The organism is Achromobacter sp. UMC71, from assembly GCF_014170305.1.
In the GTDB taxonomy this organism is placed as follows: Bacteria; Pseudomonadota; Gammaproteobacteria; order Burkholderiales; family Burkholderiaceae_B; genus Achromobacter.
On the sequence record NZ_LZZT01000039.1, the window covers coordinates 1 to 115,343 of the forward strand.

The 115,343-nt window shown below is 67.5% G+C and carries 94 protein-coding genes; 59 read left to right on the plus strand and 35 right to left on the minus strand.

What is annotated here, in order from left to right; all coding sequences use genetic code 11:
* Positions 1-113: 113 nt before the first annotated feature.
* The 7 genes from A9974_RS18930 to A9974_RS18960 all read right to left on the minus strand — a co-directional run bounded on the left by A9974_RS18930 (position 114) and on the right by A9974_RS18960 (position 7,164).
* Complete coding sequence (locus tag A9974_RS18930; protein WP_220806032.1) at positions 114-1,097, minus strand: FecR family protein; 984 nt, start codon at positions 1,095-1,097, stop codon at positions 114-116.
* Positions 1,098-1,111: 14 nt separating this feature from the next.
* Positions 1,112-1,684, minus strand: a complete 573-nt coding sequence (locus A9974_RS18935; RefSeq protein WP_183005716.1) for a sigma-70 family RNA polymerase sigma factor — start codon at positions 1,682-1,684, stop codon at positions 1,112-1,114.
* Between the two features lie 82 nt (positions 1,685-1,766).
* Positions 1,767-2,159, minus strand: a complete 393-nt coding sequence (locus A9974_RS18940; RefSeq protein ID WP_183005717.1) for a type III secretion system chaperone — start codon at positions 2,157-2,159, stop codon at positions 1,767-1,769.
* Between the two features lie 24 nt (positions 2,160-2,183).
* A complete protein-coding gene (locus A9974_RS18945) occupies positions 2,184-2,660 on the minus strand; it encodes a type III secretion system chaperone (protein WP_183005718.1) in 477 nt (158 codons plus the stop codon).
* 50 nt (positions 2,661-2,710) lie between these two features.
* Positions 2,711-4,666, minus strand: coding sequence for a hypothetical protein (locus A9974_RS18950; protein ID WP_183005719.1), 1,956 nt, complete (start codon positions 4,664-4,666; stop codon positions 2,711-2,713).
* A gap of 153 nt (positions 4,667-4,819) precedes the next feature.
* Entirely contained in the window at positions 4,820-5,788 is a 969-nt protein-coding gene (locus A9974_RS18955; protein ID WP_183005720.1) for a tripartite tricarboxylate transporter substrate binding protein, read from the minus strand.
* A gap of 44 nt (positions 5,789-5,832) precedes the next feature.
* Positions 5,833-7,164, minus strand: a complete 1,332-nt coding sequence (locus A9974_RS18960) for an arylsulfatase (protein WP_183005721.1) — start codon at positions 7,162-7,164, stop codon at positions 5,833-5,835.
* Positions 7,165-7,264: 100 nt separating this feature from the next.
* Here A9974_RS18960 and A9974_RS18965 point away from each other — a divergent pair, with 100 nt between their 5' ends.
* Complete coding sequence (locus A9974_RS18965; RefSeq protein ID WP_183005722.1) at positions 7,265-8,161, plus strand: LysR family transcriptional regulator; 897 nt, start codon at positions 7,265-7,267, stop codon at positions 8,159-8,161.
* Here the strand turns inward: A9974_RS18965 and A9974_RS18970 are convergent.
* From A9974_RS18970 to A9974_RS18985, 4 genes are all read right to left on the minus strand, one after another.
* Positions 8,085-8,894, minus strand: coding sequence for a GAD-like domain-containing protein (locus tag A9974_RS18970; protein WP_183005723.1), 810 nt, complete (start codon positions 8,892-8,894; stop codon positions 8,085-8,087). The genes A9974_RS18965 and A9974_RS18970 overlap by 77 nt on opposite strands.
* 139 nt (positions 8,895-9,033) lie before the next feature.
* The gene (locus A9974_RS18975; protein WP_183005724.1) at positions 9,034-11,154 is read right to left on the minus strand and encodes a LamG-like jellyroll fold domain-containing protein; all 2,121 of its coding nucleotides are present in this window, start codon (positions 11,152-11,154) and stop codon (positions 9,034-9,036) included.
* Between the two features lie 246 nt (positions 11,155-11,400).
* Positions 11,401-12,963, minus strand: coding sequence for an MFS transporter (locus tag A9974_RS18980; RefSeq protein ID WP_183005725.1), 1,563 nt, complete (start codon positions 12,961-12,963; stop codon positions 11,401-11,403).
* A gap of 86 nt (positions 12,964-13,049) precedes the next feature.
* Positions 13,050-13,520: a MarR family winged helix-turn-helix transcriptional regulator gene (locus tag A9974_RS18985; RefSeq protein ID WP_183005726.1), complete on the minus strand. Its 471-nt coding sequence runs from the start codon at positions 13,518-13,520 to the stop codon at positions 13,050-13,052.
* An 84-nt stretch (positions 13,521-13,604) separates the two neighbouring features.
* Here A9974_RS18985 and A9974_RS18990 point away from each other — a divergent pair, with 84 nt between their 5' ends.
* On the plus strand, positions 13,605-14,507 hold the full coding sequence (locus A9974_RS18990) for a LysR family transcriptional regulator (protein WP_183005727.1): 903 nt from the start codon (positions 13,605-13,607) through the stop codon (positions 14,505-14,507).
* 75 nt (positions 14,508-14,582) lie between these two features.
* Here the strand turns inward: A9974_RS18990 and A9974_RS18995 are convergent, their stop codons facing one another.
* Together A9974_RS18995 and A9974_RS19000 are read right to left on the minus strand one after the other, a co-directional pair.
* Positions 14,583-15,263 (minus strand): hydrolase, encoded by a 681-nt coding sequence (locus tag A9974_RS18995; RefSeq protein ID WP_183005728.1) that lies wholly within the window; start codon positions 15,261-15,263, stop codon positions 14,583-14,585.
* Positions 15,264-15,411: 148 nt separating this feature from the next.
* A complete protein-coding gene (locus A9974_RS19000; protein ID WP_183005729.1) occupies positions 15,412-16,326 on the minus strand; it encodes a LysR substrate-binding domain-containing protein in 915 nt (304 codons plus the stop codon).
* Between the two features lie 109 nt (positions 16,327-16,435).
* Between A9974_RS19000 and metC the strand changes: the two genes are divergently transcribed.
* From metC to A9974_RS19025, 5 genes are all read left to right on the plus strand, one after another.
* Positions 16,436-17,584, plus strand: a complete 1,149-nt coding sequence (metC, locus tag A9974_RS19005) for a cystathionine beta-lyase (protein WP_183005730.1) — start codon at positions 16,436-16,438, stop codon at positions 17,582-17,584.
* Positions 17,585-17,724: 140 nt separating this feature from the next.
* The gene (locus A9974_RS19010; protein WP_183005731.1) at positions 17,725-18,852 is read left to right on the plus strand and encodes an amino acid ABC transporter substrate-binding protein; all 1,128 of its coding nucleotides are present in this window, start codon (positions 17,725-17,727) and stop codon (positions 18,850-18,852) included.
* Between the two features lie 45 nt (positions 18,853-18,897).
* Positions 18,898-20,052: an amino acid ABC transporter permease gene (locus tag A9974_RS19015; protein ID WP_183005732.1), complete on the plus strand. Its 1,155-nt coding sequence runs from the start codon at positions 18,898-18,900 to the stop codon at positions 20,050-20,052.
* The gene (locus A9974_RS19020) at positions 20,049-21,152 is read left to right on the plus strand and encodes an amino acid ABC transporter permease (protein ID WP_183005733.1); all 1,104 of its coding nucleotides are present in this window, start codon (positions 20,049-20,051) and stop codon (positions 21,150-21,152) included. The genes A9974_RS19015 and A9974_RS19020 overlap by 4 nt, the downstream gene beginning before the upstream one ends.
* Entirely contained in the window at positions 21,149-21,904 is a 756-nt protein-coding gene (locus A9974_RS19025; protein WP_183005734.1) for an amino acid ABC transporter ATP-binding protein, read from the plus strand. Before A9974_RS19020 ends, A9974_RS19025 begins: the two co-directional genes overlap by 4 nt.
* Before the next feature lie 85 nt (positions 21,905-21,989).
* On the opposite strand, the gene A9974_RS19030 is transcribed toward A9974_RS19025, so the two are convergent.
* Positions 21,990-22,475 (minus strand): hypothetical protein, encoded by a 486-nt coding sequence (locus tag A9974_RS19030; protein ID WP_183005735.1) that lies wholly within the window; start codon positions 22,473-22,475, stop codon positions 21,990-21,992.
* A gap of 153 nt (positions 22,476-22,628) precedes the next feature.
* Here A9974_RS19030 and A9974_RS19035 point away from each other — a divergent pair, with 153 nt between their 5' ends.
* The 17 genes from A9974_RS19035 to A9974_RS19115 all read left to right on the plus strand — a co-directional run bounded on the left by A9974_RS19035 (position 22,629) and on the right by A9974_RS19115 (position 43,302).
* Positions 22,629-24,302: an NAD(P)/FAD-dependent oxidoreductase gene (locus A9974_RS19035; RefSeq protein ID WP_183005736.1), complete on the plus strand. Its 1,674-nt coding sequence runs from the start codon at positions 22,629-22,631 to the stop codon at positions 24,300-24,302.
* A gap of 445 nt (positions 24,303-24,747) precedes the next feature.
* Positions 24,748-25,896: a formylglycine-generating enzyme family protein gene (locus tag A9974_RS19040; RefSeq protein ID WP_183005737.1), complete on the plus strand. Its 1,149-nt coding sequence runs from the start codon at positions 24,748-24,750 to the stop codon at positions 25,894-25,896.
* A gap of 50 nt (positions 25,897-25,946) precedes the next feature.
* Complete coding sequence (locus A9974_RS19045; protein WP_183005738.1) at positions 25,947-26,921, plus strand: MoxR family ATPase; 975 nt, start codon at positions 25,947-25,949, stop codon at positions 26,919-26,921.
* A 9-nt stretch (positions 26,922-26,930) separates the two neighbouring features.
* Positions 26,931-27,899, plus strand: a complete 969-nt coding sequence (locus A9974_RS19050; protein ID WP_183005739.1) for a DUF58 domain-containing protein — start codon at positions 26,931-26,933, stop codon at positions 27,897-27,899.
* A complete protein-coding gene (locus A9974_RS19055; protein ID WP_183005740.1) occupies positions 27,896-28,396 on the plus strand; it encodes a DUF4381 domain-containing protein in 501 nt (166 codons plus the stop codon). Before A9974_RS19050 ends, A9974_RS19055 begins: the two co-directional genes overlap by 4 nt.
* Positions 28,383-29,402 (plus strand): VWA domain-containing protein, encoded by a 1,020-nt coding sequence (locus A9974_RS19060; RefSeq protein ID WP_183005741.1) that lies wholly within the window; start codon positions 28,383-28,385, stop codon positions 29,400-29,402. Before A9974_RS19055 ends, A9974_RS19060 begins: the two co-directional genes overlap by 14 nt.
* Positions 29,387-30,901, plus strand: coding sequence for a VWA domain-containing protein (locus tag A9974_RS19065; protein WP_183005742.1), 1,515 nt, complete (start codon positions 29,387-29,389; stop codon positions 30,899-30,901). The genes A9974_RS19060 and A9974_RS19065 overlap by 16 nt, the downstream gene beginning before the upstream one ends.
* Positions 30,898-32,286 carry a BatD family protein gene (locus tag A9974_RS19070; protein WP_183005743.1) on the plus strand — a complete coding sequence of 463 codons (1,389 nt, stop codon included), beginning with the start codon at positions 30,898-30,900 and terminating at the stop codon, positions 32,284-32,286. Before A9974_RS19065 ends, A9974_RS19070 begins: the two co-directional genes overlap by 4 nt.
* Positions 32,270-33,304 carry an HAD family phosphatase gene (locus tag A9974_RS19075; protein ID WP_183005744.1) on the plus strand — a complete coding sequence of 345 codons (1,035 nt, stop codon included), beginning with the start codon at positions 32,270-32,272 and terminating at the stop codon, positions 33,302-33,304. Before A9974_RS19070 ends, A9974_RS19075 begins: the two co-directional genes overlap by 17 nt.
* A gap of 51 nt (positions 33,305-33,355) precedes the next feature.
* Positions 33,356-34,990, plus strand: a complete 1,635-nt coding sequence (locus A9974_RS19080; protein WP_183005745.1) for an arylsulfatase — start codon at positions 33,356-33,358, stop codon at positions 34,988-34,990.
* A 79-nt stretch (positions 34,991-35,069) separates the two neighbouring features.
* Complete coding sequence (locus A9974_RS19085; RefSeq protein ID WP_183005746.1) at positions 35,070-37,610, plus strand: fused MFS/spermidine synthase; 2,541 nt, start codon at positions 35,070-35,072, stop codon at positions 37,608-37,610.
* A 48-nt stretch (positions 37,611-37,658) separates the two neighbouring features.
* The gene (locus A9974_RS19090) at positions 37,659-38,102 is read left to right on the plus strand and encodes a hypothetical protein (RefSeq protein WP_370539651.1); all 444 of its coding nucleotides are present in this window, start codon (positions 37,659-37,661) and stop codon (positions 38,100-38,102) included.
* A 40-nt stretch (positions 38,103-38,142) separates the two neighbouring features.
* Positions 38,143-39,072 carry a hypothetical protein gene (locus A9974_RS19095; RefSeq protein ID WP_370539654.1) on the plus strand — a complete coding sequence of 310 codons (930 nt, stop codon included), beginning with the start codon at positions 38,143-38,145 and terminating at the stop codon, positions 39,070-39,072.
* A 130-nt stretch (positions 39,073-39,202) separates the two neighbouring features.
* Positions 39,203-39,979: an IclR family transcriptional regulator gene (locus A9974_RS19100; protein WP_183005748.1), complete on the plus strand. Its 777-nt coding sequence runs from the start codon at positions 39,203-39,205 to the stop codon at positions 39,977-39,979.
* Between the two features lie 5 nt (positions 39,980-39,984).
* Positions 39,985-41,604 (plus strand): OPT/YSL family transporter, encoded by a 1,620-nt coding sequence (locus A9974_RS19105; RefSeq protein ID WP_220806033.1) that lies wholly within the window; start codon positions 39,985-39,987, stop codon positions 41,602-41,604.
* A gap of 39 nt (positions 41,605-41,643) precedes the next feature.
* A complete protein-coding gene (locus tag A9974_RS19110; protein ID WP_183005749.1) occupies positions 41,644-42,579 on the plus strand; it encodes a DUF1177 domain-containing protein in 936 nt (311 codons plus the stop codon).
* A gap of 15 nt (positions 42,580-42,594) precedes the next feature.
* The gene (locus tag A9974_RS19115; protein WP_183005750.1) at positions 42,595-43,302 is read left to right on the plus strand and encodes an AroM family protein; all 708 of its coding nucleotides are present in this window, start codon (positions 42,595-42,597) and stop codon (positions 43,300-43,302) included.
* A gap of 264 nt (positions 43,303-43,566) precedes the next feature.
* On the opposite strand, the gene A9974_RS19120 is transcribed toward A9974_RS19115, so the two are convergent.
* Complete coding sequence (locus A9974_RS19120) at positions 43,567-44,460, minus strand: LysR family transcriptional regulator (protein ID WP_183005751.1); 894 nt, start codon at positions 44,458-44,460, stop codon at positions 43,567-43,569.
* A gap of 109 nt (positions 44,461-44,569) precedes the next feature.
* On the opposite strand from A9974_RS19120, the gene A9974_RS19125 reads away from it, so the two are divergent.
* The 6 genes from A9974_RS19125 to A9974_RS19150 all read left to right on the plus strand — a co-directional run bounded on the left by A9974_RS19125 (position 44,570) and on the right by A9974_RS19150 (position 51,736).
* Positions 44,570-45,934: an acyclic terpene utilization AtuA family protein gene (locus A9974_RS19125; protein WP_183005752.1), complete on the plus strand. Its 1,365-nt coding sequence runs from the start codon at positions 44,570-44,572 to the stop codon at positions 45,932-45,934.
* Positions 45,931-46,257: a hypothetical protein gene (locus A9974_RS19130; RefSeq protein ID WP_183005753.1), complete on the plus strand. Its 327-nt coding sequence runs from the start codon at positions 45,931-45,933 to the stop codon at positions 46,255-46,257. Before A9974_RS19125 ends, A9974_RS19130 begins: the two co-directional genes overlap by 4 nt.
* Before the next feature lie 11 nt (positions 46,258-46,268).
* Complete coding sequence (locus A9974_RS19135; RefSeq protein WP_183005754.1) at positions 46,269-47,186, plus strand: SMP-30/gluconolactonase/LRE family protein; 918 nt, start codon at positions 46,269-46,271, stop codon at positions 47,184-47,186.
* A gap of 58 nt (positions 47,187-47,244) precedes the next feature.
* Positions 47,245-48,216 (plus strand): tripartite tricarboxylate transporter substrate binding protein, encoded by a 972-nt coding sequence (locus A9974_RS19140; protein ID WP_183005755.1) that lies wholly within the window; start codon positions 47,245-47,247, stop codon positions 48,214-48,216.
* A gap of 7 nt (positions 48,217-48,223) precedes the next feature.
* On the plus strand, positions 48,224-49,315 hold the full coding sequence (locus A9974_RS19145) for an SDR family oxidoreductase (RefSeq protein WP_183005756.1): 1,092 nt from the start codon (positions 48,224-48,226) through the stop codon (positions 49,313-49,315).
* Between the two features lie 639 nt (positions 49,316-49,954).
* Positions 49,955-51,736: a hybrid sensor histidine kinase/response regulator gene (locus A9974_RS19150; protein ID WP_183005757.1), complete on the plus strand. Its 1,782-nt coding sequence runs from the start codon at positions 49,955-49,957 to the stop codon at positions 51,734-51,736.
* Here the strand turns inward: A9974_RS19150 and A9974_RS19155 are convergent.
* From A9974_RS19155 to A9974_RS19170, 4 genes are all read right to left on the minus strand, one after another.
* Positions 51,706-52,116: a VOC family protein gene (locus A9974_RS19155; protein ID WP_183005758.1), complete on the minus strand. Its 411-nt coding sequence runs from the start codon at positions 52,114-52,116 to the stop codon at positions 51,706-51,708. The two genes, A9974_RS19150 and A9974_RS19155, sit on opposite strands and share 31 nt — an antisense overlap.
* A gap of 99 nt (positions 52,117-52,215) precedes the next feature.
* A complete protein-coding gene (locus A9974_RS19160; RefSeq protein ID WP_183005759.1) occupies positions 52,216-60,729 on the minus strand; it encodes an autotransporter-associated beta strand repeat-containing protein in 8,514 nt (2,837 codons plus the stop codon).
* Positions 60,730-61,167: 438 nt separating this feature from the next.
* Positions 61,168-62,400 carry a DUF805 domain-containing protein gene (locus A9974_RS19165; RefSeq protein ID WP_183005760.1) on the minus strand — a complete coding sequence of 411 codons (1,233 nt, stop codon included), beginning with the start codon at positions 62,398-62,400 and terminating at the stop codon, positions 61,168-61,170.
* Positions 62,401-62,451: 51 nt separating this feature from the next.
* Complete coding sequence (locus A9974_RS19170) at positions 62,452-63,540, minus strand: DNA-binding protein (RefSeq protein WP_183005761.1); 1,089 nt, start codon at positions 63,538-63,540, stop codon at positions 62,452-62,454.
* A gap of 332 nt (positions 63,541-63,872) precedes the next feature.
* Between A9974_RS19170 and A9974_RS19175 the strand changes: the two genes are divergently transcribed.
* On the plus strand, positions 63,873-64,868 hold the full coding sequence (locus tag A9974_RS19175) for a tyrosine-type recombinase/integrase (RefSeq protein WP_370539655.1): 996 nt from the start codon (positions 63,873-63,875) through the stop codon (positions 64,866-64,868).
* Positions 64,869-64,937: 69 nt separating this feature from the next.
* On the opposite strand, the gene A9974_RS19180 is transcribed toward A9974_RS19175, so the two are convergent.
* Both A9974_RS19180 and A9974_RS19185 read right to left on the minus strand, forming a co-directional pair.
* Positions 64,938-66,218 (minus strand): arsenic transporter, encoded by a 1,281-nt coding sequence (locus A9974_RS19180; RefSeq protein WP_183005762.1) that lies wholly within the window; start codon positions 66,216-66,218, stop codon positions 64,938-64,940.
* A gap of 5 nt (positions 66,219-66,223) precedes the next feature.
* Positions 66,224-66,535: a helix-turn-helix transcriptional regulator gene (locus A9974_RS19185; protein WP_183005763.1), complete on the minus strand. Its 312-nt coding sequence runs from the start codon at positions 66,533-66,535 to the stop codon at positions 66,224-66,226.
* Positions 66,536-66,604: 69 nt separating this feature from the next.
* Here A9974_RS19185 and arsH point away from each other — a divergent pair, with 69 nt between their 5' ends.
* From arsH to A9974_RS19205, 4 genes are all read left to right on the plus strand, one after another.
* Complete coding sequence (gene arsH / locus A9974_RS19190; RefSeq protein WP_183005764.1) at positions 66,605-67,342, plus strand: arsenical resistance protein ArsH; 738 nt, start codon at positions 66,605-66,607, stop codon at positions 67,340-67,342.
* Between the two features lie 90 nt (positions 67,343-67,432).
* Positions 67,433-68,344 carry a LysR family transcriptional regulator gene (locus A9974_RS19195; protein ID WP_183005765.1) on the plus strand — a complete coding sequence of 304 codons (912 nt, stop codon included), beginning with the start codon at positions 67,433-67,435 and terminating at the stop codon, positions 68,342-68,344.
* 147 nt (positions 68,345-68,491) lie between these two features.
* The gene (locus tag A9974_RS19200) at positions 68,492-70,771 is read left to right on the plus strand and encodes an FdhF/YdeP family oxidoreductase (RefSeq protein WP_183005766.1); all 2,280 of its coding nucleotides are present in this window, start codon (positions 68,492-68,494) and stop codon (positions 70,769-70,771) included.
* 121 nt (positions 70,772-70,892) lie between these two features.
* The gene (locus A9974_RS19205) at positions 70,893-71,270 is read left to right on the plus strand and encodes a DUF1294 domain-containing protein (RefSeq protein ID WP_183005767.1); all 378 of its coding nucleotides are present in this window, start codon (positions 70,893-70,895) and stop codon (positions 71,268-71,270) included.
* A gap of 9 nt (positions 71,271-71,279) precedes the next feature.
* Here A9974_RS19205 and A9974_RS19210 read toward each other — a convergent pair whose 3' ends face one another.
* On the minus strand, positions 71,280-71,912 hold the full coding sequence (locus tag A9974_RS19210) for a LysE family translocator (RefSeq protein ID WP_183005768.1): 633 nt from the start codon (positions 71,910-71,912) through the stop codon (positions 71,280-71,282).
* A 207-nt stretch (positions 71,913-72,119) separates the two neighbouring features.
* Here A9974_RS19210 and A9974_RS19215 point away from each other — a divergent pair, with 207 nt between their 5' ends.
* The 6 genes from A9974_RS19215 (at position 72,120) to A9974_RS19240 (ending at position 78,669) form a co-directional block, all read left to right on the plus strand.
* The gene (locus tag A9974_RS19215) at positions 72,120-73,067 is read left to right on the plus strand and encodes a WD40 repeat domain-containing protein (RefSeq protein ID WP_183005769.1); all 948 of its coding nucleotides are present in this window, start codon (positions 72,120-72,122) and stop codon (positions 73,065-73,067) included.
* Positions 73,068-73,084: 17 nt separating this feature from the next.
* Complete coding sequence (locus A9974_RS19220; protein WP_370539656.1) at positions 73,085-74,035, plus strand: glycerophosphodiester phosphodiesterase family protein; 951 nt, start codon at positions 73,085-73,087, stop codon at positions 74,033-74,035.
* 481 nt (positions 74,036-74,516) lie between these two features.
* Positions 74,517-75,842 (plus strand): MFS transporter, encoded by a 1,326-nt coding sequence (locus tag A9974_RS19225; protein WP_183005771.1) that lies wholly within the window; start codon positions 74,517-74,519, stop codon positions 75,840-75,842.
* The gene (locus tag A9974_RS19230) at positions 75,839-76,858 is read left to right on the plus strand and encodes a histone deacetylase family protein (protein ID WP_183005772.1); all 1,020 of its coding nucleotides are present in this window, start codon (positions 75,839-75,841) and stop codon (positions 76,856-76,858) included. Before A9974_RS19225 ends, A9974_RS19230 begins: the two co-directional genes overlap by 4 nt.
* A 154-nt stretch (positions 76,859-77,012) precedes the next feature.
* Positions 77,013-77,930: a LysR family transcriptional regulator gene (locus A9974_RS19235; RefSeq protein ID WP_183005839.1), complete on the plus strand. Its 918-nt coding sequence runs from the start codon at positions 77,013-77,015 to the stop codon at positions 77,928-77,930.
* A gap of 115 nt (positions 77,931-78,045) precedes the next feature.
* Positions 78,046-78,669: a glutathione S-transferase family protein gene (locus tag A9974_RS19240; RefSeq protein WP_183005773.1), complete on the plus strand. Its 624-nt coding sequence runs from the start codon at positions 78,046-78,048 to the stop codon at positions 78,667-78,669.
* 7 nt (positions 78,670-78,676) lie between these two features.
* On the opposite strand, the gene A9974_RS19245 is transcribed toward A9974_RS19240, so the two are convergent.
* Positions 78,677-79,138, minus strand: a complete 462-nt coding sequence (locus tag A9974_RS19245) for a DUF6389 family protein (RefSeq protein ID WP_183005774.1) — start codon at positions 79,136-79,138, stop codon at positions 78,677-78,679.
* 101 nt (positions 79,139-79,239) lie between these two features.
* Between A9974_RS19245 and A9974_RS19250 the strand changes: the two genes are divergently transcribed.
* The 3 genes from A9974_RS19250 to A9974_RS19260 all read left to right on the plus strand — a co-directional run bounded on the left by A9974_RS19250 (position 79,240) and on the right by A9974_RS19260 (position 81,613).
* Positions 79,240-79,770, plus strand: a complete 531-nt coding sequence (locus A9974_RS19250) for a GbsR/MarR family transcriptional regulator (protein WP_183005775.1) — start codon at positions 79,240-79,242, stop codon at positions 79,768-79,770.
* A 107-nt stretch (positions 79,771-79,877) separates the two neighbouring features.
* The gene (locus A9974_RS19255) at positions 79,878-81,134 is read left to right on the plus strand and encodes an SDR family oxidoreductase (protein ID WP_183005776.1); all 1,257 of its coding nucleotides are present in this window, start codon (positions 79,878-79,880) and stop codon (positions 81,132-81,134) included.
* On the plus strand, positions 81,131-81,613 hold the full coding sequence (locus A9974_RS19260; protein WP_183005777.1) for a DUF2269 domain-containing protein: 483 nt from the start codon (positions 81,131-81,133) through the stop codon (positions 81,611-81,613). Before A9974_RS19255 ends, A9974_RS19260 begins: the two co-directional genes overlap by 4 nt.
* A gap of 18 nt (positions 81,614-81,631) precedes the next feature.
* Here the strand turns inward: A9974_RS19260 and A9974_RS19265 are convergent, their stop codons facing one another.
* Positions 81,632-81,988, minus strand: coding sequence for a hypothetical protein (locus A9974_RS19265; protein ID WP_183005778.1), 357 nt, complete (start codon positions 81,986-81,988; stop codon positions 81,632-81,634).
* Positions 81,989-82,093: 105 nt separating this feature from the next.
* Here A9974_RS19265 and A9974_RS19270 point away from each other — a divergent pair, with 105 nt between their 5' ends.
* The 9 genes from A9974_RS19270 (at position 82,094) to A9974_RS19310 (ending at position 92,539) form a co-directional block, all read left to right on the plus strand.
* Positions 82,094-83,230, plus strand: a complete 1,137-nt coding sequence (locus A9974_RS19270; RefSeq protein WP_183005779.1) for an FAD-binding oxidoreductase — start codon at positions 82,094-82,096, stop codon at positions 83,228-83,230.
* A gap of 49 nt (positions 83,231-83,279) precedes the next feature.
* Entirely contained in the window at positions 83,280-84,725 is a 1,446-nt protein-coding gene (locus A9974_RS19275; RefSeq protein WP_183005780.1) for a M81 family metallopeptidase, read from the plus strand.
* 62 nt (positions 84,726-84,787) lie between these two features.
* Positions 84,788-86,374 (plus strand): ABC transporter substrate-binding protein, encoded by a 1,587-nt coding sequence (locus tag A9974_RS19280; protein WP_183005781.1) that lies wholly within the window; start codon positions 84,788-84,790, stop codon positions 86,372-86,374.
* A 64-nt stretch (positions 86,375-86,438) separates the two neighbouring features.
* Positions 86,439-87,374, plus strand: coding sequence for an ABC transporter permease (locus tag A9974_RS19285; protein WP_183005782.1), 936 nt, complete (start codon positions 86,439-86,441; stop codon positions 87,372-87,374).
* Positions 87,375-87,387: 13 nt separating this feature from the next.
* On the plus strand, positions 87,388-88,263 hold the full coding sequence (locus A9974_RS19290) for an ABC transporter permease (RefSeq protein ID WP_183005783.1): 876 nt from the start codon (positions 87,388-87,390) through the stop codon (positions 88,261-88,263).
* 8 nt (positions 88,264-88,271) lie between these two features.
* A complete protein-coding gene (locus A9974_RS19295) occupies positions 88,272-89,285 on the plus strand; it encodes an ABC transporter ATP-binding protein (RefSeq protein ID WP_255468236.1) in 1,014 nt (337 codons plus the stop codon).
* Positions 89,282-90,286, plus strand: coding sequence for an ABC transporter ATP-binding protein (locus tag A9974_RS19300; protein WP_183005784.1), 1,005 nt, complete (start codon positions 89,282-89,284; stop codon positions 90,284-90,286). The genes A9974_RS19295 and A9974_RS19300 overlap by 4 nt, the downstream gene beginning before the upstream one ends.
* A gap of 66 nt (positions 90,287-90,352) precedes the next feature.
* Positions 90,353-91,807: an amidohydrolase family protein gene (locus A9974_RS19305; RefSeq protein ID WP_183005785.1), complete on the plus strand. Its 1,455-nt coding sequence runs from the start codon at positions 90,353-90,355 to the stop codon at positions 91,805-91,807.
* An 87-nt stretch (positions 91,808-91,894) separates the two neighbouring features.
* Positions 91,895-92,539, plus strand: a complete 645-nt coding sequence (locus tag A9974_RS19310) for a helix-turn-helix domain-containing protein (protein ID WP_183005786.1) — start codon at positions 91,895-91,897, stop codon at positions 92,537-92,539.
* 55 nt (positions 92,540-92,594) lie between these two features.
* Here the strand turns inward: A9974_RS19310 and A9974_RS19315 are convergent, their stop codons facing one another.
* Entirely contained in the window at positions 92,595-93,560 is a 966-nt protein-coding gene (locus A9974_RS19315; RefSeq protein WP_183005787.1) for a hypothetical protein, read from the minus strand.
* A 261-nt stretch (positions 93,561-93,821) separates the two neighbouring features.
* Between A9974_RS19315 and A9974_RS19320 the strand changes: the two genes are divergently transcribed.
* Entirely contained in the window at positions 93,822-95,114 is a 1,293-nt protein-coding gene (locus A9974_RS19320) for an APC family permease (protein ID WP_183005841.1), read from the plus strand.
* A 119-nt stretch (positions 95,115-95,233) separates the two neighbouring features.
* Positions 95,234-96,124 (plus strand): cyclopropane-fatty-acyl-phospholipid synthase family protein, encoded by an 891-nt coding sequence (locus tag A9974_RS19325; protein WP_183005788.1) that lies wholly within the window; start codon positions 95,234-95,236, stop codon positions 96,122-96,124.
* 70 nt (positions 96,125-96,194) lie between these two features.
* Here the strand turns inward: A9974_RS19325 and A9974_RS19330 are convergent, their stop codons facing one another.
* The 8 genes from A9974_RS19330 to ydiK all read right to left on the minus strand — a co-directional run bounded on the left by A9974_RS19330 (position 96,195) and on the right by ydiK (position 109,256).
* On the minus strand, positions 96,195-97,349 hold the full coding sequence (locus tag A9974_RS19330; protein ID WP_183005789.1) for a putative zinc-binding metallopeptidase: 1,155 nt from the start codon (positions 97,347-97,349) through the stop codon (positions 96,195-96,197).
* Positions 97,346-98,353, minus strand: coding sequence for a transglutaminase family protein (locus A9974_RS19335; RefSeq protein WP_183005790.1), 1,008 nt, complete (start codon positions 98,351-98,353; stop codon positions 97,346-97,348). The genes A9974_RS19330 and A9974_RS19335 overlap by 4 nt, the downstream gene beginning before the upstream one ends.
* A gap of 37 nt (positions 98,354-98,390) precedes the next feature.
* The gene (locus A9974_RS19340) at positions 98,391-100,973 is read right to left on the minus strand and encodes a circularly permuted type 2 ATP-grasp protein (RefSeq protein WP_183005791.1); all 2,583 of its coding nucleotides are present in this window, start codon (positions 100,971-100,973) and stop codon (positions 98,391-98,393) included.
* Positions 100,974-101,001: 28 nt separating this feature from the next.
* The gene (locus A9974_RS19345; protein WP_183005792.1) at positions 101,002-104,406 is read right to left on the minus strand and encodes a transglutaminase family protein; all 3,405 of its coding nucleotides are present in this window, start codon (positions 104,404-104,406) and stop codon (positions 101,002-101,004) included.
* 128 nt (positions 104,407-104,534) lie between these two features.
* A complete protein-coding gene (locus A9974_RS19350) occupies positions 104,535-105,329 on the minus strand; it encodes a transglutaminase family protein (RefSeq protein ID WP_183005793.1) in 795 nt (264 codons plus the stop codon).
* Positions 105,330-105,739: 410 nt separating this feature from the next.
* Positions 105,740-106,678: an LD-carboxypeptidase gene (locus A9974_RS19355; RefSeq protein WP_183005842.1), complete on the minus strand. Its 939-nt coding sequence runs from the start codon at positions 106,676-106,678 to the stop codon at positions 105,740-105,742.
* 403 nt (positions 106,679-107,081) lie between these two features.
* On the minus strand, positions 107,082-107,807 hold the full coding sequence (locus A9974_RS19360) for an RNA pseudouridine synthase (protein ID WP_183005794.1): 726 nt from the start codon (positions 107,805-107,807) through the stop codon (positions 107,082-107,084).
* Positions 107,808-108,149: 342 nt separating this feature from the next.
* Positions 108,150-109,256, minus strand: a complete 1,107-nt coding sequence (gene ydiK / locus A9974_RS19365) for an AI-2E family transporter YdiK (RefSeq protein ID WP_183005795.1) — start codon at positions 109,254-109,256, stop codon at positions 108,150-108,152.
* Between the two features lie 531 nt (positions 109,257-109,787).
* On the opposite strand from ydiK, the gene A9974_RS19370 reads away from it, so the two are divergent.
* Positions 109,788-109,976: a hypothetical protein gene (locus A9974_RS19370; RefSeq protein WP_183005796.1), complete on the plus strand. Its 189-nt coding sequence runs from the start codon at positions 109,788-109,790 to the stop codon at positions 109,974-109,976.
* Between the two features lie 187 nt (positions 109,977-110,163).
* On the plus strand, positions 110,164-111,726 hold the full coding sequence (locus A9974_RS19375) for a diguanylate cyclase domain-containing protein (protein ID WP_370539652.1): 1,563 nt from the start codon (positions 110,164-110,166) through the stop codon (positions 111,724-111,726).
* Positions 111,727-111,804: 78 nt separating this feature from the next.
* Here the strand turns inward: A9974_RS19375 and A9974_RS19380 are convergent, their stop codons facing one another.
* The gene (locus A9974_RS19380) at positions 111,805-112,224 is read right to left on the minus strand and encodes a DoxX family protein (RefSeq protein ID WP_183005798.1); all 420 of its coding nucleotides are present in this window, start codon (positions 112,222-112,224) and stop codon (positions 111,805-111,807) included.
* 73 nt (positions 112,225-112,297) lie between these two features.
* Here A9974_RS19380 and soxR point away from each other — a divergent pair, with 73 nt between their 5' ends.
* Both soxR and A9974_RS19390 read left to right on the plus strand, forming a co-directional pair.
* Positions 112,298-112,762: a redox-sensitive transcriptional activator SoxR gene (gene soxR, locus A9974_RS19385; RefSeq protein WP_183005799.1), complete on the plus strand. Its 465-nt coding sequence runs from the start codon at positions 112,298-112,300 to the stop codon at positions 112,760-112,762.
* 358 nt (positions 112,763-113,120) lie between these two features.
* The gene (locus tag A9974_RS19390; RefSeq protein WP_183005800.1) at positions 113,121-114,884 is read left to right on the plus strand and encodes a diguanylate cyclase; all 1,764 of its coding nucleotides are present in this window, start codon (positions 113,121-113,123) and stop codon (positions 114,882-114,884) included.
* A gap of 101 nt (positions 114,885-114,985) precedes the next feature.
* Here the strand turns inward: A9974_RS19390 and A9974_RS19395 are convergent, their stop codons facing one another.
* On the minus strand, positions 114,986-115,132 hold the full coding sequence (locus A9974_RS19395) for a hypothetical protein (protein WP_183005801.1): 147 nt from the start codon (positions 115,130-115,132) through the stop codon (positions 114,986-114,988).
* Positions 115,133-115,343: the final 211 nt, after the last annotated feature.

Below are 115,343 nucleotides of genomic sequence, written 5' to 3' on the forward strand. Positions count from 1 at the left end.
GGGGCGTTTCATGGGGGGTTCCGTATTCGTGCGTCGGGCAGGCGGGGCGCCGATGCATGGCAGCCCCGCATTTACCTAATCGGATGAAACGGAAAAAGGGGAAGGCACGGCGCTCAGGCCGGTGCCAGCGTGGTCCACCACGGCAGCTTGCGCTCGACCCGCAGCGACAGCGCCCGGGCCAGCAGTTGCAGCGTGCGGTCCGGGTCGGTCAGGGGATAGGTGCCCATCACGCGCAGGCCGGCGACCTCGGGCGCCACGCCCAGGTGGCCAGGCTGGTAACGGGCCAGCTCGGCCACCAGCTCGTCCAGGCGCATGTCATTGGCGACGATCATGCCCTGGGTCCAGGCGGAGGCGCCGGGGTCGAGCGGGCCGGGGCGGTCGATGCCGCCGGCTGCGTACATCACCTGGCTGCCCGCCTGCACGGTCAGCGTGTCGCCGCTATCGGCCGTGCGGACCCGCACCGCGCCGTCCAGCACCGCCAGCCGCGCCGCCTGGCTCAGCAGGCGCACGCTGAAACGAGTGCCTTGCGTTTGCAGGCGGCCTTGCGGGGTGGCCACCACAAAGGGCCGGGCGGCATCCCGGGCCGTGGTCACCAGCATCTCGCCGCGCAGCAAGGTCAGGCGGCGTTCGGACGCCCCGTTGTCGAAGTCGGCGGCGCTGGCCGTGTTCAGCCACAGGCGGCTGCCGTCGGGCAGCACGGCCTGGCGGATCTGGCCCGTGGCGCTACGGTAATCGGCGGCCAGCGCCAGCAGCTCGCCGCGCAGCGGCGTGTGGCGCCAGGCCAGCCAGCTGCCCAGCAGCCCGCCGGACAGCAGCGCCAGCGAGCGCAAGTGGCGGCGGCGCGCGGGGCGTAGCGCGGCTTGCAGGCCGGCAGACGCGGCGCGGGACGCCACCTCGCCGCGCAGGGGCGCAAAGCGCTGGCTGACGGCTTCGATGTAGCCCCAGGCCGCCTGGTGGCCCGGACTGCGTTCCAGCCAGGCGCGCCATTGGGTCCAGTCGGCGGCGCTGGCAGCGTCGGCGTGCAGCCGCACATACCAGTCGGCGGCTTGTTCCAGGCTGCGATGATCGGCGGCGCCTACGGGCGCCGAGGCTGGCATGCGGCGGGCCATCGTCAGCAGGCCGCCGCGCTGGGGTGTTGCCCGGCCGGCGGAATATGCACCGGCTGGGTCGCCGCGTGGTGCGCGGCTTCCAATAGCGCACAATGCAGCATGGCTTGCGCCAGGTATTTCTTGACCGTGCGCTCGGATACGGCCAGTTCCACCGCGATTTCACGGTACTTCAGGCCGTCCACGTGCGACAGGATGAACGCCCGCGCCACCTTGGGCGGCAGTTGCCGCAGCATCTCGGCCGCTTGCAGCAGCGTCTCGATGATGATGGCTGTCTGCTCGGCAGATGGGGCGGTGGCGCCCGCGCAGGTGTTCAGCGTGTCGAGCCAGGCGCGCTCGACTTCCTGGCGGCGCCACAGGTCGATGCACATGCCGTTGCCCATGCTGCGCAGATACGCGCGCGCGCCTTGCGGCGTGTCAAAGGCGCGGGGGGCGGCCAGGAGGCGCACGAACGCGTCATGCGCCAGGTCGGCCGCGTCAAACGCGTTGCCCAGCCGGCGCAGCAACCACGTGCGCAACCAGCCGTAGTGCGCCTGGTACAGGCTGTGGATGTCCGAGGAGGGGGAATCGGGGAGCATGGCGGGGCAAGGTGGCGAAATACCCCGGAATTATAACAAGAACGATTATCAATTGCGGATTTGCCGCTGCCCCCAGGTCGGATCAGGCCAGGACGTCTTGCGCAGCCTGCGCCGCTGCCACGGTACGGTCGATGTAGTGTTGCAGCCGGTCCGCGGTCAGGCCATAGCCGGGCAGGCGACGCCACATCACCAGGCCGCCGCTGTCCGGATCGATCCCTGCCGCCGCGCCCTCCAGGTGCTGCCCCAGGTAGGCGTCCTGCAACAGCCGCAGCGCGGCCTCGTTGTCCAGGCTCACGGCGTGCGTGCCTACGGGCGCCAGCAGCAGCACTTCTTCGGTCTGGGCATCCCAGGCAAGAATGACGGCTTGCTCCGGCAGGGGGCTCAGCACGTAATGTTCGCCGTCGAACACTGGCGCAGGCAGGCCGGCGCGCGCGCAATAGTCGTTGGCGAGAGATCGGAAGGTGTCGATGTTCATGGCAGCCGCTGGTGGGGGAGGGGATCAGGCGAGGTTGGCGACCGAGGTCCATGGCGTCGCCGCGCCAGGCGATGTCGCCAGCGCCGGGGCCGCTTGCGCGGACAAGGCGGCCAGCTTGCCCGACCAATGCACCGCTGCCTGCGTGAAGGCGTAGATGCGTTGCGCGAGCGCGGCGTCGGTCAGCCCGGCCAGGTCCAGCCTGAGCATCAGCAAGGCCCTGCGGTGCTCGTCGTCCACTGCCAGCGCACCACCGCCGACGTCGCGCCAGGAGGTGTTGGCCGACAGCATCAAGGCATAGGCCTGCGTACGCGATGGCGCGTCCAGTTCGCCCAGATCGGCGGCCAGCACCAGCACGGTGATGCCGTCATCGGCGAAGTACTGCAGATGCAGGGTGATGTCATCGAACTGGAGGAAGGCGTGGTTCTGTTCGTCGAACAACGACACATCGTGCCCGACCGCCTGGGCGATCGCGGTCAGTTTCTCGGGACGGGCTTCTGGCATGCGAATTCTCCGTATCGCCCCGGCGGTCGGTGCCGGAGCAGGCTGGGGCGTCAGGGGTGTTTATGGGCAATGATCTGCGCAGGAGCAAGGTCGGTCGCCAAGGCGGAGATCTGCGCCACCGGTATCCGCAAGGTCAGCGTGCCGGGCGGCGTGATCTGCAGGGTGTGGCCTTGCACCGTGTTAAGCGGAAAGCCCTGGATGGCCGTCTGCATTTTTGCCAGCGACGCGGACTTCCCGGTGGAAACGAACAGCAGATCGCCGGTCCCGGGATCCTGCGTGACGTTCCATTCCTTGCGCTCCGACTTGGCCGTGACCTGGGGATAATCCAGCTGGATACCGCTCTTGGTGGTACGGGTGGTCTTCGAGGTAAGTTTCTCCAGCCCATCCAGCGCGTTAAGGGTGGCATCGCGCATGGCGAAATACTGAGGGGTGGGATGCGCGGGGCCAAAGGCGAAATTGTCTACCGCCAGCCGCTGCGCGAAGACGCCCAGCAGCGCGTCGCGGCGCGCGATGTACAGCGCTTTGAGAGTGTTGATGTTGCCATCGAACCGCGCTTCGGGCGGACGATTGTTGCCGAATTCCTGTGCATAGCGGTCGAACAGGTCCTCATCGGCCTGTGACTGACTCAGGTGCGCAATCATCCGCACCCCTTCCATTTTTTCGGCCAGCGAGCTCTGGTCGAACATGCTGAAATTCTTGTATCCCATGAATGCCGGTCCGCCCGGCTGGTCGAACGAGAAGTCGCTGTAGACATCGTTGGTCACGCCCAGGCGACTTTCTTCCAGGGCGTGGCCGGGGTCGATGCCGACGAACGTGTTGCCGACATAACCCTTGTTGCCGCCCCGGGAGCCCAGCGCGTCGCGGTCGGCCAGCAGCAGCATCAGGATCTTGTTGCGGCCCAGTTCGTTGATGGTGTGATCCAGGCGCGGAGCGCCGGTGAACTGGTTCGGCGGGTCGGTCGGGCGCTGCTGGTTGCGCACCAGGACGCCATCCTTCAGATAGATATCGCCGCGGCTGGGCGTGCCGTCGAAGTCGCTGAAGTTTGCCACGTGCGTTCCGTCCAGCATCAGCTTGGTGGTGCCATCGGGATACCGGCCCTCGACGATCTTCAGCTTCTGGCTTTCCACCCCCATGACGCGCATCAGGTCGTTGGCAAGCGATTCGCGCACCGCCCCTTCGTTGCGCTCGGCGGGCGTGGCGCCCGTGAGCAAGCGGTGCAGCGGCGCGGTCACGAGGTTGCCCTTGGCCTTGTCCTTGGGGATATGGTACTTGCCCGCGATCCTGTCGGCTTCGTAGTAGTCGAGCTTGATGTAGTGATTCTTGGTGAATTTGGCCTGGGTCTGCATGAGATCGCCGGTCAATTCACGGAACAGCTGCGTTGCCTCGTTGGCCAGGGCATGCGTGCCGGGCGTTGTCACGGCAGCGACGGTGTCGGCGACCAGCGCGGCGGCCAGCGCCGTGTTGAGCGGGGGGTTGGGCGCCATGACGTTTCTCAGCACGTCGATCAGCGATCCCCCGTTTTGCGCCAGCGCCGGATCGGTCAGCACTTGGATCGCCGCCGGCGCAAGCGGGCCATTTCCCGCGGCAAGTCCGCTCAGGCTGTTCAACAGCATGGGGTTCAGGTCTGCGTCCGCCGGCGTGTGCGGGGGCAGGGCGCCGGCTGCCAGCCACTGCTGGGCCAAGGCCAGCGCCCGCGTATTGAACGGGTGATTGGCGGTATTCATCTTGCCCGTATCGCCCGGCGTCCAGTCGCGCTTGCCGATAAAGCCAGGTTCCACGCCGCGAGTCTTGTCACCCATGACGCGGTATCCGCCGATGCGGTCCTGGACCTGCCCGTTGCCTACCGGGTAGCGCTGGCCGAAGGTCGGAGCGGGTTGGTTATTGCCATTGGCGATGATGCGGCGCAATCCCTGCGCGATCGTCTGGGCGAACTGCACCGCATTGTTGTAACCGGCCAGTAGATTCGTCTGCAGCTGACCCGATGCGCCTTGCACGGTGGATACCATTTCTGCGCTCCCGAGAAAAGGTTCTGGTCGTGGCCGAACCTCCGGGAGGGAAGCGGCCGATATGCGCAGTAAGTAACGCCGGCCGGCGATTGGTTCCATGCTGGGGCGCCGATTTGGGTACTCATGCGAGGCGCCTTCTAGTGTGAACAGGCCCTAGTTCGCCAGCTTCACGGCGCCGCTGTCGATCAAGGCCTTCCATTTGGCGTTATCGGCCTGGATAAACGTCAGCAGATCGCTGCGCGACCCGCCGCCGGCCACCATTCCGGCGTTCTCCAGGGCGGCCTTGTACGCGGGCGTCGCTACCGCCGCGCGCAGGGCCGCATTGATCTGGTCCAGGGGCCCGGCGGCGATTTCCTTGCCCGCCGCCACCGAAAACCACTGGCTGGCGGCAAAACCCTTGAAACCGGATTCTTCCACCGTCGGCACGTCCGGCAGGCTGTCCAGCCGGTAGGGCGTGGTGACGGCATAGGCCTTCAACACGCCCGCCTTGACCTGCGGCATCACCGGCGCCGACCCCAGGATCGCCAGCGGAATCTGCCCGCCCGCCACGTCCGCCACCGCCTGCCCGCCGCCCTTGTAGGGCACGTGGACGATGCGGGTGCCGGCATACTGGTTCAGCAGTTCGCCGGCCAGGTTCTGCGAGGTGCCGTTGCCGGAACTGCCGTAGCTCCAGGCATCGGGCCGCAGGCGGGCGTCGGCCAACACGTCCTGCAAGGTCGGGCGGGCCGACGCGGCCGGCCCGACGATGACCATCGGGCCCTGGGCCAGCAGCATGACGGGGGCCAATTCACGGCCGATCTCGGGCTGTGGCGTCGGGTAGACCAACGGGCCGGGCACCGTGATCAGGTAGCCGTCGCCGGCCTTGCTGCGCGCCACCAGTTGCAGGGCAATGGCGCCCGAGGCGCCTGGACGGTTTTCCACGACAACGTTCACGCCGGTGCGCCGCGCCAGTTCCTGCGCGGCGATGCGCGTCAACACGTCGGCGGTGCCGCCCGGCACGAATCCGATGACCCAGGTGATCTGCTTGGCGGGCCAGTCCAGCTTGGCGTCCGCCGCGCCGGCCGCCCAGGGCAGGGCGGCGGTCAGCAGCAGCGCCGCGCATCGCATCGTGACTGTCTTCATGTTTTTCCCCTGTGCTTTTTGGTATGGATCAGTCTGCCGCCGCGTCAATCGGGATCCGGCCGGCCGGGCGGCGTATTCGGATGGGCCTGGCACGACTGGTTGAACGCCTGCACCATCTTCAGGATAGGTCCGAGCACCCAGGTGTTATAGACAAGAATGTCGCTTTCTTCCTTGGGATCCTGCTTCAGGTTGAACAGATAGGGAGATTCCAGCTTGCCCTGGCCTTCGTTGACCTCGGGCTCCCAGTAGAAGTGCAGCTTCCAGTCGCGCCATTTGACCGCGCGCAGTTCGTTCTTGATATGGAACAGAAAGCCCTCGCGCCGGGAGGCCGGGGCGGCGCCCGTGAAGAACGCCGTCTGGTCGATACCGTCGATCGGCCGGTCCTGCGGGATCGCCGCGCCGGCGATGCGCGACAGCGTGATGTACAGATCGGTCACGTGGACGATGTCGTTGGACACCCGCCCCGCTTGCACCTTGCCCGGCCAGCGGAGGATGAACGGCACGCGCAGGCTGCCTTCCATGGCGGTATGGTAGGTGCCCGTCCAGGGGCCGGCCGTGCCACGGTACGGCTTGCGGAACTCCGGGCCGTTGTCGCTGCAGAAAATGAATACGGTGTTCTCGCGCAGGTGCAGATCGTCCACGGCCTGCACGATCTGCCCGACGCGGTGGTCCATTTCCACCATCGAATCGGCAAAGTCGCCGGCGCCGGTGCGCCCCGCGAAATCGGGATGCGGCAGTGTCGGAAAGTGCAGGTGCACCAGGGGCAGGTACAGGAAGAACGGCCGTCTGGCCCGCGCCTGCCGCTGCATGAACTGGATCGACCGGTCCGTCAGTTCGGCGTCGATGCCGCGGCGCGTGTCCAGGTCGTAGACCTTGACGTTTTCGGAGGGCGCGCCCGCCTGGCCCTGCATGATGTGGGGAATGTCGGCCACCGTGGGGTCAAAGCCGATGGACGAAGTGAACTGGCTTTCGTCGGTGGTGCGCGGAATGCCGTACCACTCGTCAAAGCCGCGGTCGGACGGGTAGCGGCCGGGGATGTCGCCCAGATGCCATTTGCCGTAGTGCGCGGTGGCGTAGCCCTGGCCCGACAGCTGCTGCGCCAGGGTGATCTCGTCGCGCGACAACCCCTGGGGCAGGCCGGGCGGCACCGATTGCAGGCAGCCGGTGCGGATCGGGTGGCGGCCGCTCATCAGCGCCGAGCGCGTCGGCACGCAGTCGCTTTCCACGTTGAAGTTCTGCAGCAGCAGGCCTTCGGCGGCCAGGCGGTCGATGTTCGGGGTGGGTGCGCCGCGTAGCGCGCCGCCGCCATAACAGCCCAGCTCTCCCCACCCCAGGTTGTCAGCCACGATCAGAACGATATTGGGCTTGCTTTGCATGCGTTGCACCTTTGAGGATCTTCGGGTTTATGCCGGGGATTCTAGGAGGGGGCTGGCGGCGTAATATTCCCGAAGCGACGTATTGATATGAAAATTGTTCATGAATCTTTCCCTGCGCGACATCGAGTACTTCCTGGCCGCCGTCGAACACGCCAATCTGGCTCGCGCCGCGGCGGTGTGCGAGGTCAGCCAGCCGGCATTGAGCAAATCCCTGCAGCGGCTGGAGGCAGACACCGGGCTGGCGCTGCTGGACCGCAGCGGACGCGGCTTGCGGCTGACGTCGGCCGGGCTGGTGTTTCTGGAACATGCGAAAAAGCTGTGGGTGCAGTACCAGGACGCGGTCAGGCAGGCGCTGGAACTGCGCGTCGGGGAAGCGGGGTTGCTGCGCATGGGCGCCACCGGCGCCACCGTCGACAGCATCGTGATGCCCGCATTGGCATGGCTGCTGCCGCGCCGGCCGGCGCTGCGCGTTCAGTTGGTCCAGGGCCTGTCAGACGACCTGAACGAGCAGGTCGCCAGCGGCAAGCTGGATCTGGCGGTTACGCCCATCTATGCCGATGTGCCCGCGGCGCTGCATCAGACCCCCATTCTGGAAGACGGGCTGTGCGTGGCCGCCAGCCGCAAGCACCCGCTGGCCGCGCGGCGCAAACTGGCCTTGCATGATCTGCAAGCGCAACGCTGGATCCTGCCCAAGCCGGCCGCCGTCGCCCGCCTGGCGCTGGATGCGCACTATGCCGAGGCCGGCCTGGCGTTGCCGGTCGCCGCGCTGGAGGTCGAGCATTTTTCCAAAGGCACCCTGGCGCTGCTGGCGCAATCGAGCCTGCTGGCCATCGTGCCGCAAAGCGCGCTGGCGGATCAACGCGGCATCGCGGCGCTGCCGGTCGTGCTGGGCAGGCCGCTGCAGCGGCGTATTGCGTTGATTACCCGGCGCGCCACGACATGGTCGCCGTTGATGGCGGAATTTCGAAGCGCGGTCGCGGCTGTCGCGAAGGGGTGAGCTTGCGGCGGCGATCGGGGGGCAATCCTGCGGACGGGGCGGGCGTGGCGGCGGCCCGGGATGCAGGACGGCTCAGTTTCGCCGGCGCGCACCGATCATGGCAATGGGCACGCGCGGGGTGTCCAGCTTGCGCAACATCAGCAGATGCGGGCCGAGCCTGAGGCGGCGCAGGTTGTCCAGTGTGGGGGGGGGCGCCGCGCACCAGCGGGGGCTCGAAGCCGTACATTTCGTCTGGTGCGAGTGAGCCGTATCTGGCAACGGCGCGGTCAAACAGCAGGTTGCCGTCGGGATCGGAATAGTCAAAGCCTTCGGGGTGGGCGACACTCAACAACACGCGGATGGGCTGATCCTGGTCTGGTGCGGCGCCGGGTGTGCGTCGGCGTTTCTGCATCAGGATTTCGTTGAGAACACAGACGACAGTGGCACTGGCTCCTGTCTTTTCGCCGCATAGATAGAGGTCGCCGAACGCGCCCCGGGCGATCACGTGGAACGCGTCCAGCGCGGCAAGCGGCGTATCGTGCAGCCAGGCGTCCTTGACGTGCGCGTAGTCGTCAGGATTGACGAAACCGAAGCGGCCATTGCCATAGCACGCCCAGCCTTCTTCCTGCCAGATCTTCAGCATGAGCGGCGGCAGCCTTCCGGCCCATTTGGACAGGCTGGCGCCGGGAACCTGCACGGCCTGCGTCGCTTCGCCACATTTGCCTATGAAGCGTGCAAAATGGGGATCCCTCATGGTCATTTCCTCTCGTTTCCGAAGGCCAACCCAGCATTGTCTGACTCATAGGATCGGGGAGGAATTGGAAGATTCTGAAAATGACGACCTGCTGCCCCAGGCAGCGCGGGCGCCGGCCGACACAGCCGGCGCCCGCCGTTCAGCCGTTCCTGCGCGCCGTCAGCCACTGCGCTGGCGCCAGCGCCTGGTTCACGATGCGCACTTCGCCGATGCTGCCGAAGAAGCCATCGGCCCGGTTGCCGTCCCAGGACCCGGCGCCCACGACCCACGGCATGTTCGCCGCCAGGGCCGCCAGGCCCGGGGCGTCGGACGCGTTGCGCAACACCGGCGCGCCTTCGACGTACAGGATGGTTTCATGCGTGGTGTTGTCGTTCACCACGGCAATGTGCAGCCATTTGTCGGCGATGATCTCGCCGGACCAGTTGGTCTTGGCGTCACGCGGGCCGGCGCGCTCGGGCACGACTTCCCACTGGATCTCGCGCAGGCTCGACACGGCGAACAGCAGCGGCGGGGATTCGCCGTCGCCGCCGTTGTAGCCGGGCAGGTCGCCGCGCTTGCCGTCGCGCGTCATGATGTTCATCCACGCGTTCTTGCCCGCGGTCCAGTCGCGGTCGATCTTGATGAAGGCTTCGACGGTGTAGCCGTTGGGCACCGTCTCGGCGTTCAGCACTGCCGCCGCGTCGGTGGTGAAATAGCTCATGCGGGCGGTGTTCTTGTCGGTGTTCAGGAAGCGCACCGAGCCCGGGGCAGCCGACAGGTAGTGATGGTCGTTGGACCAGACCAGATCGCCCAGCTGGGCGCCGGCCACGCCGTCGATGTTCAACGCCGCGCGGCGCACGGGGTTCAGGCCGGTGCGGTCGGCGACCACCGTGCCCACGGGCACCGGCTGGCCGTCGGCGCCGCCAAAGAAGCGCCAGTGGGCCAGCGTGCCGGACACCTGCGGATAGTCTTCGCTGTCGGCGGCCGGCTTTTGCGTGATCGCGGGCGGCTCGGTGTAGTTGGCCAGGATCAACGCGCGGGCCTGGTCGATCAACGCGGTGTGCGAGGGCGTGCCGGCCTTGAAGGTCTTGTTGAAACCCGAAAAGCGCTTGGCGAAATCCATCTTGATGGTGAATTCCTCATTGGCGCCCGTCAGCACCGCCTGGTCGAAGGCGTTGAGCGTGTTCTTGGGTTTCTGCGGCACCCAGGGCGAGAACGACAGCACCCGGATCTCGTTGTTGCTCAGGTCGAATTCATACAGACGCATCAAGCCGTTGCCGCCCTGGTAGGCCATCTGGTAGTCGACGACCATTTCGTGCACGGGGTTGCCGAAGGCGTTGGTCTTGGTCAGGAGCGCCGCGCCATGGTAATGGCCGTTGAGCGTCATGAATATCTGGTCGTTGTCGCGGATCAGCTTGTCCCACAGCATCAGGCCGTAGGGCACTTCCAGCGGGCTGATGCCGTCCTTGTCGATGTTCAGCAACTGGTGATTGACCAGGATGACCGGCAGCGTCGGGTTGGCGCGGATCACCTGGTTGGCCCAGTCCCGCGCGGCCGTCGAAATGCGCCACGACAACGACAGCACCATGAACTTCTGGCCTTCGGCCTCGAAGACGTGCCACTCGTGAAAGCCGCTGGGATCGCGGCCGCCGAAGGTGGCTTGCTTCTTTGCGCGGTCGGTGCCGAAGGTTTGCAGATAGGGTTCGTTGGCCAGCGTGCGCTGGGCGTCGGTGGCCGTGTTCTGGCTGGTTTCGTCGACGTAGTCGCGGTCCAGGATCACGTCATGGTTGCCCGCCAGGATCGAGTACGGCACCTTGGCGTCTTCCAGGATCTTCATGGCCGCATCGGCCACTTTCCACTGGTCGGGCTTGTTCTGCTGGTCGACCACGTCGCCCAGGTGGATCAGGAAGGGGATGTTCAGCGCCTTGGCATGGTCGGCCACCCATTGCGTCTGCGCCTTGTAGGGCTCGCTGCCGTACTTGCGCATGAACTGCTGGTTCTCGGCATCGGTGGCGTAGCGGGAATAGAACTGCGTGTCGGGCAGCACCGCGACGGCGAAGCTGGAGATGTTCTTGGGCTGCGGCGTGGGCGCGCCCGGCGCCGGCGCGTCGTCGTCGTCGTTGTCGCTGGCGCAGGCCGACAGCAGCAGCGAGCCGCCGACCGGCATCAACGTGGCGCCCAGGCCGGCCTTGAGCAGGCTGCGGCGGCGCGGGTCCGTCACTGGCAGGGTGGAGAGTGTCTCGGCAATGTCATGTTTGCCGTCGTGCTTGTCGTGCGCCATCTGTGCTGCCCATCCGAAAAAGTGGGAAGCATAGGAACGCGCAATGACGGAAATGTTAAGCGCGCGTGAATATTGTGCGTAGCGGCGGTTGTCTTACCCCACCGGCGGGCGCCGTTCCATATCCGTCTTCACCCCCCGCGTCAGCCCGGCCCCTGCGCCTGCGTCACCGGGATCAGGATGCGCGCCACCCACGGCGCGGTGACGAAGACTGTCACCATGGCCGCCTGAGCACCCGGCCCGCCCGGTTCATTGAATGCGGCGCTGCCACAGCGCATACACGGCCGCGGCCCCCGAGATAACCGCCAGGAACACGAAGCCGTCCAGCACGCTCATGAAATTGGCCTGCTGCGTCAGCACGCGCTGAAGCTCGGCCAAGGCCAGCCCGTGCGCGGCCGACAGCGCGGCGCCGGCCTGCGCGAAGCGCTGCGTCAGTTGGTCCAGGGCGCCGGCGAACACCGGATTGGACAGGCTGGCGCTGGCGGCCAGCCGGGTCTGATGCAGCGCCAGGCGGTGCTGTTCCAGCACGATGATGGTGGCGGTGGAAAACGAATAGGCGATCTGCTTGACGATGTTCTTGATGCGATAGCTGTGCGGATACAGTTCGACGGCGAACGGCTGGAACGCCAGATTGGCCACCGGCAGCGCAATGAACAGCAGCAGCAAGCCGCGCAGGATCAGCGGCGGCAGCAGCCACGATTGGCTGACGTCCGGCGGCATGTGCGCCATCCACGCGCCGATCAGCGCCGCCAGGGTGAAGCCGACCGCAATCAGGCCCCGCTTGCGCGGCAGCCGGCCGGCATAGCGAAAGTAGAGCAGGGCGCCCGCCAAGGCCGCCAGCGAGGTGACGCCCACCAGATGTCCGGCGTTTTCCACGGGGTAGCCCAGCCCGGCCTGCAGGAAGCGCGATACCAGGTAGCTGAACGCGTTGCTGACGAAGTAGTACAGGGCGTACAGCGCCAGGCCGGCGCGGAATGTGGCTTCCTTCAGGCCGTGCAGGTGCAGCAGCGGCCGGGGATGATGCCACTGGTGCCAGATGAACCCGGCCAGCAGCAGCACGCCGGCCAGTGTCAGGCCTTCCAGCCCCGGCGATTCGCTGAACGGCGACGAGCGCAACTGCTGCGCCACGACCTGCAACGCGCCTAGCGCCAGCGCCGCGACGACATAGGGCCACAGATGGGGCTCGCCGCGCTGCTCGGGCGGCAGCCGTCCGGTGGCCGGCACGGCCACCAGGACCAGCGCGCCGGTCGCCAGCGCCACGGGCACGGTGCAGACGAACACCGCGCGCCAGCCGAAGTCGGCCACCAGGTAGCCGCCCGCCAGCGGCGCCAATGCACTGCACAAGAGGATGCTGCACAGGAACAGGCGCGTGGCCCGGCCGCGCTCTTTGGGCGGGAAGCTCAGCTGTATCAGGATGCGAGTGGCGCCCATCATCGGGCCCATCAGATAGCCCTGCAGGGCGCGCGCCACGGCCAGTTCGGCCGATGACTGGCTGAACGCCGCCAGCACGCCCGCCGCCGCGAACAGCAGCAGGCAGGCGCCGATGTAGTGCCTGTGGCCGACGCGTTCGACCCACCATTGATGCTGCAGGATACCCAGCACGCCCGCCACGGCGTAGGCGCTGGACGACCAGATCAGCTCATCGGGCGGCGCGCCGATGCCGCCGGCGATGTCGCTGATAAAGAATGAAAACGCCGCATTGTCGAAATAATCCAGCCCCACGGCCAGCGCGATCGCCAGCGGAAAGAGCAGGGCGCGCAGACTGCTGGCCGGCGTATCCGGCAGGGCTGAGGCGGGTGCGGTGGAAGGCATGATGACGAGGCGTTGCGGTGCTTATGCCGGCAAGCGCGGCGCGCCGGTACCGGAACAGGCGGTGGGGACGGCGCCGGCTTGGGGAGTCATGATCGCGGGTTCGCCCCGCCATTCAGATCCAGCAGCAAGCCGCCCAGCCGTTCCAACACGCGGTGCGCGGCGTCGACGTCGGCGGGCGCCATGCCGTCGAGCAGTTCGCGTTCCAGTTCGGCCGACACGGTGTGCACGCGGCGCACCAGCTGGCGCCCCTGGGCCGTGATGGCCAGCGCCTTGGCGCGGCGGTCGTCGGGGTCTTCCAGGCGCTCGATGAAACCGCTGGCCTCCAGGCTTTGCAACACCCGCACCACGGCGGAATTGTCCAGCGACAGCGCCGCCGCCAGTTCCTTCTGCCGCATCGGCCCGGGCGCGCGCGCCAATTGCACCAGCGGTAGCCAGGTGGCCTGGGTCAGATCGAAGGGTTGCAGGCGCTGGTCGACCGCGCGGCGCCATTGACGCGCCACCACGCCGATCCTGGTGCTCAGGCGCTGTTGCTGCGGCGTGTCGGTTTCCTTGGCCATGGTCGATTATGAATTAGTTGATATATCATCTAATATAGATGAGTTGTCATCTAATTTCAAGGCCGAAGCGGCCAGAGGCAGACGATGAGCAGAGACATAGACCGCTTGCGCGACATGGCGTTTTTCGCCGCGGTCGCCCGGGAGGGCACCTTCACCAAGGCGTCACTGGCGCTGGGCGTACCCACCTCGACGCTGTCGCGCCGCATCACCGAGTTCGAGGCCGACATCAAGATCAAGCTGTTCAACCGCTCGACCCGGCGCGTGACGTTGACCGAAACCGGGGCGCGCTACCTGCAGCAGATCGACGACATCGTGCAGCAGGCCAAGATGGTCAACGACGAGTTGAACAGCGAAACATCCGACCCGTCGGGCGTGCTGCGGATCAGCATGTCCAACGACTTCGCGACCTATTTCGCCGACGCGCATTTCGCGGAATTCCACGCCGCCTATCCGCAGATCAGCTTCGACATCTTCCTGACCTCGACGCTGCCCGACCTGATGACGCAGCGCCACGACGTCAGCATCCTGACCGGCGATCCGCCCGCGGCCTCGCGCCTGATCGCCCGGCGGGTGGGGCTGGTCAGGCGGCACCTGTACGCGTCCAAGGCCTATCTGGCCGCGCATGGCACGCCGCTGGCGCCGGCGCAGCTGGAGCACCATCAATGCCTGTTCACCTCGGAAGCCGAGGCCGGCGCCGGCTGGACGCTGCACAGCGGCGCGCAGGCGGTGCCCGTGCGGCCGACGCCGCTCTTGACCACCAACAGCCAGTCGCTGATCCGCCAGCTGCTGCTGCAAGACATGGGCATCGGCCAGCTGAGCCGCACGCAGGCGTCGGCGCTGTTGGAAAGCGGGCGGATCGTGCGGGTGCTGCCGGAATGGGAGCTGGACCCGATCCCGCTCTACGTCATGACGGCGTCACGGCTGGTGCCGGCGCGGGTGCGGGTGTTCGTGGATTTCCTGGTGCAGAAGTTCGAGCGGCTGGCGTAGCGCCGCGGGACAAGCCACCCAGGCCGCCGGCCAGCGCCCGGGGCGGCCCCGGACGCGCCGCGAGTCACGAGCCGCCTACTTGCGCAGCGAATCCAGCGTTTCGTGATTGCGCTCGACCTCTTGCGCCTTGGCATAGCTTTCGCTCAGCAGGCGGTATGCGGGGAAGATATGGCCGTAGATCTCGGCCCATTGCGCCGCGTCATCGCGGTGCCAGGTGCGCTGCAGCTCGGACGCCACGGCGGCCGTGTCCATCGGCACCACGCCCGCCTGCACCACGCGCGCCAGCGTGATTTCCTGGGCCATCTTCGAGTATGTGCCCGACGCATCCACCACCGCGAACACCTGGTAGCCGTCGGCCACCGCCGCGATGCTGGGGAACGCCATGCAGACGCTGGTGATGGTGCCGGCGATGATCAACTGCTTGCGCCCGGTGGCCTTGACCGCTTTGACGAATTCCGGATTGTCCCAGGCGTTGATCTCGCCGCGCCGGGCCACGTACTGGGCGTGCGGCGCGTTCTCGTGGATTTCGGGAATCAGCGGGCCATTGGGACCCTGCGGCACCGAAGCGGTGGTGATGACCGGCATCTTGGTCAGGGTGGCCATCTTGGCCAGGGCCGACGCATGGGCGCGCACCGTGGTGAAGGGCAGGTCGCCGATGGTCTGGAACAGGCCGCTCTGGTGGTCGATCAGAAGCATGGCGGCCTGGTCCGGATCGATCGCCGGACGGGCGCCGTTGAAGTTGGCGGGTTGGCTCATGGCAGGACTCCGTGGAATACATAAAGGAAGCCTGACGATAGTGGAGCGATGCCAGCGGCGGTAGACGGGGCAAACCGCCATCCGTGTTCTATTTTTGGGACGACACACTGGCGGCGAGTTACGCGCGTCCGACAAGCGCGCCTGAGCTTCAAGTACTGAGCGCTGCGCGGATCCGCTTCAGGTCCCGGTCCAGTTCGATCCGCATCGCTTTCAGCAACGCCCGCGCGTTTTCTGAAAGCGGTGTGCCGGGCCGGAACACCAATAGGCAGGTGAAGCTGATGTCCAGGTCCAGTGGCTTGATGGTCAGGCCGCGGGCCAGGTAATCCAGCGCCATGACGGGGTGGACCATGCCGATGCCCAGCCCATGCAGCGCGAACTCGCAGACGGAATTGGAGTAGGGCGTTTCCAGGATGGGCCGCAGCGCCAGCCCCTGGTCGTTCAGCGCGGTTTCCAGGCGCCGGCGGCTGGCGTCTTCGGGGTTCAAGGCGATGAAGGGGTGGTCGATCAAGTCCTGCAGCGCGATGCGCGGCTTGGCGGCCAGCGGATGGCGGTTGTGCATGGCGATCACGCCCGGGATGCGCACGAATTCCGAATGCTCCAGCCCGGCCACCGACAGCTCGTCGGCCATCAGGCCGAAGTCCAGCTGGCCGGCCGCCACCTGCTGCAGCACCTCGCGCGAGCTCATGATCTGGAACGACATCTGGATGCGGCGGTCCTGCAGGCCAAAGGCCGCGATGGCGCGCGGCATGAAGCCCGTACCCAGCGCGGGCAGCGAGCCCACGGCCAGGCGTCCGACGCCGAACGATTTCAGGCTGCGGATGCGGTGTTCGATCAGTTCGAAGCCGGCAAAGCAGCGGTCCACTTCCTCCATCAGCGCCTCGGCCTCCTGCGTGGCCACCAGCCGCCCGCGCACACGCTCGAACAGGCGCAGTTCCGACGAGGTTTCCAGCTTGCGGATCGCCTGGCTGACCGCCGGCTGCGAAATCCCCAGCAGCGTGGCGGCCTTGCTGGTCGTGCCGGCCTGCATCACTGCCCGGAAGACCTGGATTTCTCGCATGTCCATCTATAAGTCCTGCTTATTGACTGAGTTGTTTCGATTGTTGAGGCAATGGATCAAAAGGCAGACACTGGCGCTGTTCCCGATCACCCTCTAAGCCCAGCGAATAGATTAGATGAAAGCTATCAACCAGACTAATAGAGATTTTGCCAGCCTGTCGCCGTCGGTGCAGCGCGCGTCGACCGTGGTGTTCGATTCGCTGGAATCCTTCGTCAACCGCAAGCATCGCCAGCCCGACGGCTTCAGCTATGGCGTCACGGGTACGCCCACCGCGCGGCTGCTGGAGGACCGCATCGCCGAGCTCGAAGGCGGCCGCCACTGCGTCATCACGCCATCGGGCGCGGCGGCATTGATGACGGTGGTGATGGGCTTTGTGCGCGGCGGCGACCATCTGCTGATCTCGGCCGCCTGCTATGGCGCGCTGAAGACCTTCGGCGAAAAATGGCTGGCCCACATGGGCGTGGACGTCGAACTGTACGACCCGTCCATCGGGGCCAGCATCGAGACCTTGATCCGGCCGGCAACCCGCATGATCTGCATCGAGGCGCCGGGCACCGTCACGATGGAAATGGCCGACGTACCGGCCATCGCCGCCGCTGCGCGCCGCCACGGCGTGCTGACGATGATGGACAACACCTGGGCGAGCCCGCTGGGCTTGAAGCCGCTGGCGCATGGGGTGGACTTCAGCGTCGAGGCGGCCACCAAGTTCTTCAGCGGCCATTCCGATGTGCTGATGGGCGCCATTAGCATGAACGACACCGGCCATTACGCCGTGCTGCGCGAGACCCAGAGCATCCTGGGCCAGCAGGTCAGCCCCGACGATTGCTTCCTGGTGCTGCGCGGCCTGGAAACCCTGGGCCTGCGGGTGCGGGCGCAAAGCGACGCGACGCTGTGCGTGGCCGAGTGGCTCGCGGCGCAGCCGCAGGTGGAACGCCTGCTGTATCCGCCGCTGCCCGGCGACCCGGGCCATGCGCTGTGGCGCCGCGATTTTTCCACCAACGGCTGCCTGTTCTCGATGGTGCTGGCGCCCGCGCCCGAGTCCGCCTTCAACGGCTTTTTCGATTCGCTGCGGCATTTCGCCATCGGCGCCAGCTGGGGCGGCGTGCATAGTCTGGCCGCTTATTACCCGGCCGCGCTGCAGGCCGATCGCGCCTTCCCGGCGACGGACCGGCCCATCGTGCGCCTGTCGATCGGGCTGGAAGACGTTGACGTGCTCAAGGATGACCTGCGCGCCGGCTTGGCGGCCTATCAGGCGCGGCGCTGACGCGGCTACGGCCCGAGGCGCCAGCCACGTGCCGGGCCTAGGATCGCGCCACGCGGTTTTAACGGCTGCCGGCGGCACCGCTTGCCGGCGGCAGACATGAAGCGCCACAAGGCGCTCTACATATAGCAAGGGGAATTGCCATGTTGTCCAGCTTCACACCGGGTTTGGGTCGTCTCGTCCTGGCGGCCGCGGCCGCTGTTGCCCTGGCGCCGACGGTTTTCGCCCAGGCCGCGGCGCCTGCCGCGGCCGGCGGCGCCGTAGCGGCCGTGCCTGCCGCCGATACATCGCCCGTGGCCGCCGCCGTCACGCAGACCAACAGCCCCACGGTCGACCAGATCCGCGCCCGCGGCTACGTCATCTGCGGATCGGGCCATGGCACCACCGGGTTCTCCGCGCCGGACAAGGACGGCAACTGGAAGGGCCTGGACGTGGACACCTGCCGCGCCATCGCCATCGCCGTGCTGGGCGACGCGTCCAAGGCGCGCTTCGTGCCGCTGACCGGCCAGCAACGCCTGACCGCATTGCAGACGGGGCAGATCGACGTGCTGCCGCGCACCACGTCCTGGACGCTGCGGCGCGACGCCAACGGCATCAACTTCACCTACCCGAACTACTACGAGTACGACGCCTTCATGGTGCGCAAGGAGCTGGGCATCACCCAGACCAAGGACATGGTCGGCGCCACCATCTGCGTGCAGACCGGGTCCACCAACGAAGTAACCGTGGCCGACCTGTCGCGCAAATTCAAACTGGGCTTGAAGACCGTGCTGTTCGACAACGTGGCCGCCTCGCGCCAGGCGTTCTTTTCGGGCCGCTGCGACGGCCTGATCACCGACGCGTCGGCGCTGGCCGCGGTGCGCGCCACCCAGGCGCAGAATCCGGACGACTACGTGATCTTTCCGGCCAGCGGCCATAGCGAAGCGTTGACGCCGTCGGTGCGTCACGGCGACGACCGCTGGTTCGACATCGTCAAATGGGTCATCCAGGTGCCCATCGCCGCCGAAGACATGGGCATCACCCAGGCCAACGTCGACGAGATGCTCAAATCCACCGACCCGCGCATCGCCCGCTTCCTGGGCGTGGAGCCGGGCAACGGCAAGGCGCTGGGGCTGGACGAGCGCTGGGCCTACAACATCGTCAAGCAGCTGGGCAACTACGGCGAGATCTTCGAGCGCAATGTCGGCAAGAACAGCCCGATGAAGCTCGAACGCGGCATGAACCGCCTGTATCGCGACGGCGGCCTGATGTACCCCTACGTCTTCAACTGACGCGTCATGCGGTTCACGCCAGCACGCAACACGTAGAGGCACATCATGCTCAAGCGACTTTGGTACGACGGCCGCGCCCGGGCCGTCCTGATGCAGGCGCTGATCGCCTGCGGCTTCCTGGGGGCCGTGGGCTGGCTGGCCTGGAACGCCCACGCCAACCTGACCCAGCGCGGCATCGCCATGGGGTTCGGGTACCTCGGCGAGGCGGCGCGCTTTCCGATGGCCGAGAGCCTGCTGGCCTACCAGCCCACCGACAGCTACGGCCGCGCCTTCGTGGCGGGCCTGGTGAACACGCTGTATATCTCGGCGCTGGTGATCGTGGCCTCGACGGTGCTGGGCTTCGGCCTGGCGCTGGCACGCCGCAGCCGTCATCCCCTGGTCACCGGCATCGCCACGGTGTACCTGGAGGCCGTGCGCAACACGCCCTTGGTGGTGCAGCTGCTGTTCTGGTATAGCCTGGTCACGCTGAATCTGCCGTCGGTACGGCATGCGTTGCAGCCGCTGCCCGGGGTGTTCCTGTCGGTGCGCGGGCTGTTCTTTCCGAGCCTGTCGCTGCAGGGTGACGCCCGGGTCCTGGGCTGGGCGCTGGCCGTGGCCGTGCTGCTGTTGTGGGGCGCCTGGCGCCTGGCTCGGCGGCCGTCGCCGGCCGCGCGCAGCGCGCCGTGGCGCACGCTGGGCGTGATCGCGGCGGTGGCCGTGCTGGCAGCGGCGGCAGGGTGGGGCGGCGTGACGTTGCACACCGACACCCCGGTGCTGCGCGGCCTGAACTTCATCGGCGGCACGGCCTTCACCCCCGAATTCACCGCCTTGCTGGTGGGGCTGACGATCTACTCGGCCGCGTTCTCCGGCGAGATCATCCGCGGCGGCATCGACGCCGTGCCCGCGGGCCAATGGGAAGCGGCGCATTCGCTGGGCCTGAAACCCGTCGCCGCGCTGCGCTGGATCGTGGTGCCGCAGGCGCTGCGGGTGATCATCCCGCCGATGACCAGCCAGTACCTGTCCATCATCAAGAACACCACGCTGGCGCTGGCCGTGGGCTATCCCGACCTGTCCTTCGTCATCACCACCACCATCAACCAGACCGGTCAGGCCATCGAGGGCGTGGCGGTGCTGATGGCGGTGTACCTGAGCATCAGCCTGTCCGTGTCGCTGTTCATGAATCTGTACAACCGCCGCCTCTTGAGGACGCAACGCGCATGAGCCTGTCCATTCCTACCCAAGCGCCCGCACCGTCATCCATGCTGCGGCCGCCCAGGGATCGCCGCGATACCGTGCTGCACCGGCTGTTCGGCAGCCTGTTCAGTGCGGCGGCCACCGTGGCCACCCTGGCGCTGGTGCTGGCCGCGGCCAGCCGCCTGGTCGACTGGGCCATCATCGATGCCGTCTGGCCCGGCGCCGCAGGCGACATCTGCCGCCAGGCCAGCGGCGCCTGCTGGGCCTTCCTGGGCGAAAAGTTGCGGCAGATCCTGTTCGGCATCTATCCGCCCGGCGAACAGTGGCGGCCCACCGCCGTGTGCCTGTTCATCCTGGCCATGACCGTGTATTCGCTCAGCCCCAGGCACTGGCGCCTGTGCACCGCCGTGGCCTGGATCATCGGCATGGCGGCGGGGCTGCTGCTGATGCAGGGCGGCCTGTTCGGTCTGACGCGCGTGCCCACCTCGTCCTGGGGCGGCCTGCCGGTGACGCTGCTGCTGGCGGTGTGCTCGCTGGGCGCCGGTTTGCCGCTGGGCGTGCTGCTGGCGCTGGCGCGGCGCGGCAGCCTGCCGGCGGCGCGCTTCATCAGCATCGGCGTCATCGAACTGATCCGGGGCTTGCCGCTGGTCAGCCTGCTATTCATGGCGTCCATCGTGCTGCCCATCCTGCTGCCGGCCGGCATGACCATCGATAGCCTGCTGCGCGCAGGCATCGCGCTGACGATCTTCTCGGCCGCCTATCTGGCCGAGGTGATCCGCGGCGGCCTGCAGGCCATCCCGGCGGGCCAGGCCGAAGCCTCGCGCGCGCTGGGCCTGTCGTGGTGGCAGATGACGCGGCTGGTGGTGCTGCCGCAGGCGCTGCGCAAGGTGATCGCGCCGCTTACCAACACCGCCATCGTGATGGTCAAGAACACCAGCCTGGTGCTGATCGTGGGCCTGTTCGACCTGCTCAGTTCCGGCCGCGCCGCGCTGACCGATCCGGCCTGGCCCACGCCCTACGTCGAAACCTATCTCTTCATTGCATCGATCTATTTCTGCATCTGCTTCGGCCTGTCGCGTTATTCGATGTGGCTGGAGCGCCGCTACAAAAAAGGGGAACTCCGATGAGCAAGCCTGACGGCGCCGCGACGCCGGCCATCAGCATTGCCGGCATGAACAAGTGGTATGGCGATTTCCATGCGCTGCAGGACATCGACCTGCAGGTCGGGGCGGGCGAGCGCCTGGTGATTTGCGGGCCGTCCGGCTCCGGCAAGTCCACCATGATCCGCTGCATCAATCGGCTGGAACGGCACCAGCAGGGCTCCATCGTGGTCAACGGCGTAGAACTGACCGACGACCTGCGCGCCGTGGACGGCGTGCGCACCGATGCCGGCATGGTGTTCCAGCACTTCAACCTGTTCCCGCACTTGACCGTGCTGGAAAACTGCATCCTGGCGCCCACCCAGGTGCGGCGCATGCCGCGAGCCCAGGCCGTGGACCTGGCCATGCGCTACCTGGAACGCGTGCGCATCCCCGACCAGGCCGGCAAATACCCCGGCCAGCTGTCAGGCGGCCAGCAGCAACGCGTGGCTATCGCACGGTCGCTGTGCATGCAGCCGCGCATCATGCTGTTCGACGAACCCACGTCGGCGCTGGACCCCGAGATGGTCAAGGAAGTGCTGGACGTGATGACGACGCTGGCCGAAGACGGCATGACCATGCTGTGCGTGACGCACGAAATGGGGTTTGCGCGCAACGTCGCCGACCGGGTGGTGTTCATGGACGGCGGGCGCATTATCGAAAGCGGCGCGCCGGGCGAGTTCTTCGATCATCCCCGGCATGAGCGGACACGGGCGTTCCTGGCGCGCATCCTGCATTGATGACGGGCAGGGCGGCAGCGGCATCCAGCGCGTAACGCGCCAGCAGCCGGCGGCATGAGGCCGCCGCGCTGGGCTGATGGCCTGATTACCCGCCGCTCAGGAACAGCTTGTCGCAATACCCGCCCAGCAGGTCGTAGTTCACGATGGTCTTGTTGGCATCGGTGGTAAACGACATGTAGCAGGATTCGCCTTCCTGCGTTGTGTAACCCGTCGGCGCGGTGTTCTGCTGGTAGATCGGGATGGCGCCCTGGCCGCCGCCGGCCGGCAGTACCGTGACCAGCGTGCTGCCGGTCGATGCGGTGCCGGTCTGGACAAAGCGCTGGTGCTGGGTGGAACCGAAGCGGCTCCACGTGTGCACGTAGCGGGGATTCTGCGGCGTGCCGATGTTGGGATAGGTGGCCGAGCCGCCCTGGTGATCTTCGGGGCCGAAACGCGCGGTGACCGAATCCAGATGCTGGCCGATCATGCTTTGCGCGTAGCGGTTCAGCTGGTTGGCAGGCGGGTGGTAGACGCAGCCGCTCAGCAAGGCAAAACCCAGGGCGGCGGAACTGGCGGACAGGGTGCGGGTCATGGGAGGCTTTTCGTGAAGGGCGAAAACGCGAATTCTATTTCCAGGTCCGCCCAGACAGGAAATCGTCAGGGTAAAACATGTAACGGCGCTCGCGGGGCATGGTCTAATACGCGTTTTACGAGCCCTTGAACCCTGACACGGTTCCCTTGCCTCATGTTGCGCCTGACTGAAATCATTCTCCCCCTGTCGACTTCCCAAGAGGACATCGACACCACGCTACGTGCCGCCGCCTGTGCCCGCCTGGGCATTGCCCCCGAAGCCCTGCACACGCTCACCATCTTTCGCCGCAGCTACGACGCCCGCAAACGCAGCGCCATCACGTTGACGTATTCCGTCGACGTCGAAGTCGCCGACGAAGCCGCAGTGCTCAAGCGTGTCGCCGGCCTGCGCACCGTGATGCCCACGCCGGCCATGCAATACCAGTACGTCGGCCACGCGCCGGCCGGGTTGCCCGAGAGCCGCCGGCCCGTGGTGATCGGCTTTGGTCCCTGCGGCCTGTTCGTGGCGCTGATCCTGGCACAGACGGGTTTTCGCCCCATCATCCTGGAACGCGGCCGCGTGGTGCGCGAACGTACCAAGGACACCTGGGGCCTGTGGCGCAAGCACGCGCTGCAACCCGAATCCAACGTGCAGTTCGGCGAGGGCGGGGCAGGGACGTTCTCGGACGGCAAGCTGTCCACCCAGGTCAAGGACCCCAAGCATTACGGCCGCAAGGTGCTGCAGGAATTCGTGGCCGCCGACGCGCCGCCCGAGATCATGTACGTCAGCAAGCCGCACATCGGCACCTTCCGCCTGGTCAAGATGATCGAGCAGATGCGCGCGCAGATTGAGTCGCTGGGCGGCGAGTTCCGCTTCGAAAGCCGCGTGGACGACATCGAGATCGACAACGGTCAGGTGCAGGGCGTGCGGCTGGCAAGCGGCGAGTTCATTGCCTCGCGCCACGTGGTGCTGGCCGTGGGCCACAGTGCCCGCGATACCTTCCACATGCTGCATGCGCGCGGCGTCTTCATGGAACCCAAGCCTTTTTCGTTGGGTTTCCGCATCGAACATCCCCAGTCGCTGATCGACCGCGCGCGCTTCGGCCCCAGCGCCGGCCATCCGGTGCTGGGCGCGGCCGACTACAAGCTGGTGCACCACGCCGCCAACGGCCGCTCGGTGTACAGCTTCTGCATGTGCCCGGGCGGCACGGTGGTGGCGGCGGCCTCGGAACCGGGCGGCGTGGTCACCAACGGCATGAGCCAGTATTCGCGCAACGAGCGCAATGCCAACGCCGGCATCGTCGTGGGTATCCAGCCCAAGGACTATCCCGGCATCGAATCGTCGCCCTTGGCCGGCATTGCCTTCCAGCGGCACTGGGAAGCGCGCGCCTACGAACTGGGCGGCCGCGATTATTCCGCGCCCGCGCAGCTGGTGGGCGACTTCCTGGCCGGCCGGCCGTCGACCTCGCTGGGCAGCGTGTCGCCGTCATACAAGCCCGGCATCACACTGACCGACCTGTCAACCAGTCTGCCGGACTACGCCATCGAAGCCATCCGCGAGGCCTTGCCGGCATTCGAGCGCCAGATCAAGGGCTTTGCCATGCACGACGCCGTGCTGACCGGTGTGGAAACCCGCACCTCGTCGCCGCTGCGCATCACGCGCCGTGACGATTTCCAGAGCATGAACACCAACGGCTTGTTCCCGGCCGGCGAGGGCGCCGGCTATGCCGGCGGCATCATGTCGGCCGCCATCGACGGTATGAAGGTCGCCGAGGCCGTCGCGCTGCACATCCTGGGCACCGGCCCGGTCAGCGGCGGCAACCGCCGCAGCGAAAACGACGATTATTAAGCCACCCCACGGCGCCGGGTAGACCGTGCGCTGGCGTCAAGAACCGGCCCGGCACCGATTATCAAAATCGGTATGACCGGGCCATTTTCATTTTATTTTCCATATCGATTTCCCGGTATTTTCAAACTAAATCAGGAAAATCCGCTTTGTTCGATATTCGCATTATTTGCGTAACCAAATAATTCCTGTCACCTGGATTATTTTTATATTTGAACTCGAAAAACAAGGGTATTCCCGCACGCCGTTGCCGTTGCGAATACTAACAATAGTCAGTCGGAACATTGCGCTTTTCGGATATTGTTGGCTGCCATTTCACATTATTTCAACGCGGCTCAAGCCCGTCGAATGCATCCCCGTTTCAGCTTCAACGCGATAAGCAATTCGTGATACCCAGGCGCCAAAAAAAGGCGCGCCGTTTCGTTTCCACGGAAGTTCGGAGGGGCACGTGAAGCAACAATTGAAAATCGGATTGACGGTAGCCGGCGTACTACTTGGCGCCAGCGCCTTGGGCGCCTATGTGGCCGGCGTCAGCCTCGCACCCAAAAACGCGGCCCCCGTCGTCACGCTTGGCGATGGTAAACAGGGTCCGGCGGGCATGGCCTGGATTCCGGGGGCCGAGTTTCTCATGGGTAATAACCATAAACTCTCGCAGCCCAATGAGTTACCCCCCCACGCGGTCAGGGTCAGCGGATTCTGGATGGACACGCACGACGTGACCAATGCGCAATTCCGCCGCTTCGTCGAAGCGACCGGTTATGTCACGACGGCGGAGCAGAAACCGCGCTGGGACGATCTCAAGGTCCAGCTTCCCCCCGGCACGCCGCGTCCGGATGACAGTCTGCTTGTGCCGGGCGCCATGGTTTTCGTCGGCTCGGCAGCCGAGGTCTCGCTGCGCGATTACACGCGCTGGTGGCGGTTTGTGCCCGGCGCCAGCTGGCGCCATCCCCAAGGCCCCGGCAGCAATATCGACGGCAAGGACGACCATCCCGTGGTCCAGGTGTCGTATGAGGATGCCCAGGCCTATGCCAAGTGGGCGGGCAAACGCCTGCCGACCGAGGCGGAATGGGAATTCGCGGCGCGCGGCGGACTGGAGCAGGCCACGTACGCCTGGGGCAATGAATTAAGCCCGCAAGGCAAGCCCATGGCCAATATCTGGGATACCCAGCAGCAGCAACCGTTTCCGGTCGTCAAGGATGAAAAGATCCAGGTCGGCACCACGCCCGTCGGCAGCTTTCCGCCCAATGCCTACGGGCTTTACGACATGGCGGGCAATGTCTGGCAGTGGACCGCGGACTGGTATCGCGCGGACGCCTTTCGCATCCAGGCGCAATACCGCCAGCCGCCGCAGGACCCCGCCGGGCCGGCCGACAGCTTCGATCCCGAGGACGCCAATGTTCCCGCCTCTGCCCCGAAACGGGTCACGCGAGGCGGCTCGTTCCTGTGCAGCGACACGTACTGCATCAGCTACCGGGCGAGCGCGCGCCGCGGCACGGACCCGCTGAACGGTATGTCGCACCTGGGCTTTCGCACGGTGATGACGCCGGACCAATGGAAGCAGGCCCAGGCCCGTCCGGGACAAGTCGCCAGCCGTTGATGCCTCGCCTGCATTCCAGGCGGCCCATAGAGTTTGACGAAGGAATACCCATGGCGTTGCGCAATGGCATTCTGGCGTTGGAAGAGGCGATTTCCCGGGAAGTGCTGGGCCAGGCAGAGGTCGTGCGCCACATGCTGATCGCCCTGGTGGCCGACGGGCACGTGCTGCTCGAAAGCCTGCCCGGGCTGGCCAAGACCCGCATGGTCAAGGCGCTGGCCGGGCACCTGGCGGCGGACATGAGCCGCATCCAGTTCACGCCCGACCTGCTGCCTTCGGACATCACCGGCGCCGACGTGCTGCGCCAGGATGCCGAAGGCCGCAATCAGATCGCGTTCGAGGCAGGGCCGTTGTTCGGCAACCTGATCCTGGCCGACGAAATCAATCGCGCGCCCGCCAAGGTGCAGTCCGCGCTGCTTGAAGCGATGGAAGAGCGCCAGATCACGGTCGGCGGCACCACCCGCAAGATGCCGGCGCTGTTCATGGTGCTGGCCACGCAGAACCCGATCGAGCAGGAAGGGACCTATCCCTTGCCGGAAGCGCAGATGGACCGCTTCCTCATGAAGATCAGGCTGGACTATCCCGGCGCCGAGGACGAGATGGCCATGCTGGCCCTGCTGCGAGAACCGGCCGGGCAGGGCGACCCTGGGCAAGACGACGCGCGCATGACCCAGGACGCGTTGCTGGCCTGTCGTGTCCAGGCCGCGGCGGTGCACGTGGCGCCCGCGGTAGACCGGTATACCGTGGACCTGGTCAATGCCACGCGCCGCCCCGCGGACTACGACGCCGACCTGGGCCGCTGGATACAGGTGGGTGCCAGTCCGCGCGGCGCCATCGCCCTGGACCGGGCCGCGCGTGCCCATGCCTGGCTGGCGGATGCGGACTTCAGCACGCCGGACGACGTGCGGGCCGTGGCGCACGCGGTGCTGCGGCACCGCCTGCACCTGTCGTATGACGCGGTGGCCGACGGCATCACCGCCGATCAGGTCCTGGACCGGCTGCTGGACGTTGTCGCCGTGCCGGCCTAGGGAACCGCCATGCGCCGCGACCCGGACCCCGTGCATCCGCCGCTGGCGGAACTGATCGCCCTGGAGGCCTCCGCAGTTGGCCTGTCGTTCACGGCCAGGCAGCCGTTGAGCAGCGTGCTGGCCGGGCCGCACGGATCGCGCTTGCGCGGCCGGGGGCTGGATTTCGCCGAACTCAGGCGCTATGTGGCCGGTGACGACTTGCGACGCCTGGACCTGCGCGCCTCTTTGCGCTACGGCAAACCGCTGGTGCGCGCCTATACCGAAGAACGGGACCGCCCCGCGCTGATCGTCGTGGATCAGCGCATGAGCATGTATTTCGGCTCCGTGCTTGCATTCAAATGCGCCGTCGCCGCCCGGCTGGCGGCGCTCTCGGCCTGGATCGCCTATCGCGGCGGCGACCGTGTCGGCGGGCTGGTGTTCGACGACCAGGGCGTCAGGGCCTTCAAGCCGCTGCGCAGCCGCGACCGGGTGCGGGCCTTGCTGGCCGAGGTGGCGCGCGCGAACGCGGCGCTATCAGCGGATGGCCCCGATGTGCCCGCCGCGCATGGCTTGAATGGCGCGCTGCGCGGGGCGCTGGCCCACGCGCCGCATGACTGCCTGGTCTGCGTCATCAGCGATTTCGCCGGGGCCGACGAAGACACCCTGCGCACGCTGCGCCTGCTGGCCGCGCACAACGACGTGCTGGCGATGCTGGTGTTCGACCCCATGGCGCAGCAATTGCCGCGCGCCGGGCGCATGGTGGTGACCCAGGGCGAACTGCAGCTGGAGGTTGCCGTGGGCCGCCAACGCGAACGGCAACCGCTGGCCGATTTTTTCAGCGGCCGCCTGCAGCAGGTGGCGCAACTGCTGCGCCGCAGCCGCGTGCCGCTGCTGTCCATCGACACGGCGCAGGACGAATTGGCGCAGTTGCGCCGCGAGCTGGGCAAGCAGGCCACGGCACCCGGAGCCGCCGGCACGGCGGCAGGAGCGCAGGCATGAACGACGCGCTGCCCGGCCTGGATCAATTGCGCGAGCTGCCGTTGCCGGCGCCGGTGTCCTACTGGCCCCAGACCTGGGGCTGGGCCGTGCTGGCGGCGTTGCTGCTGGCAGGTGGCGGCTGGGCCGCGCTGGCCGGCTGGCGGCGGCATCGCCGCAACCGCTATCGCCGCCAGGGCCTCGCAGCCTTGGCGCAGTTGGCGCGCGAGGCCGCGCGCGATCGCCTGGCGGCGCGCGGCCTACCGGCCTTGCTCAAGCGTGTGGCCTTGGCCGCGCGGCCCGCGGCGGCGCGTGCCGACGTGGCCTCGTTGGGGGGCCAGGCCTGGCTCGTGTACCTGGCGCGCACCGCGCCGCCGGGCATGCCACCGGAATCGGCGCAGATGCTGCGGTTGCTGGCCTATGCGCCGGACGAAGCCGTACGCCAGCTGGACGACGCCGCGCTGGCGCAACTGATCCAAGCCTGCCGCGCCTGGGTGGTGAACCATCATGTGGCGTCTTGAATTTCCCTGGCTGCTCGCAGCCGCGCCCTTGGTGCTGGTCGCCTACCGCTGGCTGCCGCCCTACGTGCAGCGTCGAAGCGCGCTACGCGTGCCGTTCTTTGACGCGGTTGCCACGATCACCGGCCAGGCGCCGTCGCGGCCCGGCGTGCGGGTCCGCCGGGGCCAGCTCTGGCTCAATGTGGCGGTCTGGTTGCTGCTGGTCCTGGCGTTGGCGCGGCCGCAGTGGGTCGAGCCGCCGCTGACGCATACCGAAGCGGTGCGCGATGTGCTGCTGGCCGTGGACATCTCGCAGTCGATGGACACCGCCGATTTCCGCAACGCCCAGGGCCAGCCCGAATCGCGCTGGAAGGCGGTCAAGGCGGTGGTCGCCGATTTCATCGCAAAACGCGCCCACGACCGGCTCGGGCTGATCGTGTTCGGCACCGGCGCCTATCCGCAGGCCCCCTTGACCGAGGATCACACCGCGCTGCGCCTGTTGCTGGACCGCACCGAAGTCGGCATGGCAGGGCCCAACACAGCGCTGGGCGACGCAATCGGGCTGGGCATCCGCATGCTGGATGCGGCCAGGGAACGCGACAAGGTGCTGATTCTGCTGACCGACGGCAACGACACCGGCAGCGCGGTGTCGCCGGCGCGCGCGGCGGCATTGGCCGCCGATCATCACATCACCGTGCATACGATCGGCATCGGCGACCCGGCCGCCACGGGCGAAGACCGGGTCGACTTCGACGTGCTGCAAGGCATCGCGCGCGCCACCGGCGGGCAGTTCTTCAGGGCGCAGGACCTGGCCAGCCTGCAGGCCGTGTACGCCACGCTGGACCGCATCACGCCGCAGGAGGTCAACACGCTACGGCACCAGCCCAAGCGCGACTATTTCTGGCTGCCGCTCGGGCTGGCCCTGTGCCTGCTGGCGATCTGGCACGGGATAGCCGCAATCGCCTCGGCAAGCAACCCGGCGGCGCGCCGGCCCGTACCCCGCACGGAGGCGCCATGGACCTCGACCTGAGCGCCTTCCATTTCCTGCGCCCCTGGTGGTTGCTGGGCCTGCTTGCCGCCGGTCTGGCCTGCTGGGCCGGCCGGCGCGAACGGGATACCACCGGGCAGGCCAGCCAGATCGCGCCGGCCTTGCTGCCGTACCTGTTCGTGCGCACGCCAGGCAGCCGGGGGCCGCGGCCGATCGACGCCTTGGCCGTCATCCTGGCCATTGGCTCGCTGGCCGCCGCCGGGCCGGCGTGGCAGCGCGACCAGCCTGATTTCCTGGACAACGTGGCGCCGTTGATCGTCGCCGTCGCGCTGGGCCCGTCCATGGACAGCACCGATGTGCCGCCTTCGCGGCTGGAAGCCGCCAAGCACCTGGTACGGGATCTGGCGGCCCGGCGCGCCGGCGCCAAGACCGGCCTGATCGCCTATGCCGGCAGCAGCCACCTGGTGCTGCCGCCCACGGACGACGCCAGTCTGCTGGACCTGTTTGCGCAGGCGCTGGCGGCCGACCTGATCGGCCCGCAGGGCAGGGATGCGGCGGGCGCCATCGCACTGGCCGCGCAGGTGCTGGCCGCCGAGCGCGCCGGCGGCACGCTGCTGCTGCTGACCGACGGCGCCGATGCCCGCCAGTTCGACGCCGTGCGCCAACGCGCGCAGGCGGCGGCCGACCTGCAGGTACTGGTCATGGCGGTGGGGCAGTCCGGGCTGGACGAGGCCGCCTTGCAGGGGCTGGCGCGGGCGGCAGGCGCGCCGCTGGGCAGCCTGACCCTCAGCCCCGACGACCTGGACTGGATTTCATTGCACGCGCAGCAGCACTTCCAGGCGGTGCAGGACGCGCAGGCGGGCGACATCCGTTGGCGCGACGCCGGTTATTGGCTGTGCTGGCCGCTGGCCCTGCTGGCCTTGCTGGCGGTGCGGCGCGGCTGGAATGTCGCCTGGACGGCCGCGATCCTGCTGGCCGTGTCGCTGGGCACGCCGGCAGAGACGCGTGCCAACCCGCTGGCCGATGCGTTCCTGACGGCAGATCAACAGGGCCGGATCGCCTTCGATAAAGGACATTTCCAGGACGCGGCCGAACGCTTCGAAGACCCGTATTGGAAGGGACGCGCCGCTTACCAGGCCGCCGATTACCCCGCCGCGCTGGCCGCGTTTTCCAAGGTGGCCACGGCCGAGGGCCAGTTCTACGTCGCCAACACTCAGACGCGGCTGCGGCAGTACGACGCCGCGCTGGCCGCCTACGACCGCGCATTGGCCCTGTCGCCGGGCTGGGAAGCCGCCAGGTTCAACCGCGACATCGTGGCGCGGCTGCTGGCCGCGATGAGCCAGGAGCAGCAGGGCGATCCGGCCGACCCGCCCGACCGGAGCATCGAGGACAAGACCGCCCGGGCCGGCAAGCAGATGGCCGCGCCCGCGCCCCGCGCGGCCTCCGAGGAACAATGGCTGAACAACCTGACCCTGTCGCCCGCGCGCTTCCTGCGCGGCAGGTTCGCCGTCGAAGACGCCGCGGCGGGAGTCCGGCCATGATCGGCCCGCGCCATGCCGCGTTCCTGGCATTTGCGCTGGCCCTGCACGGCTTTGGGCACGCGCAGCCCGCGCCGGCCTTGCGCGTTACCGCCAGCCTGCAGACGCCCGCGCAGGTGCGGATTGGCGCAACGCTGCAATTGCAGCTTGAAGTGATGACGCCGACGTGGTTCACGCAACCGCCACGCTTGCCCGCACTTGAGCTCCCGGGCGTCATGGTCACCCCGCCGCCCGGGCAAGGGGAGTTGGTGCGCGATACCGCCGGTGGCGTGTCCTACAGCGGCCTGCGCTACACCTATGTGATCAGCCCCACCGCGGCAGGCACGGTGCAGGTGCCGCCGCTGACCGTCACCGCCCAGGTCGGACCGCACGGCGAGACGGCGACGGGCACCAGCCAGCCGCTGTCGTTCTCCGTGGCGGCGCCGTCGGCGGCCGACGAGCCAGGCATGGTCACGGGTCAATTGACCGTCTCGCAGGACTACACGCTGGCCCCCGATCCGCTGGTGGTCGGCGGCCGCATCACGCGGTCCATTACGCAGCGGGCGCAGGGCGTGCAGGCACTGATGCTGCCGGCGGTGGCGTTGCCGGACGTTCCGGGGTTCAAGCGCTATCCGCGTGAAGCCGAGGTGACCCCGCTGGACGACGGCCGCGGCCATTTTATTGGCGGCCAGCGCATCGACCGCGCCGATTACGTGGCCGAGCAGGCCGGCGCCTATGAACTACCGCCCATCACGGTCCATTGGCGCGATGACGCCACCGGCCAACCCGCCCGGACGGAATTGCCCGGCCGTGCGTTTACGGTCGCGCCGGCGCCCGCGGTCACACCGCCATTCTCCCTGGCCGATGACCTGGCGCGCCTGCGCCACGGCTTGCGCTGGGTGATTCCCGCCGCCTGGCTGGCGTGGGGCGGTGGCCTGCTGCTGGCCGCCGTGGCCGTCTGGCTGACCTGGCCGCGGTGGCGCCGACTCGCCCGGACACTGCGCCACCGTGCCGAACTGGCGGCCGCCCGAAGGCGTGCGAGCGAATCCTGGCATTGGCGCGCATGGCAACGCGATGCCCGGCGCGGCGCCGCGACGCTGGACACGTTCTATCGATGGTTGCGGCTGGCGGCCGGGGCGCGGGACCTGCGCGGCGCCGTGGCGCCGCTGGGCGAAGCGGCCCGCAGGACGGCGGCGGACACGCTGCGGGGTGCGTATGGCGCCCCGCCCGCGGACGCGGCCTGGCGGCCGGCGCTCGTGCGCGCCTCGCGCTCATGGCGGCGGACCTGGCGGACCCGCCACGCACCCACCGCCCGCTATTCATTGCCCGGCGCGCTCAATCCGGCCGCGCCGGCCGAACCAGCATCGCGCCAGGGGCGCAGGGGAGGGGGTCATGCAGGCAGCGAATGAAAGACAGGCACGACACTGGACATCATGGCTGGCCAGCGCCGCGGCGCTACTGTTGCTGGCGGCGTGCGCATCGTCCCATCAGGCGGCCGCACCGGCCGCCGAACTGCCGTCCTGGAACGAGGGGCCTTCACGCGCCGCCATCGTGGCGTTCGTGCAGGCCGTCACGCAGCCCGGCAGCGCCGACTACGTCGCCGCCGAGGACCGCATCGCCGTGTTCGACAACGACGGCACGCTCTGGTCCGAGCAGCCGATGTACTTCCAGGTGCTGTTCGCGCTGGACCGGGTCAAGACGATGGCGCCGCAGCATCCCGAGTGGGCGACGCGCCAGCCCTTCAAAGCGGCGATCCAGAGCGACCACGCCGCCTTGGCCAAATCGGGCCAGGTGGGCCTGTTGAAGATCGTGGGCGCCACCCACGGCCAGATGAGCGTGGACGAGTTTTCGCAAAGCGTGACGCAATGGATGGCCATGGCGAAACACCCCCGTTTCAAGCAGCCCTACACCGCGATGACCTATGTGCCGATGCGCGAACTGCTGGACTACCTGCGCGCCAATGGCTTCAAGACCTACATCGTCTCCGGCGGTGAAACGGAGTTCATGCGCCCGTGGACCCAGGCCGCCTACGGCATTCCGCCCGAGCAGGTCATCGGCAGCGGCCTGGTCACGACGTTTGAGACGCGCGGCGGCAAACCCGTCCTGTGGCGCCAGGGCAAGCTCGAGTTCAACGACGACGGCCCGGGAAAGCCCGTGGCTATCCAGCGCTACATCGGCCGGCGGCCGCTCTTGGCGTTCGGCAATTCGGACGGCGACCTGCAGATGCTGCAGTGGACCGCCGCGGGCGCCGGCAAGCGCTTTGCCGGCATCGTCCACCACACCGACGCGCAGCGGGAATGGGCCTATGACCGGGACTCGGATGTCGGCCGGCTGGATCGGGCCCTGGATGAAGCCCGCCGCAACGGCTGGACGGTCGTCGACATGAAAACGGAATGGCGCCGGATATACGCGTTTGAACAGCCTTGAGCGTGCATGACCCGGGAGTACACACGGCCCATTTGGGCGAGGAGAGCAGTCATGAAAGCAAGACGATGGTTGGGAGCGGCGTTGATTGCCGCCAGCGGACTTGCGGTAATGGGCGGTGCGCAGGCACAGGCCCAGAATGCGCAGTCCAGTCCCCAGGGACAAACCTCCGGAAAGAAGCCGAACATCCTCGTCATCTTCGGCGACGACGTCGGCCAGGCCAACATCAGTGCGTACACGCGAGGCGTGGTGGGCTACCGCACGCCCAATATCGACCGCATCGCCAATGAAGGGGCGATCTTCACCGACTACTACGCCGAGAACAGTTGTACCGCGGGGCGGTCGACGTTCATTACCGGGCAATCCGCCCGCCGCACCGGCCTGTCCAAGGTCGGCATTCCCGGCTCGCCGGTGGGCTTGCAGGACCGCGACATCACCATTGCAACCGCCTTGAAGGGGCAGGGCTACAACACTGCCCAATTCGGCAAGAACCACCTGGGCGACCGCGATGAATACCTGCCCACCAAGCACGGCTTTGACGTGTTCTTTGGCAATCTGTACCACCTGAACGCCGAGGAAGAACCCGAGCGCCCCTATTTTCCGAAGGACTCCAAGGATCCTGTCATCAAGGCCTACATGCCGCGTGGCGTGATCAAGGCGTCCGCCGACGGCAAGATCGAGGACACCGGCGCGTTGACCGCGAAACGCATGGAGACCATCGACGACGAAACCGTCGGCGCGGCGCTGGACTACCTGGACAAGAACGGCAAAGGGGACAAGCCATTCTTCCTCTGGATGAACACCACGCGCATGCACCTGTTCACCCATATCCGCCCCGAGCACCAGGGCAAGAGCGGCATGCCCGGCAACGACTACGCCGACGGCATGTGGGAGCACGACCAGGATGTCGGCAAGCTGCTGAAAAAGCTGGACGACCTGGGCATCGCCAAGGACACCATCGTGATCTACACGACGGACAACGGGCCCAATCAGTTCAGTTGGCCTGACGCCGCCACGACGCCGTTCCGCAGTGAAAAGGACACCAACTGGGAGGGCGCCTTCCGCGTGCCGGCAATGATCCGCTGGCCAGGCCATATCGAGCCAGGCACGGTCAAGAACGACATCGTTTCCGGCCTGGACTGGTTCCCGACCTTGCTGGCCGCCGCGGGTGACGATGGCGTGAAAGAGCGATTGCTCAAGGGCTGGCGGCCCGCCGGCGCCAATCGCGACTACAAGGTGCACCTGGACGGCTACAACCAGCTGGGCTACCTGACCGGCAAGAACGACAAGAGCGCCCGCGACGACTTCTATTACTTCAACGACGACGGGCTGCTGGTCGCCATGCGGTTCGACAACTGGAAAGTCGTGTTCTGCGAACAGACCGCGCCCGGCGGCTTCGCGGTCTGGAAGGAGCCCTTTGTCTGCCTGCGGGTGCCCAAGGTCTTCAACCTGCGCATGGACCCGTATGAACGCGCCGACATCGTGTCCGACCAGTACAACGACTGGCTGACCAAGAACGCCTATCTGGCCTTCGTCGGCTCGGCCAAGGCGGGGGAATTCCTGCAGACGTTTGTGGAATGGCCACCCAGCCAGAACCCGCCCAGCTTCAGTACCGACCAGGTACAGAAGCAGGTGGACAAGCAGATCGACGCGTACTTCGAGCAGCAAGCCAAGAAGCAGGGCAAGTAAGCCGTGACGGGCGGATACGGCCGGGCGGCCGTGTCCGCGCCGCCCGGTGGTAAGCAACCCTTTCAACGAGGATCACACCATGAACGCTTCCGCGCGCCCGATGGCGGCCATCCCCGGGGTTGGCGCGGCGCCGCTTGCCCGCGCCGCCTTGTGGCCGGCCGCCTTGCTGATGGGCTTATCCGGTGTGGCGGCGTTGATCTTCCAGATTCTGTGGATCAAGCAGCTGTCGCTGATCGTCGGCGTACAGGTGCAGGCGATCGCGGTGGCGGTGGGGGCCTTCTTCCTGGGGCTCGCCGCCGGCAGCTGGATATTGGGCCGCCGGGCCGACGCGAGCGCGCGTCCGTTCCGGCTGTACGCGGCAATCGAACTGACGATTGCCTTGCTGGGCATCGGCGTGACCGTCGCCTTGGCGCACGGCGCGCCCGCGTTTGCCCGCGGCCAGGCCGCCAGCGCGCCGCTGGCGTGGCTGGCGATCATCCTCGTCGTGGGCATCGCGCCTTTTTTCATGGGCGGCACCTTGCCAGTGCTGCTGCGCGCCACGGGCGCGCAGCGGATAGGCCGCGCCGGCGCCACGCTCTATGCCGCCAACACGGGCGGCGCGATTCTCGGCGCCTTGCTGCCGGCCTTTCTGCTCATTCCGGCGCTGGGGGTACGCGGCAGCGCAGCGGCAGCGGCCTGCCTGAACCTTGCGGCGGCGGCGGGCGCGTGGGCGCTGGACCGGCGCGACGCGGTCGCTACCGGCGTTCCACTATCGTCCGCCGCGGTCGGCCCGCCGCTCGCGCTGCCACGCCAGGCCAAGGTGGCGCTGGGCCTGTACGCCATCGCGGGCGCGGTGGCGATGGGCTATGAAGTGCTTTGGTCGCAGATGGTCGTGCCATTCATGAGCACGCGGGCCTTTGCCTTCTCGATCGTGTTGGCGGTCTACCTGGTCGGGCTGACGCTGGGGGCCGCGCTCTATGCCCGCTGGGAACGCGCGCTGGGCGATCCCTGGCGCGTGTTCGGCTTGCTGATCGCCGGCGCCGGCCTGGTGGCACTGGTCGAGACCGCCTTGCTCGGACGCTGGCTGATCGGCGTCCAAAGCCTGGCCGAGACATCCCTCTTGACCTGGACGGGCAGCCCCCTGGCGGGCATGAGCGCTCGCTTCGCGGTGGCGGCCAGCGCGGTGGTGCTCTTGCCCACCTTGCTGCTGGGGGCCGCATTTCCCGCCGTGCTGCGCATCGCCGTGCCGCCGGAACGCCGGGGGCACGGCGCCGGCGCCGTGCTGGCCTGCAATACGCTCGGCGGCATCGCTGGAACGGCCTTGACGGGGTTCCTGCTGCTGCCTCACCTGGGTACGGTCCGCAGCCTGGCGCTACTGACCGTGGTGGCCTGCTGCGTGGGCGTGGCCGCCATCTGGCAGGCGCGCCCGGCGGCGCCCATGGCCAAGGGATTGGGCGTTGCCCTGGCGGGCGCGGCCGTGATCCTGGGCGCGGCCATCCCCGTGGATCACCTGGCCCGCCTGCTGCCCGGCGCGCAGGCCGGCGAACTGGTGTTCTACGAGGAGAACCAGGGCGGCACGGTGGCGGTAGTCGAGCAAGGGCAGGGCGAGCGGCGATTCCGCCGCCTGTATATCCAGGGCGTCTCGAATTCCGGCGACGCGATGCCGTCATTACGCTACATGCGGTTGCAGGCGCTCTTGCCCCTCATCGTGCATGCCGGCGAACCGCGTTCGGCGTTGGTGATCGGCTATGGCACGGGCATCACCGCAGGGGCCTTGTCCCGCTATCCGGGCCTGGACCGCAAGGTCGTGGCCGAGCTGCTGCCTGGCGTGCTGCACGCCGCGCCGCTGTTCAAGGGCAGCTACGGCGCGTCACAGGACCCCGGCCTGGAACGGCGGATCCTGGACGGGCGCCGTGAGCTGCTCAGCAACACGCAGCGCTACGACCTCATCACGCTCGAACCGCCGCCGCCGTCGGCCGCGGGGGTAGTGAATCTGTATTCCCGGGACTTCTACCACATCGCGGCCTCGCGCCTGAACCCACAGGGCATCGTCGCGCAGTGGCTGCCGCTGCCGACCCAGAACCTGGACGACACGCGCGCGCTCGTGGCCAGCTTCATCAACGTGTTCCCGCACGCGTCGCTCTGGACGACCGAACTGCATGAAATGCTGCTGGTCGGCTCGATGGAACCGCTGCCGCTGGATGCGGCGCGCATCGCCGCGCGCTTCGCGGCGCCGCAGGTGGCCACGGCGCTGGCCGAGGTGGGCGTCGATACACCCGCCGCCTTGCTGGCCACCTGGGTCACCGACCACGCGGGACTGGCGCGCTTTGCCGGCCCCACGCCCGCGGTGTCCGATGACCGGCCGGCGATCGAATATGCGGCCTGGGTGCGGCCACGCGAAATCTCGCGCACCTTGCCAGCCTTGCTGGCCCAGCGCAGCGAGCCGCCGCTGATCTCGGCAGACCCGGCATTGACCCGCGCCATCGCGGGCGAGCGCGATGAACTGGATCTGTTCTACCAGACCGCGCTGGCAGCGTATGACGGCAACCGCGAGGCGTGGGCCCGTAACGCGCCGCGCTTGGCGGCAGCCAGCCGCGGCAACCCTTATTTGCGTTGGTTCACGGGCGGGGCGGCAGAGTAGGGTGGCGCCGGCCCGCACTCGGAATGGATTGTGCATCGGAGCGATACCTTGAACTACTCACTTGTGCTTGCGTCAGGGGCGGTTCTGTTCTTCTTTCTATTGCTCGCGTCCATCCGCGTCGGCCGCTACCTGGGCCGTCATGACGGCCCGGACGAGAAGGGCACGGCAGGGTCCGCCGCCATCGAGGCGTCCGTCTTCGCGCTGCTGGGCCTGTTGATTGCGTTCACGTTTTCCGGGGCCGCACAGCGCATGGCGGACCGGCGCAATCTGCTGGTGAGCGAGGTCAACGCCATCGGCACCGCGTGGTTGCGCATCGACCTGCTTGATAGCGCCGATCAGCCACTGCTGCGCGATCAGTTCCGGCGCTATGTGGATGAGCGGGTCAACTATTACCGGCATGTCGCCGACCTGGATGCGCGCGACCGGATCGCCACCCAGGTCGGCGCGATCCAGAAGGAGATCTGGACCCGCTCGATGGCGGCGGCCAAGTAACCACGGTTGCACCATCTTGATCAAGCGTCTCTGCCCATGGCTGATCGCGGCGCAGGTCTGCGTCCTGGGGCCGGACGCAGCCGCGCAATCGGCCGTCAGATTGAACAAGGACGACCTGCAAAAGCGCGCCAACGGCGTGCTGGCGATCATGTCGCTATCCATCGTGCCCGACATCACCACCAGCTCGCTGTCCATCGGCGCGGGCGGGGGCAGCACCACCGGATCGACCGAGTTCTTCATGACGCAGTTGGGCGGCGGCGACACGATCTCGAAATCGGTCCCCATCTACCTGGAAGGCGTGCTGGCCGCCAGCCGCTATGACCCCACGTTCATCGCCTCGCAAGGCACCGAGACCCGCAAGATCCCGGCCAAATGGAACAGCGTGTCGGCAACGGGCGGCATCGGCTGGGATTTCAAGCTGGCCGACGAACTGAAGCTGCGCCCCATCTTCAATTTCGCGCTGGGCAACGTCACCAGCGACCTGCGCGCCGCCAGCTGGTTCGTGGGCCAGAAAACCGGGCAGGACGTCAACTTTCTGGACCGGGGCTCGCTCAATGCCTACGGCCTGGGCGGCTCGCTGATGCTGGACTACGAGCATTACCGGCCGGGCTACGAAATCGACGTCGAATTGCGGTATTCCGACATCCGGCTCAGGAGCTTCGCCAGCTCCGCCGCAGTGCAGGGCAACGCCATCGCGCAATCGGCCAATCTGTGGACGCGCTACCGGGCGCCCACAGGCATGACATTGCTGCAGCGGCCGTTGCGCTACGTGCTGGAGCTGACGCATTCGGAGTTCCTGGGCGACCAGCGTGGCGTCCTGGGATTCGATCGCCTGACCTCCGTGGGCGCGGGACTGGAACTGGATTCCAGCGCCTACAACGTCATCATCACCCGCACCCGTCTGGTGGGCCGCTATGTCTTCGGCACCGGCGTATCCGGCTTCTCGGTCGGGCTGGCCGTCAGCTTCTGAGGCGCCCATCGCCGCCTGGCGATGGCCCGGTCTTTCTTCCCACACCTAGGGTTAATCCCGGTATCTGGCGATATTCGGAGGCGTATAATTTACTCATTAATTGGAACCAGGTCTCATTTTTTGGAACTTCATGGCCTCACTCGAAAACGCCGCCATCATCCTTCGCCTGATCAACTCGCTGCATCGCAAGGTCACGGTGACCGACCTGGTCGAGCATCTGGACATGCCGAAAAGCTCGGCGTCGCGGCTGTTGGCGCAGATGAAGGATCTGGGGCTGCTGGAACGTGAGGACAGCACCCGCGCCTACGGGCCGGGCGTCATCATCCTGGAACTGTCCCGACTGGTGCGCGAGACCACCACGCTGTCCGCGCAGATGCAGGACGCGCTCAAGCGCCTGACCGCTCAAAGCGGCCACACCGGCTATATCTCGGTGCTGGAGGGCAGGGACATCATGGTGCTGCACGTGCAGCAGGGCACCCAGCCCTTGCGCGTCACGACCTATCCCGGTCACCGTTCGCCCAGCTGGGCCACGTCCACGGGGCGGGTGCTGCTGGCGCGCGACAGCGACGCCGACGTGGCCAAGCGCCTGGGCAAGCAGCTGCCTTTCATCTCGGACAACGCGCCCCGGACGGTGCAGGACGTCCAGGCCCTGTTGCAGGGCGTGCGCGAGTCCGGCTACGCCGTCGCGATCAATGAAGCGGTGCCGGGCGTGGCCTCCATCAGCTGCGCCGTGAGCGACCCCGTGTCGATGGAACGCTTCGCCATGTGTCTTTCCTTTCCGGCTGCGCAAGCCGATGCCGCTAGCGTGCAAGCGCTGGCGGCCGATCTGCTCGCGCAAGCCTCCAACCTTGGACGGATGGTTTGCGATCCGGCCTGGGGTTCTCCCGTCCCTGTCACTCAAGTGTGAGCACGATGATCAAGTCCACCCCCCAACACGCCGTTGAGCCAAACCGCGCATCGGTCAACGAGGGCCCCCCGTCGCATCCGCGGGCGCTAACGCTGCCCAACCTGGTCTTGCTGGCCGCCCTGAGCGTGTTCGGCGCCGTCATCGGCATCCAGCTGATCGTCACACTGGGCGTCACGCCCAATACGTCCATCATCGGTGCCCTGGTGGCGATGATCCTGTCGCGCGTGCCCATTCAGCTGCTGCGCGCGTACCGCTCGGTCCACACGCAGAACCTGGCGCAGACGGCCATTTCGTCCGCCACCTTCGGCGCGGCCAACAGCCTGCTGCTGCCGCTGGCCATTCCTTACCTGCTGGGCCGCCCCGACATGGTCCTGCCCATGTTCCTGGGCGTGGGCCTGGCGATGCTGCTGGACGCCTACATGCTGTATCGCCTGTTCGGCAGCACGGTGTTCCCGGCCACGGGCGCCTGGCCGCCGGGCGTGGCGGCGGCCGAGGCCATCAAGGCCGGCGACCAGGGCGGCACGCAGGCCAAGCTGCTGGGCCTGGGCATCGTGGTGGGCTCGATCGGCTCGTGGTTCAAGATTCCCATGTCCGCATTCGGCGTGGCCTTCATCGGCAACATCTGGGCGCTGGGCATGTTCGGCATCGGCCTGCTGCTGCGCGGCTACTCCGAGCCGCTGTTCGGCACGGACATCAGCAAGCAATACATTCCCCACGGCATGATGATCGGCGCCGGCCTGGTCGCGTTGGTCCAGGTGGCGATGGTCATGCGCAGCAAGGCCGGGTCCAAGGCCAGCGGCCCCGTGGGCCCCAGTGTCGGCAGTAGCCTGCGACTGGGCGGAGCTGGGTACATCCTGCTGTCCGCCGGCATCTCGCTCTTGGCCGGGCTGTACGCCGACATGTCGGTGCCGATGCTGCTGGGCTTCATTCTGTACGCCGCATTTGCCGCGCTGGTGCATGAGCTCATCGTCGGCATCGCAGCCATGCATTCCGGCTGGTTCCCGGCCTTTGCGGTGGCCCTGATCACCTTGCTGCTGGGCCTGCTGATCGGCTTTCCGCCCCATGCGCTGGCCATCCTGTGCGGTTTCTCGGTGGCGACCGGCCCGGCCTTTGCCGACATGGGCTATGACCTGAAAGCCGGGTTCATGCTGCGCGGCAACGGCGCCGACATGGCGCTGGAACTGGAAGGGCGCAAGCAGCAGCTGATTGCCGCCATGCTGGCCTTCCTGATCGCCATTCCGGTGGTGTATTTCAGCTATGGCGCGCTGTTCGCCAGCGGCCAGTTGCCGCCGGTGGCAAAGGTCTACGTCGCCACCATCAACGCCGGCGCTACCCCCGGCATCGCGCAGATGCTGCTGGTCTGGGCCATTCCCGGCGCCATCATCCAGTTGATCGGCGGCCCCAAGCGCCAGCTGGGCGTGCTGCTGGCCACGGGCCTGTTGATCGCCAATCCGCTGGCCGGCTGGGCCGTGGCGGCGGGCATCGTCCTGCGCCTCCTGATCGAGAAGGTCGGCGGCGAAAAGCACCGCAACCATATGGAAGTGTTCGCCGGCGGCATCATCGCTGGCGACGCCATCTTCAGCTTCTTCAGCGCCACGATCACCGCGCATTTTGGCAAGAAGTGATTCGTCCTTCTTGTTGTCTCACCCAGAAAGGAACCCATCTTGAGTCTCACCCAGACATTGCAGGCCTTTGAAGCGCTGGACAGCGCGCATGCTTCGGGCCAAACCGTCGTCAAGCTGCTGGAAAACTATCCGGACGCCAGCGTCACCGTCACCAAGATCACCGGCGCCAATGGCTCGACCGACTTCGTGCGCATCGTCATTGCCGGCGCCCAAGGCAAGCGGGCAGGGGGCTCGGCCCCGACGCTGGGCATCGTCGGCCGCCTGGGCGGCATCGGCGCGCGGCCGAGCCGGGTCGGCCTCGTCTCGGACGGCGACGGCGCCGTCGCTGCCGTGGCCGCGGCCCTGAAACTGGCGCACATGCAGGCCCAGGGCGATGTGCTGCCGGGCGACGTCATCATCGGCACGCACATCTGTCCCGATGCGCCCACGCGTCCGCACAAACCCGTCGACTTCATGGATTCCCCGGTGGACATGGTGGCCATGAACGAGCAGGAACTGAGCGCCGAGATGGACGCCGTGCTGTCCATCGACACCACCAAGGGCAACCGCATCATCAACCACAAGGGTTTCGCGATTTCGCCCACGGTCAAGCAGGGCTACATCCTGCGCGTGTCGGAAGACCTGCTGCGCATCATGGAATCGACCACCGGCCGCGCCGCCGCGACCTTTCCCATTTCCATCCAGGACATCACGCCGTACGACAATGGCGTATACCACCTGAACAGCATCCTGCAGCCGTCCGTCGCCACGGCGGCCCCAGTGGTGGGCGTGGCCATCACCACGGAAAGCGTGGTGCCGGGCTGCGGCACGGGCGCCAGCCACGAGGTCGATATCGCTGCCGCGGCCAAGTTCGCCGTGGAAGTGGCCAAGGAATTCACCCAGGGCCAATGCCAATTCTTTGACCGCGACGAATATGCGCTGCTGCAGAAACGCTACGGCTCGCTGGCCCACCTGCAGGGCGGCGCGCGCGCCTGAACCCAAGGAAACGCCATGCCCACCACGGCCAAGCTGGGAACCATCACCATCGGCCAGGCGCCCAGGCCTGACATCACGCCGATTCTCGAGCGCCATCTGCCGCCTGGAATCCCGTGCGTGCATGCCGGCCTGCTGGACGGCCTGACGCGGGAAGACATCGCACAACGCTATCCCGAGCAGCCAGGCCAGCCCACGCTGATCACACGGTTGCGGGATGGCTCATCGGTCGTGGTGGACAAAGCCCGGATGCTGGCGCTGCTCAAGCAGAAAGTTGAGGCGCTGCAAGCCCAGGGCTGCAACTTTGTCCTGGTTCTGTGCACTGGCGCGTTTGAGGATCTGCATGCCGAAAAGGCCTGGCTCATCGAACCGGACCTGATCGTGTCGCCAGCCGTGGCGGCCTTGGCGGGCGGGCGCCAGGTCGGCGTGATCGTGCCGCTGGCGTCGCAGATGGCGTCCGAGGCGCACAAGTGGCGCGCGCTGGCGCATCCGCCGCTGTGCGCGGCGGCGTCGCCTTATACGGACGACACCGCACCGGTGGCGCAAGCAGCGATTGACCTTGGGCAACAAGGCGCCGACGTGCTGGTGCTGGACTGCATGGGCTTCGTTGAACGCCATCGGGCGGCGGCCGCCGAGGCGTCGGGGCTGCCGGTGATTCTGTCGAATTCGATCATTGCGCGGTTGACGGCGGAGTTGCTGTCGGTTGACAGGGCTGCGCGATCCTAGGGCCTGTTCACACTAGAAGGCGCCTCGCATGAGTACCCAAATGAGTGACTATCAAGGCGCGAAGCGCAGTCGTGGCCGGCCCCCGGCGAGCATTCGCAACGCTGAGAGGCGCTCATTTGGGTACTCACCCTTCGGGCAGGCCGGTAATCGGGCGCCAGGCGTCGTTGCGCTCACCTTGCGTGGCACAGCCACGCGGCGGCGACCGCGCCTAGCCTGGCGCCCGATTACCGGCCTGTGCGAGGCGCCTTCTAGTGTGAACAGGCCCTAGCCTGGGCCCGTCCGCCGCAAGGTATCCAGGAAATGCAGCGCTGCCGCCGACAAGGAGCGCTGCTGCTTGAGCAATATGCCGATTTCCCGCGAAGCGGTCGGCGAATGCAGGGCCAAGCTACGCAGGCGCGTGGCATCCATCAGACGCAGGGCTAGCTGCGGCACCGCCGCGATGCCTACACCGGCCGCTACCATCGCGCCCACCACGGAAATATTGTCGGACACATAGTTCATCTCCGGCATCCGCCCCGAGGCGGCGAGAATCCGGTCGGTAACTTGACGAATGCTGCTGGCCGGACCGCTCGCGATATAGGGGCGGTCGGCGAAAACACGCCAGTCCACGCGCTTTTTCTGCGCCAGCGGATCGTCGACGGAACAGATCAGCACGAATTCTTCCTGGAGCAGCGGCGAGAAGGTCACGCTGGCCGGCTGGTCGGGAACTTCGATGGAGATGCCGATGTCGGCGTTGCCTTCCGACACGGCCTGCGTGATCTGGCGCGCGGAGACGGCGCGGATATTCAGCCGCACCTGGGGATGCGACGCTTGGAAGGCCCGCGCCGCCGCTGGCAACAAGGCGGAAGCGACCGAGGGCAGCGCCCAGACGTTGATGCTGCCGCGACGGCCGGCAATGAACTCCGACAGATCGCTGAGGGAATCGCGGAATTCCGACAGCATGCGCATCGCAATGGGAACCAGTTCCGCGCCTGCTGCGGTAAGCGCGACGCCGTGCTTGTTGCGGTCGAAGAGCCTGGCATCGAGCTTTTGTTCCGCGGCCTGCACCCGGCGGCTCAGGGCCGGCTGCGAGATATGCGCGCGTTGCGCGGCCATGCGGAAGTTGAGCGTCTCCGCCACCAACAGCACGGCTTCCAATTCGGATATGGTCAGGGTCATCGCTTTCCGTGATGCGTATGGATTATCACCGAGATATAAATATATCAATTTCCAGATCAGGCAAGTCACACGATACTGGGCCGAACCGTAAATACGGACGGAGACAGACATGAATGAACCGCGCAAGCGGCTACGCATCGGCGTGGGCGCCGGCATGGCCGATGACCGCATCGGCCCCGCCATGCCATTGCTGGAAAGCTGCGATATCGACTACCTGGTATGCGAGTGCCTGGCCGAGCGGACGATCGCGCGCGAAACGCTGTCGCGCAGGGATGACGGGGCTCACGGTTATAACCCGATGCTGCAGGAGCGCATGCGTGCCTTTCTGCCCGCTTGCCGGGAGCAGGGCGTGCGGCTGGTGTCCAACATGGGCGCGGCCAATCCGGCCGGCGCAGCCCAGGCCGCGCTGGATATTGGCCACGCCATGGGGTGGGGCGACCTGACATGCGCCGCCGTCGTCGGCGATGATGTCGCCGACCGAGTGCGCCTGCATCCAGAACTTCGATTGATGGACCGCGACCTGCCGCTGGAATCGATCCTGCCACAGCTTGCCTCCGCGAATGCGTATCTGGGCGCCGATGTCGTCCGCGATGCGCTGGCCACCGGCGCGCACGTCGTGATGACTGGCCGAGTCGCCGATCCCTCGCTGTTTCTGGGTGTGGCACTGCATCACCACGGTTGGCGTTACGACGACCTGCCCAGATTGGCGGCCGGCACCATCATGGGCCACCTGTTGGAATGCTCTGCCCAGATCACCGGTGGCTACTTCGCCGACCCCGGCAAGAAAGACGTTCCCCGATTGGCCGAGCTGCCGTATCCCTATGCGGATCTTTATAGCGACGGTGAGCTTTACATCGGCAAGCCCGCCGGCTCGGGCGGGCGCCTGGACCGCATGACCTGCACCGAGCAGGCCCTGTACGAAATCCACGACCCGGCGGCTTATATCACGCCCGATTGCGTACTGAATCTGGATGGCCTGCATTTCGAAGAGCAGAACGCTGATCGAGTGGCCGTGCGCGGTATTCACGCCGCGCCGCGCAGCGACAGCTATAAGGTCGTGGTCGGTTACTTCGACGGCTGGATAGGCACGGGAGAAGTGGCCTACGCAGGCGTGAACGCCATCGCCCGGGCCCGGCTGGCAGCCGACACCGTGAAGGAACGATTCCGTCTGGATGGCGGGGTGGCCAGCGAAATCCAGGTCGACCTGATCGGCATCAGCAGCCTGCATGGCGCCCATGCGCAGGCGCTGGCCAGTCATCCCTACGAGGTCCGGCTGCGGATCGCCGGGCGCTGCCCCGACAAAAAGAGCGCCCACCTGCTCGGCGACCACGTGCGACAGCTGAATATGCAGGGCCCTTATGGCGCTGGCGGTCCGGTCAACCTGGGCGCCAAGGAAGTCATCGCGGTGGATTCCCTGCTGATCCCGCGCGATTGGGTGACTCCGGAAGTGATTACCTTGGGAGCCCGATCATGAGCATTCTGGTCTATGACCTGGCGCACGCGCGTGCCGGCGACAAGGGCAATACCTCGAGCATCGCCGTCATTGCCTATGACGACGACGGTTGGCAGGTGCTGCGCCAGGCGCTCACCGCTGAACGCGTCGAACAAGCCTTTGCGCACCTGGGCGCGGTAAAGGTGCGTCGCTATGAGGTGGAGAGCCTGAAGGCGTTGAATTTCGTTATCCCGAACGTGCTGTCCGGCGGCGTTACGCGCTCGCTGCGCCTGGATCCGCACGGCAAGTCGCTCAGCTCGCTGATGCTGGGAATCGAGCTTGCGGCCAATCAACCGCAATCCTGAAAGGACCCGCCATGTATCCTCCCGCTGAACCGATGGGCACCGAGGTATTCGCCCGGTTGCCCGAATCCCTGCACCTGACCGAACAGAGTTCGAGTTGGCTGGCTGCGCGCCACGTGAAGATGCACTCTTTCCTGGAGGGGCCTTCGTTCGATCGCGCCGGCAATCTGTGGTGCGTCGATCTGGCGCATGGACGCATCCTGCGCGTGGACCAGGCAGGCAATTTCGAGGTCATTGTCAGCTACGACGGCGAGCCCAACGGCCTGAAAATCCATCGAGACGGGCGCATCTTCGTTGCCGATCACCTGCACGGGCTGATGCTTCTGGATCCCGAAGCCCGCACCATCCGGCCGTACCTGCAGCACGTGCAAAGGGAAGGGCTGAAGGGCCTGAACGATCTGTTCTTCGCCTCGAACGGCGACCTGTACTTCACCGATCAGGGCGAAAGCGCCCTGGAGAACGCCACCGGCCGCGTGTTCCGCCTGCGCGCCGACGGCAAGACCGTGGATCTCTTGATGGATGGCCTGGCCGGGCCCAACGGCTTGGTTATGAACAGAGCCGAGAATGTGCTTTATGTGGCCATCACGCACGACAACGCGATCTATGCGCTGCGGCTGGAACCCGGCGGCCAGATGAAGAAGGCCAGTCGCTTCATCCAGCTGTCCGGCAGCACCGCCGGGCCAGACGGCATGGCCATCGACAGCGCTGGCAACCTGGCGGTCGTCCATGCCCAGGCAGGCACCGTATGGTTGTTCAGTCCCTTGGGCGAACCTCTTTACCGCATCCGGTCCTGCGCGGGCCTGCGCACCACCAATGTCGCATTCGGCGGCGAGGACATGCGCAGCTTGTATATCACCGAAGCGGAGCAGGGCGTCATTCTGCGGGCCCGCCTGCCGCATCCCGGCAAGCCGATGTACTCGCACAGGGATTGACCTGCCCGCCACGCACACCATTCAAGCAAAAAAATCACCGTACACCGGAGACAACATCATGATTCCCTTCCGATTGATTGCCGGGCTGGCGCTCAGCCTGGCCGCTTTTACGGGCGTACAGGCCGCCGATTCCTATCCCGCGCGTCCCATCCGCCTGATCGCCACCTTTGGCCCGGGTAGCTCCATCGACATCATTGCTCGCCTGGTTGCCAAGCATCTGGGCGAACAACTCGGCCAGCCGGTGATCGTCGAGAACAAACCCGGTGCCGGCGGCGACCTGGGCACCGACCTGGTCGCCAAGTCCGCCAAGGATGGCTACACCATTGGCTTTGCCTCCGCCGGGCCGATCACGGTCAATCCCAATGCCCGCAGCAGGATGCCCTATGACTCGCTCAAGGACCTGACGCCCGTCGCGCTGGTGGCCACGGGTCCGAACGTCATCCTGGTCAACGCCTCGGTTCCGGTGACAACCCTGCAGGAACTGATCGCCTACATCAAGGCCAATCCGAACAAGGTCAATTACGCATCGGCAGGCGTCGGCACCAGCGGCCATATCGCAGGTGAGCTGTTCCAGCATCTGTCCAAGACCGAAATCCTGCACGTGCCCTACAAGGGCAATAGCGATGCCATCACCGACACCCTGGGCGGGCGCACCCAGATGGTCATCAGCGGCGTTCCGCCTATCCTGTCATTCGTGAAATCCGGCAAGCTACGTGCCCTGGCCGTGGCGGACACCAAACGCTCGCCACTGCTGCCGGACGTGCCCACCGTTGGCGAAGCCGGCCTGGCGGGCGCCGAAAGTGTCGCCTGGTACGGAATCGTGGCGCCCGCCGGTACGCCGCAGGCCATCCTGGATCGCCTCCACGACGAGATCATCAAGGCGGTGAACACCCCTGAAATGCAAGAGCAGTTCGCCGGCCTGGGCATTGTTCCGTCCACGGACAGCCGCGCGGTCTTCGGCAAGCGCATGGCGGATGAGTATGTGCGCTTCAAGGCGCTGTTCAAGCAGATCAACCTTGTCATGGACTGAGGCAATCATGTCGCGAACCGTTATCGTCACTGGCGCCAGCGGGTTGGTTGGCGCCGCTGCCATCGACTCGTTCCTGAACGCCGGCTGGGAAGTCATCGCCGTCTCCCGGCGGCGTCCGGAAATCATCAGTCAACGGCCGTTCACCCATCTGCAGCTGGACCTGCAGGATGCCGAGGCCTGCCGCCGCGCCTTCGCGTCCATGCCGCAAGTCACGCATGTCTTCTATGCGGCCGTCTATGAAAAGCCCGGCCTCATTGCGGGCTGGCAGGATCCGGAGCAGATGACCACCAACCTGGGCATGATCAGGAACGTGATCGAGCCGCTGGCCCGCACCGGCGGGCTGCGCCATGTCACGGTGCTGCAAGGCACGAAGGCCTATGGCGTGCACCTGCACCCCATACGCATTCCCGCGCGCGAGCGCCAGCCCCGGGACGACCATCCGAACTCGTACTGGTTGCAGGAAGACTACATCCGCGAACAAGCGGCGCGGAGCGGCTTCGGCTGGACGATCTTCCGTCCCACCATCGTGGTCGGCCCCAACGTAGGCGTGGCCATGAATACCGTGCCGGTCATCGGTGTCTATGCGGCGGTGTGCCGCGCCGAGGGCAAGCCATTCGGCTATCCCGGGCACATCTCCTATCCGCGCGAGGCCGTGGATGTGCGTCTCATCGGCGATGCAGGCGTCTGGACCGCGGAAAATCCGCAATCCTGGAACGAACACTTCAACCTGACCAACGGCGAAGTCTTCAGTTGGCGCGACCTGTGGCCGTCGCTGGCGCAGTTCCTGGGCGTTGAACCGGGTCCGGACCACCCGGTGCGTCTGGCCGAATATCTACCCAGCCGCGCGAGGCTGTGGGACGAGATCGTCAAGCGACATGGCTTGCGGCCCCTGACCATGGCCCAAATCCTGGGCGAATCCCATTATTCCGCCGACGCCCGGTTCGGCTATGGCCTGAAAACGTCTCCGCCGCCGGCCTTCGTCAGCACGGTGAAGATCAAGCAGGCGGGCTTCACGCAGACCTACGACACCGAAGCAAGCGTCATGCACTGGTTGGAGGTGCTGATGGCGCGCAAGATCATTCCGCCCCGGATGGACTAGGGGCTGTTCACACTGGAAGGTGCCTCGCACAGGTCGGTAGCGGTGATGACGGTAGGCCGTTGCCGACCCGGCGTTGGGGCCTGGTCACACGGCCACAGGCAAGGAGTGAGAATCTGGGGCCAAGTTTCTGTCAGCCGACAGCTGCGGGGTGGATTTCCGGGCAAAATCCGGTGCCAGGCATGGAAGCCAGTGCGTAAAAGGGCCAGGGGCCGGGAGGCGGAAATGGATCCCTGTTCTCTCTCGACAAAATACGCATAATGTATATTATGTGAAGTAAGAAATAGGCGGAAAGCAGGCACTCGATCCCATTCTTTCCAGCCCTCTCTCTTTCCCGCCATCTTTTCCCCGCAAAACGATCTTGCTCGGCCGTAGCACCGGCCGTTACCCGGCGCATTCCCTCGCCGGTGCCGCCCGTGCAGACGCAGGTTCCGCAGATCGGCACTTCACCGCGCACGCCTCGCGAACTTAATCGTCCGGACAGTTACTCACTGCGGGATGGCGCCCGGCGCCGAGCCACGCATCCGCATCCGCCGCGTCAGCCAGGCGCTGGGCGTTCCTGGCCGATCAACGGGTAGACTCGTCACGTTGCCTCACGCCGAGCCTTCCCGCCTGCCCCGTGTTCCCAAGCGAAAAACAACCATGACAAACCTGCTTCCGATCAAGGATCCAGCGGTCTACCGGGAACTGGTCAACACGCTGTACCGGCAATCGCCGCCGATCTTCCTGGGCAACATCGCGGTTGCCGGTCTGTCGGTGTTCCTGCTGTGGGACGAGGTGGCGCGGGGGAATCTGCTGGGATGGGCGGCGGCGGTCTACCTGCTCACCGTGCTACGTGTTGCGCTTGTCTGGAAAGACAGGCGCCGCGGCCCGCATCGCCTCGAAGATACCTCGCGGCGCTGCCGGCAGTATGTCTTCTGGGTGGCGGTGTCGGGCTGCCTGTGGGGGGCGATGGGACCGCTGTTTTTCGCACCCGAAAACACCATTGTCACGGTCTACCTCGGCATCGTGCTGGCCGGAATGACCGGCGGCTCGGTGGCCTCGCTGTCCGCGTTCTGGCCGGCGTACTACCTCTACGCCCTGCTCACGGTGCTGCCCTTCGCGTTGCGCGCGTTCGCGCATGGCACGCCGCTGTTTTCCGTGCTGGGCGTGCTGTCGCTGTTCCTGCTGGGCGTGAACCTGGCCTACTGCCGAGTGATGCAACGCACGCTGTCCGATGCCATCCGGCTGCGCTTCGAGAATGCGGCGCTGGTCCGTCAACTGACCCAGGAGAAGGATCGCGCCGAGCAGGCGAACCACAGCAAATCCCAGTTCCTGGCGGCGGCCAGCCACGATCTGCGCCAACCCGCGCATGCGCTTGGCCTGTACATCGAGTCGATGCGCATGGCGGCGCAAGCCCCGAAAATCGAGCGTGCCGCCATCGAGACGTTGGCCGAGCGGCTGCAATCGGCGCTGACGAGCATGTCGCAACTGCTCGACGTACTGCTGGACGTTTCACGCCTGGACGCCGGCGTGATCCAGGTGGAAAGGCGCCGTTTCCGGCTGCAGGACACCTTCGACACCTTGGCCAACCAGTACACCCAGGCCGCCGCCGCCAAGGGGCTCGAGCTGAAAATACGGCGCACCGACGTCCGGCCCGATACGGATCCGATTCTGCTGCAGAACATGCTCTCGAATCTGCTTTCCAATGCGGTGCGCTACACAGCACACGGCAAGATCCTGCTGGCATGCCGCCGTCGGCATGATGCGCTGGATATCTGCGTACTGGACACCGGCATCGGCATCGCCGAGGACCAGTTCGACCGCATCTTCCAGGAGTTCTACCAGGTCGAAAACATCGTGCGCGATCGGGAGCACGGCCTGGGACTGGGGCTGGCCATCGTCAAGAGAACCGCCGCTCTGATCGGCGCCGAGCTAAGGTTGCGTTCGGTCCATGGCAAGGGATCCTGCTTCACGGTGAGCCTGCCGCATCGGGACGAGCCCGCTCGTGCCCCCCTCCCCTCGGCGCAGATGACATTGCGGCCGCAAGCCGCGGGGCAACACACGGTGCTCGTGGTCGATGACGACAAGCAAGTGCTCGACGGCATGGCGGTGCTGCTGGCCAGCTGGGGGTATGCCGCCATCGCGGCGCGCTCGTTGGAACACGCGTTGCGTGCGTTGGACGACGCCACCCCGCAACTGATCGTGACGGACTTCCGGCTGGCCGCGGAAGCGACCGGCATTGACGTCGTGCACGCCGTGCGCCAAGCCGTGGGATGGGACGTACCCGCCCTTATCATCACCGGCGACACCTCGCCGCAAGGCATCAGCGCGGCCAACGCCAGTGGCCTGAAGGTGCTGCACAAGCCGCTGGACATCGCCACGCTGAAGGAGGCGATGGCCATCGAAGTGCTTCATCTGCCTTCGAGGATATCCCCCCGATAGGCAATATGGATCTTGTTGCCATCGGGATCGCGCAGATAGGCGCCGTAGTAGCCCTGGCCGTAGTGCGGCCGAGGCCCCGGCGCGCCCTCGTCCGTGCCGCCCGCGACCAGGCCCGCGGCGTGGGCGATGCGGACGGCCTCCTCGTTCGGGGCCAGAAACGCCACCATGCTGCCGTTGCCGGCGCTGGGCGGCTGCCGATTGAACGGCGAATAGGCATAAAAGCGCGGCAACGTCGCGCCGGGAAGGATCCAGCACCGCGCGGCGGGTCCGCCGTCGGGCGTGACGGGCCGCTGGCGCAGGCCCAGCGGCTCAAGAATCGCATCGTAGAAGTCCGACGCGCGGCTCAGGTCGCTGACGCCGACCGTGACGTGGCTGAACATGAATTGGCACCCTCCATCCAGCGTTGAATGCCCGGCACGCCGTCCGTCGGCATGCATGCGGGAGAATTGGCCCACATTGTGCCGCACCATTTACCGCGCTTACCAGCGGATCTGCACCCCCACATTGCCCTGCACCATCTCGCGGCGGTCGCCGCCCAGGTTGACGCCGTAACCCGTGGACGCATAGACGCTGACGCGATCGCTGGCCTTGACCGAGACCCCCAGCCCCAGCAGAGCCTGAGTGCCGCCCATCGCCGACGTCATGCTGGTGGTGTCATTGAAGCGGACGCTGTCGTTGCCGCCCAGGGTATGCAGCAGATCGGCGCGCAGGTAAGGCTTCCAGGTCGTGCCGCCCGCCTGGAACTCGCCCTGCAGCCGCGCCCCGACCCGCCCGATCACCGCATTCTTGGGCGCGAACGACACGTCCGACGCCGAATCCCGCACCGCGTCGATACGCGTGTTCTGGTAGATGATCTGGGCCTGCGGTTCCAGCGTCAGATTGGACTTGAGCGGGATCGGCAGCCCGGCCTCGACCGACGCCGTGAAGGCCTTGCCGTCGGTGGACGACGAGTCGCCCGCCATGGAGCGGGGTTTGGCCTTCAGGTGGCTGCCCATGATGACGGTATCGGTGTACCAGCCGCTGGGGCCGATGTGGGTCCAGTAGCCGCCCACGCTGTAGGAGTCGATCGACAGCTTGCCGGCCGCAAAGTTGTCCTGGCCCATCGCGAAGCCCTTGACGTTGCCGTCGGCGCGGGCATAGCCCAGGAACACGCCGTACCGGTCCTGGTGGCCGCTGTCCGTGCTACGGGCATAGAGATCCTGTCCCGCCTGCATGCCGAAGATATTGCCGCTGAATGATTGCCGCACCGTGCCGTCGCGCCGCTCCGAGAAATGATCGCCCCAGGTGCGGGCCCAGCCCGACGGCAGGCTCCCAGTGCCGGTCAGCAGGTCCTGGTTGCCCTGGCGTTCATGGAAGGTGCCGATCTGCTGCACCGCCAGCTCACGCGCCAGCGACGGGATTTCGGTGTAGATCGGCACGCCCGGACGGTAGGTCGGTACCCCCGGGGGATCGATGCCTCCGCGGGTGCGAGGATCCGGATTCGGATTGATCAGCTCGGACCGCAGGTACCAGTTCTGCGTGGTGCCGGGCGTGACGCCGCCGCGGAACAGCTGGTAGGCGTACGCCCCGGCGTAGAGGCCGCCGCTGGCAAATGCGCCCGGCGCGGTGGTCGCGCCGTTCAGCGCCTGCACTACCTGGATGCCGTCGCCGGTGGTCTTCGCGCCCAAGCCGCCCTGGTTGGTAATACGCAGCGTGGTATTGCCGCTCGCGGTGCCACCGCTGATGACCAGCTTGTCCGACGGGGAATTGTCGGCGCCCAGGACGGTATTGAGCGCGACCACGCCGGATACCCCCTGGTAGTTGCCGGTGACGGTCAGGCGATTGCCCGGCGCCGCGCCGGCCAGGTTGACCGTGCCGCTGTTGATCAGGTTGCCGGTGATGCCAAAGCCCCCTGCTCCGCCGCCAAGGCCCGGAAACGCGTCGGCCACGGCCAGCGTGCCCGCGTTGGTGACATTGCCCTTGACACTGCCGTAGCCGCCGAAGGTCGCCCCGCCCTGCACCGTCACCGGACCGCCGCTGTTGATCGCCGCGCCCGCATGGTTCGCGTCGCCCACGGCCAGCGCGCCGGCCGCCACCGTGGTGCCGCCGGTATAGCCGTTGACGGCGTTGAACACCGTGGTGCCGCCGCCCTGCTGGATCACCTGCCCGCTGCCGTTGATCACGTCGGTCTGGACGTAGCGGTCGGAACGGTTGAAGGCCAGGATGCCGTCGTTGCTGACAATGCCCATGATGTTGCCGCTGGTGCCGCCGTTGCCGACCTGCAGCGTGCCTGCCTTGATGACCGTGACGCCGTCCTTGACGAGGGTGCCGTTGCCATAGCTGTTGTTACCCGTCAGGATGGCTGTTCCACCGCCCAGCTTGGTCAGCGAACCGGCGCCGCCGATGTCGCTGGTCACGATCAGCGTGGTGCCCGTCACGGGCTCCACGCCGCCGCCCGAGGCGCCCAGCGTGATGGGCCGCGACTGCGTGAGGGTCTGCGTGGTGCGCAGCGTGCCGCCATTCATGCCCAGGGCCGTGCTGGCCCTGCCCAGCGCCGCGTCGTTGGAGATCTGCAGCGTGCCGCCGTTGATCTCGGTGCCGCCGGTGTAGGTATTGGCGGTGTTCAGGACCAGCGTGCCCAGATCGGTCTTGACCAGGCGCGAGGCGCCGGTAAGCGCCGTATTGAAGGTCGTGACATAGCCTGCGCCCAGGCTGCTGCCGTCGCCCACGCGGATCGTCGTGCCGCCGCCGGCGTCGGGCGCCAGCTCGATGGCGCCGCCCGTCAGCTGGTAGCCGTTGCTGGCGAACTGCATGCCGCCGCTGCGCACCTGGCCCAGGCTGTTGTCCACCGTGACGGCGCCGGGCGCCGCCATGAAGATGCTGAAAGTCGCATCCGCGTAAGGCGCATTGGGCACGCCCAGGGTATTGGTCCAGTTGTTGTTGCCGGCCGAGTTCTGCCAGACGCCGTTGCCGCCGTCGACCGTGCCATTGTTCTTGCCCGGCACCGTTGCGCCGTCCCAGAAATTGAGGGTCAGCCCGGCGGTATTGACCAGGTTGACCTGTTTGTCCACCGCGGTCTGGACGGAGAACGACGGCGACGGAATGGTGCCGATGGCCAGGCCGTTGTCGGTCAAGGCGCCGTCGTAGCTGATGATCCGGTAGACGCCGGGGTCGAAACTGCCACCCGCCGGCGTGGTGACGTTGAGCGTGCCATCCAGCACCAGGTCGCCCTTGACGATGGTCAGGTCGTTCAGAGGGCCGCCGACCGCGCCGGCCTGGCCGAAACTGTAGGTCAGCGTTGCCGGGTTGTTCAGCGTCAGGTTGCCGTTGACCGTCAGCGTGCCCGGCGCGCCGGTGGTATCCCCGGGCGAGAGCGTGCCGCCCACGATGACATTGCCGCCGATGATGCCGGTGCCGCCCAGGGTGCCCCCCGCGAACACGGAAGTATCGCCGTTGGCGGCGCTCTGATCGCCATTGACGAACAGCGACCCCGTATCCACGATCGTCATGCCGGTGTAGCTGTTTTTGCCGGTCAGCACGGTAACGCCGCTGCCCTGTTGCACGAAGGCGCCCGTGCCCGACATCACGCCGTTCAGTTGCAACTGGTCGCTGCGACTGACCCACAATAGGCTGTTGTTGACAACATCACCCTGCAGCGAACCGCTGGTGCCGCCGTTGCCCAGTTGCAGGATGCCCGACGAGATCGTCGTGCCCCCGGTATAGGTATTGTTGGCGGTCAGGATCGTGGTGCCGGAGCCGATCTGATTGACCTTGCCGCCGCCGCTGATCAGCCCGCCGAAGGCATAGATGTCGCTGCGATTGAACGCCAGCGCGCCGTTGTTGGAAACGTCGCCGGCGATGCTGCCCGTGGCTCCGCCGGCGCCCAGTTGCAAGGTGCCCGCCGTGATCGTGGTGCCGCCGGTGTAGGTGTTGTTGGCCGTCAGCACCGTGGTGCCGCTGCCCAGCTGATTGGCCTTGCCGCCGCCGCTGATCACGCCGCCGAACGTGTAGGTATCGCTGCGGTTGAAGGCCAGCGTGCCGGCATTGACCACGTCGCCGACGATGCTGCCCGTGGCGCCGCCCGCGCCCAGCTGCAAGGTGCCCGCCGTGATCGTGGTGCCGCCGGTGTAGGTGTTGTTGGCCGTCAGCACCGTCGTGCCGCTGCCGTTCTGGCTGACGGTGCCGCCGCCGCTGATCAGACCGCCGAAGGTAGAGGTGTCGCTGCGGTTGAAGACCAGCGCGCCGTTGTTGGTCACGTTGCCGGTGATACTGCCCGTCGTGCCGCCCGCGCCCAGCTGCAAGGTGCCCGCCGAGATCGTGGTGCCACCGGCGTAGGTGTTTGTACCCGTCAGCACCGTGGTGCCACTGCCCATCTGCACGACGTTGCCCGTTCCGCTGACCATGCCGGCGTAGGTATAGCTGTTGCTGCGGTTGAAGGCCAGCGTGCCGCTGTTGGCCACATTGCCCAGGAGGCTGCCGGTGGCGGAGCCGCCCGCGCCCGTACCCAGCTGCAGCGTGCCGGCGGTGATGGTGGTGCCGCCGGTATAGACATTGTCTCCGGCCAATTCCAGGGTGCCCGTGCCCAGTTTGTTCAACGCGCCGCTGCCGTTGATGGCGCTGTTCATTGTCAGCACGTTGGCGCCGGTGACGTCGACGCTGCCGCCGCCCGCGCCCAGTGTGGTGGCGCGCGCCGTGGCGAAGGTGCCGTCCGCGCGCAGCGTGCCGCTATCCAGCGACAGCGCGCCTGCGGCATCGCCCAGGTTCGCGTCCTGCATGACTTGCAGCACGCCGCCGTTGATCGCCGTGCCGCCCTGGTAAGTGTTGGCGCCCAGGAGCAGCAACGTACCCAGGTCCGTCTTGACCAGCTTGGCCGCGCCGTCGAGCACGGCCACGATGATAGCCGTGTAGTTGGCCCCATCGGCCGATCCCGCGCCCACGCGGATGACTGCCTCGTTTGGACCGCCACCGGCCGCGGGCGTGCCCGTCAGCGTCAGTTTGTCGGTGGCGGTGGCTCCCAGCAGCAGATAGCCGTCGGTGGCAAACTGCATGCCCTGCACACGGATCGCGCCATTGGCGGAGCTGTCCACTGTCACCGAGCCGCTTTGCCCGGTGAATACCGCAAACGCGCCCTGGCTCCAGGGCGCATTGAGCGTCCCGTTGGCGTCGGTCCAGTTGTCGTTGACCCCGCCTGGCGCCACCCAGGTGCCCGTGCCGCCATTGACCTGGCCGTTGTTTTTGGGGCCGGCATCGCCGTCCCAGTAGTTCAGCGTCAGGCCGTTGGTGTTGACCAGGTTGACCTGCTTGTCCACCGAGGTCTGCACGAAATAGTTGGCCGGGTCGGCGCCCGCGGGCAACGTGCCGAGCGTCAGGCTGCCAGGGTTGGACAACGTGCCGCCGTAGTTGATGACGCGATAGATTCCCGGATCGAAGCTGCCGCCCGGCGACAGCGACACATTCAGCTTGCCGCCCAGGCTGAGGTTGCCGCCGACGTTGGTCAGGTCGTTGAAGGGACCGCCCGCCACGTTGGCTTGGCCGAATCCATAGTTCAGCGAGGTGCCGCTGCCCAGCGTCAAGCTGCCCTGGATGGTCAGCGTGCCGGGCGTCGCGCTGTTGTCGCCGGGGGACAGGACGCTGTTGCCGGTCAAGGTGACGTCGCCGCCGATCACGCCCTTGCCGCCCAGCGTCGCGCTGTTGTTGACGGTGGTGGCGCCGGTCGCGGCGGTCTGGTCGCCATTGACGAACAGGCCGCCGGCGTTCACGGTGGTCGCGCCGGCATAGGCATTGTTGGCGCTGAGCACCGTGGTGCCCGCGCCTTGCTGGTTGACCGTGCCGGTGCCGCTGATGACACCACCGAAGGCGTAGCCGTTGCCACGGTTGAACACCAGACCGCCGTTGTTGACGACATTGCCCAGGATGGCGCCGGTCGTGCCGCCATTGCCCAGCTGCAAGGTGCCCGCCGAGATCGTGGTGCCGCCGGTGTAGGTATTGTTCGCGGTCAGAGTCGTCGTGCCTGCTCCCATCTGCATGACGCCTCCCGTGCCGCTGATCGTGCCGCCGAAGGCATACGCATTGCTGCGGTTGAAGGCCAGCGTGCCGCTGTTGGCCACATTACCCAAGATGCTGCCAGTGGCGGAGCCGCCCGCGCCCGTGCCCAGTTGCAGCGTGCCGGCCGTAATGGTGGTGCCGCCGGCATAGACATTGTCCGCGGCCAACGCCAAGGTGCCGGTGCCCAGCTTGCTCAATGCGCCGCTGCCATTGATGGCGCTGTTCATCGTCAGCACGTTGGCGCCGGTGACATCGAAGCTGCCGCCGCCCGCGCCCAGCGTGGTGGCGCGTGCCGTGGCAAAAGTGCCGGTGGCGCGCAGTGTGCCGCCATTGAGCGACAACGCGCCCGCGGCATTGCCCAGGTTCGCGTCCTGCGCAACCTGCAGCACGCCGCCGTTGATGGCGGTGCCGCCGGTGTAGGTATTGATGCCCGACAGCACCAACGTGCCCAGGTCGGTCTTGACCAGCTTGGCCGCGCCCGCCACTGTCGCGGAGAGGGTCGCCGTGTAGCCAGCCCCCTCCGCAACGCCATTGCCCACGCGGATCACAGCCTCGTTCGGGCCGCCGCCCGCCGCCGCCGCGCCCACCAGCGTCAACACATCCGTCGCGGTGTTGCCCACCAGGGTGTAGCCATCGGCGGCGAACTGCATGCCCTGCGCCAGAATGGCGCCATTGGTGGTGCTGTCCACCCGGACGGTATCGCCCTGCCCCATGAACACGGCGAAGGAACTCTGGCTCCATGGCGCATTGAGCGAGCCGGTCATGCCCGTCCAATTGTCATTGGTGCCCGGGCCATTGGCCATCCAGATGCCCGGCCCGCCGTCGACGGTATTGTTGTTCTTGTTCAGCGCGCTGGCGCCGTCCCAATAATTCAACGTCAGGCCGTTGGTATTGACCAGGTTGACCTGCTTGTCCACCGAGGTCTGGATGAAATAGTTGCCCGGCGTCGGCACCGTGCCCAGCGCCAGCGTGCCGCTCAGCGCGCCGCCGTAGTTGATGACCCGGTAGACGCCGGGGTCGAACGAGCCGCCCGCCGAGGTCTGTACATTCAGCGTGCCGCCCAGCGCCAGGTTGCCGCCGACGTTGGTCAGGTCGTTCAAGGGGCCGCCCACGACGCCGGCCTGACCGAACGAATAGGCCAACGCCGAGCCGCTCTGCAAGGTCAGGTCGCCGCCGATGCTCAGCGTGCCCGGCACGGCACCCACGCCGCCGGGCGCCAGCGTGCCGCCGGACTGCACGGTAACGCTGCCGCCCAGCGTGCCCGTGCCGCCCAACGTTGCGCCATTGCCCACCGTAGCCGCGCCGGTGCCGGTCTGCGTGCCGTTGACGTACAGCGCGCCGGCGGTCACCGACGTCGGACCGGCGTAGCCGTTGTTGCCCGTCAGGATGGTAGTGCCCGAACCCATCTGGCGGATACCGCCGGTGCCCGAGATCAGGTTGCCGAAGGTGAACATGTCGCTGCGATTGAAGGCCAGCGTGCCGTTGTTGGTAATGCCAGTGGCGCCGGGCAGATTACCGGACGCGCCGCCATTGCCCAGCTGCAGCGTGCCTGCGGCGATGGTGGTGGCGCCTGCCCAGTTGTTGGCGTTGCTGGTCAGTACGACGGTGCCCGCGCCGTCCTTGGTCAGGGCGCCCGGGCCGGTAATGGCTTGCGTGACCGTGCCCGTCACACCGGGATTGGCGCTGAGCGTGCCGTTATTGGCGGTAACGGTGACATTGCGGCTGCCCGAGAGGCTGAAGCTGTTGGTGAACGCCAGTGCGCCGCCATCCAGCGTCACCCCGCCGCTGCTGGCGCCCAGCGCACTGTCGGCGCCTACCGCGACGGCGCCGCCCTGTATCCGCGTACCGCCCTGGTAGGTGTTGACGCCCGTCAGCGTCAGGATGCCAACCTGGATCTTGCTGACAGCGCCCGTGCCGCTGATCGTCCCCGCATAGGTGCCGTTGTCCGGCTGGTTGAACAGCACCTGGCCGTTGTTGGTGACGCTGGGCGGCAGGCTTTGCGCGCGCGCCTCCAGCGTGCCCGCCGCGTCGACGACCACCGAGCCATTGAAGCTGGTGTTGTCGCCCGTCAGGGCCAGCGTGCCGCCCTGCACTGCCACCGCCAGCGGCGTGCCGCCGCCGTTGCCGCCGACCGTGCCGGACAACGTCCACTTGCCGTCGCCCGTCTTGGTGAGCGACTGAAAATTGCGGATGGCGCCGGGCAAGGTGTCGCTGGAGCCCGCGTCGCCGGCCAGCAACAGGCTGTTGGTGCCGCCGCCGCCATTGAAGCCGCCTGTGATGATGGAGCCCGGATACAGCGTCAGCGAATCGTTGCCGCTGGCAAAGGTCAGGCTGCCGTTCACCACGGCGCCGCTGCGGTTGATGAAATTGACATTGCCGCTGCCGCTGTTGCCGATCACATTGCTGCTGGTGCCGTTGCCCGCCTGGATCGTGCCGTAGTTATCCACGATGTTGGCCGCGCCCACCGTGCGGTCCTCGAACCAGATCGCGGCGGCATTGCCCCCGGAGATCAGGCCGCGGTTGATGATGGTGTTGCCCGAGCCCATGACGTTGATGGCCTCGGCGTTTGTCTGCGTGCCCAGCGACTGGATCTTGGCGCCCTGGGCAATGTTCAGGGTGCCGTTGGAGCCGAACTCGACGGTGTTGTTGCCAGCGGTCCACAAGCCCGCGCCGGACGTAGCCACATTGGAGATGACCGCGCCGGCGCCCAGCGTAATCGCGGCGTTGTTGCCCAGGCTGACGGCACTGGCGTTGCCAACCTCTAGCCTGGCATTGGGTTGCAGCGTGACCGATGCGCCGCTGGTGGTGGAAGGACCTTGCCCGATCGGCGCCGTGGCCGGGTTGGGCGCATTGGTGTTGCAGGTGGTGGACGAACCGCTGGCGACGCACGCGGCCTGGACCCCCGGGCCCGGCCAACCACCGAACAACGCGGCGCCGACCAGGACGGTCAGTTGACGGGGGACGAGCATGAACGGCTTCGCTTCCTGCATCGCGTTCTCCACGCCGATCGGCGGATATTAATTTCTGGAATTAATAGTCAGTGCCTGACCTTGCGCGGCGATTATTTATGATTTTTTCGCGGTTTTCGGCTTTAGCCTTTTCCTTCCGATATTCAAAGCAATGGACGCTTCGATACTCGAATTAATGTTCCGATAATCCAATTAATGACGTGATCGAAAATCAGGCAGCAACGAAGGCCGCGCGCGTTGGGCATTCGCACGCTCATTGAATGTCCCCGTCTTACCGGCGTTGAAACAACGTCTGGCAGCTGTGAACCGATCGCGAATAATGTCGGGATGCACCCATCGGGCGGATGCCGGGGCGCAGTCTTTGCCGGTGATCGCGGCGCGTGTTATCCAGGAGGCCCGCAGGCCAATGGCGCGGCCGATGGTGGATAAAGGCGCCCTTCAATTGGGCAGCAGTTTCACCGTTTGCGGGTTGTAGTTGCCGTAGGCCCCGCCGCAGACGGAATACGCCTTCGCCGGTGCCGGCACGCCCGTGGCGCGAATCGCCAGCTCGCCCCGCGTGCGGATTTCCCGGTAGCGTTCGGCCGCGATCGTGCCGTCCGGCAGGAAGTACAGGCGCACGCGCAGCAAGGCCTTGTCCGGATCCGTCTTGCTGGCCGGGCTGAAGGCCGGCACGACCGCCTGCGCCTCGTGCCAGCGCGGCGCCTCTTCCAGCGTCTGCCACCGCACGTTGACCGGCCGGTCCAGGTCCAGCACCGCGGGGGTGCCGCCGCGCGGCGGATCGCAAGGGCCGCCGGCCAGGCTACGGGCCAAGCCGCTCAGGTCTTGCGTTTGGCCGTTGAGCTCCAGCCGGACGATGGTTTGGGGGGTGTAGTTTTCCACGCTGAAGATCGCCAAGCCCGGAATGCGGGCCGAGCCCATTGTGTCTTCGGCCATGCCGGAAAAGCGCGCCAGGCCCGGCGCCACCTCGACGTGGTCGGGGTAATGGAAATACTGATGCACGACCAACGCGGCCTCGCCATAGGCGTACGCCGATACCAGCGTGGCAATGTCGGGATATGGCAGGTGCAGCAGCGGCAGCGACGTGCCAGCGGGCGTGCCGTCGACATTGAAATAGGTGTAGCGGGTAGCGCTTTCCTTGAGCCGGCTGCCCGCGTAGGGAAATGCGTCGCGGGTCGCGGCGCCTGGGCGGGGGTAGCGCGTGAAGCTGGAAAACCCGCTGGAACCCCCGTGGCGAGTGGCCGACGCGGGTTCCAGGGATTGCGAGCCGCCGCTCGACGACGAGGACGCTTCGCGAAAGTCCAGCCCGATCGGGCGGCCGCTCAAGTTGACGTGCGTTTCGGCGATCGCTGGGTTTTCCTTGCGAAAACTGTCTGAGCGGCTTTGGCGGATGGCGTCATCGACCGGCACGATCAACACCGCCGCCAGCGTCGGCAAGAACATCAAGGCATGGATGTGGCCCGGCACCTTGCCCCGGTCTCGCACCAGGTAGGCGATCCAGATCAGCAGCAGCACGATGGCCAAAGGCCCGCCGAACATCACCGCATAGCTCAAGAGCGCCACCGCGCCCCAGCCCAGGTTGTCGGCGGTGACGAACACCAAGCCCAAAAAGGCCAGGAATCCCGCCAGCGCGAAGGAAACGACGATGCCGAAAAGATAGCCTTTGGTCTTCAATCGAAAGCCCCCCTTGTCAGACCCCGATGGTACCGAGAAAAGGCCGCGGCGCTATCGCTTGCCGGCCGGCGCCGGATGGTTGCGGTCGTTGCCGCCGGCATCGGCTGCCGGGGCTTCGCCGGCCGATGCATCCGCCCGCTTGCCGCTACCCTGGCGCAGCGCGGCACGATCCTCGCTCTCCTGTTGGTAGCGGCCCACCGCCTGCATCAGTAGCTCGATCTGCCGGTCCTTGGTCTGCAACTGCGTCTGTTGCTCGTGGATCCGCGCGGCCAGGTCGTCGCCGCGTTGCTGCAGGCTGGCCTGGGCGGCCGCATGCCCTTCCCTGACGGCTTGCAGCTCGGCGGCCTGATGCTGAATTCGCGCCTGCGCGTCGGCGGCGTCGCGCGCCAGTTGATCGCGTTCGGATTGCAGCGCGCCCAGGCGTTCGGCCTGGGTGGCGGCGTCCCGCAAGGCGGTCTTGCGCTGTTGTTCCAGGCTTTCCTGCGCTTTCTTGACCAGTTGGCGCTGCGCGTCCAGGTCGCCCAGCCAGCGGCGTTCGTGCGTGGCATGGCGTTCCTGCGTAGCGGCCAGCGCCGCCTGATGCTCGGCCACGGCCTGGCGCAGCGCCTGCTGGGTGTCGCGTTCGTTGAGTTGCGATTGCTCGAGCTTGCCGCGCAAGGTGTCGATGATGCGGATGCTTTCGCGCAGTTGGACTTCCAGGGCGCGGGCCCGGTCCTCGGCGCCGGCGGCCTGGGCGCGGGCGGCGCGGATGCCGTCTTCGAGGTCCGCTTCGCGCGCGTCGACACGGGCTTTCTCGTGGGCAAAGGCTTCCTGTTCGGTCCGCAGCGCGTCCTGAGCCTGCGCCAGTGCCTCGCGTTCGACCGCAACGCCGGCAGCCCATTCGGCGCGTGCCGCCTCCAGGGCGTTGTCCCACAACTGGCTGGCCAATCGGGCCACCGGCTCGGGCAGGCCGCTGCCCTGCCCTGGCGCGTCCAGGCGTTTGCTCAGGCCCCGGAACCACGCTTTCAGGTGCGGACCGACGGTATTGGGCGAGCCGCGCCCCAGGTGCAGGCGAATGCGCTCGATCGTGGGCTGTTCGCCCGCCTTGAGCAGCGCATCGGCTGCTGCCCAGACGTCGGATTCCTGGATTCCGGTGGCCATGGTGTTCCTTGCATCCTTTTGAGCGCCCTGCTTATCGCGCCCGGCTCGTATTCATTGAAATAAAGGCGGATAATTAAATCTTATCCGCGCTTATTCCCCGTATGTGTATTATATATTACAGCATACATATGATTAAATACAACAATGAGCAGAACCTGCCCGATTCCATGCCGGCAAACACGTCCAGAGCGTTGCCGCGCACACCACGGCGCGCGGCACCTCGGGCGACCCCTGCCGCCGCTCCCGCCATCGATCAAGCCTCCGACGCCCTCGCCGATCCGGTGGCCCACGCGTTGTACGGCCTGGGCGACAGCGCGGCCTCCGTGCAGTCGCTGCTGCGGGAAGGCAGTTCGGACAACACGCTGGCCTCGTACCGCAGCGCCATCCGTTATTGGGGCGCCTGGCACGACCTGCGCTATGGCCATGCCTTGCAATTGCCAGTCCCGGTCAAGGTGATCTTGCAGTTCATCGCCGACCATGTTGAACACGCCACCGGCGCGGGCATGGCCCACGACCTGCCCGCCAGCATCGACGAGGCGCTGGTTGCCGCCCGCGTCAAGCGCGCCCTGGGGCCGTTCAAGCTGGCCACGGTGCAACACCGCCTGGCGGTGCTGTCCGAAGCCCACGAAACCCAGGGTCTGCCCAACCCCTGCCACAGCCGCGCCGTACAGTTGCTGATGTCGCGCACCCGCAGCGCCTACGCCCGGCGCGGGGTCCGCCCTGCCCGCAAGGACGCCCTGACCCGCGAACCGCTGGAACAGATCCTGGCTACCTGCGACGACACGCTGATCGGCAAGCGCGACCGTGCCTTGTTGCTGTTCGCCTGGGCCAGCGGCGGGCGGCGCCGCTCGGAGGTCGTGCGGGCCACCATGGAGAACACGCGCCGCACGCCCGAAGGCTTCCTATACGTCTTGGCGCATTCCAAGACCAACCAGGAAGGCGCTGACCGCGCCGATATGTACAAGCCCATCGTCGGCCGCGCCGCGGCGGCGCTCGATGCCTGGTTGCAGGCGGCCGCCATTACCGAAGGCGCGCTCTTTCGGCGCGTGCGCCGGGGCGGCGTGGTGGGCGGCGCCCTGGGCGCGGAGGCCGTGCGCCGCATGGTCAAGGACCGCGCGGCGCAGGCCGGGCTGGACGGCGACTACGCCGCGCACAGCCTGCGGTCGGGCTTCGTGACCGAGGCCGGCCGGCAAGGCCTGGCTTTAGGGGAAATCATGGCGATGACCGGCCACGCCAGTGTTGTCAGCGTGGTCGGCTACCACCGCGCCGGCGCGGCGCTATCGGCGCGCGGGGCGCGTCTGCTGGATGACGATCCCGCCGACGCCTAGGGCGTGGCGTTCAGCCGGAACGTGAACGCACCCCCAAACGCGGCAACCGCGTCAACCTGAAATACCGGCTCAATGCAACCTGAGCGCCAACGCCGCCAAGGTCGCCGCCAGCACCGGTAAGGTCAGCACGACCCCCACCTTGCAGTAATACCCCCACGGGATCGTCACGCCCTTGCGTTGCAGCACATGCAGCCACAACAAGGTGGCCAGGCTGCCGATCGGCGTGATCTTCGGGCCCAGGTCGCTGCCGATGACGTTGGCGTAGACCATGGCCTCTTTGACCACCCCGCTGGCCTGGCTGGCGTCGATCGACAGCGCGCCGACCAGCACCGTGGGCATGTTGTTCATGATCGATGACAGGAACGCGGCGAGCAGTCCGGCGCCGAACGTGGCCGTCCACAGACCCTGCCGGGCCAAGGCCGTCAGCAGATCGGCCAGGTACTGCGTCAGCCCGGCGTTGCGCAGGCCGTATACGACCAGGTACATGCCCAGCGAAAACACCACGATCTGCCACGGCGCCTCGCGCAGCACCTTGCGGGTGCTGATGACCTTGCCGCGGCCGGCCACGGCCAGCAGGATGGCCGCGCCCGCGGCGGCCACCGCGCTGACCGGCACGCCCAACGGCTCCAGCCCGAAAAAGCCCACCAGCAGCAGCGCCAGCACGATCCACCCGGCGCGGAACGTGGCCGCATCGCGGATGGCGGCGGACGGCGCCTTCAATTGCGTGACGTCGTAGCGCGCGGGCAGGTCACGGCCGAAATACAGGAACAGCACGGCGAGCGTAGCCGCGACCGCCACCAGATTCACCGGCGCCATGGCCGCCGCGTAGCGATTGAAGCCGATGCCGAAAAAGTCGGCCGACACGATGTTGACCAGGTTCGACACGATCAACGGCAGGCTGGCCGTGTCGGCAATGAAACCGGCGGCCATCACGAACGCCAGGGTCGCCGCGGCGCTGAAGCCCAGCGCCGCCAGCATGGCCATCACGATGGGCGTCAGGATCAGCGCGGCGCCGTCATTGGCGAATAACGCCGCAACCGCCGCGCCCAGCAGCACGATCAGCGCGAACAAGGCGCGTCCCCTGCCCCGGCCCCAGCGCGCCACGTGCAGCGCGGCCCATTCGAAAAAGCCGGCCTCGTCCAGCAGCAGGCTGATCAGGATCACGGCGATGAAGGTTGCCGTGGCGTTCCAGACGATCTGCCACACCACCGGGATATCGGCCAGGTGCACCACCCCGGCGGCCAACGCCAGCACGGCGCCCAGGCTGGCCGACCAGCCGATGCCCAGCCCGCGCGGCTGCCAGATGACCAGGACCAGGGTGAAAACGAAGATGGCGATAGCGGCAATCATGGCCGCTACCGCTTGGATACGGGCGCGCAGGACTGCCCGCCGCAGCAATTCTCGGTCAGATACCCCAGCAAGTCGGACATGGTGTCGTACTGAGCCGCGTAGATGACAAAGCGCCCGTCCTGGCGCGAGGTGAGCAAGCCCGCGTGTACCAGCTCTTTCAGGTGGAACGACAGCGAAGACGGCGCAATGCCGGTCTTTTCCGCCAGGCTGCCGGCGGAAAGCCCCGCCGGGCCCGCCTGGACCAGTAGGCGATAGACGGTCAGGCGCGATTCGTGGGCGATCGCGGCCAAGGCTTGCACGGCAGTTTTCATATCCATTATTCGACTTTATTTGAAATATCGAATAATGTAAATGAGCTTCAACGATTCCCTTAGCCACGAGTTGCCATGACGACATATTCCCTTCCCGATGACCCAGACCTGCCCAGCCTGGACGAAACCCAGCTGGACATCCCCAGCCACGACAAGCTGTCCCTGGTCACCGGCGCCGCGCACCCGCCGCGCATCCTGCTGCTGTATGGCTCGCTGCGCGAGCGTTCCTACAGCCGCCTGCTGACCGAGGAAGCCGCCCGTATCCTGACCCGCCTCGGCGCCGAGACTCGCATCTTCGATCCCCATGGCCTGCCGTTGCCCGACGGCGCGCCGGCCGATCACCCCAAAGTGGTGGAACTGCGCGCGCTGTCGCTCTGGTCCGAGGGACAGGTGTGGTGCAGCCCGGAACGGCACGGCACCATCACCGGCGTATTCAAGAGCCAGATCGATTGGCTGCCCCTGGAAACCGGCAGCGTGCGCCCGACCCAGGGCCGCACCCTGGCGGTGATGCAGGTGGCGGGCGGTTCGCAGTCGTTCAATGCGGTCAATGCCTTGCGCGTGCTGGGCCGCTGGATGCGGATGGTGACGATTCCGAACCAGTCGTCGGTGGCCAAGGCGTTCCAGGAATTCGACGACGCCGGCCGCATGAAGCCGTCGCCCTATTACGACCGGGTCGTCGATGTGATGGAAGAACTGGTCAAGTTCACGCTGCTGGTGCGGGACCGCAGCGACTACCTGACCGATCGCTACAGCGAACGCAAAGGCGTCGCCCAGGAAGTGGCGCGGCTGGCGCGCGAGGCGATGGCGCCCTGAAACCGGCGCATCCGTGGCGGCGTTCGCGGCCTGTCTTCATGGGCTTGCATTTCAGATATCCTTGGCTGCCCACGCCCCTGCCGCCGCGCCATGTTCATCCGCCAACTCAATTACCTGATCGCCCTGGACAAGCACCGGCATTTCGGCCGGGCCGCCGAAGCCTGCCACGTGTCGCAGCCGGCGCTGTCCAACGGCATCCGCGAGCTGGAACGCGAACTGGGCATCACCATCGTGCGGCGCAACCGCAGCTTCCAGGGCATCACGCCGGAAGGCGAGCGCGTGATCCAGTGGGTGCGGCAGATGCTGACGTCGCTGGAAGGCCTGCGCCAGGAGGCCGGGCTGATCCGCAGCGTGCCCAAGGGCCGCCTGGCCATTGGCGTGATCCCCACCGCCGGCCACGCCGCCACCCTGCTCAGCGCGCAGTACCGCGAGATCCTGCCTCAGCTGTCGATGGAAGTGGCCACGCTGAGCACCCCCGAAATCCTCAAACGCCTGAAATCCCAGGATATCCAGCTAGGCATGGTGTATGACCGGTCGGTGTCCGGCGACGGCTACGACGTGCTGCCGCTGTTTGCCGAACGCTATGTACTGGTGGCTGACGCGCAGGCGTCGCTGCCGCGCGAACTGGGCTGGGCCGAGGTGGCCGAGCTGCCCCTGTGCCTGCTCAGCCGCGAGATGCAGAACCGGCAGACGCTGGAAGAACGCTTTCAATCCGTCGGCGCCGTGCCCGAGGTCGTGCTGGAAACCAACGACATGCGCGTGCTGCTGGCCGAATGCGAAAGCGGCCGCGCCTTCAGCATCATGCCGCTGAGCGCGCTGCCGACCCGGCACGAAGGCGCCAGCCTGCGGGTCCACCCGATCACGCCGGAATACGCGCAAGACGTATGTCTGGTGCGGCTGCGGCGCAAGCCGCAACCCGCTCTGTCCGAGGCCGCCTGGCAGATCGCGTCCAACCTGGACATGGAAACGGCCCTGAACCAGCCCCTGAACCTGGGCCCGTGATAATCCACGGTTATCACGAAATTCAAGCAAACGATTGGCGCGGCACGGCGGGCCCAGGCAGGCTGTCAACCTTGGCCGCAGAGGGCCTTGGGCTGTTGCAAGACCGCCGATGCGGGTGTCGGGCCTGCTGCCCACAGGAGATGAGAGATGAGCAAACAACGCGACGTACCGGGCATTCGTCCCTATAACGGCCCCGCCGGCGGCTGGGGCGCCTTGAAAGCCACTGCCCAGGCGGTGCGCCAGCAGATGGAGCTGATCGAAGCGCCCGTCCTGCTGATGCGGACCAACCAGCCGACCGGGTTCGACTGCCCGGGGTGTGCCTGGCCGGACAAGGAACACCGTTCGACCTTCCAATTCTGCGAAAACGGCGCCAAGGCCGTCACCTGGGAAGCCACCAGCAAGCGGGTGACGCCCGAGTTCTTCGCGCAGCGCACCGTCTCGTCGCTGCTGCAGCTGTCGGACTATGAACTTGAGAACTTCGGCCGGCTGACCCATCCGATGGCCTACGACGCCGGCAGCGACACGTTCCGCCCGGTGTCCTGGGAAGACGCGTTTGCCCGCATCGGCCAGGTGATGCGCGAGCTGGACTCGCCCGACCAGGCCGAGTTCTATACCTCGGGCCGCGCCTCGAACGAAGCGGCCTACCTGTTCCAGCTGTACGCCCGCGAATTCGGCACCAATAACTTCCCCGATTGCTCCAACATGTGCCACGAGGCCACCAGCGTCGGCCTGCCGCGGTCCATCGGCATCGGCAAGGGCACGGTGTCGCTGGAAGACTTCGACCATACCGATTTCATTATCTCGATCGGGCACAACCCGGGCACCAACCATCCCCGCATGATGGGCACCCTGCACGAAGCCGCGCGCCGCGGCGTGCCGATCATCGTCTTCAACCCCTTGCGCGAACGGGCGCTGGAGCGCTTCGCCGATCCGCAGAACCTGGTCGAAATGGCCACCTACGGGTCGACCGACATCGCCTCGACCTACTACCAGGTCAAGGCCGGCGGCGACGCGGCCGCGCTCAAGGGCATCATGAAAGCGCTGCTGGCGCTGGACGCCACGCGCGGGGACGCGCTGGACCACGACTTCATCGCTCAGCACACGCAGGGCCTGGACGCCCTGGCCGCCGACCTGAACGCGACCGCCTGGGCGGACATCGAAAAAGAAAGCGGCCTGCCCCGGGCCAGCCTGGAACAGGTGGCCGAGGCCTACGCCAAATCCAAGGCGGCCATCGTCACCTACGGCATGGGCATCACGCAGCACAACAAGGGCACCGCCAACGTCAGGCTGATCGCCGACCTGCTGCTCATGCGCGGCAACATCGGCAAGCGCGGCGCCGGCATCTGCCCGCTGCGCGGCCATTCCAACGTGCAGGGCAACCGCACGGTCGGCATCACCGAAAAGCCCAGCGAGAGTTTCCTGCGCAACCTGGAAGACGTATTCGGCTTTTCACCGCCGCGCGAGCACGGCCACGACGCGGTGCAGGCGATGCAGGCCATGGTCGCCGGCAACGTGCAGGCGCTGATCTGCCTGGGCGGCAACTTCGCCATGGCGATGCCCGACCCCGAGCGTTGTTTCGAGGCGATGAAACAGCTGCGCCTGAGCGTGCACCTGGGTACCAAGCTAAACCGGTCGCACCTGTTGGTCGGACGCGAGACGTTCCTGCTGCCGGTGCTGGGCCGCACCGAGCAGGACGTGCAGGCGACAGGCGCGCAGTCGATCACGGTCGAGGATTCGATGTCGATGGTGCACGCCTCGGCCGGCGGGCTCAAGCCGGCCTCGCGGCACCTGCGTTCCGAGCCGGCCATCGTGGCCGGCATGGCCCGCGCCACGCTGCTGGGCAGCAAGATCGACTGGTTGGGCCTGGTCGAAGACTACGACCGCATCCGCGCCCTGATCGAACGCACCATCCCGGGTTTCGACGACTACAACGCGCGCATCCGCGTGCCGGGCGGCTTCCGCATGCCGTTGCCGCCCACCGAGCGCCGCTGGCCCACCGCCACGGGCAAGGCCATGTTCTCGGTCTTTCCGGGGGTGCGCGAAAGCTACGCGGCCTGGGACGACGATGTCTTCACGCTGGTCACAATACGCAGCCACGACCAGTACAACACCACCATCTACGGTCTGGACGACCGCTACCGCGGCGTCTTCGGCCGACGCGACGTGCTGTTCATGCACCCCGACGACCTGGCGGCGCTGGGCCTGGAACATGGCGACCTGGTCGACATCGAAACCGAGTCCACCGGCCGCAAGCTGGTCCTGAAGCACATCACCGCCATCGAATACAGCATCGCGCGCGGCACGGTGGCGGCTTATTACCCCGAAGCCAACGTGCTGGTGCCGCTGGACTATATCGACAAGGATAGCGGCACGCCGTCGTACAAGTCGGTGCCGGTACGCATCCGGCGGGCGGGGCTGGACGCCTGACGCCGACAGCCGGACGCTACACTCACGGCCATGAACCGGACTTGCAATCGACCGCAATGGACGCCCTGACCCGCCTCGGCGGCGGCGTCACGGCAAGCCATCGCGTCAAGACGGGCCGCCAATGAAAGGCCCCCTCTTCATCCTGGCCTGCTGCATGGCCTACGCCCTGGCCGTCTATCTTTGGCACGTACCGCTGTGGGTAGGGTTGGCCTACCTGATGCTCAGCCTGATCACCTTCGGCATCTATGCTCGCGACAAGGCGCTGGCCCGCGCCGGGCGATGGCGGATTCCCGAAAGAACCCTGCATGGCCTGGCGCTGATCGGCGGCTGGCCCGGCGCGCTGCTGGCGCAACGATGGCTGCGCCACAAGTCCGTGAAACGGCCGTTCCGGATGGGCTACTGGATCACGGTCGTGTTGAATATCGCCCTGTTCGTGGCTTTCTGGTCGCCGGCGGGGCGCGCCCTATGGACGCCGGTCGCGGCGCCCTGGCTGGGCTGACCGGGCATGCTAGTGCTTGCCAGACTTGACCGACAGCACTAGCACGCCCGCGCCGATCAGTGTCAGACCCGCCGTCGTGTTCAACCGGGCCGCCACCGCCGGACGCGACACCAACCAACCCGACAGCCGCGCCGCGAAGGCCCCGATCACGGTGAAGACCAGGAACGTCAGCACCGCGAAGATCGCCCCATAGACCAGCATCTGCGCCTGCACTGAACCCCGGCCGGCATCGGCGAACTGCGGCAGGAATGCCAGCACGAACAGGCCCGGCTTGGGATTGAGCACATTCGAAAAGAAGCCCACGCCCAGCACCTTGCGCAGCGGCAGGTGATGCGACTTGCGAAGGGTGATCAGGTCTTTGGCGCGTAGCGCCTTGACGCCCAGGTAGATCAGGTAAGCCGCGCCGATCAGCTTGATGCCCCAGAACAGCGCTTCCGAGGTCTGCATCACCAGCGACAGCCCGAAGGTCGCCGCCACCGTATGCACCATGATGCCGCCCGCCGCGCCCAGCGATGAGGTGGCAGCGGCCAGCCTGCCCTGGCTTAGGCCCCGGCTGAGCGCCAGGATGTTGTCGGGGCCAGGCGAAATGACCACGATGGCGCAGGCGAGCAGATAGGGCAACAGGACTTCCAGGGGGAACATGGTGGTCTCCAGTAGGGGGTGGGATCAGCGGCCGGGCCAATCCCCGTAAGACGATACGCCGGGCCACCCCCTCGCGGCAACCCGCCATGATCGTCTGCAACGCCTGCGGCGCCTCGCAAGCGGCTGGCGGCCGCTTCTACGGACACGGCTGACTACGGCGAAACCGGGCAGGATATAGTTCGATGCTGTTGCCTGTCGGAGTGCCCGATGTACATAGATGTGCGCCGTGGTCTGGTGTTTTTCGACCAGACCGACCGTTTCCTGCCCGAACCGCGCCTGACGCGGTATGACCCTGCAAGCGGCGTGTTGTCGCCGGTGCCCGGCGCGCAGGCCGACGACGTGGTCAATGACGTATCGCGCGATGGCCTCGGCCTGGCGCTGGCCTCGGCGAACTGGGTGATCGTGCGCAACGCCAACCGGACCCGCCTGACCTTCCTGGCCGATGGCGCCGTGGCGCAGCAGACCGACAAGCTCCTGTCCTTCTGGACCCGCTTCGATCCTTCCGGCCGCTACGCGCTGGCCAGCGCGTTCAACGGCAAGCGGCGTCCCGTCGTGATCGATCTGCAGTCAGGCGAATGCAGCGACCCGATCGCGCGCGACCTGGACGCCCGTTTCGGCGACATGGACCCGGTCGACGGCGGCTTGTGGGCCCCGGACGAACGCACGCGCGACGCAGTGCTGGCCGTCGATTGCCGCAGTGGCGACATCCGCAAGGTCAAGCTCCCGCTGGGCGACCTGGTCTCACGCGTACGCTTCTCGCATGACGGCGCGGTGTTGTATGTCACGGGCGCCAATAACCGCCTGCTGTGCTGCGACCGCGACGGCGCGGTTCTCTGGTCGCGCGACATCGGCGAATACGGCGAGGTCCGGGCCGGCAATATCCACTTCAACGAAGGCGGCACCCATCTGTGCCTGCCGTTGTCCGAGACGCCGCGCAGCAATTGGGGCGAGGACCTGATCGTCGACGCCCGTACGGGCGCGGTCGAGAACGCCGTGCTGCGGCATCGCGGACCGCCTGCGCGGCTAGCGTCGGATTGGTTCGGCGACCGGCTATTGACCCATGGCGGAGAAATCGTGGACTTTCATACCGGCGCGCTTGTCGGGCCGCTGGAATTCAAAGCCGCCGATAGGGAGGGATTTCCGTGCCGCATGTGATTCGTCCTGCCCGGTTGCTGCCGCTCTGCGCTGCCCTGCTCAGTGCCTGCGTAGCCCCTCCCCCTGCCCCGCCCGCCGCCAGGCTGCCGATGATCATCGCGCATCGCGGCGGCACGGGCGATGCGCCCGAGAATACGCTTGAGGCGATCCGGCAGGCGGTCGCGCATCGCGCCGATGCCTTGTGGCTGACGGTGCAGCTCAGTCGCGACGGCGTGCCCGTGCTGTATCGCCCGGCGGATCTGTCGGCGCTGACCGATGCACGCGGCCCCGTCGCGAGCCGCACAGCGGCCGAGCTGGCGCGGGTCAATGCGGGCTGGACGTTCCGGCAGCCAGGCGCCGGCGGCGACGTATTTCCCTATCGCGAGCATCCCGCCGGCATCCCGACGCTGCGCGAGGCCCTGCGCGCGATTCCGCCGACGCTGCCGGTCATCCTGGATATGAAAGCCCTGCCCGCCGCGCCGCAGACCGAGGCAGTGGCCCGCGTGCTGACCGAGGAACAGGCCTGGCCGCGCGTGGTGATCTATTCCACCGAAGCCGGTTACCAGCACAGTTTTGCGGCCTACCCGCAGGCGCGCCTGTTCGAGTCGCGCGACGCGACCCGCCAGCGTTTGCTGCAGATGGACCTGGGCGGCGGCTGCGTCGACCCGCCCGCCGCCTCGGCGTGGACGGCGTTCGAGCTGCATCGCAAGGTGACGGTGACCGAAAAGTTCACGCTGGGCGAAGGCCGCTCGGAAGTGAACGCGACCCTGTGGTCGCCTGCGTCGGTGGGGTGTTTTCGGCAACGGTCGGCGCAGGTGCGGATCGTGGCGATCGCGGTGAACGACGCGGCCGATTATCTGGCGGCGGCCTGCCTGGGCGTGGATGGGGTGCTGGCGGATTCGCCGCGCAAGATGGCGGCGATCCGCGAGGCGCTGCCGCGGCCGCTGCAATGCCCCGCGCAGGAGGCACCGGCGGGGACTCAGCGCTAGGGCCTATTCACACTAGAAGGCGCCTCGCACAGGCCGGTAATCGGGCGCCAGGCTAGGCGCGGTCGCCGCCGCGTGGCTGTGCCACGCAAGGTGAGCGCAACGACGCCTGGCGCCCGATTACCGGCCTGCCCGAAGGGTGAGTACCCAAATGAGCGCCTCTCAGCGTTGCGAATGCTCGCCGGGGGCCGGCCACGACTGCGCTTCGCGCCTTGATAGTCACTCATTTGGGTACTCATGCGAGGCGCCTTCTAGTGTGAATAGGCCCTAGTGGCCCTGCTGCCCTCTGCAAGCGACAACGGCCCGGCTTGCGGGCCGTTGCGCTATCCGGCCACCCCATTTGCCGGCATCTCCCTGCAAACCTAGGGTTTTCACTCATAAATTCGCTGAATTTCGCGAATAAGAATTCAGAATTTTTCTTATGGTGGGTGCGCGCGTATAACGACTGACGCAGCAACCTCAACCCACTTTCAGAGAGATAAACATGAGGGGAAATTCCAAGACGGGCCACCAGCCGGTGCGCGCGTCCACCGCCGCTTTCGTCGGCACGATGATCGAGTGGTACGACTTCTATATCTACGCCACGGCCGCCGCGCTGGTGTTCGGCAAGCTGTTCTTCCCGTCGGCGACGGGTTTTTACGGCACGCTGGCGGCGTTCGGCACGTTCGCCGTGGGCTTTTTCGCGCGGCCGCTGGGTGGCGCGATCTTCGGCCACATCGGCGACCGCATCGGGCGCAAGAAATCGCTGGTCATCACGCTGCTGATGATGGGTTCGGTGACGGTGCTGATCGGCCTGCTGCCGACCTACGCGTCCATCGGCGTGTGGGCCCCTATCCTGCTGGTGCTGCTGCGCATTGTGCAGGGCGTGGCGGTGGGCGGCGAATGGGGCGGCGCGGTGCTGATGGCGGGCGAGCATTCGCCCGACAAGCGCAAGCGCACGTTCTTCGCCTCGTTCGCGCAGCTGGGCAGCCCGGCCGGCCTGATCCTGTCGATGCTGATGTTCAAGCTGGTGACGGGGCTGGATGACGCGGCGTTCCTGTCCTGGGGCTGGCGCGTGCCGTTCCTGTTCTCGGCCGTGCTGCTGGTGGTGGGCTTCGTGATCCGCCTGAGCGTGAACGAATCGCCCGACTTCCTGGAAGAAAAACGCGCCCAGGCTCAGCGTTCCAAACCCGAACGCACCCCGCTGGCGCAGGTGCTGACCGGCGCGCCCAAACTGCTGGCCATGGCGGTAGGCGCCAACGTCCTGGGCATCGCCGGGTTCTATTTCACCAGCACGTTCATGATCGCCTACACCACGCAGTACGTGGGCCTGAACCGCGCGGTGATCCTGGATTGCCTGCTGGTCGTGTCCATCATGCAGTTCTTCATCACGCCGCTGGCCGCGTACATCGCCAGCCGCGTCGGCAACCTGCGGTTCCTGGTGGCCACCTCGCTCGTGTCGATATTCACGCCGTACGCGATGTTCAACCTGGTGGACCTGGGCTCGTTGGGTTCGATCACCCTGGGCATCGGCGTGGCGGTGCTGTTCATGGGGGCCTACTATGCGGTGATCGCGGGCTTTGTCAGCGACAGCTTTCCGACCGCGATCCGCTACACGGGGATTTCGATGGCGTACCAGCTGTCGGGCGCGATCTTCGGCGGCCTGACGCCGATGCTGGGCACGGTGCTGGCCGAGAATTTCAAAGGTCAGTGGTGGCCGCTGGCGCTGCTGTTCTCGGTGATTTCGCTACTGTCGCTGGTATCCGTGCTATTGCTGGGCGCATACGGCCAGCGCCGCGTTCAATTCCAACTGAAGGGGCATCAAGCATGAAGGCGTTTTTTCACGACGATCAGAAGCTGCACCATCCGCAGACTTACTTCTCGCGCGGCAAGATGCGCACGCCGCAGGAAGTGCCGTCGCGTCTGGACGCGCTGGCGCAGGCCGCCCGCCACCTGGGGTTCGACGTGCAGGCGCCGGCGGACCACGGCATCGAGCCCCTGGCCGCCGTGCATACGACGCCTTACCTGCAGTTCCTGCAAAACGCCCATGCCGACTGGAAAAAACTGCCCGAGGACTGGGGCGACGAGGTCGTGTCAAACGTGTTCGTGCGCGAGCCCAACGCCCTGCGCGGCGTGCTGGCGCAGGCGGCCCGCTACCTGGCCGACGGCAGCTGCCCGGTGGGGCCGAACACCTGGCGCTCGGCCTACTGGGCGGCGCAATGCGCCATTGCCGGCGCCGACCGGGTCGCGGCCGGCGACCGCCATGCCTACGCCATCTGCCGCCCGCCCGGCCACCATGCGCGGCGCGATGCGGCGGGCGGCTTCTGCTACCTGAACAACGCGGCCATCGCCGCGCAGCGCCTGCGCGGCACGTACGGCCGCGTGGCGATCCTGGATACCGACATGCACCATGGCCAGGGCATCCAGGACATCTTCTACGAACGCAGCGACGTGCTGTACGTATCGATCCACGGCGACCCCGAAAATTTCTATCCGGTGGTGGCGGGCTTCGAGGACGAGCGCGGCGCCGGCGAAGGCTACGGCTACAACGTCAACCTGCCGATGCCGCACGGCTCGCCGGAAGCGGTGTTCTTCGACCGCCTGGCGCAAGCGCGCGCCGCCATCGAAAAATTCCAGCCCGACGTGCTGGTGCTGTCGCTGGGCTTCGACATTTTCGAAAAGGACCCGCAAGCGATGGTGGCGGTGTCGGAAGACGGCTTCGAGCGGCTGGGCCGCGAGGTCGGCGGCCTGGCCTTGCCCACCCTGATCGTGCAGGAAGGCGGCTACTATATCGAGGGTCTGGAGTCCAACGCCGCGCGGTTCTTCGCTGGATTGGCCGGCGCCTGAATCCCCGGGGCCGGCGCGGCGGGCCCGGCCCTTTCGTTCCGCTTGCCGTCATTCCGCCATGCCGCCCGCTGCCGACCCTTTCGCCGATCCTTCCGCCGACCCTTCCGTCCGCCCCGCCGTCCGCTCCGCCACCCTGCCGCTGGCGCCCGAGCGCATGGATTGGAACCTGCTGTGCACGTTCATGTTCGTGGTGCAGGCGCGCGGCGTGGGCCGGGCGGCGCAGGCGCTGCACCTGAGCCAGCCGGCGGTCAGCCAGGCGCTCAAGCGGCTGGAAGACGCGGTGGGCGGCGTGCTGCTGCACCGGCGCAACGGCGAATTCCGCCTGACCGGACTGGGCGAGGAAATCTACGCCATTGCCCGCGACATGTATGGCACCATGGCGCGCATCGAAAACGCTGCCACCCAGGACAAGGCCGAGGTCGCCGGCACGCTGCGGCTGCTGGTCATGAGCCGCATCCAGAGCACGCCGTACGACGATTTCCTGGCCGACTTCCACCAGCGCTATCCAAAGGTGGAATTCCACATGGAGATGCAGCCTAGCGCGGACATCCTGGACGCCTTGGCCAAACGCGTGCCGGCGCTGGGCATCTGCCTGTGCCGCAAGCCGGTCGAAGCCCTGGAACGCTTGCTGTTCATGCGCCACCAGTACGCCGTGGTGTGCGGGCGCCGCCACCCGCTGTTTTCGCGGCCGCGGGTGGGCATCGAAGACCTGCTGGACCAGAATTTCGTGTGCTTCGCCAGCGACCAGATCGGCGACACGCTGTCGCCGCTGACGATCTTTCGCGACCAGCAGGGCTTTACCGGTCGCATCGTCGGCACCTCGCCGCATCTGGAGGAAGTGCGCCGCATGGTGGTGGCCGGCATCGGCCTGAGCTTCCTGCCCGAACACCTGATCGCGCAGGACGTGGTCAATGGCGAACTGCGGCGCCTGCCGCCCCAGGACAGCGTCGCCGAGATCGACGTGTTCCTGACCTGGCACAAGCAGCGCAAGCTGAGCGCGGTGGAAACGGCGTTCCTGGCGGCGTTCGACCGCTTCCTGGCGCGCACGCCGCTGGCGGCCCGGGCGCGTTGACGCCGCCGCCGGGAATGCCGCAGCGCATCATCATTGCCGCGCCGAAAAGCCGCGTCCCGCGGACGCGTTCTGGCGATAATGGCGGCTTCCTTCCGCACGCTCCCAGAGGACGCACATGTCTCGTTGGACCTTCTACACCGCACCGGGTACCTGCGCATTGGCTACCCACATCGCCCTGCAGGAAGCGGGCGCCGATTTCGACGTCGTCAAGCTGGACTTTGCCGCCGGCCAGCAGCAAAGCCCCGACTACCTGCGGGTGAATCCCAAGGGCCGCGTGCCGGCGCTCAAGACCGAGCACGGCGTGCTGACCGAGACCCCCGCGCTGCTGACCTTCGTGGCGCAGCGTTTTCCCGAGGCCAGGCTGGCGCCGCTGAACGACCCGTATGCGTTCGCCCAGATGCAGGAACTGAACAGCTACCTGGCGTCCACCGCCCACGTGGCCCACGCCCACAAGCGCCGCGGCGCCCGCTGGGCGGACGACGCCGCCGCGCACGACGCCATGCGCGCCAAGGTGCCGCAGACCATGACGGCCTGCGCCGCCTACCTGGAATCGCAGATCGCCGGCCCCTGGGTCGCGGGCGATCAGTTCACCGTGGCAGACGGCTACCTCTACACGATCGGCAGCTGGCTGGAAGGCGACGGCGTGGACCTGAAGGCCTTTCCCAAGCTGACCGCCTACCTGGCGCGCGTGGCTGCCCGGCCGGCCGTGCAGCGGGCGCTGGCGCAGGCCAGCCAGTAGCCGCCCTTCACGTCCCTGCCGAATCGGCCGGCAGGCTGCGGGGCAAGGTCGTGCCGTAATCCTCGTCGGCATAGATGCAGGCAGGCAGCGGCGACACGGCCCGGCCGCCCTGCTCCCACAGCGCCTGCACCCAATCCGCGGCGGTGTCGGCAATGGCATCCTGCACACAGAAGTCCGGTTCCCGCGCGAACAAGGGCACCCGGGGCGTGACGCCGTTCTCGCCATGGACCACGTCAAACACGTGGCGGTAGCCGTCGATGGCCTTGTTCAGCACGTACAGGTCGGGGCCGTCCAGCCCGATGACCACGGAAAACGTGCCCTCGCCGTCCTGGTCCGGGAAGATGCCGAACTGGATCTCGCGCGCTTTCGCCGGCAAACGCGGGAACAGGCCGGCCAGCGTGCGCAACGCGGTACCGGTATGCGCGTCCAGCACGCGCCGCAGGGTGTCTTGATAGTCTTGCCGGGTCATTGCACGGGCCCTGTCAGACGAAAACGCCTAGCGTACCGGAGGATTCGGTTTCTGTTATTTCTGTCTTGACAGAAATAACAGAAACCTCCTACAGTGGCGCCATGAAACTGACACCGATCGCCGAACGCTTCATCCTGCACTGGGGGGAAATGGGTTCGCGCTGGGGCGTGAACCGCACCGTGGCGCAGATCCATGCCCTGCTCTACCTGATGGGCCGCCCGTTGCCCGCCGAGGAAATCGCGGACACGCTCGGCGTGGCGCGCTCGAACGTCAGCAACAGCCTGAAAGAGCTGCAGGCCTGGCGCCTGGCCAAGGTGGTGCACGTCATGGACGACCGCCGCGACCACTTCGAGACGTCCACCGACATCTGGGAACTGTTCAAGCTGATCGTCGAAGGCCGCCGCCAGCGCGAGATCGACCCCACGCTGAGCGTGCTGCGCGACAGCCTGGCCAGCCCCGAAATGGCCAACGAAAGCCGCGTCACCGAGCAGCGCGTGCGCGAAACGCTGGAATTCATGGAAATCCTCACGACCTGGTCCGACGAAATGCTGCGCATGAAACCCGACACCCTGATGAAGACGCTGGGCATGGGCGCCAAGATCAGCAAGACCATGCGGCGGACCAAGCACTGACCACGCGGGCGGACCCACCCGCCCTTTTTTTAAATAGTTATTTCTGTCTATACAGAAATAACAGAAACGAAAGAATCCATCGTGCATCTTCCTGCGAGGGCATCGGTATGAACATCCTGGTCTGCGGCGCCCATGGTTTCGTCGGCCGCGCCCTGTGCGAGGCGCTGGCGCGCGATGGCCACCGGATCCTGAAGGGCGTGCGGCGGCCATCGCAGCCCGACGAGATCGCCATCGACTACCAGGCCGACACCGACCCGGCCGCCTGGACCGACCGCCTGCGCGGCATCCATGTGGTGGTCAACGCGGTGGGCATCCTGGTCGAGCGCGGCGACGCCACCTTCGACCGGATCCACCGGCGCGCGCCGATCGCGTTGTTCGACGCCGCCCGCCGCGCCGGCGTGCGGCGCATCGTGCAGCTGTCGGCGCTGGGCGCCGAGACCGGCGTCACCCCTTACTTCGAGAGCAAGCGCGCCGCCGACCGGCACCTGCAATCGCTGCCGGTCACGCACCACATCCTGCGGCCCGCGCTGGTGTATGGCGCACAGGGCGCGTCGGCCCGGTTCTTCCGGGCGCTGGCATCGCTACCCGTGCAGCCAGTGCCGGCGGGCGGGCATCAGCGGCTGCGCCCGATCCATGTCGATGAGCTGGCCGAGATCGTCGCGCGGCTGTTGCGTGGCCCGCAAGACGGCCCGGCCGTGCTGGACCTGGTGGGCGGCGCCGAGGTCGAGTACCGCCAGATGCTGGCGGCGTACCGGGCATCGCTGGGCTTCGCCCCGGCCTGGCAGTTCGGCGTGCCGGCCTGGCTGATCCGCGCAGTGGCGACGCTGTTGCATCACGTGCCCGGCTCGCTGCTCACCCGCGACACGTGGCGGATGCTGCAGGCAGGCAACACGGCCGACGCCGCGTCAACGGCCCGGGCCTTGGGACGCCCGCCCGCCGGCATCGAGACATTCATCGACGCAACGGCCGCGCCCGCGCTGCGCCAGCAAGCCTTGGCCGCGTGGCGCCCGGCCATGATGCGCGCCGCGTTGGCGCTGATCTGGTTATGGACGGCCGTGTGCAGCGCCCTGCTCTATCCCGTGGACGGCAGCCTGGCGCTGCTGGCGCCCGTCGGCCTGACCGGCGTGGCCGCGCTCGTGGCGCTGTATGGCGCCGCGGCGCTGGACTGCATCCTGGGCATTGCCACGCTCTGGCGCCCCGGGCGGCGCCTGTGGAAGTTTCAGGCCGCACTGGTGCTGGCCTATTCCGGGGTGATCGCCGTGACCTCGCCCGCATTCCTGCTGCATCCCTTTGGCCCGGTCCTGAAGAACGTGGCCGTGCTTGCCCTTTTACTCATGCTGCTCAGCGAGGAAACCCAGCCATGAATTGGTATCTCACGATCAAGGCCCTGCACATCATGTCGTCGGTGCTGCTGGTGGGCACGGGCTTCGGCACGGCCTTCTATTTATTCTTCGCCAATCGCACCGGATCGATTCCCGCGATCGCGGCCGTGTCCAGATTGGTGGTGCGGGCGGACTTGTGGTTCACCACGCCGGCCGTGATTTTCCAGCCGCTGTCCGGCCTGTGGCTGGCGCACATGGCGGGCTGGTCATGGACCGCGCCCTGGCTCGGCCTGTCGATCGGGCTGTACCTGCTGGCGGGCGCGTGCTGGCTGCCGGTGGTGTGGCTGCAATATGAAATGGCCAGGATGGCGGGCGCGGCGCACGCAGGCGGCGCCGCCGCGCTGCCCGCGCGCTACTGGCGCTTTGCGCGGTGGTGGGAAATGCTGGGCTACCCGGCCTTCCTGGCGATGGTGGCGGTGTATTTCCTGATGGTGCTCAAGCCAGCGTTGTGGGCGGCCTGAACACCGTCTGCGAAGCGCTCAACGCAACCCCAGCATGCCACGGATCCGTGCCCGGATCGCGCCGGCATAGGCCCAGCACCACACGGCCAGCGCCAGCATGCCCACCGTGAAGTAGGCCCGCGCGGCCATCGGCACGGGGTTCAGTTCGGACACGGTCTTGAACGGCTCGAAGCCGATGAAGTCGCTGGCGGCCAGCGCGCTGAACACCAGCGCCAGCACCGGGCCGGTGAAGTGCGGGCGATCGCCGCGAGTCTGGGGATCGGCGCGAAAGCGCCAATGGACCAAGCGCAACAACTGGATGACGACGGCGGCCAGCGGAATGACCAGGGCAAGCTGCAACACGAGCAGCGCAACGATGACTTGAGTAGAGAGCATGGCCGCGATTTTACGGGCATCGGGACAACCCCTATTACCGGGCTCGCGCTCAGCCACTATCGTATCCGAGAATTATCAAATAAGAGAATTCTCGCTTCCGACAATATGACCGCAGACCCCATCTACGACTACGCCGTCATCGGCGCAGGCATCGCCGGCGCCTCCGTGGCCTACCGCCTGAGCGCGGCGGCCTCCGTGGCGGTGCTGGAACGCGAGGCCCAGCCCGGCTACCACTCCACCGGCCGCTCGGCGGCGATGTTCATGGAGACCTACGGCACGCCGCAGATCCAGGCGCTGACGCGCGCCAGCCGCGATTTCTACGAACACCCGCCGCAGGGGTTCACCGACTATCCGCTGCTCAGCCCGCGCGGCGTGCTGTATATCGCCACGCCAGACCAGCAGGAACTGCTGCGCCAGGTGTACGACGATTTCCGCAGCCAGTCGCCCAACGTGACACTGATCGATGCCGAGCAGGCGGTGGCGCGGGTGCCCTGCCTGCGCGCTGACCAGTTGTGCGGCGCCATCGAGGAACCGGACGCCCGCGACATCGACGTACACGCCCTGCACCAGGGTTTTCTGCGCGGCATGGCGCGCCAGGGCGCGGTGCTGCGCAACAACGCCGAACTGGCGGCGGCTGCCTTCGAGGCCGGCGTCTGGACACTGACGCTGACCGGCGGCGCCGCGCTGCGGGCACGGGTGCTGGTGAACGCGGCCGGCGCCTGGGCCGATCACGCGGCGGCGCTGTGCGGCGCCCAGCCCGTGGGCCTGCAACCGTGCCGGCGCACCGCCTTTACCTTCGCCGGGCCGGACGACGTGGATTTTTCCCACTGGCCGGCAGTGGTGGGCGTGGACGAAAGCTATTACTTCAAGCCCGATGCGGGCCAGTTGCTGGGTTCGCCCGCCAACGCCGACCCGGTGCCCGCGCACGACGTGGTGCCCGAGGAATTGGACGTGGCCACCGGCATCCACCGCATCGAATCGGCCACGTCCCTGACCATCCGGCGGCCCAGGCACACCTGGGCCGGCCTGCGCTCGTTCGTGCGCGACGGCGATTTCGTGGTGGGCTGGGACGCCGCGGCGCCGGCCTTTTTCTGGCTCGCGGCCCAGGGCGGCTACGGCATCCAGACTGCGGCCGCCACGTCCGAACTGGCGGCTGCGTTGCTGACCCGCCAGTCCTTGCCGGCCCATTTGCAGGCGCACGGGGTGGACGCCCACGCGGTGCGCCCCGAGCGCTTGCGCTGAACGCAGTGCCCGTCGTATCCCCCATCCCCTTTTCGAACGGAGCCGTTGCATGAAGATCTTTTCCGCGTCCCTGGCGACCGAGACGAACACCTTTTCTCCCATCCCGACGGGCCTGACGGCCTACCGGGCCCGCGGCTATTACCCCGCCGGACAGCACCCCGACCGCATGCAGCTGTTTTCCGGGCCGCTGTGGGCCGCCCGCCAGCGCGCCCAGGGCAAGAACTGGACGCTGGTCGAAGGCCTGACGGCAGGCGCGACGCCGGCCGGCATCACCACCCGCGAGGCCTACGAGACGCTGCGCGACGAGCTGCTGGGCGACCTGCGCCGCGCGGGCAAGGTGGACATTGCCCTGTTCGGCCTGCACGGCGCCATGGTGGCCGACGGCTACGATGATTGCGAAGGCGACCTGCTGCGCCGGGCCCGCGAGATCGTCGGTCCCGACACCGTGATCGGCGCCGAGCTGGACCCGCACTGCCACCTGACTAACGCCATGGTCGACAGCGCCGACTTCCTGGTGTGCTTCAAGGAATACCCCCATACCGATATCCTGGAGCGCGCCTACGATCTGGTGGACCTGTGCGTGGCCCGGGCCGAAGGCCGCATCCGCCCCGCCCACGCGGTCTATGACTGCAACATGATCTCGATCATGCACACCAGCCGCGAGCCGATGCGCAGCTTCGTCGACCGCCTGCTGGCCATGGAAGGCAAAGAAGGCGTGCTGTCGGTGTCCATCGCCCACGGCTTTCCGTGGGGGGATACGCCGGATATGGGCTCCAAGGTGCTGGTCTACACCGACGGCGACCCGGGCCAGGCCGACAGGCTGGCGCGCGCGCTGGGCGAAGAGATCATCGGTTTCCGCGACCAGCTGACGCCGCCCTATCCGGGCGCCGACGAAGCGCTGGACCAGGCGCTGGCGCTGGACGACTTTCCGGTGGTGCTGGCCGACTCGGCCGACAACGCCGGCGGCGGCGCGCCCAGCGACGCGACCTTCATCCTGGAACGAGTGCTGGCCCGTGGCCTGCGCGACGTGGCGACCGGCCCGTTCTGGGACCCGGTGGCCGTGCTGCTCTGTTTCGAGGCGGGCCTGGGCGCGCGCATCCAGTTGCGCGTGGGCGGCAAGGTGGCGCCGGTATCGGGCCAGCCGCTGGACCTGGACTGCGAGATCCTGGCGCTCAAGCGCGATGCCGTCATGACCGGGCTGGCGGGCACGCCCGCCTTGCTGGGCGACGTGGCCGTGGTGCGCTGCCAGGGCGTGACTATCGTGATGACGACCAACCGCACCCAGGCCATGGGCACCGACCTGTTCACGCAGTTCGGCGTGGACCTGGGCGCGATGAAGCTGATCATCGTGAAGTCGTCGCAACACTTCTATGCCTCGTATTCGCAGGTGGGCCGCCACGTCATCTATGTCGAGACGCCGGGCGCGATCACCAACGACCTGAACGCGCTGCCGTTCACCAAGCGCAAGCTGCCGAAATGGCCCTTCACGGGCTGACACCGGGGCTGACATCGAACTCGCCGCCCACGCAGGCGGCGGCAAAGACCAAGGGGATGACCATGATGAAACGTTTCAGCCTGCTGGGCGCGGCCGCGCTGCTGGCCCTGGGCGCCGCCGCGGCGCCGCAGGCCCAGGCCCAGGCCGCCAAACCCAAGACGCTGCGGATGGTGCCGCACGCCGACCTGAAGACGCTGGACCCGCTGTTCAACACCGCCTACATCACGCGCAACCACGGCTACATGGTGTTCGACACCCTGTTCGCGCAGGACAGCCATGGCCAGCCCAAGCCGCAGATGGTCGAGAGCTGGACCACGTCGCCCGACGGCAAAAGCTGGACCTTCACCCTGCGCCCGGGCCTGAAGTTCAACGACGGCACGCCGGTCACGGCCGAGGACTGCGTAGCGTCGCTGCAGCGCTGGGCCAAGAAGGACACCCTGGGCCAGGCGCTGATGGCGGCCGGCGCCGAACTGGCCGCCACCGGCGCGGACACCTTTTCGCTGACGCTCAAGCAGCCCTTCGGCCTGGTGCTGGACGCACTGGCCAAGCCGTCGGGCATGCCGCCGTTCATCATGCCCAAGCGCCTGGCGCTGACGGACCCGAACACCCAGGTGACGGAGATGGTCGGCTCGGGCCCGTTCCTGTTCAAGCGCGACGAATGGGTGCCGGGCAACAAGGTGGTGTACGTGAAAAACCCGGCCTACGTGCCGCGCGCCGAACCGGCCGACGGACTGGCGGGCGGCAAGGTGGTCAAGGTCGACCGGGTCGAATGGGTCTACATCCCCGACGGCAACACCGCCACCGCGGCGCTGATGAACAACGAAGTCGACATGATCGAGCAGACCACGCCCGACTTCCTGCCGGTGCTGGAAAGCAACCCCGACATCACGCTGAGCACGTCGGTCGCCTCGCAAGGCATGGTCATCGTCAATGCGCTGCACCCGCCCTTCGACAAGCCGCAGGCGCGCCAGGCGCTGTACTACCTGGTGAACCAGAAGGAAATGGTGTCGGCCATCGGCTACCCCGAGAAATACCGCGTGGACTACTGCCCCACGCTGTACATCTGCGGCTCGCCCCTGGCCACCGATGCCGGCGCCGCGCCGTACGCCAGGACGGACCTGGCCCGCGCCAGGCAACTGCTGCAAGAGGCCGGCTACCAGGGGGAAAAGGTAGTGCTGCTGTACCCCACCGACCACATCAGCGCCCCGGCGGTGATGGTGATGGCGCAGAACATGAAAAAGGCCGGCATCAATGTCGACCTGCAATCCATGGACTGGGCCTCGCTGGCCGCGCGGCGCCTGAAGAAGGACCCGCCCGCGCAAGGCGGCTGGAACGTGTTCCTGACCTGGGGCGGCTATTACGACGCCAGCACGCCGGTGACGAACCCCTGGCTGTCGGCCGCCTGCGGCAACAGCCTGCCTGGCTGGCCCTGCGACAAAGAGCTGGACACCCTGCGCACCCAATGGATCCAGGAAACCGATCCGGCCAGGCGCAAAGAGATTGCCGCGCAGTTGCAGGCGCGCGCCTACCAGACGGTGCCGTACGTGATGTGGGGCGAATTCAAGCCGGTCTCGGCCGTGCGCGGCCTGACGCACACCGAGCTGATGAAGACCGGCATCCCCGTGATGTGGAACGTCGAAAAGCCGTAGCGGCCAGGGAACCGGCCGGCGGGGCGCCCGGTGCGCCCCGGCCGGCCGCAAGGGGGATAGCACCGTGAAATACATTCTGCGCCGCATCGCGGCCGTCATACCCGTCATGGCCGTGGTCGCGGTCGTGGTGTTCATGTTGATCCACCTGTCGTCCGGCGATCCGGCGGCGGTGATCGCGGGCGACAACGCCACCGCCGACGACGTCGAAAAGATCCGCCAGAACCTGGGCCTGGACAAGCCGCTGCCGCAGCAGTTCGCCATCTGGCTGGGACACCTGGCCACGGGCGACCTGGGCACGTCCATCGCGACCCAGATGCCGGTGGCGCAACTGATCGGCCAGCGCATGGGGCCGACGCTGTCCATCGCCGCCTTCACCATGCTGTTCGCGGTGCTGGCGGCGGTGCCGCTGGGCGTGCTGGCCGCCTGGAACGCCGGGCGGCTGCTGGACCGGCTGGTGATGGTGGGCGCGGTCTGCGCATTCTCGGTGCCGGTATTCCTGATCGGCTACTGCCTGGTGTATGGCTTTTCGATCAAGCTGGGCTGGCTGCCGGTGCAGGGCTACAAGCCGCTGGCGGATGGGCTGGTGCCCTATCTGCGGCACCTGGTGCTGCCCTGCCTGTCGCTGGGCCTGGTCTATATCGCGCTGCTGACGCGCATGACGCGCGCCACCATGCTCGAAGCGCTGTCCGAAGACTACATCCGCACCGCCCGCGCCAAGGGCCTGTCCGCCGGCCCCATCGTCTGGCATGCGCTCAAGAACGCGGCCAACCCCATCGTCACCACCATCGGCGTGGGCGTGGCGCTCCTGATCGGCGGCGTGGTGGTCACGGAAACCGTGTTCGCCATCCCGGGCCTGGGGCGGCTGACCATCGACGCGGTGCTGCGCCACGACTACCCGGTGATCCAGGGCGTGCTGCTGGTGGCCTCGGGCATCTATGTGCTGATCAACCTGCTGGTCGACCTGAGCTACCGCTTGTTCGACCCGCGTATCCGCTACTGAAAAGGGGCTATCCATGACCACCGCTACCCTGCCCCTGGCCACGGCCCGTCCGCGCTGGCGCCGCGCCGCCCGGTCGTTGCGGCGCCATCCCATGCTGTACCTCGGCTGCGCCATCCTGCTGGCCCTGGCCCTGATGGCGCTGGCCGCGCCCTGGCTGGCCACCGTCGACCCGCAGGACATCAACCCCATGGCGCGCATGAAGCCGCCGTCGGCCGAACACCTGTTCGGCACCGACGCGCTGGGCCGCGACGTGTATTCGCGCACCGTGTGGGGCGCGCGGGTGTCGCTGCTGGTCGGCGTCATCGTGGCCCTGGCGGCCACCGCGGGCGGCGTGCTCCTGGGCATGCTGGCCGGGTATTTCCGCCGCCTGGACGCGCTGATCATGCGCATCATGGACGGCCTGATGGCCATTCCCGGCGTGCTGCTGGCGATTGCGCTGATGGCCACCCTGAAAGGCGGCCTGGGCACCGTGATCGTGGCCATCGTCGTGCCCGAGATTCCGCGGGTGGTGCGGCTGGTGCGCGCGCTGGTGCTGACGATTCGCGAGCAACCCTATATCGAGGCTGCAGTGGCCGCGGGCACGCGGGTGCCGGCGATCCTGCTGCGCCACATCCTGCCCAACCTGTTCGCGCCGCTGATGGTGCAGGCCACCTTCATCGCCGCCTCGGCCATCCTGACCGAAGCGGTGCTGAGCTTTCTGGGCGTGGGCATTCCGCCGCACATCCCCAGCTGGGGCAACATCATGGCCGAAGGCCGCAATTTCGTGGCGGTGGCGTTTCACATCATCCTGTATCCGGGCCTGTTCCTGGGCGTGGCCGTGCTGGCCGTCAACCTGGTGGGCGACGGGCTGCGCGACATGCTCGATCCGCGCCTGGCCAAGAAAATCTAGGAGCGCGCATGCCATCCGATCCCGTATTGCAAGTGCACGACCTGACCACCTGTTTCGACGGCGATGACACCACGGTGGTCGCCGTGGACGGCCTGTCGTTCGACCTGATGCCGGGCGAGACCCTGGGCCTGGTGGGCGAATCCGGCTGCGGCAAGAGCGTCACGTCGCTGTCCATCATGCGGCTGCTGCGCGCCCCGGGGCGCGTGGCGCGCGGCCGCGTCGACTTCGAAGGCCGCGACCTGCTCGCGCTGCCCGAGAAAGCCATGCGGTCGATCCGCGGCAACCAGGTGTCGATGATCTTCCAGGAGCCGATGACGTCGCTGAACCCCGTGTTCACGGTGGGCCGGCAGATCAGCGAATCGCTCATGCTGCATCAGGGGCTGTCCAAGCGGGAAGCCCTGAAACAGGCCGAGGCATTACTGGAACTGGTACAGATATCCGACCCCGCCCGCCGCGTGCGCGAGTATCCCTATCAGCTGTCCGGCGGCATGCGCCAGCGCGCCATGATCGCAATGGCGCTGGCCTGCCAGCCCAAGGTACTGATCGCCGACGAGCCCACCACCGCGCTGGACGTCACCATCCAGGCGCAGATCCTGCATCTGCTGCGCGACATCCAGGCGCGGCTGGGCACGGCCATCGTGCTGATCACCCACGACCTGGGCGTGGTGGCGCAGATGTGCCAGCGCGTCATCGTGATGTACGCCGGACGCAAGGTCGAGGAAGGCAGCGTCGACGACGTGCTGGACCACGCGGCCCATCCCTACACCCAGGCGCTGATCCGGTCGCTGCCCGATTTTGTCGACGGCCAGGACCACACCGCGCGGCTGGCCGAATTGCCCGGCATCGTGCCGGTGATGACGCCCGATTCGCGCGGGTGCGCCTTTTCGGCGCGCTGCCCGCAGGCCCTGCCGCGCTGCACCGACGACGCGCCGCCCGAGGTCGCGGCCGGCACCCGCCACCGCGTCTGGTGCTGGGCCCGCCTGGACGAACCGGCGGCGATGCAGCCTGGAGATGCGCGATGAACCTGCATGATGCTCCCTTTCCGTCGGCCACCGCCCTGCCCGCGTCGGCGCCGCCGATGCTGCAGGTGGAAGGCCTGAAGAAGCACTTCCCCGTGGCGGGCGGCCGTGTGCTGCGCGCGGTGGACGGCGTGTCGCTGTCGGTCGCGCGCGGCCAGACGCTCAGCCTGGTGGGCGAATCCGGTTGCGGCAAGTCCACCACCGGCAAGTGCCTGATCCGCCTGACCGACCCCACCGAAGGCCGCATCCTGCTGGAAGGCGCGGACCTGGCCGCCATGGATAGCCGCGCGCTTCGCGCCATGCGCCAGCGCATGCAGTTCATCTTCCAGGACCCGTTTTCGTCGATGAACCCGCGCATGCGGGTGCGCGACATCATCGGCGAACCGCTGCGCAATTTCGGCCACGGTCGCGAGGCGATCCGCGAACGCGTGGCGCAGTTGCTGGCGCGCGTCAGCCTGCGGCCCGATGCGGCCGAACGCTATCCGCACGAGTTCTCGGGCGGCCAGCGCCAGCGCATCGTGATCGCGCGGGCCCTGGCGCTGGACCCGGGCCTGATCGTCTGCGACGAGCCCGTGTCGGCGCTGGACGTGTCGGTGCAGGCGCAGGTGATCAACCTGCTGATGGACCTGCAGCGCGACCTGGGGCTTACCTATGTGTTCATCTCGCACGATCTGAGCGTGGTGCGCCACATCAGCCACCGCGTCGCGGTGATGTACCTGGGCAAGATCGTCGAAACCGGCAGCCGCGATGCGGTGTTCAACCGGCCCGCCCACCCCTACACCCGCGCGCTGCTGGCCGCCGTGCCCTCGGCCCGCCGGGGCGAACGCGCCCCCGTGGCCGTGCTCAAGGGCGAGATTCCCAGCCCACTGTCGCCGCCGTCCGGCTGCGCGTTCCGCACCCGCTGCCCGATGGCCCAGGCGCGCTGCGCGGCGGAAACGCCCGCATCGCGCGTGGTGGGACCGGACCAGGAGGTCGCCTGCCATTTTGCTGGCCCGCCCCCGTGACCGGCGCCCCGGCCTTGCCCCTTTACGCCTTGCGCCGCATCCCCCCTGCTTTCGCTGGAGAACCGCATGACCCGACTCGACACCCAGCCCTTTGATCTGATCCTTGCCGGCGGCACCGTCATCGACGGCAGCAACAGCCCCGGCCGGCGCGCCGACGTTGGCCTGATCGGCGACCGCATCGCCGCCATCGGCGACCTGGCCGGCGCCGCCGCGCGCCAGCGCATCGATGTGGCGGGCATGGTGGTGGCGCCCGGCTTCATCGATTCGCACACCCACGACGACAACTACCTGCTCAAGCACCGCCACATGACACCCAAGATCTCGCAGGGCGTCACCACGGTCATCACCGGCAATTGCGGCATCAGCCTGGCGCCGCTGGCGCACGCCACTCCGCCCCCGCCGCTGGACCTGCTGGACGAAGGCGGCTCGTACCGCTTCGAGCGCTTCGCCGACTACCTGGCGGCCCTGCGCGCCACGCCCCCGGCGGTCAACGCCGCCTGCATGGTCGGCCATTCGACCCTGCGCGCCGCGGTCATGCCAGACCTGCATCGCGCCGCCAGCCCCGCGGAAATCGACGCCATGCGGGCGCTGGCCGAAGAAGCCATGGCCAGCGGCGCCATCGGCATTTCCACCGGCACGTTCTACCCGCCCGCCGCGCACGCCACCACCGAAGAGATCATCGAGGTCTGCCGCCCGCTCAGCACCCACGGCGGCCTGTACGCCACGCATATGCGCGACGAAGGCGAGCACATCGTGCCGGCACTGGAAGAGACCTTCCGCATCGGCCGCGAACTGGCCGTGCCCGTCGTGATCTCGCACCACAAGGTGATGGGCCAGCCCAACTTCGGCCGCTCGCGCGAGACGCTGCCGCTGATCGAGGCCGCCATGGCCCGGCAGGACGTGTCGCTGGACGCCTACCCCTATGTCGCCGGGTCCACCATGCTCAAGCAGGACCGCGTGCTGCTGGCCGGGCGCACCGTCATCACCTGGTGCAAGCCCTTTCCCGAACTGAGCGGGCGCGACCTGGACGAGGTGGCCGCCGAGCGCGGCAAGTCCAAATACGACGTGGTGCCCGAGCTGCAACCGGCCGGCGCCATCTACTTCATGATGGACGAGCCCGACGTGCAGCGCATCCTGGCGTTCGGCCCCACCATGATCGGGTCCGACGGCCTGCCGCATGACGAGCGCCCCCACCCCCGCCTGTGGAGCACCTTCCCGCGCGTGCTGGGCCATTACGCCCGCGACCTCGGCCTGTTCCCGCTGGAAACCGCCGTCTGGAAGATGACCGGGCTGACCGCCGCCCGCTTTGGCCTGGCCGACCGCGGCCAGTTGCAGCCGGGCTACTTCGCCGACCTGGTGGTGTTCAACCCCGCCACGATCGCCGACACGGCCACGTTCGAGCGGCCCACCGAGCGCGCGGCGGGCATCCATTCGGTCTACGTCAACGGCGTGGCAGCCTGGCAGGACCAGGCCTTCACCGGCCAGCACGCGGGCCGGGTGCTGGCCCGCGGCGCCGCCTGAGCCGAGCCAGCCTTTACAATCCGGCCTACGCTGCGGGGCTTGCGGGCCCCGCGGTGTTTCCTCCAACCCTAGACGCCAGACCGCTCCATGGCCCCACCCCGCAATACGCCGCCGCCCGAAATCGTGGGCAAGGAAGAAATGGGCGCCCGCCTGCGCGCCGAGCGCAAGGCCCGGAAAATGACGCTGCAGGCGCTCTCCCAGGCCAGCGGCATCGCGGTGTCGACCCTGTCCAAGGCCGAGCTGGGGCAGATCGCCCTGAGCTACGAAAAATTCGCCGCGCTGGCCCGCGCGCTGGGCATCGACATGACGCGCATGTTCATGCTGCGCGACGCCGCGCAGGCGGCCCAGGCGCCGACCTTCGTGAAGAACACGCTGCGCGACGCACGCGACTACGTCACCGACAACTACCACTACCGCCTGCTGATGGGCGAATACCCGGGCAAGAAGATGATGCCCATGGTCGCGCTGATCGACGCGCGCGAAGTGGTGGAATTCGAGGACTACATCCGCCACCCTGGCCAGGAATTCGCACTGGTGCTCTCGGGCAAGGTGCGTATCCAGTTCGAGAACGGCGACAGCGTGGTGCTGGACAAGCTGGAATCGGCCTACTTCGACAGCGGCATCGGCCACGTGTACCTGTCGCTCAGCAAGCAGCCGGCCGAGGTGCTGGCGGTGTGCAGCGACCTGGAAGACGTGCCCTCGCGCATCAAGCCGGCGCGGCACGCCAAATAGCCGCCCGGGCAGCGCGGGCGGCGCGGGACGCACGGCCCCGGCGCAATGCGCGGCCTCAACGCCCGGCCTGGCCGCCTCGGCCTGCGGCCGCGCCCGGGACGACTTCAAAGACAAATACGTTCTCTGGCTGGGGATAGCGCAACGTGTAGCGGGCCTCGCGGGTCTTGCCGTCGGACAGCAAGTAGTCCACCTGCAAGCCGCTCGGCTCGGCCTCGCCACCCGTTCCCAGGTACATGTTCGCCGGATAGCTGAACCGCTGCCCCTGCGCGTCGCGCACCGCCGCGCAGGCCGAGAACAGCCGCGGCAAGGCATACAGGCGCGCGCCTTGCGCCACCAGTACCTGCGGGTAGCGCCCGCCCCGGCCGCTGGTGTTGAAGTGCAGTTCGACGCAGGCCCATCCCGCGCGGCGCCAGACAGTCACCTGGGCCAGGTTCTCCGGGTCCACGGCGGCAATGCCGCGCGGTTGGGCGTCCGCTTTGCCCTGGGTGGCGGCGGCAGGCGTCACGGCACTGCCGGCGGCCAGGTCGGTGCCTTGGCCCAGCCGCCAGCGCCGCTCGCCGATCGACAGCGACGTGCCGTCAAAACCGATGCCCGGCGTCCCTTTGGGCGGGTCCATCTCCAGTTCTCCCGGCGCGATCCAGCCGGTCGCCTCGAAGCGCCGTACCGCCACGGACATGGCGTTGACCCACAGGCAGCGGCGCGGCGTGTCCGTGCACGCCTGTGCCAAGGCCGTGCCGTCACCGGCAAACAGGTTGCCGCCCAGCGATTCGTAGAACGGCCGGTAACCGGTGAACCGGTGCGGCGCGGAGCCAGCCGGCTTGGCCATCCCGGGCGTGAGCCCAGGCGCCGCAACTGTCGCCGGTTCCGACGCGATCGTGGCGGCCGCTGCCGGCGCGGCCTGGGCCCAGGCCGACGCCGGCAGTGCCGCCGACAGCAAGGCGCCCAGGGCGGCAAGCCGCAATACGTGGGACGGACCGCGCGAACGGCGCCAGGAACTCGGTAAAGGCTGCGATGCATTCATGGCCGCCAGCCTAGCGCCCCGCGACACGATTGGCCACCCCTACGGGAAATCCCGTAGAAACTTTCTTTCTTCCGCAGCGGTCCCTCTGTATTCAGCAAATTGTCAGGCATTGCGCCTGGCTCGCCGCGTGTCCGCGCGGCGCCCTACCGGGAGACTTCCATGCCGCCTGACAGCCGCCCCCTGCGCCCCAGCTCCAGCACAGCCGGCGCGCGGGGCGGCGCCGCGGCAACCCAGGCGCTGGGGCCACCCGGCCTGTCGGTGATGGACGCTACCGTGGTGCTGGTCGGCGTGGTGATCGGCATCGGCATCTTCGGTTTTCCGCCCCTGGTCGCGCAGCACGCCGCGTCCGAGGCGATGTACCTGGCGTTCTGGTGCGCGGGCGGCCTGGTGATGCTGGTGGGCGCGCTGTGCTACGCGGAGCTGGGGGCGGCCTATCCCGGCGCGGGCGGCGAATACCTGTATCTGTCGCGGGCCTGGGGGCCGCGGGTGGGATTGCTCTTTGCCTGGGCGCGCTGCACCGTGATCCAGACCGGTGCGATCGCCGTGGTGGCCTTCATCTATGGCGACTACGCGCAGCAGCTGTTGCCGCTGGGCGCCCATGGCGCGACGGCGCATGCGGCGACATCCGTCGTTTTCCTGACCGCCTTGAACATGGCCGGCACGCGCCATTCCAAGCGCTTGCAGTGGCTGTTCACGATGCTGACGCTGGCGGCGCTGGCGGCCGTGCTGACCGCCGCCCTGTTCACCCAGTCCCCCGCCGCCCCCGCGCCCGCGCCGCTGACGGGCAACGCCGCCGGGTTGATGGGCATGGGCATGGTGTTCGTGCTGCTCACCTACGGCGGCTGGAACGAAGCGGCCTACCTCAGCGGCGAGCTGCGCAACCCTGGCCGCAACATGGCGCGCGTGCTGCTGATCGGCACGGCGGTGGTGACCGGCGCCTACCTGCTCACCAACCTGGCCTTGCTGGAACTGTTCGGCCTGCAGGGCCTGCGCGACACGCCTGCCCTGGGCGCGGCCGTCATGCAGCTGGCGGCCGGCCCCTACGCCGCCGCCCTGCTCAGCCTGGTCATTTGCGCCACGGCCCTGAGCACCATCAACGGCACCATCATCACCGGCGCCCGGGTGTACTACGCGCTGGGCCGCGACGTGCCGCGCCTGCGGGCGCTGGGCGGCTGGAGCGCACGCAACGAAACCCCGGTCAGCGCGCTGCTGGCGCAAGGCGCCATCACGCTGGCCCTGCTGGCGGTGGGCGCCTTCAGCCAGAACAGCGTGCAGGCCATGGTGGCCTATACCGCGCCGGTGTTCTGGCTGTTCATGCTGCTGGTGGCGGCCTCGGTCTGGCGGCTGCGCCAGCTGGACCCCGACCGCCCGCGGCCTTTCCGCGTGCCGCTGTATCCGCTGACCCCGGCGCTGCTGGCGCTGGCCTGCGCCGGGCTGGTGTATTCCAGCGCGGCCTATGCCGGCGCCGGCGCGCTGATCGGCCTGGCCGTGCTGGCCGCCGGCGTGCCGATGTTGCGCCTGCTCAAGCCTGCGGGAATGCGGGCGCCTGAATGAGGCAGCCATGCATCTGCTCATCCGTCTGCTCATCCGTCTGCGCTTGCATCTGCTGACGGGACGTCCGGGTTGAACGCCGGTCACCGCTTCGCTTTCCCTCAATACAAGGAGTCTTCACCATGCAACGTGCCCAAGCTGTTCTTTCGCCCGTCCGCCGCCGGGCTGTCATGGCGTCGGCGCTCGTCCTGGCCTTATCCCTGGCCGTGCTGAACGAGGCCCGCGCCGCCGGCCCCGCCGCCGCCGTGCCGGTCAAGCCGGCGGCGGCGGTCGCTGCCACCCCCGAGGCCAAGCCGGACGGCTACGTGCCCGACGTCGGCCAGGACGGCAAGGACGTCATCTGGGTACCCACGCCCCAGACCCTGGTGGACAAGATGCTGGACATGGCCGCCGTCACGCCGCAGGACCGCCTGATGGACCTGGGCTCGGGCGACGGCCGCCTGGTCATCACCGCCGCCCAGCGCGGCCTGACCGCCAAGGGCATCGAATACAACCCCGACCTGGTGGCCCTGTCGCGCGGCAACGCCGCCAAGGCCGGGGTGTCCAGCCGCGCCAGCTTCGAGGTAGCGGACCTGTTCCAGACCGATCTGTCGCAGGCCAACGTCATCACCATGTTCCTGTTGTCGACCATCAACGAGAAGCTGCGGCCCAAGCTGCTGCAGCTGGAGCCCGGCACCCGCATCGTGTCCAACACCTTCCGCATGGGCGACTGGGAACCGGACGCCTCCGAAACCATCACCGAGGCCTGCCAGACCTACTGCAACGCGCTGCTGTGGATCGTGCCGGCCAAGGTCGACGGCAAATGGGACGTGGCCGGCAAGACGCTGCGGCTGGAACAGCAGTACCAAATGCTGTCGGGCAAGCTCGGCGCCAGCAATATCTCGGACGCCCGCATGGACGGCCGCAAGATCTCGTTCACGGCCGATGGCGTGCGCTACACGGGCGAAGTGAACGGCACGACCATCCGCGGCAGCGCTGCCGGCAAGGGCGAGTGGTCGGCCAAGCGGATCTGATGCCGCCGTCCCGTCGCGACCGGCGGGCGCCGCCCCGGGGCGGGTTGCCGCCCGGGCGCGGCGTCCGCGATCAGCCCGCCGCGCCCTTGACCACCCGGTGCACGAACTGCAGCTTGCCCACCACCGCGCCAGGCAGCACGAAGGGGTAGAAATCGCGCTGGCCCATGCTGCGCGACAGCTCGTTGAGCACCCCGGTCAGCGCCACCCAGGCGTTGACCAGGTCCAGGAAGCCCTGGCCTTCGGGGTCGTCCTGGTCGTACAGCGACACCCGGGTAAACGGCTCGTAGGCCTGCTCCACCGCCATGCGCGTCACGCCAAAGCTGATGGCCGTGTCCAGCGTGTCCATCATGTGCAGGTAATGGGCCCAGGTTTCGGCCCAGTCCTCCCAGGGGTGGCAGGACGCGTACGTGCTGATGAAGCGCAGCGCCCAATCGGCGGGCGGGCCTTGTTCGTAGTTGCGTTGCAGCGCCTGGGCGTAGTCCGCCCGTTCGTCGCCGAACAACTGGCGAAAGGGTTCCAGCCACGGGCCGCCGGCCACCAGCTGATCCCAGTAGAAATGGCCGATCTCATGGCGGAAATGCCCCAGCAGCGTGCGGTAAGGTTCACGCATGGCTTCGCGCACCTGCACCCGGTAGGCGTCGTCGGCTTCCAGGATGTTGATGGTGATCAGCCCCTGGTTGTGGCCCGTCAAGAGCGGCTTGCCGTCCGCGCCCGGGGCCAGCAGGTCAAACGCCAGCCCGCCGTCGCCGGGCGCCTGCGAACGCCGGATCGGCAGCCCCAGGGTCATCAGCTGCGCGATCAGCTGGCGCTTGGCGGCCTCGACCTTGAACCACAGCGGGCCGTTCTCGGGCACCGACAGATCGGGAATGGTGCGGTTCAGGCTGCAGGCCAGGCACAGCGAGTCGCGGGACGTGGCCGGCAGCAACCAGTTGCACAGCGCCGGCGTGGCGAAGTTGCCGCAGCGCTTGAAGGCCCTGCCCCGCACCCGCCCGGCTTCGGCCCAGATGCCCTCGGTCTTGCCAGGGTCCAGCGCCAGCACGTGGCCGCGCTTGGGGTCAAAGCCCAGCGCGCGGTGGCAATTCAGGCATTCGGTGTTGCCAAAGAATATCTGCTGCCCGCAGACGCACTGGAACGCCTTGGCCCGGGCGTGGCGCTGCCGTTGGCGTTGGCGTTGGCGGTTGGGCGCGGTCAGCTGGCGGCCCAGGGCCTCGAAGAAATAGCTCATGCATCGGGCTCCGGAAACAAGGGCGGCGCCGGCTCCGACGGGAATTCCGCCAGCGGCGCCACGGTGACCTGCACGCTCAGTTCATGCCCGCCGCCGCGGATCACCCCGCGCAGCGGCGTCACGTCGCCATAGTCGCGGCCCTGCGCCAGGATCACGTGCGACACACCGGGCACCACGTCGTTGGTCGGGTCCAGGTCCAGCCAGCCGCCGTTGACCGCCAGGCCCAGGCAATGGACCGACACCCAGGCGTGCGACGCGTCGGCGCCGATCAATCGCGGCCGGCCTGGCGGCGGCTGCGACATCAGGTAACCGCTGACATAGCGCGCCGGCAGGCCAATGGCCCGCAGGCAGCCGATCATCACGTGCGCGAAATCCTGGCACACGCCCGCCCGCTGGCGAAAGGCGTCCAGGATCGGGGTGGACACCTGGGTATGGGCCGGGTCGTAGGTGAAGTCGCGGTGGATACGCCGCATCAGGTCGATCGCGGCCAGCGCGACCGGCCGGCCCGGCGTGAACGATGCCAGGGCGTAGTCGCGCAGTTCGCCGTGCAGCGGCACGTAGGGCGACGGAAACACGAACTCGCCTTCGGGCGCGTAGTCGGCGCCCGCGTCGTAGCGCAGGCGCTCGGCGGCGGCTTCCCAGGGCGCGCTGGCCGCCGGATCCAGCCCGTCAAAACGCGGCCGCACCGTGACCTGGCTGGCCGCGCGCACCGTCAGCGCCTCGTGCGGCGCATACAAGGCGAAGGTGGCGCGGCGGTTGCCAAAGACGTCCAGCGATTCGGCATAGTCGGCCGGCGCGGGGCTGATGTCCAGCGTGTAGCCGTCCACCTGCTGACTATCGTCCTGCAATGGCCGCAGGTAGCACAGGTGATGGGCCAGTTCGACCGGCGCTTCATAGCGATAGGCGGTCACGTGCTCCACACCCAGCGTCTGGCACGCAGCGGCCGCTGGACTGGCGTCAAGCGGCGGCGGCTGGGGCAAAACGGGCGAAACAGGCAAGGTCATGGCGGCGGTCCCGGGTCATTGGATATCAGCATCGGCGCTACGCCGTCAGCGTCTGGTCGCGGCCGGCCGCGTGGCTGAAATAGCGCCGGCTGATTTCATTGGACAGCGCGGTGGCGGCGGCATCCAGGCGCGTGGACAGGTCCAGCAAGGCCTGGTAGCGGCCCTGGCCATCGCGCTCGCACAGGGCCGCAAGCGCCGTGCCCGGCGCGCCGTCGTCATCCAGCACGGGCAGCAGGTCGGCCAGCGCGGCCGCCGGACCATCGGCCGCACCCGGCAGGCGCGCCAGTTCCTTGCGCAGCACGCCCAGCACGCAGATGATGGAGCGGGGATTGGCCGGCTCCAGCACCAGCAGGTTCAGCAAGGCCGGAATTTCCTGGCGGCCGGGATAATTGGCGCGGTAGGTAATCGTGCTGTCGAACAGGTCCAGCAGCAACCCAAAGGCGCTATCGCCCAGCACCGCATTGCGCTGGAACAGCGCGCCCAGCAGATGGGACATGGCGCATAGCCGTTCCAGTTGCCGGCCCAGCGTCAACAGGCGCCAGCCATCGTCGCGGGTCATGCGGTCGGTCTGCGACCCCGTGATGGCCGACAACTGCGTGCCCAGGCGTTTGAGCGCGGGCAACAGGTCCGGGGCGGACACCGGCGCGTCGTCCTCGGCGCCCTGGGAACCGGCGGCCAGGCCGTCCAGGCAGGCAGCGGCCGTCACCACCAGCCGCCAGTGATCGGGCGACAGCCGGTCGCGGATCTGGCCGGCGGCGTAGGCCAGCGCGTCCAGGTTGCGCGCCAGCCCGTTGCCGCCCTCGGCCAGCTCGGCCACCAGGGTGTGTTCGAACATGCGTACCGACAAGGTGGCCGCCGGCGGCATCAGGCCGCTGCGGCGGCACAGCGCCGACACCGCCTCGAACAGATCGCGGGCATTGTCGTCGTCGCTGTTCAGCCAGGCCAGCGTCACCTGCGCCAGGCGCACGTCGTTTTCGGCGCGCTCGGTATAGCGGCCCATCCAGAACAGGTTTTCGGCCGCCCGGCTGGATACCGGCCGGTGGCTGCGCGCCAGGTCCTCGGGCCGCAGCTTGGCCGGCAGCATCGAAAACGTATCGACCGCGCCCCGGGTGGTGACCCAGGTGTCCATGCTGCTGCCGCCGCGCTGCATCGACACGATCTGCTGCTCGCGGCTGGCGATGCGGGTCAGCCCGCCCGGCAGCACGTGCCAGCCCCCCGCCCCGTCGGCAATGGCAAAGACCCGCAGCATGGCCGCGCGCGGCACGATGTGGCCCACGCTCCAGGTGGGGGCCTGCGACAGCGGCAGGTATTGCTGGATGGTGTAGGCGTCCGGCTGCTCGGCAATGCGGGCCCGCAGCGCGTCGCGCTCGGCCGGCGACACCGCGCCGCCGATCACCGGCTCGAAACCGCCGCGCAGGTGCCCCGGATACGTGGCCTTGACCACCGCCCCGGGCAGGTCCGCCAGCACCTGTTCGCGCGCCGCGGCCTCGCCGCACCACCACGACGGCAGCGACGGCAGCAACAGCTCCTGGCCCAGCAGATAGCGGCTGATCGCCGGCAGGAAACCATTGATGGCGGGTGACTCCAGGAAGCTCGCACCCAGTGAATTGGCCACCAGCACGTTGCCGGCCCGCATCACCTGCAGCAGCCCGGGCACGCCCAGCGTGGAATCCGAACGCAGCTCCAGCGGATCGCAGAAATCGTCGTCCAGCCGCCGCAGCACCGCATGCACCCGTTCCAGCCCGTGCAGCGTCTTCAGGAACAAGTGGTTCTCGCGCACCACCAGGTCGCTGCCTTCCACCAGGGTCACACCCAGATAGCGCGCCAGGTAGGTCTGCTCAAAATAGGTTTCGTTATACGGCCCGGGCGTCAGCAGCACGATGCGCGCCGCGCCTGGCGCCGCCGCCGGACTCAGGCGGTACAGCATGTCCATCAGGTGGCGGTAGCTGCTGGCCAGGTGCTGCACCCGCAATTCCTTGAAGGCCTCGGGAAACAGGCCGGATACGGTCAGGCGGTTTTCCAGCAGGTAGCCCAGGCCCGACGGCGCCTGGGTGCGCTGCGACACCACCCGCCAGCCGCCGTCGCTGGCGCGGGCCAGGTCGAACGCGGCGATGTGCAGGTAGGTGCCGCCCGGCGGCAAATAGCCGCGCAGCGGCCGCAGGTAGCCCGGATGCCCCTGCACCAGGGCCGGAGGCAGCAGTTTTTCGCGCAGCAGATCCTGGGTGCCGTACACATCGGCCAGCAGCCGGTTCAACAGGCCGGCCCGCTGGCTCAGCCCCTGCTCGATGGTCGCCCAGTCGGCTTCATCGATGATGAACGGCAGCAGGTCCAGCGACCACGGCCGGGTCGGACCGTCGGCGTCGGCGTAGATGTTGTACGTAATGCCGTTTTCGCGGATCTGGCGGGCCACTCCGTCGGCGCGGCGGTCCAGGTCGGCAAAGCCGTCGGTGCCCAGCAGCTCGAAGAACCGCGGCCAGGGATCGCGCAGCCGGGTGGCGCCCGGGGCGTCCGCCGGCGCCCGCAGTTCGTCGTAATGCCCCGGCCGGGCGGCCAGGGCGGCGTGGACCGCCAGCGAGACGGCGTCTTGCGACGGGTCCGTCTGGAAAAGAAATTGCGGCATGCGCGAAGGAATCGGGTGACCAGAGACGTCAATCGTGCCTTAAATCCAACGAGAACGGAAATTCCCGGCTGGGCTTGGCCGGGGCCGGGTCCAGCCGGCCTGGCGTATGGCCGAGCCGCTCAAAGCGGGCCAGGCGCCGGCTTTCGGCCTCGTAGGCGTTGATGGGGAACGATTCCGGGTTCAAGCCGCCCGGATGCGCCACGTGGTAGCGGCAGCCACCCAGCGACCGCTGGTTCCAGGTATCGACGATGTCGAAGGTCAGCGGCACATGCACGCGGATGGTCGGATGCAGCGCCGACGGCGGCGACCAGGCCTTGTAGCGCACCCCGGCCACGTATTCGCCGACCCGGCCGGTAGGCTGCAACGGCAGCGTGCGGCCATTGACGGTGACCACGTGGCGGCTGCCGTTCAGCCCGCTGACCCGGACTTCCAGGCGCTCCAGCGACGAATCCACGTAGCGCACCGCGCCGGCCGACGCGCTTTCCTCGCCCATCACATGCCAGGGCTCCAGCGCGCCGCGCAGTTCCAGGTGGATGCCGCGCGCGGCCACGTCGCCGAACAGCGGGAAGCGAAACTCGAAGTGCGGCGCGAACCAGGCCGGGTCGAAGGCGTAGCCGGCCTGGTTCAGATCCGTCAGCACGTCCTCGAAATCCATGCGCACGAAAGCGGGCAGCAGAAAGCGGTCGTGCAGCTCGGTGCCCCAGCGCGTCAGGCTCGCGGTATAGGGCGTTTTCCAGAAATGCGCCACCAGCCCGCGCAGCAGCAGTTGCTGGGCCAGGCTCATGCGGGCATGCGGCGGCATTTCAAAGGCGCGCAGTTCCAGCAGGCCCAGCCGCCCCGTGGGGCCGTCCGGGGAATACAGCTTGTCGATGCAGAACTCGGACCGGTGGGTATTGCCGGTGACATCCACCAGAATATTGCGCAGCGCCCGGTCCACCATCCAGGGCGGCACCTGGGCGCCCTGCTGCTGGACGCGCTTGTGGATTTCCTGGAAAGCCAGCTCCAGCTCGTAGACCTGGTCGTTGCGGGCCTCGTCGATGCGCGGCGCCTGGCTGGTCGGGCCGATGAACAGCCCCGAAAACAGATAGGACAAGGACGGATGGTTCACCCAGTACGCCAGCAGGCTGGCCAGTACGTCCGGACGCCGCAGGAACGGGCTGTCGGCCGGCGTCTTGCCGCCCAGCACGAAGTGGTTGCCCCCGCCCGTGCCGGTGTGGCGGCCGTCGGCCATGAATTTTTCGGTCGACAGGCGCGTCTCGAAGGCGGCCTGGTACAGGAACTCGGTATGGTCGACCAGTTCGGCCCAGTTGGCGGCCGGGTGGATATTCACTTCGATCACGCCCGGGTCGGGGGTGACCTGCAGCACCTTCAGGCGCGGATCGCGCGGCGGCGGGTAGCCTTCCATCACGATCTTCACCGACAGGTCGCGGGCCGTGGCCTCGACCTGGGTGACCAGGTCCAGGTAGTCCTCCAGGCGCTGCAACGGCGGCATGAAGATGTACAGCACGCCGTTGCGGGCCTCGACACACAGCGCGGTGCGGGTGATCCAGGCGGCGGACTCGAACTTGTCGGGGCTGCGGCCGGCCGGGTCGCCCGACCCCGTCGGGCCCGTGGCGCCGCCCGCGTGGCCGGCGCCGGTCAGGCCGTTGCCCCGGGCAGCGCCCTGGCCGTCATTGCCGGCCGCCGGGCGCAGCGCCGCGCCCGGAGACGGCTGCATCCGCCATGGCGCGGCCACCGGCAAGGCGCGCCGCGCCTCGAACGGATCGCGCTCCAGCAGCACCGGCGCGTCGCCCTCGGCCACCCAGGGCAGCGAATCCAGCGGCAGCCGGTAGCCCATGGGTGAATCGCCAGGGAACAGGTACATGCGTTCATCGCGCAGGAACCACGGGCCCGACACCCAGGCCGGTCCGTCCAGCTCCGGCCCATCGCCGCGCCGCACCGGCAGCGCATAGCCCGTCACGCTGTCCAGTCTGGCCTCGAACACGCGGTGCAGGCGCGCGCGCTCCATGTCGTCGTCCAGCCGCGAATCGAACGGGTCCACGTTGACCGGCAGCCGGCGCTCGCGCCACAGGTAATAGAACACGTCCTCGTAGCCCGGCACGATGTACTCGTCGCCCAGCCCCAGCCGCGCGCACAGCTGGCCCATGAAGCGCCGCGCGTCGGTGGCGTCGTACTTGCTGCGCTGCCGTTCATCGGCGAACAGCGCCGGGTCCTGCCAGCAGGCCTGGCCGTCTTCGCGCCAGTAGATCGACAGCGCCCAGCGCGGCAATTGCTCGCCCGGGTACCACTTGCCCTGGCCGAAATGCAGAAAGCCATTGGCGCCGTAGCGTTCGCGCAGCCGGTTCAGCAAGGCCACCGCATAGCCGCGCTTGCTCGGGCCCAGCGCGGCCGTGTTCCATTCGGCGCCGTCGCGGTCCTCGGTGGACACGAAGGTCGGTTCGCCGCCCATGGTCAGGCGCACGTCCATCTGGTCCAGATGGTCGTCGATGTGCAGGCCCAGGTCGCGGATGGCCTGCCACTGGCTGTCGGTGTAGGGCTTGGTCACGCGCGGCGATTCGAAAATGCGCGTGACTTCCATGGTGTGGGTGAATTCGACCTCGGCCTCGTCCACGGCGCCCGTCACCGGGGCGGCGCTGCCGGGCTCGGGCGTCGCCGCCAATGGAATATGCCCCTCGCCGGCCAACAGGCCCGAGGTCGGGTCCAGCCCGATCCAGCCCGCGCCGGGCAGATAGACCTCGCACCACGCGTGCAGGTCCGTGAAATCGGCCTGTGCCCCGCTCGGGCCGTCCAGCGCCGCCACGTCCGGCTTGAGCTGGATCAGGTAACCGGACACGAAACGGGCCGCCAACCCCAGATGCCGCAGCGCCTGCACCAGCAGCCAGGCCGAATCGCGGCACGAGCCGGCGTTGCGGGTCAGCGTTACCTCGGGCGTCTGTACGCCCGGCTCCATGCGGATCAGGTACTTGATTTCCTGGTGGAGCTGGCGGTTCAGGCCCACCAGGAAATCCACGGTGCGCTGCGGCCGCTTGTCGACCCGCCCCAGGAAATCGGTAAAGCGCGGCGTCGCCTCCTGCCGCACCCGGTAGGGCGCCAGCTCGCGCGCCAGCCCGTCGTCATAGTCGAACGGAAATTCCTCGGCGCTGGGCTCCAGAAAAAAGTCGAACGGGTTGTAGACCGCCATTTCGGCGACCAGATCCACCGTGATCTTGAACTCGCGGGTCTTGTCCGGGAAGTTCAGCCGCGCCAGGTAGTTGGCGAACGGGTCCTGCTGCCAGTTGATGAAATGGTTTTCCGGCTCGATCGTCAGCGAGTACGACAGGATCGGCGTGCGGCTGTGCGGCGCCGGCCGCAGCCGCAGCACCTGGGCGGACAGCCCCACCAGCCGGTCGTATCGGTACTGCGTCACATGCTTGAGCGCTACGTGGATCGTCACTGCCTTCTCCGGGGACGGGGCAAACGGGGCCTTGATGGCGGGGCCAAGGAATGTGAACGGCGCAATGCGGCAGGCCGGCGGATGGCGACGAACCGGCTGCGCGCCGGCCGCTAGCGCCCATTGTGCCGTCAGCTGGCCTGCATCTGCACGGAAATCTGGGTCGACATGCCGGCGCCCTGCCCGTGCAGCCAACGCACCGGCGACGCCGAATCATGGTCGCGCGCCACCGCCAGCCGGCAATGGCTGTCCGAAGCGAAACGGCAATGGGTCACGTCCACGCTGATCCAGCCCAGCTCGGGCAGCCAGATGTCGGCCCAGGCATGCGCCACCGCTTGGTCTTCACGGGTGTACAGATAGCCGCTGACGTAGCGCGCCGGCGTGCCGCAGACGCGGGCGCAAGCCAGGAACAGGTGGGCCTGGTCGCGGCTGCCGCCCCGCCCCAGCGCCAGCACCTGGGCCGCGCCGGGGGCGTCGTCCGCCGCGTCGGCCGCAAAAACCACCCTATCGCAGATGGCCTCGGCCAGCGACAAGGCGTCTTGCGGGGTGGCCAACCCCCGCGGCAGCACCCGGCCCGAGAAGCCGCGCACGGCCTCATCGCCGTGGGTCAGCGCGGTCGGCACGCAATACACGTGCACCGGCAAGCGGTGGTCTTCCGGGCCGACGTGGCCTTGCGACAGCGGCTCGATCTCGACCTGGCCGGTGACCTGTATTTCCACCTCGCTGTGGCGCCGGTTCAGGATCAGCGTGTGGGCGACATTGCCGTAGGCATCGACCTGGGCCTGGATGTCGCCCGGCGCCTGGATCTGCCACCGCAAGGCGCGCTGGTGCTCGTCCAACCGGGGCGTCAGCCGCAAGGTCTGGATGCTGTAGCTGACCGGCGCGGCATAGCGGTAACGCGTAACGTGCTTGACGAGATGCTTCACGAACGTCTCCTTTCCAAGATCACGCGGGCTCTGTGCATCAGCGGCCGGTGTGGTTGCGCTCAGGGAGCGGCGCCTATCTTGCTGGCCGTCTGTGACGATACTGCTAGCAACTCGCGTGCCAGGGCGGGCCGGGCACGCGGATTGCGGGAGTGAGGGGTGGATTTATGGGGGGAACGCCGCCGCCAGACCGGTGCGGCGAGTGAAAATACTGCCATGGCCCGTGCCATTGCGCACCACGCCGGTGCGAGCACGGCGCGCCATGTCGGGCCGGCACCTGGCTCGCGGCCGGCCTACCCCCCACGTTGGGCCAGCGCGTGGCCCGTAACCGGCCTGCACCCCACGTCGGGCCAGCGACTGGCCCGCGACTGGCCTACACCGCACGTTGGGCCAGCGACTGGCCCGCGGCCGGCCTACACCGCGACCGGCTGCTCCAGCCGCAGGCCGCGGCGCTCGGTATCCAGCGTGACCAGCGCGCCCAGCGGCAGCGTCAGGTTGGGGTCGCCATGGCCGCTGGGCCAGGCCGCCAGCACCGGAATGCCGCGCGCCTGGAAGTGCTCCTGCAACAGCGGAAACAGCTGGCTCTGGCCCATGGCGTCGCCGCCCGGCAGGCCCAGGCGGGTGAAATTGCCCGCCAGTACGCCCTTGATGCGGTCGAATTTGCCCGCGGCGCGCAATTGCGACAGCAGCCGGTCGATGCGCGGCAGCGCCTCGTTGACGTCCTCGATGAATAGAATCGCATCGCGCGTGGCGATCTCGTGGCGCGAGCCGATGGTGGCCGCGATCAGCGCCAGGTTGCCGCCCACCAGCCGGCCCGTTGCCGTGCCGGGGGCCAGCGCCACCGGGTACGTGTCCGGGGGCGCCTCGATCCACGCGCCCTGCCCGATCTGCCCGCCTATCATGGCCAGCACATGGCTGGCGGTGGGCTCGGCCTTGCCGGCCAGGATGTCCTGCGCCAGCATCGGCCCGTGAAACGTGACGAATCCGGCCTGCTTCTGGATCGCCAGGTGCAGCGCCGTGATGTCGCTGTAGCCGATGAACGGCTTGGGATGCGCGCGCAGCAGCGCGACATCCAGCTTGCCGGCAATGCGCCACGAGCCAAAACCGCCTTGCAGGCACCACACCGCGCCGATGGCCGGGTCCGCGAACGCCGCGTGCAGATCATTCAGGCGCGCCGCGTCATCGCCCGCCAGGTAATCAAACGGCGCCTCGCTGCGCGTCAGCGCGGCCGGCATGATCCGGGCCTCGTAGCCGCGTGCTTGCAACCAGTCCGCCGCCGCGAACGCCGCGCCATCGGCCGCCGAGGCCGGCGCCACGATAGCCACCTGCCCGCCGGGCCGCAATGCCGGCACCGGCGCGTCGCGGCGGGGTGCGGCGTTGGATGATGGCGTGCCGCCCGGCGCCAGCTGTCCGTCTTCGGCCGGCTGCGGCGCGCGCGCCGCGCACCCCGCCAACGTCAAGCCCGACAACCCCAAGGCCCCCGCCGCGCGCAACACGCTGCGGCGTATCGGATTGACTTCAGGCAGCGGGTAGCCGGCAGAACGGGGCATGCGACGTCCTTTTTATAGATTGATTATTGTTATTTATCAGATAGTTATAGAATAATCGAAGAATCAACTTCAATTTATTCCAGAATTTACTTCAACCTATTCCAGAATTCACCTGAGGTTATTCGAGAATTCACTTTAAGTTGAATCTTGCCCCATCAAGGCGGCCGGCCGGGCCGTCAAACCTGCCCGGCGGCCCGCTTGTGCGCTAGAAGCGCTCGTACTCCAGCCGGTAACGCCACTGCCCCGCCGCCAACCCCGCCATCGGCAAGCGGCCGATGCGCAGGCGGCGCAAGCCCAGCAATTGCAGGCCCGCCGTATCGCACGCGTATTCAATGAACCCCAGCGCGGGCGTCTTCAGTGCAAAGCGCAGGTGGGTTTCGTTCTGCCAGCTCACCTTCATCGGCGTGGCCGCCCGGCCTTCGTAGGCCAGGCCGCGCTGCAAGCGCGCCAGGCCCGCGGCATCCAGCGTGCCGCGCACCTGGGCGATGTATTCCTGTTCCACGTGCCGGCCCTCTTCGACCAGCTTGCGCGCCACGGCGTATTCCTGCGTGTACACCACCAGCCCGCTGGCCGCGCGCTCCAGCGGCGTCACCAGTTTCAGGCCGTTGAATATCCGCTTCAGGTAGCGGTGCCCCGAACGGTCGCCCGGCATCTGGTTGGCGGGCACGATCAGGTTCAGCGCCGATTCCCGCGGGTCCGATGCGGACAGGCCGGCGGGCTTGTGCACCAAAACGGTCACCGGGCGCATGTCTTCCAGCTTGGCGCCGGGCAGCAGGCTCACCGTCTGGCCCGCGCCCACCCGAAAGCCGGGCTCTTCAATGACCTTGCCATCCACGGCCACCCAGCCGCCTTCGATATAGCGTTCGGCATCGCCGCGCGAGCAGGATTGTTCGGTGGCCAGCCGCTTGGCCAGGCGGACGCTGTCGCTCATGGACGGCCTCCCTGGTGCGTGACGGTAAAGGGGGCGGGGAAAAAAAGAAGGGAAATCGGCGGGTAAATCGTCATCTTGGACACTGCGGAAAAGGCGTAGACGGGGCGCTGTTGCGCAAGATTGCCCTTGCGCCGGCCCCAAGGCCAGAATGTTACGCGCTTTCCCCGGGACGCGGCGCCGGCGGGCACCGCCCGCTTGCCGCGTGCTTCACGTCCGCGCCGGCAGCGATGGCGCCGGGTGCGGGGTCCGAGGGGGCCGTGCCGGTTGCGGATGCGCGATCCGCGGCGGCAGCGCCGGCTCCCCTCATCGCCCCCGCGTGCCGGGGTGCAACCGCCCTGCGCGTCACAGTTCGGTCGGGTGCTTCAGCGTGGCCGGCGCGCCGTCCTCGGGCGGCGGCACTTCGTCCACCCAGGCCTTGAGCAGCGTCGAGGTCACCGCCAGGATCACCGGGCCGATGAACAGGCCCACGATGCCAAACGCGAACATGCCGCCCAGCACGCCGGCCAGGATCAGCAGCATCGACAGATCCACCCCGCGCTTGATCAGCATCGGCCGCAGCAGGTTGTCCAGCATGGTGACCAGCACCGCCCACACCAGCAGCAGGATCGCCGCCAGCTTCATCTCGTTCTGGAACAGCCAGATCACCCCGCCCAACAGCGGCAGGAATGGCCCCAGCTGCGCCAGGCACAGCATCAGCATCAGCGCCGTGATGATGCCGGCCGCCGGCACGCCCGCAATCCACAGGCCCAGCCCGCCCAGCGCCGACTGCACCACCGCCGTCACCACGATGCCCAGCGCCACCGCCCGGATCGACAAGCCGGCCAGCCGAATCGCCGCCACGCCGCGGTGGCCCGCCAGGCGGTTGGCGAAACGCTGCATGAACTGCGCCGCCTTGTCGCCCTGAAAGTAAAGAATGCCCGCGATGACGATGGTGATCAGCATGTGCATCACAAACACGCCCACGATCGCCGCATTGCTCAGCAGCCATTTGGCGGCCATGGTCACGTAAGGCTCCAGCCGCGCCAGCAGCCCGCCCGCGCCGGCATCGGCCAGCGCCTGCCATTCCTGGGCAATGCGCGGCCCGCCCAGCGGCACGCTCTGCACCCAGCCCGGCGGCGCCATCAGCGTGTAGTCGGGCAGGCGCTTGATCGCGGTCATGATGGCGCCGCCATGCAGCGCCAGCGTCGAAATCGCCTGATACAACGGCAGCACGATCACCACCAGCAGCACCAGCAGCATCGCCAGCGTGGCCAGCCAGCGCCTGCCGCCGCAGCGCCGCTGCACCGCCAGCATCACCGGCCAGGTCGCCACCACGATGGTGGTCGCCCAGATCAGCCCGAACAGAAAGGGTTTCAGCACATACAGGCTGCCGATCATCAGGGCGGAAAGAATGACGATGACCAGCAGGTTACGGGGCAGATCAGAGGACGGACGCGGGATCGGATTCAAGCGGCGCTCCAGGCGAAGGCGCCCAAGGTGCCTTGGGCGTGTATGAATTTATCCGAAATCCCCCTGGACGGGGGCGCCCGCGCGGGCGCAGAATGAAGCGTCCCTCGCGCCGTGGCGCCGCCTGGCCGCGATGGGCCGCGATGGGCCGCAGCGGCAGACATGGCAAGGGCATGGGCCTTCGCCGCCCGGATTGCCTGGTTTGGGCACGCCAATTGCTGTTGGTTTTCGTCTATTAGTTGTCCCCCTCCCAACAAGACATGCTGTGGATCGCTTGTCGCGGGACGCGCCTGCCCTGACGCAGGGCGCGCCGCGATGCCCTCCAGGCCGGAATCCGGCCCGCGGGTACGACAGGCTGTGTGGATTGCTTGCCATCGTTTCTGCCTGTCCGCCAGGCGGCCCTAAAGGCCGCCGGTCGTGGCCAGGCGTCTTCGCGCCCGCATCCGGCGCGCTTGTGGCAACGCCGGCGTGGATGCAGGCGGCGCCGGCATCATCGGCCCGCTTTGCCGGCAAGCTTCTCTGTGGAGGTATGCAATGAAAACCCTGACCACCGCCGGCATCGTGCTGGCTTTCCTGCTTGCCGGTTGCACCATGAACGGCCCCAGCCGCAGCACGTCCGGCAACAGCACATCGAGCATGCAACGCGATGCGGCCAACTACCACGCCGACAACTTCGGCGAGCCGGACAACACGCCGTTCCAGGGGGTTTATCCCTCGCGTTGACACGGGCGAGACCAAGGAGAAACGCGGCAGGCGGCGTCGCGCCAGACGCGATGCCGTCCGCACGCGGGCTAAAGGATGAATAGCCAGCAGGCTGGCCACGAGCCTGCGCGATTGGACCCGCTGGCGCTTCAATACAATGGCGCCTGCCGGCGCGGTCGCCGTGCGCGTCCCGAGGTCCAAGCCTGCTGTGTTCCCCCTGCGAATCAATCTGCGCGGCCTGGTGCTCGCGCTTACGGTGTTCAGCGCCCTCGCCGCCACCGCCAACGCCCTGTATGCCAGCTACCGCCTGCAACGCGAACAGCTCATTGCCAATACCCTGGAAGCGAACCGGGTCTACGCCGCCAAGCTGGCCGAAAGCGCCGGCAACTTCCTGAAGGCCGCCCAGCGCCAGCTGCGCTACAGCGCGCGCCAGATCGCAGCCCATATGCACGAGCCCGACCTGTTGACCGCCGAGGTGGTGCGCGTGCAGGAGCAAAGCGACAACTTCAACTCGGTGGGCGTGGTGGGCGCCGATGGCCTGATCCTGGCCACGACGCAGAGCTTTCGCAATTTCCTGGGCACCCGCGTCGACAGCCCCGGCAGCCGCGCGGCCTTGCAGGCGCGCCAGCCGCTGATCAGCAAGCCCTATGTATCGATGGCGGGCAACCTGCTGATCAACCTGTCGCATCCCCTCTTTTCAGCGGACGGCCACTATCTGGGCTATCTGGCCGGCACGCTGCACCTGCGCAAGGAAAGCGCGCTGGAAGACCTGCTGGGCAAGCACCACTACACGGACGGCTCTTATCTGTATGTGGTGGATCCCGACGGCCGGCTGATCTATCACACCGATCCGGGCCGGGTGGGCGAACTGGTGCACGGCAATCCCGTCATCGATGCCGTGGTCGGCGGCCGGGCGGGCGCGCAGCGGGTGGTCAATTCCAAGGGGGTGGACATGCTGGCCGGCTATGCGCCGGTGGCCGGCAGCGGCTGGGGCGTGGTGGCGCAGCGGCCGGCCGAAGCCACGCTGGAGCCCATCCATGACCTGCTCTGGGCGCTGGTGGGGTATGCCGCGCCGCTGGCGCTGGTGTTCCTGATGGCGCTGTGGTGGTGTGCGCGGCAGATCTCGTTGCCGCTGTCGCAACTGGCCACCAATGTCGAGCACCATGACGTGGCGGTGGCGATGCAACGGGTGAAGTCCGTGAAGGCCTGGTATTTCGAGGCCGAGCGCCTGAAGCGCGCGGTGATCTGGAGCTTTTCCAGCCTGCAGGACAAGATCGGCAAGCTGAACCTGGCCAGCATCACCGACCCGCTGACCGGCCTGCGCAACCGGCGCGGCACGCAGGATGCGGTGGACCATCTGCAGGCATCGGGCACCCCGTTCGCGGTGGTGGCGCTGGACATCGACCACTTCAAGCAGGTCAATGACACCTACGGCCACACCACCGGCGACCAGGTCATCCAGGCCGTGGCGCAATGGATGCGGGACTGTTCGCGGCCCGGCGACATCCTGTGCCGCAATGGCGGCGAGGAATTCCTGGTCCTGCTGCCGGGCGTGGCGCCGACCGAGGCGACCATCGTGGCCGAACGGCTGCGCAGCCGCATCGCCGGCAATGCGGTGGGCCAGGTCGGCGGCATTACCGTGTCGGCCGGAGTGGCGCAGTGGCCGGCGGCGGGGCCGGACGTGGCCCAGGCGTTCCATGCGGCGGACGCCGCCCTGTATGCCGCCAAGCAGCAAGGCCGCAACCGGGTGGTGTTGCACGGCACGCCTTGAGCGCAATGGCGGCGTCGGCCGACCGGCGCGGACGCGGGACGCGCCAGCCCGGCCGCGCGGCGTGGCCGGGCGTGCGGCCTACGCCGGCGCCAGGCCCCTGACATGGCTGGCGATGGCCGCGGCGATCAGGCCGCCCACCACCGACACATGTTCCAGCGCGAAGAACAGGGCCAGCCTGGCCTGCGGCGGCGGCAGGCGCCAGAAGGCATGCACGATGACGATGGTCAGCACCAGGAAGCCGCCCAGGGCGGCCGCGGCCAGCCACAGCGCCCGGTCCGCGAGGATCAGGGCCGAGCCGCCGACCATCAATGCCGCCACCAGGATGTTGAACAGCGTGGCCGGCCGCAACCCGGCGTCGCGCATCTCTGCCACGCCGCCCCGAAAGTCGAACAGCTTGGCGGCGCCTGAAGCGAGGAACACCACCGCCAGGAACAACCGGGCGACGAACCAGAGCCAATCGCTCTGCAAGAGGGAATCGATGAACAGCGGGGTCTGCATGGATGCGGGTCCTGGGTTGCCAATTACGGAGCCACGGACTATAAAACCTCAACTTAACTTCAGGTCAACACCCATGGCAGCCGACAAGGCCCTGGACGGCGCGCGCTTGCTGACGGTGGGCGAAGTTGCCCGGCGCAGCGGCGTGGCGGTGTCCACCCTGCACTTCTACGAATCCAAGGGCTTGATCCAGAGCGCGCGCAGCGGCGGCAACCAGCGGCGCTATCCCGGCATCGTGCTGCGCTATATCGCCATCATCAAAGTGGCGCAGCGCACCGGCATCCCGCTGGAGGAAATCCGCGAGACCATGGCGCGGTTTCCGCAGGACGGCAGCAAGCTGACGCCGGCGCAGTGGAAGCAATTGTCGTCGCAGTGGCGCGAGAACCTGGACGAACGGATCCGCAAGCTGACCCGGCTGCGCGACGAACTGGACAGTTGCATCGGCTGCGGCTGCCTGTCGCTGCAGGACTGTCCGCTGCGCAATCCCGATGACGTGCTGGGCCGCGACGGCCCGGGCCCGCGGATACTGGAACGGCCCTAGGGCCCGTTCCCAATAGAAGGCGCCTCGCACGAGCAGCCAAATGCGTGACTATGAAGGCGCGAAGCGCAGTCGTGGCCGGCCCCCGGCGAGCATTCGCCATGCAGAGAGGCGCGCATTGGGGTACTCACCCTGCGGGCAGGCCTTCCCCCAACGCCGAGCCACGGCCCCTGCCGCCCGGCCGTCCGGTAATGATCCGCATTGATTGCACAGGGTTGCGCAACGGGATGTATTCGATTGACATAGTGTTGCACCAACGCCGGAGATAATCGCTTTTGTGCGACGAAGTCGGCGATTTACCCTGGGCAATTACAGTATCCTGCGCGCAGAGAAACACCGCATCAGGCCGGCCCACCCGTATATGTTGCGCAGTAGATTTTCGATCCAGTCCCTCGAACGCTATTTCTTGATCCTGGCGGCGGGGGTCGTGTTGCCGATGTCGGTGTTGACGGCGATTCTGCTTTTCCAAAGCCGCGACGCCTATGTCGCCACCGACGATGCGCAGCGCGCCTTCCGGGTGGTTCGGGCCACCGTGAACGCCATGGAAAAGGTATCGGCCGAACGCGGACCCATGAACGCGGCGCTGGGCGCTGATTATCCGGTGGCCCAGCCCCTGCTTGATGCGCTGCAAGCGGCGCGCGACCGCAGCGATACCAGCATTGCCCAATTGCTGGCCTTGTACCGCGCTCCGCTCAGCCCGGACAGCGCCAAGGAATTCACCAATATCCAGCGCATCCGCTACGCCTTGATCCAGGCGCGGGCCGAAGCCGACCGGCTGATCGCCCTGCCCCGCGAGGCCGTGTCGGGCTACGCCGTGCTGACGGCGGTCAACGGCATGGTGGCGCTGGTGCCTGAATTGCAGGCCGCGATGGCCGAGAGCGTCGGCGTGGTCATGCAGAACGAAGCCGACGCCCCCAGCCTGCTGACCCTGGCGTTGCTGGCCAGCGATCTACGCGAACAAGCCGGCTTGCTGGGATCGATTTTCACACCCGCGCTGGCCAAGCGGCGCCAGCTGACGGACGCCGACGAATATCGCATCGAACGCGTGCTGGGGCGCATCGACCAGCTGCGCGCGCTGCTGGAAGCCCGCATTGCCACCCGCCCGAAATTGCGCGCCTCGCTGATGTACATGGATCTGCAACGCCTCTATTTCGGCGAAGGCATGCATTACCTTGAAGCGGTGCGCGACAGGGCTGCGCTGCAGCCGGGCGGCGCGGACATATCCACCGCCGAGCTGGCCCGGAACTACGTGCCGCTGATGGCGTCCATCACCCAGTTCCGCGACCTGATGCTGGACAGCATCGAAGAGGGCATGCGCCAGCGCCGCGACGACGCGATCCGGCTGCTGGTCATCACCTTGGTGGCGGCCACCATGCTTGCGGCCGCGCTGATGTTGTCGCTGGGGCAGTTCCGCCGCCGCGTGATCCGGCCATTCGTGCAGGCCACCCGCATCATCGGCGCCATCGCCGACGGCAAGGCGATGTCCACGATTCCGGTGGGCCAGTACCGTGGGGAAGTCGACGGCATGTTCAAGGCGCTGCGCGTGCTTGAAGACAACGCTAGCGCGCGCAAGCAACTGGAACGGGAGCGCGACCGGCTGATCGTGGACCTGGCCGTCATGGCCGAAACCGACTTCCTGACCGGCCTGTTGAACCGCCGCGCCTTTGAACACCGCTTCGAGCAGGCGCTGACGCAATGGAGCGGCTCGGAAGAAGTGCTGGCGTTCATCCTGTTCGACATCGACGACTTCAAGGGCATCAACGATACCTATGGCCACGCCAGCGGCGATCAGGCCCTGAAGACTGTGGCGGACCTGTGCCGCCAGACCTGGCGCCAGTCCGACGTGGTGGCCCGGGTGGGCGGCGAGGAATTCGCGGTGCTTTGCCGCACGCGTACCGCGGAGCAGGCGGTGGCGGCAGCCGAGCGCATGCGGGTGTGCATCGCACGGGCACGCGTGCCCGCCGAGAACGGCGCCGTCTTTGCGCTGACCGCCAGTTTCGGCGTGGCCTATGCGTCCTGGCGCAATACCGGCGCGGCCGACACGCTCTTTCGCCAGGCGGACGAGCTGCTGTACCAAGCCAAGATGAGCGGCAAGGACCGCGTGGTGTCCAGCGACGTCGGCTAATACCGCGAATCGGCGCCACGCCTGGCGCGTGCCGCAGCCCCAAACGACAACCGCCGCCAGCTTGCGCTGGCGGCGGCGTGGGTTACCTGGATTGGCGGGGTTCAGGCGGGAGCGTGCGCGGCCTTGTCCTGGGACGGTTTGACCTGCGCCGGACGCGGCGTGGCTTCGGGATCGGGACGAGTTTCAGGCGCCTTCCAGTTCAGCGGGGGAACTTCGACGCGCGACTTCTTGCTGATCAGTTGGGACATGTGCGTACTCCTGTTTGTAGTGTTGGCCTGCCCCGCGCAAGCGCACAACACGAATATCCAGCGCGCCCGGGATGCGTGGAGATGATGCAGGGGGTGGCATCAGGAACGGGCGCCAGGGCAAGACCCTGGGAGGTATCGTCGGAGGGGGGTTATTGATCTGGCTGGCGAACCGAGTAGCGAGAGCCTGGGCGCGAGGCGTTGAGCCCGGAGA

Bases quoted from the DNA above. Each gene is read 5' to 3' on its own strand.
- A9974_RS18930 (WP_220806032.1), bottom strand. From the start codon at position 1,097: ATGCCAGCCTCGGCGCCCGTAGGCGCCGCCGATCATCGCAGCCTGGAA.
- A9974_RS18935 (WP_183005716.1), bottom strand. From the start codon at position 1,684: ATGCTCCCCGATTCCCCCTCCTCGGACATCCACAGCCTGTACCAGGCG.
- A9974_RS18940 (WP_183005717.1), bottom strand. From the start codon at position 2,159: ATGAACATCGACACCTTCCGATCTCTCGCCAACGACTATTGCGCGCGC.
- A9974_RS18945 (WP_183005718.1), bottom strand. From the start codon at position 2,660: ATGCCAGAAGCCCGTCCCGAGAAACTGACCGCGATCGCCCAGGCGGTC.
- A9974_RS18950 (WP_183005719.1), bottom strand. From the start codon at position 4,666: ATGGTATCCACCGTGCAAGGCGCATCGGGTCAGCTGCAGACGAATCTA.
- A9974_RS18955 (WP_183005720.1), bottom strand. From the start codon at position 5,788: ATGAAGACAGTCACGATGCGATGCGCGGCGCTGCTGCTGACCGCCGCC.
- A9974_RS18960 (WP_183005721.1), bottom strand. From the start codon at position 7,164: ATGCAAAGCAAGCCCAATATCGTTCTGATCGTGGCTGACAACCTGGGG.
- A9974_RS18965 (WP_183005722.1), top strand. From the start codon at position 7,265: ATGAATCTTTCCCTGCGCGACATCGAGTACTTCCTGGCCGCCGTCGAA.
- A9974_RS18970 (WP_183005723.1), bottom strand. From the start codon at position 8,894: ATGAGGGATCCCCATTTTGCACGCTTCATAGGCAAATGTGGCGAAGCG.
- A9974_RS18975 (WP_183005724.1), bottom strand. From the start codon at position 11,154: ATGGCGCACGACAAGCACGACGGCAAACATGACATTGCCGAGACACTC.
- A9974_RS18980 (WP_183005725.1), bottom strand. From the start codon at position 12,963: ATGCCTTCCACCGCACCCGCCTCAGCCCTGCCGGATACGCCGGCCAGC.
- A9974_RS18985 (WP_183005726.1), bottom strand. From the start codon at position 13,520: ATGGCCAAGGAAACCGACACGCCGCAGCAACAGCGCCTGAGCACCAGG.
- A9974_RS18990 (WP_183005727.1), top strand. From the start codon at position 13,605: ATGAGCAGAGACATAGACCGCTTGCGCGACATGGCGTTTTTCGCCGCG.
- A9974_RS18995 (WP_183005728.1), bottom strand. From the start codon at position 15,263: ATGAGCCAACCCGCCAACTTCAACGGCGCCCGTCCGGCGATCGATCCG.
- A9974_RS19000 (WP_183005729.1), bottom strand. From the start codon at position 16,326: ATGGACATGCGAGAAATCCAGGTCTTCCGGGCAGTGATGCAGGCCGGC.
- metC (WP_183005730.1), top strand. From the start codon at position 16,436: ATGAAAGCTATCAACCAGACTAATAGAGATTTTGCCAGCCTGTCGCCG.
- A9974_RS19010 (WP_183005731.1), top strand. From the start codon at position 17,725: ATGTTGTCCAGCTTCACACCGGGTTTGGGTCGTCTCGTCCTGGCGGCC.
- A9974_RS19015 (WP_183005732.1), top strand. From the start codon at position 18,898: ATGCTCAAGCGACTTTGGTACGACGGCCGCGCCCGGGCCGTCCTGATG.
- A9974_RS19020 (WP_183005733.1), top strand. From the start codon at position 20,049: ATGAGCCTGTCCATTCCTACCCAAGCGCCCGCACCGTCATCCATGCTG.
- A9974_RS19025 (WP_183005734.1), top strand. From the start codon at position 21,149: ATGAGCAAGCCTGACGGCGCCGCGACGCCGGCCATCAGCATTGCCGGC.
- A9974_RS19030 (WP_183005735.1), bottom strand. From the start codon at position 22,475: ATGACCCGCACCCTGTCCGCCAGTTCCGCCGCCCTGGGTTTTGCCTTG.
- A9974_RS19035 (WP_183005736.1), top strand. From the start codon at position 22,629: ATGTTGCGCCTGACTGAAATCATTCTCCCCCTGTCGACTTCCCAAGAG.
- A9974_RS19045 (WP_183005738.1), top strand. From the start codon at position 25,947: ATGGCGTTGCGCAATGGCATTCTGGCGTTGGAAGAGGCGATTTCCCGG.
- A9974_RS19050 (WP_183005739.1), top strand. From the start codon at position 26,931: ATGCGCCGCGACCCGGACCCCGTGCATCCGCCGCTGGCGGAACTGATC.
- A9974_RS19055 (WP_183005740.1), top strand. From the start codon at position 27,896: ATGAACGACGCGCTGCCCGGCCTGGATCAATTGCGCGAGCTGCCGTTG.
- A9974_RS19060 (WP_183005741.1), top strand. From the start codon at position 28,383: ATGTGGCGTCTTGAATTTCCCTGGCTGCTCGCAGCCGCGCCCTTGGTG.
- A9974_RS19065 (WP_183005742.1), top strand. From the start codon at position 29,387: ATGGACCTCGACCTGAGCGCCTTCCATTTCCTGCGCCCCTGGTGGTTG.
- A9974_RS19070 (WP_183005743.1), top strand. From the start codon at position 30,898: ATGATCGGCCCGCGCCATGCCGCGTTCCTGGCATTTGCGCTGGCCCTG.
- A9974_RS19075 (WP_183005744.1), top strand. From the start codon at position 32,270: ATGCAGGCAGCGAATGAAAGACAGGCACGACACTGGACATCATGGCTG.
- A9974_RS19080 (WP_183005745.1), top strand. From the start codon at position 33,356: ATGAAAGCAAGACGATGGTTGGGAGCGGCGTTGATTGCCGCCAGCGGA.
- A9974_RS19085 (WP_183005746.1), top strand. From the start codon at position 35,070: ATGAACGCTTCCGCGCGCCCGATGGCGGCCATCCCCGGGGTTGGCGCG.
- A9974_RS19100 (WP_183005748.1), top strand. From the start codon at position 39,203: ATGGCCTCACTCGAAAACGCCGCCATCATCCTTCGCCTGATCAACTCG.
- A9974_RS19105 (WP_220806033.1), top strand. From the start codon at position 39,985: ATGATCAAGTCCACCCCCCAACACGCCGTTGAGCCAAACCGCGCATCG.
- A9974_RS19115 (WP_183005750.1), top strand. From the start codon at position 42,595: ATGCCCACCACGGCCAAGCTGGGAACCATCACCATCGGCCAGGCGCCC.
- A9974_RS19120 (WP_183005751.1), bottom strand. From the start codon at position 44,460: ATGACCCTGACCATATCCGAATTGGAAGCCGTGCTGTTGGTGGCGGAG.
- A9974_RS19125 (WP_183005752.1), top strand. From the start codon at position 44,570: ATGAATGAACCGCGCAAGCGGCTACGCATCGGCGTGGGCGCCGGCATG.
- A9974_RS19130 (WP_183005753.1), top strand. From the start codon at position 45,931: ATGAGCATTCTGGTCTATGACCTGGCGCACGCGCGTGCCGGCGACAAG.
- A9974_RS19135 (WP_183005754.1), top strand. From the start codon at position 46,269: ATGTATCCTCCCGCTGAACCGATGGGCACCGAGGTATTCGCCCGGTTG.
- A9974_RS19140 (WP_183005755.1), top strand. From the start codon at position 47,245: ATGATTCCCTTCCGATTGATTGCCGGGCTGGCGCTCAGCCTGGCCGCT.
- A9974_RS19145 (WP_183005756.1), top strand. From the start codon at position 48,224: ATGTCGCGAACCGTTATCGTCACTGGCGCCAGCGGGTTGGTTGGCGCC.
- A9974_RS19150 (WP_183005757.1), top strand. From the start codon at position 49,955: ATGACAAACCTGCTTCCGATCAAGGATCCAGCGGTCTACCGGGAACTG.
- A9974_RS19155 (WP_183005758.1), bottom strand. From the start codon at position 52,116: ATGTTCAGCCACGTCACGGTCGGCGTCAGCGACCTGAGCCGCGCGTCG.
- A9974_RS19160 (WP_183005759.1), bottom strand. From the start codon at position 60,729: ATGCTCGTCCCCCGTCAACTGACCGTCCTGGTCGGCGCCGCGTTGTTC.
- A9974_RS19170 (WP_183005761.1), bottom strand. From the start codon at position 63,540: ATGGCCACCGGAATCCAGGAATCCGACGTCTGGGCAGCAGCCGATGCG.
- A9974_RS19180 (WP_183005762.1), bottom strand. From the start codon at position 66,218: ATGATTGCCGCTATCGCCATCTTCGTTTTCACCCTGGTCCTGGTCATC.
- A9974_RS19185 (WP_183005763.1), bottom strand. From the start codon at position 66,535: ATGGATATGAAAACTGCCGTGCAAGCCTTGGCCGCGATCGCCCACGAA.
- arsH (WP_183005764.1), top strand. From the start codon at position 66,605: ATGACGACATATTCCCTTCCCGATGACCCAGACCTGCCCAGCCTGGAC.
- A9974_RS19195 (WP_183005765.1), top strand. From the start codon at position 67,433: ATGTTCATCCGCCAACTCAATTACCTGATCGCCCTGGACAAGCACCGG.
- A9974_RS19200 (WP_183005766.1), top strand. From the start codon at position 68,492: ATGAGCAAACAACGCGACGTACCGGGCATTCGTCCCTATAACGGCCCC.
- A9974_RS19205 (WP_183005767.1), top strand. From the start codon at position 70,893: ATGAAAGGCCCCCTCTTCATCCTGGCCTGCTGCATGGCCTACGCCCTG.
- A9974_RS19210 (WP_183005768.1), bottom strand. From the start codon at position 71,912: ATGTTCCCCCTGGAAGTCCTGTTGCCCTATCTGCTCGCCTGCGCCATC.
- A9974_RS19215 (WP_183005769.1), top strand. From the start codon at position 72,120: ATGTACATAGATGTGCGCCGTGGTCTGGTGTTTTTCGACCAGACCGAC.
- A9974_RS19225 (WP_183005771.1), top strand. From the start codon at position 74,517: ATGAGGGGAAATTCCAAGACGGGCCACCAGCCGGTGCGCGCGTCCACC.
- A9974_RS19230 (WP_183005772.1), top strand. From the start codon at position 75,839: ATGAAGGCGTTTTTTCACGACGATCAGAAGCTGCACCATCCGCAGACT.
- A9974_RS19235 (WP_183005839.1), top strand. From the start codon at position 77,013: ATGGATTGGAACCTGCTGTGCACGTTCATGTTCGTGGTGCAGGCGCGC.
- A9974_RS19240 (WP_183005773.1), top strand. From the start codon at position 78,046: ATGTCTCGTTGGACCTTCTACACCGCACCGGGTACCTGCGCATTGGCT.
- A9974_RS19245 (WP_183005774.1), bottom strand. From the start codon at position 79,138: ATGACCCGGCAAGACTATCAAGACACCCTGCGGCGCGTGCTGGACGCG.
- A9974_RS19250 (WP_183005775.1), top strand. From the start codon at position 79,240: ATGAAACTGACACCGATCGCCGAACGCTTCATCCTGCACTGGGGGGAA.
- A9974_RS19255 (WP_183005776.1), top strand. From the start codon at position 79,878: ATGAACATCCTGGTCTGCGGCGCCCATGGTTTCGTCGGCCGCGCCCTG.
- A9974_RS19260 (WP_183005777.1), top strand. From the start codon at position 81,131: ATGAATTGGTATCTCACGATCAAGGCCCTGCACATCATGTCGTCGGTG.
- A9974_RS19265 (WP_183005778.1), bottom strand. From the start codon at position 81,988: ATGCTCTCTACTCAAGTCATCGTTGCGCTGCTCGTGTTGCAGCTTGCC.
- A9974_RS19270 (WP_183005779.1), top strand. From the start codon at position 82,094: ATGACCGCAGACCCCATCTACGACTACGCCGTCATCGGCGCAGGCATC.
- A9974_RS19275 (WP_183005780.1), top strand. From the start codon at position 83,280: ATGAAGATCTTTTCCGCGTCCCTGGCGACCGAGACGAACACCTTTTCT.
- A9974_RS19280 (WP_183005781.1), top strand. From the start codon at position 84,788: ATGATGAAACGTTTCAGCCTGCTGGGCGCGGCCGCGCTGCTGGCCCTG.
- A9974_RS19290 (WP_183005783.1), top strand. From the start codon at position 87,388: ATGACCACCGCTACCCTGCCCCTGGCCACGGCCCGTCCGCGCTGGCGC.
- A9974_RS19295 (WP_255468236.1), top strand. From the start codon at position 88,272: ATGCCATCCGATCCCGTATTGCAAGTGCACGACCTGACCACCTGTTTC.
- A9974_RS19300 (WP_183005784.1), top strand. From the start codon at position 89,282: ATGAACCTGCATGATGCTCCCTTTCCGTCGGCCACCGCCCTGCCCGCG.
- A9974_RS19305 (WP_183005785.1), top strand. From the start codon at position 90,353: ATGACCCGACTCGACACCCAGCCCTTTGATCTGATCCTTGCCGGCGGC.
- A9974_RS19310 (WP_183005786.1), top strand. From the start codon at position 91,895: ATGGCCCCACCCCGCAATACGCCGCCGCCCGAAATCGTGGGCAAGGAA.
- A9974_RS19315 (WP_183005787.1), bottom strand. From the start codon at position 93,560: ATGAATGCATCGCAGCCTTTACCGAGTTCCTGGCGCCGTTCGCGCGGT.
- A9974_RS19320 (WP_183005841.1), top strand. From the start codon at position 93,822: ATGGACGCTACCGTGGTGCTGGTCGGCGTGGTGATCGGCATCGGCATC.
- A9974_RS19325 (WP_183005788.1), top strand. From the start codon at position 95,234: ATGCAACGTGCCCAAGCTGTTCTTTCGCCCGTCCGCCGCCGGGCTGTC.
- A9974_RS19330 (WP_183005789.1), bottom strand. From the start codon at position 97,349: ATGAGCTATTTCTTCGAGGCCCTGGGCCGCCAGCTGACCGCGCCCAAC.
- A9974_RS19335 (WP_183005790.1), bottom strand. From the start codon at position 98,353: ATGACCTTGCCTGTTTCGCCCGTTTTGCCCCAGCCGCCGCCGCTTGAC.
- A9974_RS19340 (WP_183005791.1), bottom strand. From the start codon at position 100,973: ATGCCGCAATTTCTTTTCCAGACGGACCCGTCGCAAGACGCCGTCTCG.
- A9974_RS19360 (WP_183005794.1), bottom strand. From the start codon at position 107,807: ATGAGCGACAGCGTCCGCCTGGCCAAGCGGCTGGCCACCGAACAATCC.
- A9974_RS19370 (WP_183005796.1), top strand. From the start codon at position 109,788: ATGAAAACCCTGACCACCGCCGGCATCGTGCTGGCTTTCCTGCTTGCC.
- A9974_RS19380 (WP_183005798.1), bottom strand. From the start codon at position 112,224: ATGCAGACCCCGCTGTTCATCGATTCCCTCTTGCAGAGCGATTGGCTC.
- soxR (WP_183005799.1), top strand. From the start codon at position 112,298: ATGGCAGCCGACAAGGCCCTGGACGGCGCGCGCTTGCTGACGGTGGGC.
- A9974_RS19390 (WP_183005800.1), top strand. From the start codon at position 113,121: ATGTTGCGCAGTAGATTTTCGATCCAGTCCCTCGAACGCTATTTCTTG.
- A9974_RS19395 (WP_183005801.1), bottom strand. From the start codon at position 115,132: ATGTCCCAACTGATCAGCAAGAAGTCGCGCGTCGAAGTTCCCCCGCTG.